The sequence below is a fragment of the Streptomyces sp. NPDC088554 genome (genome assembly GCF_044752945.1).
Taxonomy (GTDB): Bacteria; Actinomycetota; Actinomycetes; order Streptomycetales; family Streptomycetaceae; genus Streptomyces.
Map to the genome: position 1 here is coordinate 115,078 of NZ_JBIVMF010000011.1, position 112,865 is coordinate 227,942.

General features: G+C 70.1%; 105 protein-coding genes, 1 tRNA gene and 5 pseudogenes (2 of these 111 only partly in view). 54 read left to right on the plus strand and 57 right to left on the minus strand.

What is annotated here, in order from left to right; translation table 11 throughout:
- On the plus strand, positions 1-990 hold the 3' portion of the coding sequence (locus ACIP8W_RS15115; RefSeq protein WP_401955150.1) for an amidohydrolase family protein. 246 nt of this gene lie to the left of the window's left edge; only the last 990 of its 1,236 coding nucleotides appear in the window; its start codon lies off the left edge, out of view; the stop codon is at positions 988-990.
- 388 nt (positions 991-1,378) lie between these two features.
- Here the strand turns inward: ACIP8W_RS15115 and ACIP8W_RS15120 are convergent, their stop codons facing one another.
- The gene (locus ACIP8W_RS15120; protein WP_401955152.1) at positions 1,379-1,591 is read right to left on the minus strand and encodes a DUF397 domain-containing protein; all 213 of its coding nucleotides are present in this window, start codon (positions 1,589-1,591) and stop codon (positions 1,379-1,381) included.
- A 118-nt stretch (positions 1,592-1,709) separates the two neighbouring features.
- Positions 1,710-2,327, minus strand: coding sequence for a DUF5753 domain-containing protein (locus ACIP8W_RS15125; RefSeq protein ID WP_402203244.1), 618 nt, complete (start codon positions 2,325-2,327; stop codon positions 1,710-1,712).
- 689 nt (positions 2,328-3,016) lie between these two features.
- Here ACIP8W_RS15125 and ACIP8W_RS15130 point away from each other — a divergent pair.
- The 4 genes from ACIP8W_RS15130 (at position 3,017) to ACIP8W_RS15145 (ending at position 7,254) form a co-directional block, all read left to right on the plus strand.
- The gene (locus tag ACIP8W_RS15130) at positions 3,017-3,295 is read left to right on the plus strand and encodes a hypothetical protein (protein ID WP_402203246.1); all 279 of its coding nucleotides are present in this window, start codon (positions 3,017-3,019) and stop codon (positions 3,293-3,295) included.
- Between the two features lie 572 nt (positions 3,296-3,867).
- A complete protein-coding gene (locus ACIP8W_RS15135) occupies positions 3,868-4,932 on the plus strand; it encodes a PucR family transcriptional regulator (RefSeq protein WP_402203248.1) in 1,065 nt (354 codons plus the stop codon).
- 183 nt (positions 4,933-5,115) lie between these two features.
- Positions 5,116-5,631: a hypothetical protein gene (locus ACIP8W_RS15140; RefSeq protein WP_401955162.1), complete on the plus strand. Its 516-nt coding sequence runs from the start codon at positions 5,116-5,118 to the stop codon at positions 5,629-5,631.
- Positions 5,632-5,763: 132 nt separating this feature from the next.
- Positions 5,764-7,254, plus strand: coding sequence for a flotillin family protein (locus tag ACIP8W_RS15145; RefSeq protein WP_401955164.1), 1,491 nt, complete (start codon positions 5,764-5,766; stop codon positions 7,252-7,254).
- A gap of 442 nt (positions 7,255-7,696) precedes the next feature.
- On the opposite strand, the gene ACIP8W_RS15150 is transcribed toward ACIP8W_RS15145, so the two are convergent.
- The 9 genes and pseudogenes from ACIP8W_RS15150 to ACIP8W_RS15190 form a co-directional block, all read right to left on the minus strand.
- Positions 7,697-8,689: an NADase-type glycan-binding domain-containing protein gene (locus ACIP8W_RS15150; protein ID WP_401955166.1), complete on the minus strand. Its 993-nt coding sequence runs from the start codon at positions 8,687-8,689 to the stop codon at positions 7,697-7,699.
- A gap of 308 nt (positions 8,690-8,997) precedes the next feature.
- Positions 8,998-9,516, minus strand: a complete 519-nt coding sequence (locus ACIP8W_RS15155; protein ID WP_402203331.1) for a phage tail protein — start codon at positions 9,514-9,516, stop codon at positions 8,998-9,000.
- Positions 9,517-9,617: 101 nt separating this feature from the next.
- The gene (locus ACIP8W_RS15160) at positions 9,618-11,576 is read right to left on the minus strand and encodes a putative baseplate assembly protein (protein ID WP_401955168.1); all 1,959 of its coding nucleotides are present in this window, start codon (positions 11,574-11,576) and stop codon (positions 9,618-9,620) included.
- On the minus strand, positions 11,576-12,103 hold the full coding sequence (locus ACIP8W_RS15165; RefSeq protein ID WP_401955170.1) for a GPW/gp25 family protein: 528 nt from the start codon (positions 12,101-12,103) through the stop codon (positions 11,576-11,578). Before ACIP8W_RS15165 ends, ACIP8W_RS15160 begins: the two co-directional genes overlap by 1 nt.
- The gene (locus tag ACIP8W_RS15170; protein ID WP_402203250.1) at positions 12,103-13,983 is read right to left on the minus strand and encodes a VgrG-related protein; all 1,881 of its coding nucleotides are present in this window, start codon (positions 13,981-13,983) and stop codon (positions 12,103-12,105) included. The genes ACIP8W_RS15165 and ACIP8W_RS15170 overlap by 1 nt, the downstream gene beginning before the upstream one ends.
- A complete protein-coding gene (locus ACIP8W_RS15175; protein WP_401955174.1) occupies positions 13,983-14,711 on the minus strand; it encodes a LysM peptidoglycan-binding domain-containing protein in 729 nt (242 codons plus the stop codon). The genes ACIP8W_RS15170 and ACIP8W_RS15175 overlap by 1 nt, the downstream gene beginning before the upstream one ends.
- On the minus strand, positions 14,712-15,149 hold the full coding sequence (locus tag ACIP8W_RS15180; protein WP_401955176.1) for a phage tail protein: 438 nt from the start codon (positions 15,147-15,149) through the stop codon (positions 14,712-14,714).
- Positions 15,150-15,266: 117 nt separating this feature from the next.
- The gene (locus tag ACIP8W_RS15185) at positions 15,267-15,575 is read right to left on the minus strand and encodes a hypothetical protein (protein WP_402203338.1); all 309 of its coding nucleotides are present in this window, start codon (positions 15,573-15,575) and stop codon (positions 15,267-15,269) included.
- A gap of 897 nt (positions 15,576-16,472) precedes the next feature.
- Positions 16,473-17,735: pseudogene (locus ACIP8W_RS15190) on the minus strand (DUF4157 domain-containing protein); the annotation flags it as partial.
- Positions 17,736-17,874: 139 nt separating this feature from the next.
- Here ACIP8W_RS15190 and ACIP8W_RS15195 point away from each other — a divergent pair.
- Positions 17,875-18,357, plus strand: a complete 483-nt coding sequence (locus ACIP8W_RS15195) for a hypothetical protein (RefSeq protein WP_402203333.1) — start codon at positions 17,875-17,877, stop codon at positions 18,355-18,357.
- A 451-nt stretch (positions 18,358-18,808) separates the two neighbouring features.
- Here ACIP8W_RS15195 and ACIP8W_RS15200 read toward each other — a convergent pair whose 3' ends face one another.
- The 4 genes from ACIP8W_RS15200 to ACIP8W_RS15215 form a co-directional block, all read right to left on the minus strand.
- Positions 18,809-18,967, minus strand: coding sequence for a DUF6760 family protein (locus ACIP8W_RS15200; RefSeq protein WP_402148428.1), 159 nt, complete (start codon positions 18,965-18,967; stop codon positions 18,809-18,811).
- The gene (locus ACIP8W_RS15205; RefSeq protein WP_401955180.1) at positions 18,964-19,485 is read right to left on the minus strand and encodes a hypothetical protein; all 522 of its coding nucleotides are present in this window, start codon (positions 19,483-19,485) and stop codon (positions 18,964-18,966) included. Before ACIP8W_RS15205 ends, ACIP8W_RS15200 begins: the two co-directional genes overlap by 4 nt.
- Positions 19,485-19,928: a phage tail protein gene (locus tag ACIP8W_RS15210; RefSeq protein ID WP_401955182.1), complete on the minus strand. Its 444-nt coding sequence runs from the start codon at positions 19,926-19,928 to the stop codon at positions 19,485-19,487. Before ACIP8W_RS15210 ends, ACIP8W_RS15205 begins: the two co-directional genes overlap by 1 nt.
- Before the next feature lie 122 nt (positions 19,929-20,050).
- Positions 20,051-21,697, minus strand: coding sequence for a phage tail sheath family protein (locus tag ACIP8W_RS15215; protein WP_402203254.1), 1,647 nt, complete (start codon positions 21,695-21,697; stop codon positions 20,051-20,053).
- A gap of 552 nt (positions 21,698-22,249) precedes the next feature.
- Here ACIP8W_RS15215 and ACIP8W_RS15220 point away from each other — a divergent pair.
- Complete coding sequence (locus tag ACIP8W_RS15220) at positions 22,250-23,824, plus strand: hypothetical protein (RefSeq protein WP_402203340.1); 1,575 nt, start codon at positions 22,250-22,252, stop codon at positions 23,822-23,824.
- A gap of 352 nt (positions 23,825-24,176) precedes the next feature.
- Here ACIP8W_RS15220 and ACIP8W_RS15225 read toward each other — a convergent pair whose 3' ends face one another.
- The 4 genes from ACIP8W_RS15225 to ACIP8W_RS15240 all read right to left on the minus strand — a co-directional run bounded on the left by ACIP8W_RS15225 (position 24,177) and on the right by ACIP8W_RS15240 (position 29,081).
- Complete coding sequence (locus ACIP8W_RS15225; protein WP_401955188.1) at positions 24,177-25,379, minus strand: Gfo/Idh/MocA family protein; 1,203 nt, start codon at positions 25,377-25,379, stop codon at positions 24,177-24,179.
- 31 nt (positions 25,380-25,410) lie between these two features.
- Positions 25,411-26,796: an ABC transporter substrate-binding protein gene (locus ACIP8W_RS15230; protein ID WP_401955339.1), complete on the minus strand. Its 1,386-nt coding sequence runs from the start codon at positions 26,794-26,796 to the stop codon at positions 25,411-25,413.
- Positions 26,797-26,911: 115 nt separating this feature from the next.
- Complete coding sequence (locus tag ACIP8W_RS15235; protein WP_401955190.1) at positions 26,912-27,862, minus strand: carbohydrate ABC transporter permease; 951 nt, start codon at positions 27,860-27,862, stop codon at positions 26,912-26,914.
- Between the two features lie 163 nt (positions 27,863-28,025).
- Complete coding sequence (locus tag ACIP8W_RS15240) at positions 28,026-29,081, minus strand: carbohydrate ABC transporter permease (RefSeq protein WP_401955192.1); 1,056 nt, start codon at positions 29,079-29,081, stop codon at positions 28,026-28,028.
- A gap of 307 nt (positions 29,082-29,388) precedes the next feature.
- On the opposite strand from ACIP8W_RS15240, the gene ACIP8W_RS15245 reads away from it, so the two are divergent.
- Complete coding sequence (locus ACIP8W_RS15245) at positions 29,389-30,552, plus strand: ROK family protein (protein WP_401955194.1); 1,164 nt, start codon at positions 29,389-29,391, stop codon at positions 30,550-30,552.
- 24 nt (positions 30,553-30,576) lie between these two features.
- Here ACIP8W_RS15245 and ACIP8W_RS15250 read toward each other — a convergent pair whose 3' ends face one another.
- Positions 30,577-31,389, minus strand: a complete 813-nt coding sequence (locus ACIP8W_RS15250) for an IclR family transcriptional regulator (protein WP_401955196.1) — start codon at positions 31,387-31,389, stop codon at positions 30,577-30,579.
- A 142-nt stretch (positions 31,390-31,531) separates the two neighbouring features.
- Here ACIP8W_RS15250 and ACIP8W_RS15255 point away from each other — a divergent pair, with 142 nt between their 5' ends.
- Together ACIP8W_RS15255 and ACIP8W_RS15260 are read left to right on the plus strand one after the other, a co-directional pair.
- Positions 31,532-32,302, plus strand: a complete 771-nt coding sequence (locus ACIP8W_RS15255) for an SDR family oxidoreductase (RefSeq protein WP_401955198.1) — start codon at positions 31,532-31,534, stop codon at positions 32,300-32,302.
- 78 nt (positions 32,303-32,380) lie between these two features.
- On the plus strand, positions 32,381-33,550 hold the full coding sequence (locus ACIP8W_RS15260; protein WP_402203257.1) for an L-idonate 5-dehydrogenase: 1,170 nt from the start codon (positions 32,381-32,383) through the stop codon (positions 33,548-33,550).
- A 138-nt stretch (positions 33,551-33,688) separates the two neighbouring features.
- Here the strand turns inward: ACIP8W_RS15260 and ACIP8W_RS15265 are convergent, their stop codons facing one another.
- On the minus strand, positions 33,689-36,772 hold the full coding sequence (locus tag ACIP8W_RS15265) for an AAA family ATPase (protein WP_402203259.1): 3,084 nt from the start codon (positions 36,770-36,772) through the stop codon (positions 33,689-33,691).
- A 380-nt stretch (positions 36,773-37,152) separates the two neighbouring features.
- Here ACIP8W_RS15265 and ACIP8W_RS15270 point away from each other — a divergent pair, with 380 nt between their 5' ends.
- From ACIP8W_RS15270 to ACIP8W_RS15280, 3 genes are all read left to right on the plus strand, one after another.
- Entirely contained in the window at positions 37,153-37,791 is a 639-nt protein-coding gene (locus ACIP8W_RS15270; protein ID WP_402203261.1) for a LuxR C-terminal-related transcriptional regulator, read from the plus strand.
- 204 nt (positions 37,792-37,995) lie between these two features.
- A complete protein-coding gene (locus ACIP8W_RS15275) occupies positions 37,996-38,664 on the plus strand; it encodes a DUF4255 domain-containing protein (RefSeq protein WP_401955208.1) in 669 nt (222 codons plus the stop codon).
- Entirely contained in the window at positions 38,661-40,772 is a 2,112-nt protein-coding gene (locus tag ACIP8W_RS15280) for an ATP-binding protein (RefSeq protein ID WP_402148408.1), read from the plus strand. The genes ACIP8W_RS15275 and ACIP8W_RS15280 overlap by 4 nt, the downstream gene beginning before the upstream one ends.
- An 86-nt stretch (positions 40,773-40,858) precedes the next feature.
- On the opposite strand, the gene ACIP8W_RS15285 is transcribed toward ACIP8W_RS15280, so the two are convergent.
- The 3 genes from ACIP8W_RS15285 to ACIP8W_RS15295 form a co-directional block, all read right to left on the minus strand.
- On the minus strand, positions 40,859-41,293 hold the full coding sequence (locus tag ACIP8W_RS15285) for a hypothetical protein (protein ID WP_401955212.1): 435 nt from the start codon (positions 41,291-41,293) through the stop codon (positions 40,859-40,861).
- Positions 41,294-41,386: 93 nt separating this feature from the next.
- Complete coding sequence (locus ACIP8W_RS15290; protein ID WP_401955214.1) at positions 41,387-42,073, minus strand: peptidase inhibitor family I36 protein; 687 nt, start codon at positions 42,071-42,073, stop codon at positions 41,387-41,389.
- 341 nt (positions 42,074-42,414) lie between these two features.
- Positions 42,415-42,945, minus strand: a complete 531-nt coding sequence (locus ACIP8W_RS15295) for a DUF397 domain-containing protein (RefSeq protein WP_401955216.1) — start codon at positions 42,943-42,945, stop codon at positions 42,415-42,417.
- A gap of 549 nt (positions 42,946-43,494) precedes the next feature.
- Between ACIP8W_RS15295 and ACIP8W_RS15300 the strand changes: the two genes are divergently transcribed.
- The 10 genes and pseudogenes from ACIP8W_RS15300 to ACIP8W_RS15345 all read left to right on the plus strand — a co-directional run bounded on the left by ACIP8W_RS15300 (position 43,495) and on the right by ACIP8W_RS15345 (position 54,544).
- Positions 43,495-44,748 carry an AbfB domain-containing protein gene (locus ACIP8W_RS15300; RefSeq protein WP_402203264.1) on the plus strand — a complete coding sequence of 418 codons (1,254 nt, stop codon included), beginning with the start codon at positions 43,495-43,497 and terminating at the stop codon, positions 44,746-44,748.
- Between the two features lie 163 nt (positions 44,749-44,911).
- Entirely contained in the window at positions 44,912-46,702 is a 1,791-nt protein-coding gene (locus ACIP8W_RS15305) for a glycoside hydrolase family 9 protein (protein WP_402203266.1), read from the plus strand.
- 544 nt (positions 46,703-47,246) lie between these two features.
- Positions 47,247-47,711: a hypothetical protein gene (locus ACIP8W_RS15310; RefSeq protein ID WP_401955341.1), complete on the plus strand. Its 465-nt coding sequence runs from the start codon at positions 47,247-47,249 to the stop codon at positions 47,709-47,711.
- 248 nt (positions 47,712-47,959) lie between these two features.
- On the plus strand, positions 47,960-48,511 hold the full coding sequence (locus ACIP8W_RS15315; protein ID WP_401955342.1) for a toxin: 552 nt from the start codon (positions 47,960-47,962) through the stop codon (positions 48,509-48,511).
- A gap of 257 nt (positions 48,512-48,768) precedes the next feature.
- Positions 48,769-50,025, plus strand: a pseudogene (locus ACIP8W_RS15320) (MAB_1171c family putative transporter); the annotation flags it as partial.
- Positions 50,026-50,192: 167 nt separating this feature from the next.
- Positions 50,193-50,804, plus strand: a complete 612-nt coding sequence (locus ACIP8W_RS15325; RefSeq protein WP_402203268.1) for a hypothetical protein — start codon at positions 50,193-50,195, stop codon at positions 50,802-50,804.
- A gap of 292 nt (positions 50,805-51,096) precedes the next feature.
- Positions 51,097-51,279 carry a hypothetical protein gene (locus ACIP8W_RS15330; RefSeq protein WP_402203270.1) on the plus strand — a complete coding sequence of 61 codons (183 nt, stop codon included), beginning with the start codon at positions 51,097-51,099 and terminating at the stop codon, positions 51,277-51,279.
- 254 nt (positions 51,280-51,533) lie between these two features.
- Positions 51,534-52,712, plus strand: a complete 1,179-nt coding sequence (locus ACIP8W_RS15335; RefSeq protein WP_401955228.1) for a methyltransferase domain-containing protein — start codon at positions 51,534-51,536, stop codon at positions 52,710-52,712.
- Positions 52,713-53,072: 360 nt separating this feature from the next.
- Positions 53,073-53,555, plus strand: a complete 483-nt coding sequence (locus ACIP8W_RS15340; RefSeq protein WP_401955229.1) for a hypothetical protein — start codon at positions 53,073-53,075, stop codon at positions 53,553-53,555.
- Between the two features lie 107 nt (positions 53,556-53,662).
- A complete protein-coding gene (locus tag ACIP8W_RS15345) occupies positions 53,663-54,544 on the plus strand; it encodes a hypothetical protein (protein ID WP_402203273.1) in 882 nt (293 codons plus the stop codon).
- Positions 54,545-55,112: 568 nt separating this feature from the next.
- On the opposite strand, the gene ACIP8W_RS15350 is transcribed toward ACIP8W_RS15345, so the two are convergent.
- A complete protein-coding gene (locus ACIP8W_RS15350) occupies positions 55,113-55,367 on the minus strand; it encodes a hypothetical protein (protein WP_402148383.1) in 255 nt (84 codons plus the stop codon).
- Entirely contained in the window at positions 55,364-55,828 is a 465-nt protein-coding gene (locus tag ACIP8W_RS15355) for an ATP-binding protein (RefSeq protein WP_402148380.1), read from the minus strand. Before ACIP8W_RS15355 ends, ACIP8W_RS15350 begins: the two co-directional genes overlap by 4 nt.
- Before the next feature lie 269 nt (positions 55,829-56,097).
- Between ACIP8W_RS15355 and ACIP8W_RS15360 the strand changes: the two genes are divergently transcribed.
- From ACIP8W_RS15360 to ACIP8W_RS15375, 4 genes are all read left to right on the plus strand, one after another.
- Entirely contained in the window at positions 56,098-56,979 is an 882-nt protein-coding gene (locus ACIP8W_RS15360; RefSeq protein WP_402148378.1) for a DUF5753 domain-containing protein, read from the plus strand.
- Positions 56,980-56,983: 4 nt separating this feature from the next.
- Positions 56,984-57,199 carry a DUF397 domain-containing protein gene (locus tag ACIP8W_RS15365; protein WP_402148375.1) on the plus strand — a complete coding sequence of 72 codons (216 nt, stop codon included), beginning with the start codon at positions 56,984-56,986 and terminating at the stop codon, positions 57,197-57,199.
- Positions 57,186-57,377 carry a DUF397 domain-containing protein gene (locus ACIP8W_RS15370; protein ID WP_402148372.1) on the plus strand — a complete coding sequence of 64 codons (192 nt, stop codon included), beginning with the start codon at positions 57,186-57,188 and terminating at the stop codon, positions 57,375-57,377. The genes ACIP8W_RS15365 and ACIP8W_RS15370 overlap by 14 nt, the downstream gene beginning before the upstream one ends.
- A 125-nt stretch (positions 57,378-57,502) precedes the next feature.
- The gene (locus ACIP8W_RS15375; RefSeq protein ID WP_402203276.1) at positions 57,503-57,946 is read left to right on the plus strand and encodes a hypothetical protein; all 444 of its coding nucleotides are present in this window, start codon (positions 57,503-57,505) and stop codon (positions 57,944-57,946) included.
- A gap of 105 nt (positions 57,947-58,051) precedes the next feature.
- On the opposite strand, the gene ACIP8W_RS15380 is transcribed toward ACIP8W_RS15375, so the two are convergent.
- Complete coding sequence (locus tag ACIP8W_RS15380) at positions 58,052-59,362, minus strand: helix-turn-helix domain-containing protein (protein ID WP_401955239.1); 1,311 nt, start codon at positions 59,360-59,362, stop codon at positions 58,052-58,054.
- Between the two features lie 247 nt (positions 59,363-59,609).
- Between ACIP8W_RS15380 and ACIP8W_RS15385 the strand changes: the two genes are divergently transcribed.
- From ACIP8W_RS15385 to ACIP8W_RS15400, 4 genes are all read left to right on the plus strand, one after another.
- Positions 59,610-59,747, plus strand: coding sequence for an albusnodin family lasso peptide (locus ACIP8W_RS15385; RefSeq protein WP_401955240.1), 138 nt, complete (start codon positions 59,610-59,612; stop codon positions 59,745-59,747).
- Between the two features lie 72 nt (positions 59,748-59,819).
- Positions 59,820-61,640 carry an albusnodin/ikarugamycin family macrolactam cyclase gene (locus tag ACIP8W_RS15390; protein ID WP_401955242.1) on the plus strand — a complete coding sequence of 607 codons (1,821 nt, stop codon included), beginning with the start codon at positions 59,820-59,822 and terminating at the stop codon, positions 61,638-61,640.
- Positions 61,633-62,364: a lasso peptide biosynthesis B2 protein gene (locus ACIP8W_RS15395; protein ID WP_402203279.1), complete on the plus strand. Its 732-nt coding sequence runs from the start codon at positions 61,633-61,635 to the stop codon at positions 62,362-62,364. Before ACIP8W_RS15390 ends, ACIP8W_RS15395 begins: the two co-directional genes overlap by 8 nt.
- A 7-nt stretch (positions 62,365-62,371) precedes the next feature.
- On the plus strand, positions 62,372-62,932 hold the full coding sequence (locus ACIP8W_RS15400; RefSeq protein ID WP_401955246.1) for a GNAT family N-acetyltransferase: 561 nt from the start codon (positions 62,372-62,374) through the stop codon (positions 62,930-62,932).
- 15 nt (positions 62,933-62,947) lie between these two features.
- On the opposite strand, the gene ACIP8W_RS15405 is transcribed toward ACIP8W_RS15400, so the two are convergent.
- Complete coding sequence (locus tag ACIP8W_RS15405) at positions 62,948-63,154, minus strand: hypothetical protein (protein WP_401955248.1); 207 nt, start codon at positions 63,152-63,154, stop codon at positions 62,948-62,950.
- Between the two features lie 85 nt (positions 63,155-63,239).
- Between ACIP8W_RS15405 and ACIP8W_RS15410 the strand changes: the two genes are divergently transcribed.
- Positions 63,240-63,962, plus strand: coding sequence for a formylglycine-generating enzyme family protein (locus tag ACIP8W_RS15410; protein WP_402203281.1), 723 nt, complete (start codon positions 63,240-63,242; stop codon positions 63,960-63,962).
- A gap of 83 nt (positions 63,963-64,045) precedes the next feature.
- Here the strand turns inward: ACIP8W_RS15410 and ACIP8W_RS15415 are convergent, their stop codons facing one another.
- The 7 genes from ACIP8W_RS15415 to ACIP8W_RS15445 form a co-directional block, all read right to left on the minus strand.
- A complete protein-coding gene (locus ACIP8W_RS15415; protein WP_402203283.1) occupies positions 64,046-65,515 on the minus strand; it encodes a lysine N(6)-hydroxylase/L-ornithine N(5)-oxygenase family protein in 1,470 nt (489 codons plus the stop codon).
- Entirely contained in the window at positions 65,512-65,703 is a 192-nt protein-coding gene (locus ACIP8W_RS15420) for a hypothetical protein (RefSeq protein ID WP_401955254.1), read from the minus strand. Before ACIP8W_RS15420 ends, ACIP8W_RS15415 begins: the two co-directional genes overlap by 4 nt.
- On the minus strand, positions 65,700-67,505 hold the full coding sequence (locus tag ACIP8W_RS15425) for a pyridoxal phosphate-dependent decarboxylase family protein (RefSeq protein ID WP_402203285.1): 1,806 nt from the start codon (positions 67,503-67,505) through the stop codon (positions 65,700-65,702). The genes ACIP8W_RS15420 and ACIP8W_RS15425 overlap by 4 nt, the downstream gene beginning before the upstream one ends.
- Entirely contained in the window at positions 67,502-68,923 is a 1,422-nt protein-coding gene (locus tag ACIP8W_RS15430; RefSeq protein WP_402203287.1) for a diaminobutyrate--2-oxoglutarate transaminase family protein, read from the minus strand. The genes ACIP8W_RS15425 and ACIP8W_RS15430 overlap by 4 nt, the downstream gene beginning before the upstream one ends.
- 114 nt (positions 68,924-69,037) lie before the next feature.
- Entirely contained in the window at positions 69,038-70,345 is a 1,308-nt protein-coding gene (locus ACIP8W_RS15435; protein WP_402203289.1) for an alanine racemase, read from the minus strand.
- 220 nt (positions 70,346-70,565) lie between these two features.
- On the minus strand, positions 70,566-71,108 hold the full coding sequence (locus ACIP8W_RS15440) for a hypothetical protein (RefSeq protein WP_402203291.1): 543 nt from the start codon (positions 71,106-71,108) through the stop codon (positions 70,566-70,568).
- Between the two features lie 104 nt (positions 71,109-71,212).
- Entirely contained in the window at positions 71,213-71,557 is a 345-nt protein-coding gene (locus ACIP8W_RS15445; RefSeq protein ID WP_401955264.1) for a hypothetical protein, read from the minus strand.
- Positions 71,558-71,673: 116 nt separating this feature from the next.
- Here ACIP8W_RS15445 and ACIP8W_RS15450 point away from each other — a divergent pair, with 116 nt between their 5' ends.
- The gene (locus ACIP8W_RS15450) at positions 71,674-72,483 is read left to right on the plus strand and encodes a hypothetical protein (protein WP_401955266.1); all 810 of its coding nucleotides are present in this window, start codon (positions 71,674-71,676) and stop codon (positions 72,481-72,483) included.
- On the plus strand, positions 72,480-73,019 hold the full coding sequence (locus ACIP8W_RS15455) for a GNAT family N-acetyltransferase (RefSeq protein WP_401955268.1): 540 nt from the start codon (positions 72,480-72,482) through the stop codon (positions 73,017-73,019). Before ACIP8W_RS15450 ends, ACIP8W_RS15455 begins: the two co-directional genes overlap by 4 nt.
- 210 nt (positions 73,020-73,229) lie before the next feature.
- Here the strand turns inward: ACIP8W_RS15455 and ACIP8W_RS15460 are convergent, their stop codons facing one another.
- From ACIP8W_RS15460 to ACIP8W_RS15470, 3 genes are all read right to left on the minus strand, one after another.
- Positions 73,230-74,057 (minus strand): lipase family protein, encoded by an 828-nt coding sequence (locus ACIP8W_RS15460; RefSeq protein ID WP_402148974.1) that lies wholly within the window; start codon positions 74,055-74,057, stop codon positions 73,230-73,232.
- Between the two features lie 128 nt (positions 74,058-74,185).
- The gene (locus ACIP8W_RS15465; protein WP_402203294.1) at positions 74,186-75,829 is read right to left on the minus strand and encodes a carboxylesterase/lipase family protein; all 1,644 of its coding nucleotides are present in this window, start codon (positions 75,827-75,829) and stop codon (positions 74,186-74,188) included.
- A 346-nt stretch (positions 75,830-76,175) separates the two neighbouring features.
- Positions 76,176-77,159 (minus strand): helix-turn-helix domain-containing protein, encoded by a 984-nt coding sequence (locus ACIP8W_RS15470; RefSeq protein WP_401955273.1) that lies wholly within the window; start codon positions 77,157-77,159, stop codon positions 76,176-76,178.
- A 183-nt stretch (positions 77,160-77,342) separates the two neighbouring features.
- Between ACIP8W_RS15470 and ACIP8W_RS15475 the strand changes: the two genes are divergently transcribed.
- Complete coding sequence (locus tag ACIP8W_RS15475) at positions 77,343-78,383, plus strand: NAD(P)-dependent alcohol dehydrogenase (protein ID WP_401955275.1); 1,041 nt, start codon at positions 77,343-77,345, stop codon at positions 78,381-78,383.
- 34 nt (positions 78,384-78,417) lie between these two features.
- Here ACIP8W_RS15475 and ACIP8W_RS15480 read toward each other — a convergent pair whose 3' ends face one another.
- From ACIP8W_RS15480 to ACIP8W_RS15500, 5 genes are all read right to left on the minus strand, one after another.
- Positions 78,418-79,191 carry an oxygenase MpaB family protein gene (locus ACIP8W_RS15480; protein ID WP_402148979.1) on the minus strand — a complete coding sequence of 258 codons (774 nt, stop codon included), beginning with the start codon at positions 79,189-79,191 and terminating at the stop codon, positions 78,418-78,420.
- Positions 79,188-80,753 carry an MAB_1171c family putative transporter gene (locus ACIP8W_RS15485; RefSeq protein WP_402203297.1) on the minus strand — a complete coding sequence of 522 codons (1,566 nt, stop codon included), beginning with the start codon at positions 80,751-80,753 and terminating at the stop codon, positions 79,188-79,190. Before ACIP8W_RS15485 ends, ACIP8W_RS15480 begins: the two co-directional genes overlap by 4 nt.
- Positions 80,746-81,225 (minus strand): hypothetical protein, encoded by a 480-nt coding sequence (locus tag ACIP8W_RS15490; RefSeq protein WP_401955281.1) that lies wholly within the window; start codon positions 81,223-81,225, stop codon positions 80,746-80,748. The genes ACIP8W_RS15485 and ACIP8W_RS15490 overlap by 8 nt, the downstream gene beginning before the upstream one ends.
- 83 nt (positions 81,226-81,308) lie before the next feature.
- The gene (locus ACIP8W_RS15495) at positions 81,309-81,674 is read right to left on the minus strand and encodes a helix-turn-helix domain-containing protein (RefSeq protein WP_401955283.1); all 366 of its coding nucleotides are present in this window, start codon (positions 81,672-81,674) and stop codon (positions 81,309-81,311) included.
- Positions 81,675-82,389: 715 nt separating this feature from the next.
- The gene (locus tag ACIP8W_RS15500) at positions 82,390-82,722 is read right to left on the minus strand and encodes an ArsR/SmtB family transcription factor (RefSeq protein ID WP_401955285.1); all 333 of its coding nucleotides are present in this window, start codon (positions 82,720-82,722) and stop codon (positions 82,390-82,392) included.
- Positions 82,723-82,956: 234 nt separating this feature from the next.
- Here ACIP8W_RS15500 and ACIP8W_RS15505 point away from each other — a divergent pair, with 234 nt between their 5' ends.
- The gene (locus tag ACIP8W_RS15505; RefSeq protein ID WP_401955287.1) at positions 82,957-83,853 is read left to right on the plus strand and encodes a hypothetical protein; all 897 of its coding nucleotides are present in this window, start codon (positions 82,957-82,959) and stop codon (positions 83,851-83,853) included.
- 60 nt (positions 83,854-83,913) lie between these two features.
- On the opposite strand, the gene ACIP8W_RS15510 is transcribed toward ACIP8W_RS15505, so the two are convergent.
- Positions 83,914-83,990 (minus strand) — tRNA-Trp (locus tag ACIP8W_RS15510).
- A 234-nt stretch (positions 83,991-84,224) separates the two neighbouring features.
- On the opposite strand from ACIP8W_RS15510, the gene ACIP8W_RS15515 reads away from it, so the two are divergent.
- On the plus strand, positions 84,225-84,833 hold the full coding sequence (locus ACIP8W_RS15515; protein ID WP_401955346.1) for a CatB-related O-acetyltransferase: 609 nt from the start codon (positions 84,225-84,227) through the stop codon (positions 84,831-84,833).
- A 158-nt stretch (positions 84,834-84,991) separates the two neighbouring features.
- Positions 84,992-86,761, plus strand: coding sequence for a sulfatase (locus ACIP8W_RS15520; protein ID WP_402148986.1), 1,770 nt, complete (start codon positions 84,992-84,994; stop codon positions 86,759-86,761).
- Positions 86,762-86,841: 80 nt separating this feature from the next.
- On the opposite strand, the gene ACIP8W_RS15525 is transcribed toward ACIP8W_RS15520, so the two are convergent.
- From ACIP8W_RS15525 to ACIP8W_RS15540, 4 genes are all read right to left on the minus strand, one after another.
- Entirely contained in the window at positions 86,842-88,224 is a 1,383-nt protein-coding gene (locus ACIP8W_RS15525; protein ID WP_401955291.1) for a DUF4157 domain-containing protein, read from the minus strand.
- 193 nt (positions 88,225-88,417) lie between these two features.
- Positions 88,418-88,549, minus strand: coding sequence for a hypothetical protein (locus ACIP8W_RS15530; protein WP_402148988.1), 132 nt, complete (start codon positions 88,547-88,549; stop codon positions 88,418-88,420).
- A complete protein-coding gene (locus ACIP8W_RS15535) occupies positions 88,546-88,758 on the minus strand; it encodes a hypothetical protein (protein WP_401955295.1) in 213 nt (70 codons plus the stop codon). The genes ACIP8W_RS15530 and ACIP8W_RS15535 overlap by 4 nt, the downstream gene beginning before the upstream one ends.
- Positions 88,755-89,192 carry an ATP-binding protein gene (locus tag ACIP8W_RS15540; RefSeq protein ID WP_402203300.1) on the minus strand — a complete coding sequence of 146 codons (438 nt, stop codon included), beginning with the start codon at positions 89,190-89,192 and terminating at the stop codon, positions 88,755-88,757. The genes ACIP8W_RS15535 and ACIP8W_RS15540 overlap by 4 nt, the downstream gene beginning before the upstream one ends.
- A gap of 297 nt (positions 89,193-89,489) precedes the next feature.
- Between ACIP8W_RS15540 and ACIP8W_RS15545 the strand changes: the two genes are divergently transcribed.
- The 3 genes from ACIP8W_RS15545 to rox all read left to right on the plus strand — a co-directional run bounded on the left by ACIP8W_RS15545 (position 89,490) and on the right by rox (position 92,101).
- Entirely contained in the window at positions 89,490-90,320 is an 831-nt protein-coding gene (locus tag ACIP8W_RS15545; RefSeq protein WP_402148990.1) for a helix-turn-helix domain-containing protein, read from the plus strand.
- A 4-nt stretch (positions 90,321-90,324) separates the two neighbouring features.
- A complete protein-coding gene (locus ACIP8W_RS15550; RefSeq protein ID WP_402148992.1) occupies positions 90,325-90,549 on the plus strand; it encodes a DUF397 domain-containing protein in 225 nt (74 codons plus the stop codon).
- 124 nt (positions 90,550-90,673) lie between these two features.
- Complete coding sequence (gene rox / locus ACIP8W_RS15555; RefSeq protein ID WP_402203302.1) at positions 90,674-92,101, plus strand: rifampin monooxygenase; 1,428 nt, start codon at positions 90,674-90,676, stop codon at positions 92,099-92,101.
- Positions 92,102-92,137: 36 nt separating this feature from the next.
- On the opposite strand, the gene ACIP8W_RS15560 is transcribed toward rox, so the two are convergent.
- Entirely contained in the window at positions 92,138-92,917 is a 780-nt protein-coding gene (locus tag ACIP8W_RS15560) for a CDP-alcohol phosphatidyltransferase family protein (RefSeq protein ID WP_401955305.1), read from the minus strand.
- 107 nt (positions 92,918-93,024) lie between these two features.
- Between ACIP8W_RS15560 and ACIP8W_RS15565 the strand changes: the two genes are divergently transcribed.
- The 5 genes and pseudogenes from ACIP8W_RS15565 to ACIP8W_RS15585 all read left to right on the plus strand — a co-directional run.
- On the plus strand, positions 93,025-94,008 hold the full coding sequence (locus ACIP8W_RS15565) for a zinc-binding alcohol dehydrogenase (protein ID WP_401955307.1): 984 nt from the start codon (positions 93,025-93,027) through the stop codon (positions 94,006-94,008).
- 269 nt (positions 94,009-94,277) lie between these two features.
- On the plus strand, positions 94,278-94,676 hold the full coding sequence (locus ACIP8W_RS15570) for a 6-pyruvoyl trahydropterin synthase family protein (RefSeq protein WP_401955309.1): 399 nt from the start codon (positions 94,278-94,280) through the stop codon (positions 94,674-94,676).
- Positions 94,673-95,986 carry a glycosyltransferase family 4 protein gene (locus tag ACIP8W_RS15575; RefSeq protein WP_402203304.1) on the plus strand — a complete coding sequence of 438 codons (1,314 nt, stop codon included), beginning with the start codon at positions 94,673-94,675 and terminating at the stop codon, positions 95,984-95,986. The genes ACIP8W_RS15570 and ACIP8W_RS15575 overlap by 4 nt, the downstream gene beginning before the upstream one ends.
- Positions 95,983-96,831, plus strand: a complete 849-nt coding sequence (locus ACIP8W_RS15580) for a methyltransferase domain-containing protein (protein ID WP_402203306.1) — start codon at positions 95,983-95,985, stop codon at positions 96,829-96,831. The genes ACIP8W_RS15575 and ACIP8W_RS15580 overlap by 4 nt, the downstream gene beginning before the upstream one ends.
- A gap of 38 nt (positions 96,832-96,869) precedes the next feature.
- Positions 96,870-97,673: pseudogene (locus ACIP8W_RS15585) on the plus strand (YbhN family protein); the annotation flags it as partial.
- Positions 97,674-97,709: 36 nt separating this feature from the next.
- On the opposite strand, the gene ACIP8W_RS15590 reads toward ACIP8W_RS15585, so the two are convergent.
- The gene (locus ACIP8W_RS15590; RefSeq protein WP_401955313.1) at positions 97,710-98,657 is read right to left on the minus strand and encodes a RibD family protein; all 948 of its coding nucleotides are present in this window, start codon (positions 98,655-98,657) and stop codon (positions 97,710-97,712) included.
- Entirely contained in the window at positions 98,654-99,352 is a 699-nt protein-coding gene (locus ACIP8W_RS15595; RefSeq protein WP_401955350.1) for a creatininase family protein, read from the minus strand. Before ACIP8W_RS15595 ends, ACIP8W_RS15590 begins: the two co-directional genes overlap by 4 nt.
- A 217-nt stretch (positions 99,353-99,569) precedes the next feature.
- On the opposite strand from ACIP8W_RS15595, the gene ribA reads away from it, so the two are divergent.
- Together ribA and ACIP8W_RS15605 are read left to right on the plus strand one after the other, a co-directional pair.
- The gene (ribA, locus tag ACIP8W_RS15600) at positions 99,570-100,223 is read left to right on the plus strand and encodes a GTP cyclohydrolase II (protein WP_401955315.1); all 654 of its coding nucleotides are present in this window, start codon (positions 99,570-99,572) and stop codon (positions 100,221-100,223) included.
- An 88-nt stretch (positions 100,224-100,311) separates the two neighbouring features.
- Positions 100,312-100,809, plus strand: coding sequence for a hypothetical protein (locus ACIP8W_RS15605; RefSeq protein ID WP_402203308.1), 498 nt, complete (start codon positions 100,312-100,314; stop codon positions 100,807-100,809).
- Here ACIP8W_RS15605 and ACIP8W_RS15610 read toward each other — a convergent pair.
- On the minus strand, positions 100,778-101,470 hold the full coding sequence (locus ACIP8W_RS15610) for a DinB family protein (RefSeq protein ID WP_401955317.1): 693 nt from the start codon (positions 101,468-101,470) through the stop codon (positions 100,778-100,780). The two genes, ACIP8W_RS15605 and ACIP8W_RS15610, sit on opposite strands and share 32 nt — an antisense overlap.
- Positions 101,471-101,891: 421 nt before the next feature.
- Between ACIP8W_RS15610 and ACIP8W_RS15615 the strand changes: the two genes are divergently transcribed.
- Positions 101,892-102,446, plus strand: coding sequence for an SgcJ/EcaC family oxidoreductase (locus ACIP8W_RS15615; RefSeq protein WP_401958621.1), 555 nt, complete (start codon positions 101,892-101,894; stop codon positions 102,444-102,446).
- On the opposite strand, the gene ACIP8W_RS15620 is transcribed toward ACIP8W_RS15615, so the two are convergent.
- Both ACIP8W_RS15620 and ACIP8W_RS15625 read right to left on the minus strand, forming a co-directional pair.
- The gene (locus tag ACIP8W_RS15620; protein WP_401958623.1) at positions 102,409-103,803 is read right to left on the minus strand and encodes an ATP-binding protein; all 1,395 of its coding nucleotides are present in this window, start codon (positions 103,801-103,803) and stop codon (positions 102,409-102,411) included. The two genes, ACIP8W_RS15615 and ACIP8W_RS15620, sit on opposite strands and share 38 nt — an antisense overlap.
- Complete coding sequence (locus ACIP8W_RS15625; RefSeq protein WP_401958625.1) at positions 103,800-104,561, minus strand: response regulator transcription factor; 762 nt, start codon at positions 104,559-104,561, stop codon at positions 103,800-103,802. The genes ACIP8W_RS15620 and ACIP8W_RS15625 overlap by 4 nt, the downstream gene beginning before the upstream one ends.
- A 167-nt stretch (positions 104,562-104,728) precedes the next feature.
- Between ACIP8W_RS15625 and ACIP8W_RS15630 the strand changes: the two genes are divergently transcribed.
- The gene (locus ACIP8W_RS15630) at positions 104,729-105,376 is read left to right on the plus strand and encodes a TetR/AcrR family transcriptional regulator (RefSeq protein ID WP_402203311.1); all 648 of its coding nucleotides are present in this window, start codon (positions 104,729-104,731) and stop codon (positions 105,374-105,376) included.
- Between the two features lie 34 nt (positions 105,377-105,410).
- Here the strand turns inward: ACIP8W_RS15630 and ACIP8W_RS15635 are convergent, their stop codons facing one another.
- The gene (locus tag ACIP8W_RS15635) at positions 105,411-106,775 is read right to left on the minus strand and encodes a S1 family peptidase (RefSeq protein ID WP_402203313.1); all 1,365 of its coding nucleotides are present in this window, start codon (positions 106,773-106,775) and stop codon (positions 105,411-105,413) included.
- A 287-nt stretch (positions 106,776-107,062) separates the two neighbouring features.
- On the opposite strand from ACIP8W_RS15635, the pseudogene ACIP8W_RS15640 reads away from it, so the two are divergent.
- The 3 genes and pseudogenes from ACIP8W_RS15640 to ACIP8W_RS15650 all read left to right on the plus strand — a co-directional run.
- Positions 107,063-107,422 (plus strand): annotated as a pseudogene (locus tag ACIP8W_RS15640) (RNA polymerase sigma factor); the annotation flags it as partial.
- Positions 107,419-108,510 (plus strand): CU044_5270 family protein, encoded by a 1,092-nt coding sequence (locus tag ACIP8W_RS15645; RefSeq protein ID WP_401958632.1) that lies wholly within the window; start codon positions 107,419-107,421, stop codon positions 108,508-108,510. The pseudogene ACIP8W_RS15640 and the gene ACIP8W_RS15645, both read left to right, overlap by 4 nt.
- A 617-nt stretch (positions 108,511-109,127) precedes the next feature.
- The gene (locus ACIP8W_RS15650) at positions 109,128-110,408 is read left to right on the plus strand and encodes an MFS transporter (RefSeq protein WP_401958634.1); all 1,281 of its coding nucleotides are present in this window, start codon (positions 109,128-109,130) and stop codon (positions 110,406-110,408) included.
- A 33-nt stretch (positions 110,409-110,441) separates the two neighbouring features.
- Here the strand turns inward: ACIP8W_RS15650 and ACIP8W_RS15655 are convergent.
- A pseudogene (locus ACIP8W_RS15655) lies at positions 110,442-110,929 on the minus strand (ATP-binding cassette domain-containing protein); the annotation flags it as partial.
- Positions 110,930-111,106: 177 nt separating this feature from the next.
- On the opposite strand from ACIP8W_RS15655, the gene ACIP8W_RS15660 reads away from it, so the two are divergent.
- A complete protein-coding gene (locus tag ACIP8W_RS15660; RefSeq protein WP_402203316.1) occupies positions 111,107-111,958 on the plus strand; it encodes a hypothetical protein in 852 nt (283 codons plus the stop codon).
- A 234-nt stretch (positions 111,959-112,192) separates the two neighbouring features.
- On the opposite strand, the gene katG is transcribed toward ACIP8W_RS15660, so the two are convergent.
- On the minus strand, positions 112,193-112,865 hold the final stretch of the coding sequence (katG, locus tag ACIP8W_RS15665) for a catalase/peroxidase HPI (protein WP_401958644.1). Its footprint extends 1,559 nt past the window's final position; only the last 673 of its 2,232 coding nucleotides appear in the window; the start codon falls outside the window, past its right edge; the stop codon is at positions 112,193-112,195.

A 112,865-nucleotide genomic window follows, 5' to 3' on the forward strand; every position in this document is an offset into this window, starting at 1 on the left:
ACCCACGCCGACCCGGCTGAACTTGTCGCGGCTATGGCGGACCGTGCCGGGCGGATGCTGGCGGCTGGTGTGACGACCGTACGCGATCTCGGCGACCGCGATGCACTCACCGTAAAGCTGCGATCCTCTATCGACTCCGGGGCGGCAATCGGGCCACGAATTCTTGCCGCGACCGCACCATTGACCTCGCGCGGTGGCCATTGTGGATTCCTTGGAGGCGAAGTCACTACCGACGATGATATCCGCACGCAGATCGCCCGCAACGCAGCCGATGGCGCCGATCTGATCAAGGTTATGGCCTCGGGAGGTGCTCTCACGCCTACCGGACCACGCATGTGGCAATCACAGTTCTCTCCGGAGCAACTACGCTTGATCGTCGAAGAATCCGCCCGCCTTGGCCTGGAGGTGGCCGCCCACGCGCACGGCACCGACACCATCGCCAATTGCGTGACAGCCGGAGTCCGGACCATTGAGCACTGTTCTTGGCGTACCACTGAAGGAATCAGCTATGACCCGGAGATCGCGCGTCGAATTGCTGAAAAAGACATAGCTGTCTGTCGATGCGTGTCCGGGGACTGGAGGATGTTTCTCGAGCAGCTGGGAGCAGAGCGCGCCAAAGCGTTGTCCGAGACAATTATCGGGATGCGAAAGGACGGTGTCCGATTCATCGCCGGCACTGATGCCGGCGTGCCGGGGGCGCAATTCGGTGACTATGTGGGTATGCTTGAATTTTTTGCCAATCTTGGATTCAGTCATTCCGAAATCATCGACATGGCCACGACCAGCTCCGCCCACGCCCTTGGGCTTACTGACACCGGCTCATTGGCTCCTGGCATGCGCGCCGATATCATCGTCATCGATGGGAACCCTCTCACTGGATTGGATTCTCTTCGTAGAATCCAGCACGTTTTCGTGGCAGGCATGCAGGTACCTCGAGTCGCATCCGAACGGGGCAGGCAGCGTACCGACGCTTACGAAGCGCACCCATAAGATCCACTGATCGCCAAACAGAAATTCAAGATCAGCAGTACCGGCCTGAACAACGCCCTCTCCACTACATGGATGCGGACAACGAGGTGGAGGCCGCCTACCGCTGGTGGCAGGTGCAGGGTGAGCCGGACGACGAGCGCTTCGGGCTCACCGTGCCCCGCGACGCCTCCGTCCCCTGGCTCGACACCCCGGCTCGGCCCGTGCGCCGAGGCGTCCGGTTGGACCGGTATGACCGATGGGAGAACAACCCCGGCGCCGTTGCCCTGTGCGCCGGGGGCCGACGTCACGTGCTCAACGCCGGCTCCCGCCACGCTCTTTCCCACCCCAGCCCTGCTTGTCGCCGCCACCGCCGAGCTCAACCGGCTGATGGCCCTGGACGGTAGCTCCGTTACGCCTGGGCGCCCGCGAACGCGACGAAGTCGGTCCAGGCGGTGGGCGCGAGGGTGAGTACGGGGCCGTGGGGGGTCTTGCTGTCCCGTACGGGGACGACGCCGTGGGCGGCGGTGTACGTGGGGGCCCACTCGATGCAGTTGACGCCTCCCGTGCCGCTGTACGAGGACTTGGCCCATTCGGCGTGCGCGAGGTTCGGGGTGGTGCTCATAGTGTCAACGCCTCCATAGCGGACCTGATCATGGCCGCCGTTTCCTTCGGCGACAGGGCGCATGCCCTCAGTAGATCGTAGGTGCGATGACGCGCCGAGACCGAGTGCTTTTCCTCGGTCATTTCCCGGTCACACTGTTCTCCTCCCAAACGACCTGTGTGCCGTCTTCGAGGGTCATCAACCTCACTGATCCCCCTGCCATGGCATGTCCCCCGTGCGCGAATGGGAGAACCTGCACGATGTTGGTAGGGACGAGCATCACATCGAGCAGCCGGGCCAGCTGCTTCCGCATGACCTCCGGGGTGCCGAAGGAGCGCCGTAGCACCGCCTCATCAAGGATCATGGAGAAATCAGGTGCGGGGTCAACGCTCAGCGCGGCCTGCCGACCCAGGCGAGCTGCCACGAGTTCCTGGATTTCGTTGGCGGTCGCCCTCGGATTGTGCAGTTCGAACAGGGCGCGGGAATACCCCTCGGTCTGCACCAGCCCTGGCACCAACTGGCCGCTGTATTCCTGGATGACGTGCGCCTTCGCCTCAAGTTCCATCACTCGACGGAACTGATCGGGATGGATCTCCTTCCGCGCCAGCGCGTACAGCTTCCCGAACAACCCGCCCGTCCCAAACGCCGCGTCGAGGCGTTCCGGCAGGTCGGGCGGGATCATCGTCTCCGCCGTTTCGAACCGGGCCAGTGAACTCTTCCCGTACTTGAGGATGGAGCCCAGGCTTTCGAGGCTCATTCCCGCCTCTTCCCGGTACCGGCGCATCTCCGACCCGAAGAGATCGCGGGCCGATCGCTCCGGTGTCAACTCCCTTGGTTGTGGCGCCATGCGCGCAACCCCTTATCCCCAGGGGCCTGTCGGGACAAAAAAGCCTTCCGACCCCGTGTGCAAGTGCCGATGCTTGACGCACAGACAGTAACAACGTGATGGCGGAAGGTGAATCCCGCGTATGTGCGAGACAGCACTCTTAACGGCTCCCGGTGCGGGCGAACTTGAGGTGACGGTGCATGGGGGTGGTTTCTGGCGGTTGGTGCCGGATGACGTTCCCCGGGTGTATGCGCCGGTCACGGGTGGGTTGCTGGAGCGGGTACTTCACGGATTGGAGCGGGTGGCGGAATGACGGACGAGCGTGGTGTCAGCAGGGCGCGGGGGATTCTGGCGCGGTTGACGGAGGAGTTCGGGGTGGACGGAGTGCTGCTCGTGCCGAAGCCCGGGCCCGGGGCCGACGGGGGTGGGGGCTGGGATCTGGTGCCGGGTGGTGCGTTGCGGTGGCCGCCGTGTGAGTGCGGGCATTCGCTGTGTCCCGACTCCGGTACGGCGGCCGGGCAGCCCGGTGAGCCCGGTGAGCCCGGTGCGGCCGGTGAGCCTGGTGAGGGGTTGAGTGTGCGGGTGGGGGAGCGTAACCGGCGGAGCAGTCGGGGCGGGGTGTGAGATCCCGGCCGGTGGTGTTGGTGGGGCCGGGTGGGCTGTGTATCGGGATGGTGGTCTTCGACCGGGTGTACGAACTGGTGGGCGTGGTCGATGACTTCGCGGGCCCCCTGGTCTCCCTGTCCCGGCCCACCGGGCTCACCTGGAACAGCCGCTGGGTATCCGTCCGCCAAGGCACCCCGTACGAACAACGGCAACTACGCGCCCTGGCGGCACTGCACCGGCTGCGCCACAAGGGCCTGAACCGGCCTCACCAGTACCAGCCCCGGTGCCCGTAGGCCGCTCGTTCTTCGCCGTGACGTAGATCCGTCACAGGTTCCCCGGGCCGTGCACGGCCCGGGGAAGGGCGGGCCCGTACCAGCACCACCCAGCACCAGCACCACCCCCCCTTTTGCTCCCGTTCCGGCCGGGACTCCGGCGACGCCCCCACGACGCCCCGGACACCCCGAATTCAGCACCACACCCGTCATGCCCCTCCAAAGCAGCCACTGGCTCCTCAAGCCCCCCACCCCCTCACCCACATCCGCGCCACCTTCCACCAGCCCGCCCAGGCCGCCCACTGGTACCTCGAACAACTCGGGCCCCATACCGACAGCCTCACCGGTACGTACGCGGCCCTCCCCGACGCCGAACACCTCACCCAACGGCTCAGCCGGCGCCACGGCATCATCGGCGGCTGGTGGCTCACCGGACAACGCTTCCTCTCCCTCAACCTCATCGCCTGCCACCCACCACACCCCTGCCCCCACCCGTAGACGCCCGGCTGGCTTGAGAACGCCTGTTCGGATCGGTGATCCCCCACGTATGCATTAGAAAGGGATATCCATCTTCCAGAAGGCGGGGCAGGCGTGTGACAGGCGGAGCCGGGCAGGGGATACCCGAGGACTACCTGGAGGGGTACGGGCCCATCCTGGTCGCGGCCGGCTCCACCGGTCGGCGGCTCACGCGTGAGGAGTTGCTGGCGCGCAGGGAGTTGGGTGAGCAGGCCGCGGAGGCGGGGTTCGCGCTGCGGGCGCTGGTGGGGGCGCATCTGGCGGCGGCCCGTGCGTACTGGCCGGAGAACGGCTCCCCCGACAGTGTGCTCGCGGCGGTGGCGCAGGCCGTCGACGCGTTCGCCGAGGGGTACGAGCGGGCGCAGCGGCTGGCCGTACGGCAGGAGGCCGCCGCCCGGCGCGAGTTCATCGACGACCTGCTGTACGGGCGCAGCGACCTGGGGCGGCTGGCGGAGCGGGCGGAACGTTTCGGGCTGCGGCTCAGCTACGAGCACGCCGTGGCGGTCGCCGAGGGGTTCGTCGCGTACGACGAGGAGGACTCCGTGCCGCGCGCGGTCGAGCAGGCGCTGATCGGACGGTTCGGCGACCGCAGCGTCCTGATCACCACCAAGGCCGGGCGGCTGGTGTGCATCGCGCCGGGCGACCAGGGTGAGGTCCTCACGTACTTCGCCGAGCAGGCGCACGCGGCCACGGACGGCGGCCGGGTCGCGGTCGGCCGCCCGCAGCCGGGGGTGGGTGGGGTGGTGCAGTCGTACGAAGAGGCCCTGAACGTCCTCGATCTGGCGGACCGCCTCGGTATGGACGTGCCCGTGCTGCGCGCCGCCGAGCTGCTCGTCTATCCGGTGCTCACCCGTGACCGGCAGGCCATGACGGAGCTCGTCGTCAGCGCGCTCGGCCCGCTGGAGGCGGCGCGCGGTGGCGCCCAGCCGCTCGTCGAGACGCTCAACGTCTACTTCGAGGCGGGGTGTGTGGCGGCGGAGGCCGCGCGGCGGCTGTCGCTGAGCGTGCGGGCCCTGACGTACCGGCTGGCGCGGATACACAAGCTGACCGGGTCCGATCCGGCCGATCCCATGCACCGTTACACCTTGCAGACGGCTGTGATCGGGGCCCGGCTGATGGGCTGGCCCGAGCAGACGTTCTGAACCGTTACAGACGAAAGCGGCCACTATCACTATCATTCGATAACATCCGGCATCAAGAAAGCGTTAAGACTGCCGGGTACCGGCAATGCCGGATGTCAGACCCTGGTGCGAGTATGGAGTCCTGGCCGAGGAAGTGACTGGGGAAGCGGCCGAGCGGTAGCGGCAGTGGGGGAGGTGGGCCCGATGACCTTGTTTCTGGGTATCGGCATCGCGGGGATCGTTCTGCTTGTCCTGGCACTGATTTTCGACGGCGTCATCGAGGGGCTCTTCGACGGGGTCGGGGCGCTGGACGGCCTGTTCGACGGCCTGTTGTCGCTGCCGGTGATCGCCGGTTTCGTCTCGATGTTCGGCTTCGGTGGCGCGATCGTCCTGGGTACGACGCATGCCGGCCCCATACCGGCCACCGCCGCGGGGGTGGCGGCAGGTGTCGGGGCCGGGTGGGTGACCTGGAAGGCCAGTAAGGCGCTGATGCGCGACCAGACGGCCGTCACGCCCCGGGGCGACGACCTGGTGGGCAGCGCGGGCACGGTCGTCACGGCGATCCCCGCCGCGGGGTACGGCGAGGTGCTGCTGCGGCTGGGCGGTCAGCCGGCGAAGTTCTCCGCGAAGAGCGCGGAACCGGTGCCGTACGGGACGGAGATCTGGGTGGAGGCGGTCCTGTCCTCCAGTTCCGTCTCGGTACGTCCGGTCCAGCGCTGACCCGGGCGCCTTCGCCTCTCGCTGCCGCCTTTCCCCAACCCGCTCTATCCGTCTGCCTTTTATGTTGCGTGGGAGCATCCCGCGCGAACCGTTTCAACTGCCGTCCCACCGGGAGGCAAGGGAGAGAGTCCCATGAGTCCAGTCGTCATCGCAGTGCTGGGGGTCGTCGTACTCGTCGCCCTGCTGGCTCTTGTCGTCATCACGCGTTACAAGGTCGCCGGGCCCAGCGAGGCATTCATCATCACCGGCCGGCGCGGCAAGCAGTCGACCGACCCGAGCACCGGCCGGGTCTCCATGGACAACAGCGGCCAGAAGGTCGTGGTGGGCGGCGGCGTGTTCGTCGTCCCGTTCGTCCAGCAGAAGTTCACGCTCGACCTGTCCAGCAGGCACATCCCGATCAGCGTCCGGGGCGCCGTCACCCTGCGCGGGGTCAAGGCGAACCTCGAAGGCGTCGCCATCGTCAAGGTCGGCGGCACCGAGGACTCCATCCGCGCCGCGGCCCAGCGCTTCCTCCAGCAGCAGGGCGGCATCGTCGGCTTCACCCAGGAAGTCCTGTCGGGCGCCCTGCGCTCCATCGTCGGCCGGATGTCGGTCGAGGACATCATCCGTGACCGGGCGGCGTTCGCCGGACAGGTCGCCGAGGAGGCAGAGGCGAGCCTCTCCGGGCAGGGCCTGGTGCTGGACGCCTTCCAGATCCAGGACATCACCACCGAGGGTTCGTACCTGGAGGACCTCGGCCGCCCCGAGGCCGCGCGGGCCAAGCAGGAGGCGGACATCGCCGAGGCCGTGTCGCGCCGCGCCGCCGAGCAGGCCCGGCTGAAGGCCGAGGAAGAGATCGCCATCGCCCAGCGGACCTTCGCGCTCAAGCAGGCCGAGATCAAGGCCGAGACGGACGAGGCATCGGCCCGTGCGGCCGCCGCCGGACCGCTGGCCGCGGCCGCGCGTGAGCAGGACGTCCTGATGGAGCAGGAGAAGGTGGCCCAGCGCCAGGCCGCGCTGACCGACCGCGAGCTGGACACGAAGATCCGTAAGCCCGCCGACGCCGCGCGTTACCAGGCCGAGCAGGAGGCGGAGGCCCGGCGTATCGCCCAGGTCAAGGAGGCCGAGGCGGACGCCGAGCGTTCCCGGCTCACCGGTGAGGGCGAGAAGGCGCACCGTGCCGCGCTCGCCGCCGCCGTACGGATCGAGGGTGAGGCGGAGGCCGCCGCGATCGCCGCCAAGGGCGCGGCCGAGGCGGAGGCCATGCACAAGAAGGCCGACGCGTTCGCCCGCTACGGTGACGCGGCCGTCCTCCAGATGCTGGTCCAGGTGTTGCCGGAGGTCGTCGCGAAGGCGTCCGAGCCGCTGAGCGCGGTGGACAAGATGACCGTCATCTCCACGGACGGCGCGGGCCAGCTCGCTCGTACCGTCACCGACAACGTCGCGCAGGGCATGGAGCTCCTCAACGCCACCACCGGGGTCGACCTGGCGGAGCTGCTGAAGGGGCTGACCGGGGGCAAGCTCGCGAGCGGCAGTGTGGCGGTTCCGTCGGTTCCGTCGGTGTCCGCGGTCCCGGCTGTGCCTGCGGCGGCCACGGAGCAGGGCGGCTCGGCCAACAACGGCCGGGTCGAGGTCACGGACTGACCCACCGCCGTTGAACGCGCCAACTCCTCCGGGCTTCGGGCCTTGAGACGCCGGACGGGCAGCGACAGCGCCCGTCCGGCGTTTCGTACCCGTCCGACCGTCGGTCCTGCCGCTGCCGTTCTCCCCGACGAGGGCGACGATCCCGCCGGTCGGGATGGTCAGGCTGTATCCGTCCAGGGCCCGTTTGCGCGCCCCGCCGCCGCCTTCGCGCTTCCCGCCCCGGTACGTGAAGACCACGTCCTCGATACGGATGGCGGCCGGATGCGCGGGGAGCGGCCGGCCGCCGACCGGGATGGCGCGTTCGGCCGCACGGCACCGGACGCCACCCGAACGGAGTACGCCCGGCGCTCGTTCCGCCGGGCGCGCGCCTCCGCCATCCGTATCGATCGGCGTGGCAGCCGTCGTGCCGAGCGGCCGATCAGCCGTCCTGCCGGCCGTCCTGTCAGTTGGACTTCGAGCGGCCGAAGAACTCGATCTCGGCGATGGCGACCTGCTTGTCCGCCGCCGCCCCGTACGCGCTGCGCAGGATGAACCGTACGACCGTGGCGTCCGCCACCCGGAATGTGCGCCGCTGGGCGCCGCTGCCCTCGTTCAGGTCGAGGAAACGGGTGATGGTCTCGTTGTTCTTGGTGGTGATCACGGCCTCGATCCGCTTCGGGCGCGCGGACTTGGCGAGGTCGGTCGTCTGTGTGGAGACGCCCGGGGTGATGATGACGTCCAGCAGCCGGGTCGGCTGGAGGAAGCGCGCCTCGATCCACTCGCCCTCGCCGGACTCCGACAGCCCGGGGCCCCACCAGGTGTTGTTGAGCTTGTCGAACGCGAGCGCCGGTTCCTGCTGGGTGTAGGAGTGCGACGCCTCGACGAAGTCCGGTGAGACCGGGGCCCGTTCGGCGAAATGATCGCGTACGGCGTTCACGGCCGCCCCCGTGTTGAAGGCGGCCGTCACCACCAGCGCGACGACGAGCGCCCAGACGGCCCAGGTGAGGATCCGGCCCAGATTCCGCCGCAGACGGGGCCGGTCACCGGCCCAAGGGGCGGGCCTGTCACCGAAGTTCAGGATCCGGCGCCACCACGGCGGGCGCGCCTCCGGGACCCCCGGGCGGTCCGAGAGGGACATGGCGCAGCGGCGGCAGAAGTGGCGGTCGGGCCGGTTGCCGGTGGAGCACCAGGGGCAGGGGACGCCACCTTCCTCGTCGGGCTCCGCACCGGGGGCCTGCACCTGGGGCCGCGCGGCGGCGGCCCGGCCGGGCAGGACCGGCGCCACGGAGGGCTCGGGCGCCGCCCGCTGCTCGGGGTCGGCGACGGGGACGAGCAGGGCCCTGGCGCGCTCGGCCGCCGCCTCGGGGGACTCGGCGGTCTCGGGGGACTCCGTCCGTACGGGCAGGGTGGGTGTCGCGTCCTCGTCGTCCGGGGCGGCGTCCGGGGCAGCGGCCACTGCGGCAGTCGGCGCGGGCGTCACACGCGCGGGCCTCACAGGCGCAGACGCCGGCGCGGGCGCCGCTGCGGAATCCGGGGCCGGGGCCCGCGCGGAATCCGGGGCCGGTACGGGCGCGGGGGCCGTGGGCCCGGCCGTACCGTCTTCGTCCCCGTCGTTCCTCTCCCCCGGCGTCCAGCTCAGCACCGCACCGCAGCCGTCGCAGAAGGACTGGCCCGGGGCCGGGCTCGTACCGCACTCGGCGCAGTTCCGGGCGCGTCTGCGGGGGGCCGCCGGTGATGAGGAGGATGAGGGCGAGTTCTGGCTGGTCACCTGTCAGAAGTCCTTTCGGCGGCGGTCACCTGGACCGTGTACGGCATATGGGCGGGGCGGGCGGCCGCCACGAGGCTCTCCAGCCGGTGCGTGTCGGCGGGGCCGGGTTGTGGCAGCCGTACGGTGACGTGCAGCCGGGGGCGGCGTTCGCCGGGGACGGGGCCCAGCGGCCGGGCGTCCCAGGCGGCGGCGCCGCTCTCGGTGATCTCGGGCGTCACGCCGAAGACGAGCCGGATCGCCTCGGCCAGTCCGCGCCGGGTGCCCCGGATGCGGTGCAGCCGTACGGCGGCGGCCACTGCGGCGCGCAGCATCGCGGGGTCCTCGGGCAGGCCGGGCCCGTCCGCGCCCGCGCCGACCCAGCCGCCGAGCCAGCGGGTGAAGTCGGCCGGGGCGAGGGCGGGGGTGAAGTACGCGTCCAGGCAGTCGAGGGTGTTGTGGAGCGGCGCGAGGACGTCGTCGAGCCCGGCGACGAAGCGCTGCGCGAGGTCGTCGTCGGCGAAGACAGCGGGGAGCATCAGGCCCAGGGGCGAGGCGGAGCCCAGGCCGTCGACGGAGCCCCGGGCGCTACGGCTCGTCCCCCCGGCCGTACCACCGCCCCCACCACCGCTCCCGGCGCTCACGCCTGGTCCCCGATCACACGCACCCGGTGGTCGAAGGAGAAGACCAGCGCCGGGGGCGCGAGGTCGATCCGTTCGGTGGGGTCGCCGCGCTTGCCGCTGAGCGGGTCGGCGGGGTGCAGCAGTACCTCGTCCACCAGCTCGACGCCCGGCACGCGTTGCAGCACCGCGAAGACCTCACCGGCCTGCACCGGACGGCCGAAGGGCCAGCCGGTGCCGTGTGTCCCGCCGGTCAGCGGGTCGAGGTGGCGGTAGAGGGCGTCGTGCGCCTCGCGCCGTACGCGGTCGGTGTCGACGCCCCGGAAGGCGTGCAGGGTCGCGACGACGGTCACGCCCTGGTAGTACGGCGGGCCCACCGCCAACCGCGTCCCGATCAGGCGTCGTTCGTCGAGGTGCTGGGTGATCCGCGCCAACAGTGCGTCCCCCGGCACAAGTTGCTCGAAGCGCAGCCGCCCGCCACGGTCGGGTACCGCCTGCGGGACCACCAACACCCTTACCGCGTGGGCTCCGTGCTCGTCGGGCTCGGCCGCGATGCAGGTGATGCGGGCGGTCTCGGGCGCGGCCCGGCGGGCCAGCTCCTCGTAGTCGCGCAGGGTCACCGCGCGGTCCTGGGCGCCGAGCGCGATGGGCGCGCGTACCTTCGCCTCCTCGACGCTCTCGCCGTCGACCCCGCCGATCGCCGCCTCGCGGTTGACGACCTCGGCGACGTACGGGACGGAGTCGCGCAGCACCTGCACGGCACCCCGGGCCACATTGCCCCGCCTCCCGCCGCCGGTGCGGTAGCGGCGGGCGCGGATGACGGCGCCCTTGGGCGGTACGGCGCCGTACTGCCGCAGGGTGCCGTCCGCCTCCCGTACCGCGGGGCCGAAGGCGATCTCGCCGGTCGCCGCGTCGAGGGTGAGGTGCCGGTCGCCGGGGCCCGAGGCCGCGAAGTGGCCCACGGTCGTCCAGTCGGTCCAGCCGTCGCGCTCGGCGACCTGGAGGTGGAGCGGCGGTACGTCACCGACGACGGGCGCGTGCGCGAGCCGCAGCCGCTGGCCGGGCAGCCCGGTGGACTCCCCGAGCGCCTCGTCGCGGACGGTCTCCGCGTGGATGGCGGAGGTGGTGCCGCCGATGGTGAACGCCTCGGCGGACCGTACGGTCGGCGAGGCGGTGTAGAACGGCTGGCCGCGCTCGGGCTCCGTGACCCGGCAGCGCAGCCAGCCCGCCTCCCGCCGCCCCGTACGGGAGAGGGTGTGGCCGCCGGGGACATGCAGGACGACCTCGCCGGGCCGGTTGAGGCCGCCGGTGGTGTCCCGGTCGACCTCGCAGACCGCCCAGCCGTCCTCGGTCCACGCCTCCCACACCAGCGGCGGCTGCCGGGGGTCCACACCGACACCGTCCACCCGGCTGTCGAGTGTCAGCGCCACAGCACAGTGCGGTACGGCTGCACTGAGCCCGAACAGCACCCGGTCGCCGGGCCGGGGCGACTCCGCGAAGCAGTGCACGTCCTTGGCCTCGGCGATGTCGGAGGTCCTGTCGATGATCTCCTCGCCTTCCCGCTGGACGACGAGGTACGACAACTCGCAGGGCAGTACGGTCAGTTCGTGTTCAGTGGCGAACACGACCGCCTCCTCGCTCTCCGACCTGCCGGTGGCGACCTCGGTGCCGGTGGCGAGCAGCACGGGGTGCTCCTGCGGCGCCGAGAGCCAGAAGGTGACATCGGCGCGGGCGGCGGAGGGCGGAAAGAGTGTGATCCCGATGAGGTCGAGGAAGGCCAGATGGTTCTTCTCCGGCACCCGGTTGAGCCGGTAGACCACCTGGTCCGCCATGTGGGCGACGGTCTCGATCAGGGTGACGCCCGGGTCGGAGACGTTGTGGTCCGTCCACTCCGGGGCGCGCTGCTGGATATAGCGCTTGGCGTCGTCGACGAACTGCTGGAAGCGCCGGTCGTCGAGGTTCGGGGAGGGCAGTGCCATCAGCGGTCGCTTCCAAAATGATTGTCGGGCCCGGCAGAAGACCCACCGGATCCACCGAAGGTGCCGGGGCCGCCGGATCCACCGGAGTTGCCTGATCCACCGGAACTGCCGGAGCCGCCGGGGCCCTCGGGGCCCTCGTGCGAAGGGATCGTGTAAAAGGGAAAGACCAGGCTGCGCGGGTTGTTGGTGCCCCGGATCGAGTAGCGGACGTCGATGAAGAGCACGCCCTGCTCGTCGCCCGCCGTCACCGCCACCTCGTCCACCTCGATGCGCGGCTCCCAGCGGTCCAGGCTCGCGTACACCTCGTGCTGGATCCGGCCCGCCGTCGCCTCGTTGACCGGCGCGAAGACCATGTCGTGGATCGCGCAGCCGAAGTCGGGCCGCATCGGCCGCTCCCCCGGCGCGGTCGCCAGGACCAGCCGGATGGCCTCCTCGACCTCGCGCTCCCCGCTGACCAGGGCGATCCCCCCGGTCGGTCCGATCCGCAGGGGGAACGCCCAGCCGGATCCCACGAATTGCTCGGCCATCAGATGGGTGCTCCTACCGGGAAGATCTGCCGTGTGTTGTACATGCCCGCGGCCGCCTTGAGACTGAGGGTCGCGGAGGTCAGCTGGATGGTGGCCCCCGTGGTGATCGAGGTCATGGCCCCGGCCTTGAGGTCCAGGGCGCCACCCGCGTTCAGGCTGACCAACGCGCCGGACCTGATGTTGATCCCGGCGCCCGAGGCGATGCTGAGCAGCCCGCCGCTCTTGATCGACAGCCTGCCCTTCGCGGTCAGCGACAGGCTGCCGCCCGCCTCGATGGACACCGACCGCGTCCCCTTGATGGTGACGCTGCCCTTGCTGTCGACGGTGATCTCGGTACGCGTCCGGTCCAGGTTGATCGTCAGCCGGTCGTCACCCGACGCGATCCGCACCCCGCGCTTGCCGCCGGTCCGCTGGTCGAGCAGGTCGAGGCGGTTTCCGCTGCGGTCGGCGAGGGTGCGCCGGGTGGTGTTGCCCCGGGTCGCGTCGTACAGCGGGACATCGCCGGGGCGTGGCTTGTCCCGGCCGTTGTAGAGACCGCCGATGACATACGGATGGTCCAGGGCGCCCCGGTCGAACGCCACCAGCACCTCGTCACCGACGTCGGGGGCGATCACCCCGCCGCCGCCCACCCCGCCGAACTGCACGGTGCGGGTCCAGTCGCTGATGTACATGTCGTCGAGCCAGGGGAAGCGCAGCTTGACCCGGCCCTGTCTGAACGGGTCCTTGATATCCGTGACCAGGGCGTTGGCGACACTGGGCAGCCGGGGAGAGGTGGCCGCGCCGCCGGAGGCGAGACCGTACAGCGAACGCCACTGCCGGCCGCTGACCGTCAGCAAGGTGCTGTAGCCGCCCGCGTCGAAGGTGTGGCGGGCGCCGGTCACCGTGTACTTGCCCTCGAAGGGATCGCCCACCGCGATCAGTGTGACCGGAACTCCCGCGCGCAGCTTGGGGTTTCCTCGTACCGTCACCTCGAACTCCGCGAAGGCGGCGGTCACGTCGTCGGCCAGCGAGCGGGCCGCGTGGGTGACCTGTGTCTGGGTGTCGAGGGGCGTGCCGGTGTCCGTGAGGGTGGCCCGGCCGAACTTGGCGACCGCCTTGGCGGGCGTACTGCCGATGACGTAAGCGGAGTTGGCGGCGGCAGGTGAGGTGCCGACCAGGTCCCGTTTGGCCTTCACGTCCCAGCCGCGCGCCTCGACGGAGGTGACCTGGTCGGCGGCGGTGACCGACATCCGGCAGCGCATGATCTCCACGCCCGCCGTCAGGGCGAACGGGCTCTTCCCTGCCGGCGTCGACACCGGGGGCGCGCCGGAGGCCGGAACGGGCTTCACGAACTTCAACTGGCCCTTGGCACTGAGGTAGAGCACCCGCTCGTTCTCCTCGGCGAGCCGGCACAGGAAGTCCCAGTCGGTGACATTGGCCTGGGTGATGAACTCGTACTTCGACTTCGTCGCCTCGATGGTGCCGATCGGGACGTTGCTCAGGCCCGCCACCTTCCGCACGATGTCGGAGGCGGTCATCGACCGGTACCCGGTCACACGGCGCCGGCGCAGGAGCCGGTGCCCCAGGTCGTAACCCCGTACGACGGACAGGGTTCCGGTGGGGTCGTACTCCATCTCCACCCCGGTCACCTCGCCGGTCAGCAGCGGCGACTGGGCGCCCTCACCGGCGGAGACCGGCGCCAGGACGATCTCCGTGCCGATCTTGATGCGTGCATCGGAGAGCAGCAGCCGTTTGGGGTCGCGGAAGGTCAGCTGGAACGCGGCCGGCACACCGACACCGAAGTCCGCCCAGCCCCCGACGAGGAGGACCTCGTGGTCGGGGCTGAGGTTCTTGCCCTCGGCCGTCACATCGAGGACGTTGGAGTAGCTGATCCGGATCATCAGTGCCCCACTTCCTCGGCCGCCGGCAGCATCAGTTCCATGCCGGGGCTCAGCCGCGAGGGGTCGTCGATGCCGTTGGTCTCGGCGATCGTGCGCCAGACGGTGGCATCCCCGTACTCCCGCCAGGCCAGGTACTGGAGCGAGTCCCCCGCCACCACCCGGTGCACCCGGCGCGAGGTGAGCGCGCCCGAGGTCGGGTTCTGGCCCCCCGGACGGCTCGGGATCTCGTGCAGCCGCACCTGGCAGAGGGCCCTGACCGGCAGCCCTGTCGTACCGAAGAGGGTGTACGACGCCTCCACGGAACTCACGTACGCCGTGAACCGCGCCGTCGAGAACGCCCCCCACTCGAAGATCACCCACGGGGGCGACGGCTGCTTCGCCGCGATACTGGCGGTGGTCACCTCGCAGCAGGAGAAGAGCAACTCGACCTTCTTGCGCACATCGTTGCTGTCCGGGTTGTCCGAGCCATCGAGGAAGACCTCGACGGTCATCTCACGCGGTACGGGCCCCATGAACTCCGGTACAGCACCGTCGCGCACCGCCGCCGTGGGTGTCGTCTTCCACTCCGCGCGGCGGCTGAGCGCGAGCTGCGCCGGGTTGAAGTCGAAGCTGAAATCGCTGATCAGACCGCCCGGTATGGTGCTGTACCCGATCGGCGGCTGATGAATGGCGAGCGTCGCCCGCACCAGGCTCTTGCCCGCGCCACCGCCCCTGCCCCTGGCCGCCATCTACGCCGCCCCCGCGTCCGTGAAACCGTGGTGCGTGATCTCCAGAACCTCCGTGGCCACAGCGGGGCTCGACGGATTCAGCGTCGGCCCCCGCCAGCTCACCGGCAGTACGTCGATCAGCCCCCACCGCGCGACGACCGAACCGTCGGCGCGGAGCGCGGCGATCTGAGCGGTCGGCCGGGTCACCCCCGTGGTGACGGACGAGATCCAGGCCGCGACCTTCGCGGTGTCCGGGGTGAGGGGACGGGTGAGCGTGATGTTGGAGAAACTGACCCGGGTCGGCAGCTGCCAGACGAAACCGTTGTTGCCGCCCTCCCGCCGCTGCTCGATCTCGACCTGGGACGAGAGGCCCTCGCAGCCGTTGAAGTCGCCCAGGCTCTCACCGTCGATGGTCAGGTTGAAGAAGATGGTGGAGCCGGGATCCAGGTCCTGGGGCATCGGATGGGGCCTTCCTGCGTCTGCGTGGTGGGGCGTCTGTCGGCGTGCCGGGGGGCGGGTCGGCGGCCGCTTGCTGGGCGCCGGGGCCGGGGCGGGCGCCGGGGGCGGTGCCGCTTGTCAGCGGAGCGGATCGCGCAGCCTGCCGATCCGTTCGCGGTCCATCCGCAACTCGGTACGGAGCAGCCGCGTCAGCGGCCCGATCAGCCGGTGCGTCAACTCGGCCACCTGTCCCTCCGACAGATCACGCGGGTTGAAACCGTGGGCGGCGGGGTCCTCTCCCGAGCCCGAACCCTCTCCCGAGCCCGAACCCTCTCCCGAGCCCGAGCCCGAGCCCGAGCCCGAGCCCGAGCCCGAGCCCGAGCCCGAATCCGAGCCCGAGTCCGCATGCGAGCCCTTGCCCGAGCTCTTGATGGAGGCCGTGTTCATGCCGAAAACCGGGGGCGGGGGTGGAGGCGGAGGCGGGGGAGGCGTTGGCAGGGCCGGTGCAGAGGCCGGTACCCGCTGGACAACGGCCGGGGTGGCGGCCGGGGTGGCGGGCGCCCGCTGTACGGGCAGCTCGACCGGGGGCGCTGACCGTACCGGAGCGAGCTGTACGGCCTGCTCGCGGTCCGGCGCCGAAGGGCGGACCGCAGCCGGTGCGACGACCTCCGCCGCACGCCGACGCGGGGCGGGGGACGGGGCCGGGGCATGGGCCGGGGTAGAGGTACGCACCGGGGTCGGGGGCGGGGTAGAGGTAGGCACCGGGCGGAAAACGGGAAACGCCTCCGCCACACCACGGAACCTGAGCCCTTCGGCACTGCGCTGCACGGGCGGCAGTTCCGGTACGGGGGCAGGGGCGGGCACGGGACCAGGGGCCGGGGCGGCGGGCGCGGTGTCAACGGACCCGGGGGCATTGGCGGCGGGCGCGGCCATGGGCACCACGGCTACGTCTCGCCCGGCACCGGACGCCGCCGGCCGCGCTGTCGGCCGAACCGCCGGCCGCGCCCGCGTAACGGGACCCGCCGCCTCGTACCGCTGCCTACTCCGGGAACCCGCCGAAAGCGGCGCCACCGAACTGATCGGGGCTCCCAGGGCGGAGCTGCGGAGACGGGTGGGCCGGACCGGCTTCCGCTGAATGTCCGAGCCCGGGGCAGAGGCCGAGACGGGAGCAGGGTCTGGGGTCGGGTCCGGAGCCAGGGCCGGAGCCAGGGCCGGGGTTGTCGGCACCGGGCGGCTCATCACGCGATGGGCGTTGTCCTCGGCGGCGCGTTCGAAACTGTCGTCCGGGGAGCTGAGGCGCAGCCCGCCGCCCACTTCGGATCCGGAGACAGGACCCTGGCGCTGCTGGATCACATGGGTCAGCTCGTGCGCGAGGGTGTGCTTGTCGGCACCGCCCTCCCCGATGACGACGTCGTTGCCGGACGTGTAGGCGCGGGCACCGATCTCGGAGGCCGAACGCTGGGCGGCGGTGCCGGTGTGCAGGCGTACATCGGAGAAATCGGCACCCAACCGGGTCTCCATCTCGGCCCGTACGGGTTCGTCGAGGGGTTTGCCCGAGCTGTTCAGAACGGACCGAACCTCCGCCGAGCGCTGCACCACAGGCTGCGCCCCCGGAACAGCACCGGCCGCCCCCCGACGCGGCGCACCAAGGCCAACCGCCCGCGCGACCCGCCGCTGAACGGACGAGGGAGGCACGGAAGACGCGGGTGGTGCGGGTGGTGTCGGTGGTTTCGGCGATACGAGAGGCGTGAGCGGTACGGAAGGTGTCGGCGGCGGTACGGAAACAACAGGCATCGCAGACGTCTTGGGCATCGCAGAAGCCTCAGAGACCTCAGGGACCTCAGGCACCACAGGGACTTGGGAAATCACAGGCACCGCAGGCGTTACGGGCCCCGAAGGCGTCGCTGTCGCCTCGGGCAGCGCAAGAGCCCTCGCCACGGGTACCACGGGCACCCCCGAAGCAGCAGGAACCGCAGGAATCCCAGGCGCCACAGGGGCCTTTGACACCTCGGGCACCACGGGGACCGCAGGCACTGCTGGAGCTCTGGAGATCACCGGCATCTCAGGTACCGCAGATGTCGCAGGAGCCGCAGATGTCGCAGGGGCCCTGGAGATCACCGGAGCCGCAGGCATCGCAGGCGCCTTGGGTGTCGCAGAAGCTGCGGGCACCTCAGACACCCCAGAAGACTCAGAAACCACAGGAATCACAGAAACCGCAGGGGCCTCATAAGCCACAGGGGTTCCAGAGACCGCAGGGGCTCGGGAGATCACCGGCACCGCAGGCGTCGCAGGCATCACGGGTGCCGCAGAGGTTTCGGAGACTCCGGGCGCCCCGGACGTCTTGGGCACCACGACGGCCCTCGCTACAGGCGCTGCAGGCACCAGGGGATCCCCAGAAGCCCCAGCGGTCATGGGAACCGCAGACACCTCAGGTGTCCCAGATACCCCAGGCACCCTGGATACCCCAGATACCCCAGATACCCCAGGCACCCCGGATACCCCGGATACCCCAGGCACCCCGGGCGCCCCGGACGTCTTGGGCACCACGACGGCCCTCGCTACAGGCGCTGCAGGCACCAGGGGATCCCCAGAAGCCCCAGCGGTCATGGGAACCGCAGACACCTCAGGTGTCCCAGATACCCCAGGCACCCCGGACACCCCAGGCACCCCAGGCACCCTGGGGACCCCGGGAGCCCTCGGAGTATCCGCGACCGGCCGCCCGACTGAACGCTGAACCGCGCGCCCGATCGACTCCCCGGCCGACGTCTCGGACGACGCCCCGGTCGCTGACCCGACCGGCTGCCCAACTGACCGTCCGACCGGCCGTCCGACAGGTGGCCCGACCGCCCCGCCAACCGCCCTGCCGACCGGCCCACTTGGTGCCGGTTCGTCGTCACCCGGGCCCCCGGTCGGCGGCGCGGTGGCAGCGGTCGGGACGTCCGGGGCGTCCGGGCGGACCGCAGGAGCGGGCGGTGCGTCCTCCCGTACAACAGCGGCTGCGGCCGCAGGGGCGACCGGACCGCGTGCCGCAGGGGCGACCGGCGCGTCCGGACGTACAACAGCAGCAGTCTGTACGGGAGTTGCCGGGGTCACCGTTGGCAGCATCCTGCGTTGTGTTCTGCGGGGGGCCGGGGCGCGGGTCAGTGCTCGGGGCGCGGGCGGGGTCGGGCGGGGGCGGATCGGTGTCACCGTGGGGCCCGTGGCCCGTTGGACCCGGGGGACCGTGTGACCGGCGCCCTGGGCGGTGTCGGCCGTGTCGTCGTCCACCACCGCGACCGGCAGGGACAGCGCCGGGCTGCCCAGCCCACCGTACCCACCGCCGAAGGCCGGTTCCAGGACATCCCGGAGGAGCCCGCCGGGGGCACCGTCGAGGACGGCGTGCGAGAGCGTCCCGGTGAAGGAAGGGTTCTGCCAGGTCGACAAGGTGCCCGCGAAGTCGGCGGAGGCGACGGCGTGCCGCGCCCCCGGCGCCGTGACGCGCTGGATCGGCGACAGCCCGGCCCAGCCGCGTACCTCAGCAGGAGCCGCAGGAGCCGCAGGAGCCGCAGGAGCCGCAGGAACATCGGAAGCACCGGAAGCCGCAGGAGCCCCGGGGGCAGCCGAGACAGGCGGAGCGGCAGGCGCGGCCGTGTGCTCCGGCGCCGTACCGCCCCGGCGTCGCAGCCGGTCGAGGATGCCCATTACCGCTCCGCCGCCGCACGCGTCACCAGAGTGGCGATCTGCTCGGCGTACCGGCGCCGGTCGCGGTGTTCGAGGTCCAGGATGTCCTCCAGGCTCCAGTGGAAGTGGTAGGCGATGTACGCGATCTCGTTATGGATCCGGTCGGTCGCGTACGTCACGATTCCCCCAGGCGGCTCCCGCCGAGCTCGACCTCGAACGGCTGCTCGCAGTGCGGGCAGTTGACGCCGGCGCGGGTGTGGCCCTCGGCGTTGACCTGCCGGTAGAAGTCCTGGAGGAAGGCGAGGTCGGAGGCGAACATGTTCTCCACCACGCCGTCGTGCATGTGCGGGACGCTGCCCAGCCGGGTGATCACCCGGCCGAGCAGGACCACCGACAGATACGCGGGGTTCTCCTGCACCCGTAGGTCCCGCAACGGGATCAGCTCGTCCCGGGCGGTCGCCAGGCGCATCACCCCGTCGCGGTGGACGGTCCCGGTGTCGTCCACGTACCCGCGCGGCAGCTCGAACGCGAACTCGGTGCGCAGCTGCTGCCGTACGGGGGCGCCACCGGCGTCCGGCCCCGACCCCGGCCCCGGAGCGGAACCAGGTCCCGGTCCCGCCGGTTCCGGGACCGGCGCCGAGACCGGCATCGGGGCCGCGATACCGGTCGCGTGCTTGTGTGCCGTTCCCCGGCGCATTACTCCATCGTCATTTCTTCGTAGGTGATGGTCACGGTCTCCGTCAGCGCGGAGGCTTCACCGGCCTTCACCGTGCTGGCCGAGACCTTGCTGCACCAGGCATTGCGCAGGTGATAACGCTTGACCGGGTTGTACTGGTAATCCATGAAGATGATGCTCGCGTTCTTGCGCGCCGAGCCCATGTCACCTCGGATCGAGGAATTGATCCAGTCGTTGAAGGCGGTCGAATGCGTCATTCCGCGTACGACGGTCGCCTCGCCGGCCTTCTGCACACCGGGCAGCTTCTTGGTGATGGGCTGGCCGTTGGCCGAGACCTGCTGGAACTCGATGACGTCCTGCGTCATGTCCAGGCCGTTGACCTCCTGGAGATACTCGATCATGACGCCGTCGATCTGGAGGCCGAAATTATGTGAGGCGAGCGCATCGCCGGGCGAGAGACTCATGCGGACTTTTCTTTCTGCTGATGCTGATGCCGGTAACGGCCGTCAGGGGGAAAGGAAAGGGAAGGGGAGCGAAGAAGGAAAGGAGAGAGGGAACGGAGAACAGGCACGAATACCCGTGCCCCTTATTCCTCCAGCTCCCCGCCACCGCTGGAGAACTGCGCCAGTCGGAAGATCACGAACTCGGCGGGCTTGACCGGTGACACACCGATCTCGCAGATGACCCGCCCCAGGTCCACCGACTCCGCCGGGTTGGTCTCCGCATCACACTTCACGTAGTACGCGTCCTCCGGCTGGCCGCCGAACAGCGCGCCGCTGCGCCACTCGGTGACCAGGAACGCGGAGATGTTGCGCCGGATCCGGGCCCACAGCGCCTGGTCGTTGGGTTCGAAGACGACCCACTGGGTGCCGGTGAGGATCGACTCCTCCAGGTAGTTGAAGTACCTGCGGACGTTGAGGTAGCGCCAGGCCGGGTCGGAGGACATCGTGCGCGCGCCCCAGACGCGGATGCCACGGCCGGGGAAGGCGCGGATGCAGTTGACGCCGATCGGGTTGAGCAGGTCCTGCTCGCCCCGGGTGATCTGTATCTCCAGGTCGACCGCGCCCCGTACGACCTCGTTGGCGGGGGCCTTGTGCACGCCGCGCTCGGCGTCGTTACGGGCCCAGATGCCGGCCACATGGCCGCTGGGCGGGATCAGCCGGGTCTGGCCGCCGGCCGGGTCGAAGACCTTGATCCAGGGGTAGTACAGCGCCGCGTACTTGGAGTCGTAGTTGGACGTCTCCTGCCGCCAGACCTTGATCTGGCGGGCGTTGAGGCCCGGCGGCGGGTCGATGATGGCGAGCCGGTCGCCCATCAGCTCGCAGTGGGCGATCAGCCCGAGCTGGACCGCCTTGACGGCCTCCAGATCGATCGCACCGCGCTGGTAGGCGGCCATCAGGTCGGGTACGGCGACCATCGAGATCTCGTCGACGGCCTCAAGACCACCGAAGCCGGTACGGTCCGAGGAGTCGCCCAGGTACGCGGCGACGCCGGCCTGCCCACCGGCGGCGGGTTCGGGGGACGCGGGGGACACGACCGTCGGCGCAGGAGCCGGGGCGGGCGCCGCGAGGGCGACCGTCTGGTTGTCGGGGCGGGCCAACTGGCTTGCCGGGCCGGTCTCCTGAAGGGTGATCAGCTTCGAGCGTTCCTTGACCTGCGCCACGACGTAGTTGCGGCTGTTCTTCTTCGCCGACACGTCGAAGGACTCGACGGGCCTCTCGCCGTCCTTGACGACCAGCCGGAAGCGGTCGGCCGCGCCCTCGCCCTCGGCGTCCGCGACCTCGACACTGATCGGGCCGCTCGCACCGACCGCGATGGCCGCCACCTTGAACGTACCGAGCTGCTGGGGCTCCCCGGCCGTCAGCGCGGCGGTCTCGACACCACCGGCACCGACACCGACTCCCGCACCGGCACCCGCTCCCGCGAGGGCCGTCGGGGCGCCCGACGCCGCACCCGTCACTCCGCCACGCACACCGCCCACCCGGACGACGTACGCGGCGGATCCGCCGTTGTTGAAGAAGCCGTACACCGAGTGCGCCAGGAAGTACCCGTCGGTGAACTCACCGAAGGAAGCGACGTACTGGGACCAGTTGGTCACCAGGGTGGGCTCGTTGAGCGGTCCTTCGGGCGCCAGCCCGACGAAGGCGGCGACCGAGGTACCCACTCCCTCGATGGGCCGCGAGCCGCTGGCCACCTCTTCGACATATACGCCGGGCGACAGGTAGGACGGCATGCTCTGCTCTCCTCGGGGTACAAGACAGGACCACCCAACCTTCCGGGACGGGGCCCGGCGGGGTATGCGTCCTGCGGTGCCGTATCCGGGGCATCGAATGTGCCCGTGGAGGCAGTCCTCCGGGTCCTTCCGGGCCGCGCGGGCCACAGGACCGCGCGAGCGCCCGGTGACAAACCATGACAGGCCGGTACGGTTGGGGGCGCCCGGCTGCCCGCCAGGCCCTCCGGGGTGCCTACGGTTCCGGTACGGCGGAACCATCCCGTCCGCCCGGAACGGTACGGGCCGCCCCGCCGCCACACCGGCCGCCGAACCGCTTCCGAACCGGGCGGTGGCCAGGCGATGACCCGGGCGGGCGCCAGTGAGGACGGACAGGCTCATGGGGCGACGTACAGGCTAGCGGCTCCGCCCCGATCACGGGCGCGGATCCGCGGACCGCCCGGGAACACCGGGAGAACTCCGGGGCAACTCGGGGGAACACCAGGGACATACGGGCATCGGCACTGCCCTTCCGCCTCTGCTGCCGCCCCCCGCCCCGGCGGTAGCGTCCGCCGGGTGAGCATCTGGACCTCCCTGGAGCCCGCCTCGACCACGGTCGACCCGGGCAGCAGTACGACAGTGCGGCTCAGGCTGCGCAACACGGGCGATGTGGTGGAGGAGTACCGCTTCGTACCGGTCGGCGCGATCTCCCCGTACATCGGCGTCGAACCGGCGACGGTACGGCTGTATCCGGGGACCACCGGCACCGTGGAACTCACCTTCGCGCCGCCCAGGACACCGGACGCGACGGCGGGGCCGAATCCGTACGGTGTGCAGATCATCCCCACCGAACACCCCGAGGCCACCACGGTCGTCGAGGGCAATCTGACGATCACCCCCTTCGTGGAGATACGGGCGGAACTCGTCCCGCCCACGGTCAAGGGCCGCTTCCGGGGCCGTCCCAAGCTCGCCGTCGACAACCTCGGCAACACCGCGCTCATCGCGTCCCTCTCGGGCAGCGACACCGGCGATGAACTCTCCTACACGATCACACCCTCCAACATCCGGATCGAGCCCGGCCGGGCCGCGTTCGTGGACGCCACGCTCAAACCGCACCAGATCACCTGGGCGGGCCAGAAGCAGCAGCGGCCGTACGAGCTGACGGTCAAGCGCTCCGGGGCCGAACCGCTGGGTGTGGAGGGGACGTACATCCAGCGCAGTGTGCTGCCGTACTGGATGATGACCGTGTTCAGCCTGCTGCTCGCGCTCACCATCACCGGGATCGTCCTCTGGCTCGGTCAGAAGCCCGACGTACGCACTCTGGCGAAGCCACAGCCCGCCGGGGCGGTCGCCCTTCCCCAACCGGACGTGCCACTGCCCGAGACGGCCCTGCCCCCCGAGGCGCCGAAGCAGCAGGACCCGGCCCCCCAGGTGACCTCCAACGGTGACACCGACACCGACACCGACACCGAGCAGGGGCAGGGGCAGGAGCAGGAACCGGAACCGGACTCCGGGAAGGGCGAGGAGACGGAGAAGACCGAGGAGCGGGGGCCGCTGCCGTTCCGGGCGGGCGACGAGCCGAACATCTTCGTCCAGTTCGCGCAGGTACGGCTCGCCAAGGTGTCGTACTGCCGGCTCGATGACGTCGTCTCGGCCGGCCGTATGGACGCCCCGACCGTCAAGGCGCTGGCCTGCTGGCAGAAGACCAACGACCAGCGCATCAACAGCACCCTCGTCGAGTCCGACGGCCTCGGCAATCTGGGCCGCGCCACCATGACCTCCCTGCTCGCCGCGCACTTCAACGACCGCACCACCCAGCCGCTGAACACCGGCGACAAGACCCCGGAACTGCCCTGGGTGCAGGCCATCGTCATGTGGGGCTCCAACTACGAGCTGGACAACGGTGACGTCGAGCGGATGACATCCCTCGCCGAGACCAACATCGCCTACCTGAATCTCAACCAGATCAAGGGGACGGTCACGGAGCAGACCGCCCGGGAGATCGGCTACTACCAGGATGCCGTCAACCTTCCCAATACGGGCGTGGTCGACAGGCCCACCCTCGCCGCGATGAAGCTGGGCAAGGTGAAGGGCCAGGACTCCCCGGGCACGGTGACCGCGACGGCCTGGCCACCCGCGCCGAAGCCGTGAGCCACGCGCGTCGGGCACGCCGCTGACCGGATCGGATCCTGTACGAACGCCGGCTGGTACGAACGTCGGCTGTACGGACGTCGGCTGTACGGACACCGGCTGGTACGAACGCCGACTGGTACGGACCCCGCCCGGGTGGCCACGTCCTCATGCAACTCGGTGTGCAGAACAGCCACATCCGCCTCGTGCCGGGCCCGGAGCCCGATCGTCTTCCCTCGCAACATACGACCGTTCCTATCCGAGGCGTACCGCGCGATCAACTCCATTTACGGCACGGCACGCCCCGGCAGGACGGATCGGCAGGACGGATCGGATCGGCAGGACGGGATCGGCGGAACGGGTAGCCGGGTGACTACTGCGGGGCGTCGCCGAAGTCCGGTATGGGGAGGCGTTCGCCGTTCCTGAGGGCGGACTCGTGGGCGACGATGCCCGGGAGGGTGTAGCGGGCGGCGACCCAGGCGTTGACCGGGGGGAGCGTGCCCGTGTTGACGGCGGTGACGAAGTCGTCCGCGAGGAAGTGGTGGCTGCCCTCATGGCCGTTGGAGGCGTTGGCGAACTCCACCGGGAGCCGCGAGCGGTCGTGGACCGGGGCGGAGCCCGAGGTGAAGGCGGAGCGGAGGGTGGGGGCGACGCGTTCGAGGGACGGGTCGTCGGGGGAGAGGGTGGGCTTGGGCCGGAGGTGGTCGGTGACGTCCTCGACGCCCTTCTTGTCCTGCCACAGGCTCACCGTGGCGAGCTGTTCGAGGCTCCCCTCCGTACCGAAGAAGCGGAACCGCGACTCGCGGATGTGGGACGGGTAGCCGACCCGGCGGAATTCGTTCGTACGGAACGATCCGCCGCCCGCGACCTCGAACAGCGCCGTGGCGTTGGAGAAGTCGTTGTCGAACCGGCTGACATCCTTGTCGAAGACCCCGTCCCCCCGGTCGTCCTTCACCCCGATGGCGGAGACGCTCACCGCGTGCGTCCGCCACGCGCCCAGCACCCCGCCGACGGAGTGCGTCGGGTAGAGCATGGGCGGGTAGCTGGCGGTGGACTTCCACTCCTCGCCGCCGCTGTACCGGTACGCCTCGTAGAAGCCCAGGTCCATGTCGTGGACGTAGTCGCCCTCGGCGTGGAAGAGCCGGCCGAAGGCGCCCTCCGCCATCCGGTCGCGGGCGTAGACGGTGGCGGGGTTGTACTGGCTGGTCTCGCCCATCATGTACGTCAGCCCGGTCTCCCGTACGGTCTCGATGATGTCCCCGATCTCCTCCCGCGAGATCGCCATCGGCACCGCCGAGTACACGTGCTTTCCGGCACGCAGCGCCTGGACGACCAGCGGTCCGTGGGTCCAGCGCTGGGTGAAGATGGCGACCGCGTCGACATCGGAGTCGAGTACGGCGTCGAAGGACGGCAGCGTCCCGTCGAGGTCGTGGTCGGCGACGAGCCTCTCGGCCCGCTCGGGGAGCAGGTCGGTGGCGAAGATCTCGCCCACGCCCGGGTGGAGCCGCCAGAGCTTCACGAACCGGCCCGCGAACTGGCCCGCGCCGACGATACCCAGGGAGAAGGTGGAGGTCATGACTGCCTTTCCAATCGGTCGTGGCAGGCCGTCAGCCGGCCTGCGAAAGGATCAGGTTGATCTGGGTGTTGGTCCTGGTCAGGGTCTCGACCGGTCTGCCGTTCGCGTACACGTCCTGCATCGCGGGCCGCATCAGCGCCTGGACGTCCGCCGCGTAGTCCGTGATCGGGAAGGTGAACGTCGTCCTGTCCGCCACCGGCCGGGTGAAGGCCGTGACGTCGATCCCCTTCTTCGCGTACGCGGCGATGGCCACCTCCGTACCGGCCGGTGTGGCGGGGAAGACGACGCCCTGCTTCCCCACGACCGTCTGGCACGCGTCGGAGGCCAGATAGGCGACCCACTTCTGGGCGGCGGGCTTGTTCCCCGCGCGTTTGGTGAGGGAGTCGGCCAGGCCGTTCATCATGGTGGCGCGTTTACCGGAGGGGCCGACGGGGGTCAGCGCGGTGGCGATGTCGACGCCCTTCATGCTGTGGAACGTCTTGTTCATCCAGGAGCCGTGCAGCGCTGTCGCCGCCCTGCCCGCGCCGACCTGGACATCGGGGCCGTTGGACCTGGAGTAGTCCTGGAAGGGGGCGAGATAGCCCTTCTCCGCCAGGCCGAAGTACCAGTCGATCGTGGACCGGAACTTCTTCTGGTCGTAGTTGTAGTGCGTCCCCCACGCCTTCTTGTCGGTGTAGTTCCAGCCCGCCGAGCCGGTGAAGGCGCTCCACTGGGTCTGGCCGTCGCTCTCGCCCGCGTCGTTGGTGGCCAGTCCGTACGTCGTGACGTCGTTCTTGTCGAAGCCGGGCTCGTCGCCGCGCCGGCCCTTGCTGTCGATGGTGAGACGGGCGATGGCCTTCTCGAACGTACCCCCGTCGGACGGGTTCCACGCGAGGCTGTTGAGGGTCTCGGCCGAAATCCCCGCAGCCTTCGCCATCTTCTCGTTGTAGAACATCGCGACCGTGTCCCAGTCCTTCGGGGACCCGTAGCGGTGGCCGTCCTGACCGACCCAGGAGGCGGCCAGGCCCGGCTGGTAGTCGGAGTCCTCGATGCCCCGGGTCGCGGGCAGTTCGTCCAGCGGGGCGAGCATGTCCAGGTCGATGAACTGCGCGAACTTCGTGATGTGGTCGGTGAAGACATCCGGCTCCGTGCCCGCGATCATGCTGGCCGTGAGCTTGGTCCAGTATTCGGTCCAGCCGATCTGCGTGATGTCGACCCGGAGGCCGGGGTTCTGCTTCTCGAACCCCGTCGCACACTTCTGGTAGCCGGGCAGCTGGTCGGAGTCCCAGAGCCAGTACGAGACGGTGTTGGCCGACTCCGATACGGAGGACGGGTCCTGCGCACCGCATCCCACGGCGAGGAGCGAGAGCGAGACGGCCCCCACGAGCGCGCCGAACCCCCGGCGCCGGGAGCCCCGGCGGGCCGAGCCACCGGACATCCGGTGGCGTGCGGGCATCTGTTGGTGTGTCTCTTCCCCCCGGTAGCGTGTGTCTTCCCTCCGATGGTGTGTGTCCTCCGGTGTGTGCGGGGAACTCCGCATCACAGCCACCTCCTTACTTGAGTCCGCTGAAGCCGATGGAGTTGACGATCCGCCGCGCGAAGACACCGAAGAGCAGCAGCATCGGCAGCGCCGCGATCAGGGTCGCGGCCATCAGACCGGCCCAGTCCGTACCGGACTGCGGGGTCTGGGACCGGAAGATGGACAGCGCCACGGTGAGCACACGCGAGCTGTCCGTGTACGACACCATCAGCGGCCAGAAGTAGTCGTTCCACGCGGTGATGTAGGTGAGAACGCCAAGGGTGGTCATCGGCGCGGACGCCATGGGCAGGGAGAGCTGGAAGAAGATACGGACCTTGCCCGCCCCGTCCAGCAACGCGGCCTCCTCCAACTCCAGCGGCAGGTTCATGAAGAACTGCCGGAGGAAGAAGACCGCGAACGGCGTCATGAACATGGTCGGCAGGGCGATCCCGGTCAGGGTGTCCACCAGACCGAGTTCCTTGATCAGGACGAAGTTCGGCAGCAGGGTGAAGAGGGACGGCACCATCAGCCCGCCGAGGAAGAGCCCGAACACCAGGTCCCGGCCGCGCCAGCGCAGCCGCGCGAAGGCGTACGCGGCCATGGCCGAGAACATCGTCTGACACACCGTCACCAGCGTTGCTACACATGTGGAGTTGAGCAGATAGCGCCAGAAGTTCAGCGAGCCGCCCGAACCACCCTGGGCCAGCGCCTCCTCCGTACTCTGCGTTCCGAAGACCCGCTCGAAGCCGCCCCAGCCGAAGCCGACCGGGAGTGGGGAGGACGGATCGGCGGTGAGCGCGGCGTTGGAGGAGAGCGCGGTGCGCACGATCCAGTAGAAGGGCAGCAGGATGACGAGGACGATCGCGGCCATCACCACCCAGGCCACCACCCGACCCACGGAGGGCCGTCGCCGGACGGGCCGACCCGCCGGGGGCGCCGGCTGCGGCGTGGGCGCGTCCGTTCGCGCAGGGGTCAGTACGGCCATGACACAGCTCCTTCGCACGCGCACGCGCACGCGCACGCGCACGCGCACGCGCACGCGCACGCGCACGCGCACGCGCACGCGCACGCGCACGCGCACGCGCACGCGCGCTCGCGCTCCCGCTCGTGCTCGTACTCGTGGTTCCGCTGGTGGTTCCGCTCGCTCGTCAACCGAGGTCCGTCTCGCCGGCCCGGGTGATCCGGTACTGGACGATGGTGATCACGCTCAGCACGGCCAGCAGCGCGACGGACATCGCGGACGCGTAGCCGAGCTGGAACCGCCCGAACGCCGAGTCGTAGATGTACAGCTGGAGCACGTTGCTCGCGTTGGCCGGACCGCCGGGGCCCGGGGTGGCCACCGCGACGGTGTCGAAGACCTGGAACGAGCCGATGACGGTCATGATCATCACCACCGCCAGCACCGGCCGCAGCAGCGGCAGCGAGATACGCCAGAACATCCGCAGCTCACCGGCGCCGTCCACGCGCGCCGCCTCGTACACATCGCCGGGTATCGCCTGGAGCCCGGCGAAGAGCAGCAGCGCCGTGTAGCCGACATGGCGCCATACGTTGATCAGCGCGACGCTGGGGATGACCCATTCGTCGCCGGCCAGGAAGGCGACGCGGTCGAAGCCGAGCGCTTCCAGGATCTGGTTGCCGATGCCGAGCTGGGTATCCAGGATCCACAGGAACACCACGCCGGCGACGACGTTCGAGACGAGGTACGGCATGAGCACGACGCCGCGCAGCAGCGAGGAGTTGGTCAGTCGCTGCATCAGCACGGCGATGCACAGCGCGACCACCGTCTGGACGCCGATGTTGATGAAGACGTACTCAAGGGTGACGCGCATCGAGCCCCAGAAGATGGGATCGTCGATCATGCGCCGGTAGTTGTCCAGGCCCACCCACTCGGCGGGGGTGAGCAGGTTGTAGCGGGTGAAGCCGAGATAGACACCCCGCAGGGTGGGCCAGAGCAGGAACACCAGGAAGCCGGCCATGGCGGGCGCCACGAAGAGCGCCGCCAGGGCGCCGTCACCCCGTCCGCCGCCGTCACGCCGACGACTGCCGCGCCTGTCTCCGCTGTCGCGCTTGCCGATGCGCCTGCCACCGATCCGTCTGCCGTCGGTCCACCTGCCACTGTCGTGCTGGGTGCCGTCGCGCCGGGTGATCGGTCTCGTACCGGGTGCCGGTGGGCGTAACGGCGCGCCGTTTGAGACGGCAGTCATCAGAGACTCCCTTGTCCATGACTCGTCCTCGGGGGTATTTACTTTTGGCATGAAAGAATCATGACGTCAAGAGGTGTGGGCGAAATGGAATGCCTGGCTGATTCTGCGCACCTGATATCCACCCATTTAAGAGAATTGAGTTCATGCGCGGCGTGATTACTCGTGACCGGCCAGGAGGGATCGAAGGGGGAGGAGCGTTCCATTATTTCCGCCATAAAATAAAATGAGGGTTCGGCCCTGGATACGATGAAACCGGACCGGAAGCACTTTCATGATCATGGACGCAGGAAACGCGGGGGACTTGAACATGTCTGGCGCAAGTTGGGCACCGCTCACCCCCGCCGAGCGCGCCGTCGCGATCGAGGTGCTGACCCACGGCCCGGTCTCGCGCACCGAGATCGCCGGAAAGCTGAACCTGTCGGCCGGCAGTCTGACCCGGCTGACCAAGCCGCTGCTCGAATCGGGCCTGCTCGTCGAGGACCCGGCGGTGGCGTCCGCCGCCGTGGCCGGATCCACCCGTCAGGGCCGCCCCTCCCAGCCGCTGGACATCGTCGCGGACTCCCGCTATTTCGCCGGGTTCAAGATCACTTCCGATAGGGTCCACGGCGTCGTCACCACCCTCAAGAGCGACATCGTGGCGACCAGGGCCGCGCCCCTGCTCACCCGTGACCCGGAGGATGTCGCCGATCTCGTACAGACGATGACGGAGGGCTTCGTCGCGGAGTTCCCCCGGCTGGCCGGGATCGGCGTCGGGATCGGCGGCCAGGTCGTGGGCTTCGCCCGCGCGGTCGCGTCCTCCTTCCTGGACTGGACGGATGTCCCCTTCGCGGAGCTGGTCGAGCGGCGTACGGGGCTGCCGGTCGTCGTCGAGAACGACGTGGCGGCCCTCATCGAGTCCGAGGCATGGTTCGGCGCCGGGCGCGGCCTCGACCGCTTCGCGGTGCTGACGATCGGCGCGGGCATCGGTTACGGACTGGTCATCGGCGGCCGGCTGATCCGCTCGTCCGACGACGGCCGGGGCATCGGCCGCCGCTGGATCGTGGACCCCAACGGCCCGCTCACCCCCGACGGGGAACGCGGCAGTGCCGTATCCCTGCTGACCGTCCCCAGCATCCGCTATCAGGTCCGCGCCGCCACCGGCCGCGACCACGGTTACGAGGAGATCCTGGCCCTCGCCGCCGCCGGGGACCCCATGGCCGCCCGTGTGGTGGACGAGGCCGCCCGCGCGCTGGGGACCCTGGTCGCGCAGATCTCGAACTTCGCGATGCCGCAGAAGATCCTGCTCGCCGGGGAGGGCGTCGGACTGGTCGAGGTGGCGTCCCCCGCCATCCACGCCGCCATCCACGCCAACCGCGATCCCCTCGCGGAACCGGTCGTCCTGGAGACCAGGATCGCCGACTTCGACGACTGGGCCCGCGGGGCGGCCGTTCTGGCCATCCAGGTCCTGGTCCTGGGCCGGCCGAGGGCATAGCGGACGGGGGAGTACGGGGCGGGATCAGCGACTCGGCAGGCGCGCGCCCAGCTCCGTGGCCGCCGACCGGAGCAGCGGAACCATCGCGACCAGGTCGTCCAGGGTGCGGCGGAAGGCCGGGGCTGCGGTGGAGAGGGCGGCGAAGACGTCTCCGCCGGGGCGGAGGATGGGGACGGCCACCGCCCGGAGGCCCGGGTGGTGTTCCTCGTCGGCGGTGGCGTAACCGCGTTCGGCGGCGAGACGTACCGCCTCACGGAGCTGGTCGCGGTCGGTGATGCTGTTCGGGCCGTGCGGTGTGAGGTCGACGCGGTCGAGGAGGTCGTCGCGTACGGCGTCGGGCGCGAACGCCATGAGGACCTTGCCCATCGAGGTGCAGTGCAGGGGACCGTGGCGGCCGGGCTCACTGCGGACCCCGACCGTGAGGGGACCGTCCACGTAGTGCACGTACAGATGGCGCGTCCCGTCGAGGACGGACATCAAGGTCGCCTCCTCGGTCTGCCGCGTGACCCGCTGCATGACGGGGAGCGCTGTCCCGGCGAACCCGTAGGCCCGTCCCGCCTGTTGGCCCAGTTGGAAGAGGCGCAGGCCGGGGCGGTAGCGCTTGCCTGCTGGTTCGAACTCCACCAGGCCCTCCCGGCACAACGTGTTGACCAGCCGGTGTGACGTACTGACGGGCACACCACTCTCGCGGGCCAGCTCCGACAGTGTGATGCCGTGCGGATGGTCGCCGACCAGGAGCAGCAGCCGCACCGCCCGGCCCACGACATCGGCGGGAACGCCGAGGTCGGAGACACCGGATGTGAGGGCGTCGTCGGTGGGGGCGTCGTCGGTGTGCACGCCGACAAATTACCTCAGTGGTTGACATCAAGGTCCTCCGATGAGCACGATATTTCCATTGGATGGATACTCTTTCCGCTGAGTGGAAAGAGTGGATGGTTAATAGGTAGCTGTCGTCATAGGTAGCCGAGGAAGGCCGAGCATGAGTCACCCGCTCTTCGACATCGGCGGTCGCGTCGCGCTCGTCACCGGCTCCAGCCGGGGCATCGGCCGTGCGCTCGCCCAGGGACTGCTGGAGGCGGGGTGCGCGGTCGTCCTCAACGGCCGTGACGAGACCGCGCTCGAACGCACCCGGCAGGAACTGGCCGACAGCACGGGCGGCACCGTGCTCGCCGAGGCTTTCGATGTGACCGACCCCGCCTCCGTCGTCGACGGCATCGCCCGTGTCGAGGACCACGCCGGGCCGATCGACATCCTGGTCAACAACACCGGGGCCCAGCACCGCGCGCCCCTGACGGAGTTCGCCGACGAGGACTGGTACCGCCTGCTGGACACCAATCTCACCAGCGCCTTTCTCGTGGGCCGCGAGGTCGCCCGCAGGATGACCCCGCGCGGCCACGGCAAGATCGTGAACGTCTGCTCGCTCCAGAGCGAGGCCGTCCGTCCGGGCATCGCCCCGTACGCCGCCACCAAGGGCGGCCTCAAGCTGCTCACCAAGGGCATGTGCGCCGACCTCGGCCCCGCCGGCATCCAGGTCAACGCCCTGGGCCCCGGCTATTTCCGTACCGAACTCACCGCCGCGCTCGTCGCGGACGAGGAGTTCAGCTCGTGGGTACGGGGCCGCACCCCGGCCGGGCGCTGGGGCGAGGTCGAGGATCTGGTCGGCGCGCTGGTCTTCCTCTCCTCCCCCGCGTCCGACTTCGTCAACGGCCAGATCCTGTACGTCGACGGCGGGATGCTCTCCGTCCTGTGACCACGGCCCTCCGAGTGCCCACGGCCCGCTGACTGCGGGCTGCCGACCGCCTCGCCCGACCCTCAGGAGATATCCACCATGCGCGCATGTGTCGTCCACGGAGCCAAGGACCTGCGGGTCGAGGAGCGCGACCCCGGGACCCCCGGTCCGGGCGAGATCGCCGTCTCCATCTCGCTCGGCGGGATCTGCGGATCCGATCTGCACTACTACCACCGGGGCGCGGTCGGTGACTTCCGGCTCCGGGAGCCCATGGTGGTCGGCCATGAAGTCGTCGGCCATATAGCCGAGTTGGGTGCCGAAGCCGAAGCCGAAGCCGAAGCCGAAGCCGAAGCCGAAGCCGAAGCCGAAGCCGAAGCCGAAGCCGAAGCCGAAGCCGAAGCCGAAGCCGAGGGAGCGGGCGCGGGAGCCGAGGGAGCGGGCGCGGGCGCGGGGCTCGCCGTCGGGACCCCGGTGGCCATCCACCCCGCCACCCCCTGCGGAAGCTGCCGCGAGTGCGCCGAGGGCCACCGCAACGTCTGCGCCCACACCCGCTATCTGGGCAGCGCCGCCCGTATGCCGCATGTCCAGGGCGGCTTCGCCCAGCGCGTGATCGTCCCCGCCGACCAGGTGCGGGCGCTCCCCAGCGGGCTGAGCATGCGCCGGGCCGCACTCGCCGAACCGCTCGCCGTGGCCCTGCACGCCGTACGCCGCGCGGGCGATGTCGCGGGCAAGCGCGTCCTGGTCACCGGCGCCGGACCCATCGGCCTGCTGGTCGTCGCGGTGCTGCGGAACGCCGGGGCCGCCGAGATCATCGTGAGCGACCTCCTCGACGAACCGCTCGCCCTGGCCACCCGCGTCGGCGCCACCACGACCATCCGTGCGGACCGCCCCGGGGAGCAGGAGCGCGCCCAGGACGCCGACATCGCCATCGAGGCATCCGGTGCCCCGGCCGGGCTGCGCACCTGCGTCGAGCGGATCCGCCGCAGCGGCACCCTGGTCCTGCTCGGGCTGCTCCCGCCGGGGGAGGTCGGCTTCCTGGGGAACGTCGTCGTCACCCGCGAGATCACCGTGCGCGGCTCCTTCCGCTTCGACACCGACTTCGACGACGCTCTCGCCCTGCTGGCCGACGGCCTGGACGTCGAGCCCGTCATCACCCACACCTTCCCGCTGGATCGGGCCTCCGAGGCATTCGACCTCGCGGGCGACCGCACGGTCGCGTCCAAAATCCTTCTCGATCTGCACAGCCAGCCCCTCCCGACGGCGAACTGACGACTGCGAACCGAGAGAGCTGAAAACCGAGAGAGCTGAGAACTGAGAACCACGAACTACGTGTTGTGTTGTGCCTTTGCGGAGAACACACGCCCCGCTCGCGCGGAATGTGACTCCGCACCCCCGCGCCCCCGCACTTCACTCGAACGTGGTCCCCTCCCCTGATCCACCGCCCACCGCGAGCGCCGCCGGGAGATCGGCCCGGCGGCGTATGCCGAGCTTGCGATACGTGCTGGTCAGATGGGTCTCGACGGTCCGCAGGGCGAGGTGCAGCAGCTCGGAGATCTCGGCGTTGGTACGGCCGTCCGCCGCCAGCGCCGCGATCCGGCGCTCGCTGCCGGTCAGCGCGCCCGTGCCGGTCAGCCGGGTGTCCCCCCGGCGGGCGCCGCCCGCGCGGAGCGCCTGTTCGGCGGCGGTCCTGAGGTGGACGGCGCCGATACGTTCCGCGAGGGCGGCGGCCTCCCGGAGCAGGGGGCGGGCCTGGCGCGACTGCCGGGCCGCGATGAGCTGACGGCCGTGGGTGATCAGGGCGGCGACCAGCTCCGTATCGAGACCGCTGCCCCCCGCGTCGGCGAGGCCGCCGACCAGCGAACCGCGCAGGCCGCCGCCCGCGCCCCCCGCGCGCATCGAGTTCCGCAGGCTGTCGACAGCCCCTCCGGTGAGTTCCAGCCCGCGCCTGCCCCCGGTGGCCGCGCCCAGCACCCGCAGAGCACGCCCCAGCACCCTCGGTGTGCCCCATACCGCGGCGAATCGATACTCCTCCTCGGCCAGCAGCAGCGCCTCCTCCGGTCTGCCCAGCGCCAGATGGCACTCCGCCGCGGCCGAGCGCCATGGCGTGACGACCGGGCTCACCACATCGCGGGTGTTCTGACGGCGACCGCACTCCAGGAAGTCGTTCAGCGCTCCGGACCGGTCGCCGACAGCCGCACGCAGCACTCCGCGCGCGTAGAGGTACCGGTTGACCTCCCAACCGTCGTGCGCGTCCTCGACGTTGACCCCGGCGACGAGCCGCTCCGCCTCGGGCCCACGGTCCGCCCGTACCAGCGCCATGACCACATGCGCGAGGGGGTTGCTGGCACCGACGAAACCCACCCCGGAACCAACAGCCCCAGCAGCAGCACCAACAACACCGGCAGCACCGCCCCCCGCTCCCGCCGCCGCGGTCGCCCCCCACGTCAGCACCCGTTCGTCCTTCCCCCGGGCCGCCGCCGTGTCCATCCGTACGTTCAGCAGCGCCCTGTGCGCCGGGTGCAGCGGCGAGAGGCGGTACTCCGTCAGGCCCGTCCGTACCAACCGGTCCGCGTCGTCCAGCGCGTCCGCCCACTGCGCCACCGTCGCGGCGGTCACCAGCAGATACGGCATCAGCGGCGGTTCCTCCCGGGCCGCCAGCAGCTCCCGGATCCGCTTCATGGCACCCGCCGCCGACACCAGGCCGGCGGACGCCTCGTACCGCACCAGCAACACCCGTACCGCCGGGCTGAACAGGTCCGGGGACCGCCGCTCGGTGTCCCGCAGCCCGGCGTAGACATCGCGCCGGATCGCGCTGTCCTGGTCGGAGAGGAGCGCCGACGCGGTCTGTACGGTACGGGCGAGCACCGGGTCGTCCGGCAGCCCGCCGAGATCCCGCAGTACGTCGAACGCGGCCCGTGCCTCGCCCCGGTGGGCCAGCGCCGTGGCCAGGGTGACGGCGGGCATGGCCCGGTCCCGGGGCAGCTCCAGCAGGTGGAGCGCCTCGGTCAGCCGGGGGATCCCGGCGGAACGCGCGGTGGCGAACTCCAGCGAACCCAGCTCCGTGAGCACCCACGCCCGGTGCTCCCGCTCCATCGGCTCGTCGAGCGCGCGCCGCAGATAACCGGCCGCGTCCACGGCCCGGCCCGCCCTGGACGCGCTCGCCGCCGCCTCCGTGAGGGTGCGCGCGGCCCATGGCACGCCGGTCGGGGGCGTACGCAACAGATGGCCCGCGACCGCCTCGGCCCGGTCGCCCCTGCGGTGCCGGAACTCGGCCGCGGCACGGTGCGTGGCCTGCCGTTCCGACTGGGGCCAGCCGTCGAGAACCGCCTCCCGCAGCAGCGGGTGCGCGAAGCGCGGACGGCCGTCGCCGGGGTGCCGGCGCAGCGGTCCCAGCCGGATCATCGCGGTGATCCAGCCCGCGACCCGGGCGGGGTCGGCGCCGGACGCCTCGGCGAGCAGCTCATGCCCGGCGAAGCCGCTTTCTCCGTACGAAGAGGACGGCAAGGACGGGGAAGACGGCGGACCCGGCGCGGTCGGCGCACCCGAAGAGGCCGGTGCACCCGAGGAGGGCGGCGAAGGCGGCGAGGACAGCGCGGCCAGCGGGTCCGGCAGGGAGAGCGCGGACCCCGGACCCTCCTCCCCGGCCCCCTCCGCGCACTCCAGCTCCGCCAGCGCCCGCGCCACAGCCGTCGTCCCGGTCCCCGCGCACCCCAGCCACCACGAGACGGCCGCGGCGAAGGCGCCCGGGTACAGATCGGCGCAGCTCTCCGGCAGCGCGACCCCGGGCGCGCCGCCGTCCGGGACCACGGCCCGCAGATCGTCCAGCAGCGCGCGCAGCAGCAGCGGGATGCCCGCCGCGGCCCGTACGCAGCCGTCCACCCACGGCTCCGCCGCGTCCGCCCCGAAGACCTCCCTGACCTCGGCCGCCGCGGCGTCCCTGCCGAGCGGCGCCGACGCGTGGACCCGTACCAGCACAGGTGACAGACCGTGCGCGAGCCCCGGCGTGGGCGGGGCGATGTCGTATTGACCGCGCTCGGTCACCACCAGCAGTACGGGTACACCGCTGATCCGCCGTGCCGCCTCGGCCAGCCAGCGCCGGGAGTCCGGGTCCGCGAGATGGACGTCGTCCACGGCGAGCAGGAGCGGCGACTCCTCCGCGTACGAGCACATCAGCCGCCAGAGCCGGGCCGGATAGCCGAGGTGGTGCGGGGTGTCCGGGGGGTCGTCGTCGGGGCCGAAGTCGTCGGGCGGGTCGAGCAGTTGTCGTACGGGCGCGAAGGCGATCCCGGGGTCCGCCGCCGAGCAGCGCACCTCCAGCACCCGCATGCCCAGCTCCGCGCCGTGCTCGGCGGCGGCCTGGAGCAGAGCGCTGCGGCCCGCCCCGGTGGGGCCGCGGAAGAGGAGCAGCCGCCCCGATCCGGCCGTGGCGCGAGCGGCCTCGGAGGCCAGCAGGGCAAGAGCGTCGTCGCGTTCGAAGAGCTTGGTGATCATCGATGTCTCCTTCCGGTTCCGTAGACCGGTTCTCATCTCCGTTGCCTGATTCCCGCGCTCCCGTTGCCTGTTGTCCGGCCCGCGCCGATACCGACAGGCGCGTCGCCGAGCGCGTCGATAAACCGCGTCAACAGCCGCATCGGCACCCAAAGCCCGTATCAGCACCCGAGCTCGCGTCAGCGGCCACGCCGACAGCCGCACCGACAGCCGCACCAACAGCGCTCATGCTCGCGCCGCACACCCCGCTCGATCGCACGGTCGAACCTTTGGTCGTGCGTTCGATCTCGTGGTCGATCTCGTGGTGATCCACGATTGCGGCCGGTGCCCCGTCGACGGGACGGTAGGAAGCGTTCGTTCCGTTGAGACAAGGACGTAAGGGAATGGTTTTGCCCGTTCGAACCAGGATCCCGGTCGAGGTCCACGCGTCGGACCCGCTCTCTCTGGCCGGAGCCACCAGCCAACTGCGCCTCCAGCCCGAGGTCGAGCTGATCGAGGGAAGCACCGGCAGACCCGGAACCGTCGCGATCCTCCTGGCCGAGGCGCTCGACGAAGCCACGCTCGCGCGGCTCAGACGTCTCGTACGGACCGACGGCACCCGGGCCGTCCTCGTCACCGGCATGCTCCGCGAGGCGGAGCTGCTCCAGGTGATCGAGTACGGCGTCGGCGCCATCGTCTGGCGCCGTGAGGCCACCGGACACCGGCTGCTCCAGGCCGTACTCGCGGCCTCCCGGGGCGACGGCGACCTGCCCGCCGATCTGCTCGGGCGGCTGATCACCCGGGTCGGCATCATGCAGCGCTCCACGTCGAGTCTGCCCAACACGCCGGCGTCCGGTCTGGCGCCACGCGAGGTCGATGTGCTCAGGCTGGTGGCCGAGGGGATGGACACCGGGGAGATTGCCAGCAAACTGTCGTACTCCGAACGCACCGTCAAGAACGTGATGCATGGCCTGACGACCAGGCTGCAACTGCGCAACCGGGCCCACGCGGTGGCGTATGCCCTCCGCGAAGGCTACATCTGATGGTACGTACCTTGGTCAAGGGCCCTTCGGGCAGTCGGCGCTGCACCTGAACCGTCCCGGGGATGCCTCCCCAGTCCTGTGCGGACCGGGCCATGATCGATACAGGGCCCACCCGGTCAGGGAACGGCCGGTCCCGGTCGGCCCCGGTCGAACCCGATCGGCGAGCAGCCGGCCCCCTGACGGAAATCGAAGGGCACGAACAGCGTGATCCACGAGGTGGACGACGTCCTCCAGAGGCTCCTGACCGGCGGAGCCCTCGCCGGTTCCGGCGTCGAGGTCACCTTCGACGCGCCCACCCGCGACTGGGCGGCCCGGCGCAACGCCCCCACCATCGACGCGTATCTCTACGACATCCGCGAGGACGTCGCCCGCCGCGAACGCGGCGCGGTGGCGGTACGGGACGACCGGGGCACCGTACTGAAGCGACGGCAGCCGCCCCGGTGGTTCCGGCTGGCCTATCTGGTCACCGCGTGGACCAAACGCCCGCAGGACGAACACCGGCTGCTCTCCGCCGTACTCGCCACCCTGCTCCCGCACGAGATGCTCCCGCCCGGGGAACTGACCGGTGCGCTGGCCTCGTTGGGGCTCTCCATCCCGCTCACCGTCTCCGGGCAGGCCACCGAGGCGCGCTCACTGGCGGACATCTGGTCGGCGCTGGGCGGGGAGCTGAAGCCGTCCCTCGACGTGGTCGTCACCGCGCCGTTCCCGGCCTTTCCCGAGTACGACGCGGGCCCGGCCGTCACGGAAGGGCTCGGCGTCCGGGTGCGCGGCGCGGCCGAGGAACTCGGCGGCAGCCCCACGCGCTTCCACGCCCCACGCCACTTCGGCGGCAGCTTCCCCACCCGCCCCGGTACGCCTGCGGAAACGGTGTGAGCGCCCCCCTCCTGGAGCGGCTGGCCCGACTGCGCGCCGCCGTCGCGGCCCTCGTCGAGCGGCGCCGTGCGACCGACCCGACGGCGGAGGATCCGCTGCGGGGGCTGTATCTGTCGGACGAAGCGGTGGAGCACGCGCTGTCGACGACCGGGAACCGGCCGCACGTACCGTATGACGGGAACCGGCCGCACGTACCGTATGACGGGAACCGGCCGCACGTACCGTATGACGGGAACCGGCCGCACGTACCGTACGAAGAACCCAGGAGCGCCCCCCTCACCCCCTTCACCTCCCTCGACCCCCTGCACCACCTCGGGCGCCGTCTGCACCTCACCGACCTGGACCTCCGGTTCCTGCTGATCGCGCTTGCCCCCGATCTGGACCGCTCCTTCGAGCCGCTGTACGGCTACCTCAACGACGACGTCGGCCGTCGCCGGGCCACCATCGGGCCCGCGCTCGATCTCTGCGGGGAGTACGTGTACGACGCGGCGCCCCGGGCCCGGTTCCACCCGTCCGCGCCGCTGGTCGCCCTGGGGCTGGTCGTGGTGGAGGAGCCGGAACGCCCCTTCCTCAGCCGCTCGTTGCGGGTGCCCGACCGGGTGGTGGCTCATCTGCTGGGCGACGACACGCCGGACGCCGTGCTGGCCCGTACCGTGAAACCGCTCCCGGTCCCGGCCGCGCCCGCCGCCGCGCCCGACCCCCTGATCCCGAAGCTGGCCAAGCGGCTGACGGCCGGGCCCGTGACCGTCTACCTGCGCGAGCACCGGGACGGCGAGGGGCTGGCCTGCGCGGTGGAGGCGCTGGGCGCGGCAGGACTGGAGGCGCTGCACCTGACCCCGGACCCGGTACCGGATCCGGTGCCCGCGTCGACGCCGGATCCCGCCCCGTACCCCGAACTGCTCCGGGAGGCGCGGCTGACCGGCCGGGCCGTCGTGGTGACCGCGCTGCCCGGGAGGCCGGAGGCGATGCGGGAACTGGTCCGGGCGCTGGCGGTGGACGATGTGACGGTCCTGCTGGCAGGCGTACGCCCGTACGACCCCCAGTGGTACGACGGCGCGCGCGACCCGCTCGTCCTGGACGCTCCGCGCCGGCGCGCCGGCGATCTCGGCGCCTGGACGGAAGCGCTCGGCGCGTCCGCCGGGGAGCCCGGACCCGAACTCGCGCCGGTGGTCGCCGCCTACCGCCTCGGCGGCGCCGGTATCGGCCGCGTGGCACGGGCCGCGCTGGACCGGGCGGACTTCGACGGCACCCCGCTCACCGCCGACCACCTGCGGCTCGCCGCCCGCCAGCAGTCCACCTCCGGGCTGGAGCAGCACGCCCGCCGGATCCGGCCCGACGTCGGCTGGCAGGATCTGGTCCTGCCCGAAGAACCCCTCGCCCACCTGCGGGAACTCGCCCTGCGCGCCCGCCATCGCGACCGCGTCCTCGGCGACTGGCGGCTGAGCGCGGGCGGCGGTCGCGGCCGGGGCGTACTGGCGCTGTTCGCGGGCGACTCCGGTACGGGAAAGACGCTCTCGGCCGAGGTGGTCGCGGCCGAACTGGGGCTGGACCTCTATGTCGTACAGCTCTCGTCCATCGTCGACAAGTACGTCGGCGAGACCGAGAAGAACCTGGAACGCGTCTTCACCGAAGCCGACCGTACGGACGCCGTGCTGCTCTTCGACGAGGCCGACGCGGTCTTCGGCAAGCGCTCGGAGGTCAAGGACGCCCATGACCGGCACGCGAACATGGAGAGCGCCTATCTCCTCCAGCGGCTGGAGTCCTTCGACGGGATCGCCCTGCTGACGACCAACCTCCGCGCCAACATCGACGAGGCGTTCACCCGCCGGCTCGATCTCATCGTCGACTTCCCCTTCCCCGACGCTGCCCAGCGCCTCGCCCTCTGGCACCACTCCCTCTCCCACGTCCCGCACGACCCCACACTGGACCCGGGCCCCTGCGCCCGCGACTTCGAACTGGCGGGCGGCTCGATCCGCAGCGCCGTCGTCACCGCCGCCTACGCGGCGGCGGGCCGGGGCGAACCGGTCACGGTGACGGACCTGCTGGCGGGCGCGCGGCGCGAGTACCGCAAGGCGGGGCGGCTGGTGATGGACGACATCAGCTGGTGAGCCGGGCTCAGCGACGCACAGTCGCCTGGATTTCGTGAGTCAGTGCGGACCGCTCGGGCATCGAACCTGCGATCCCTTCCGCCGCATCAAAACTTGTAGTTGGTAATCATGGCGTTGCCGAAGACGTCGTAGACCGACGCATACCCCTGCTTCGAATCCTTCCAGTCGGCAAAAGCCTTGACCACTGAGGCAGCAGCCGTCTGCGGGTCCTTCACCTCTGTCTTTCCACCGTTGATGTCCGTGGAGATATAAGCGTTGCCCGTCTGTTCGTCCCACTCGCCAATGACGCGCTGCACCCGTCCGACCGCCTCCTTCTGCTGCGCGGTGCCGTGCTCATCGACCCAGGAGCGGAACTCCTGAGCGTTCTTCTTCGACTGTGTCTCGTCCGTGTCCGCGGGTAGTTTTTCCACCACTCCCATCTTCTCGGGCTCTGGAGTGCTTTCGACACTGCAAGCTGTAGTTCCGGCGATCAGGGCAACACCGAGCGCAAAAACGGCAGCGGCATGGGGGGTGCGCTTCACAGAGGTTCTCCATCATGTGCTTGGGGTCAGATGTGAGATACAACGGTATCGGCGCCCCGGGTCTGGGGCGCCGGTACCGGTCGGATTGCCGGGTCAGAACTTGATGGCATCCGCCTTGTCGTTCCAGCTACCGCCATAAGGATGTTCGATGGATGTGAGATTCGGCCACAAGGTGTACCCCGCAGCCAGAATCACGATGGGGTCAGGCAATCCGGTACGGAAGTCGTACAGCGTGACCCCTCGCTGTGGCCGGTTGACGTATGCAGAGCTGGCCTTGTCCCGGAACGACGGTGTGTACTGGTCGAGATGGCGAGTCTTAGCCTGATCGTAGGTCGGCCACTGCAAGCGCCTGCCAGAATAGTTTGAGTTCTGCCAGAGGCATACGTAGGAACTGGGACAGTCCGAGTATTTCCGGCTCGTCAAGGCTTGTTTTGCTCCAGCCCGAGTCTCCGCCGTGGGTGCGTGGGTAGCGAGGTATTTGTTGGACTCCGCATTACTGTCAAAACACTGCATCGTGCCGTCTTCCGACACCTCAACACAGACGTCCGCACCGGCCCAGCCCGATGCCGGATCAACCTTCTCGCCTTTGTAGTACATGTCCACTTTGTCGGCGGCATCCGCCTCTGCGTGTACCTTTTCTTCCGCCTCGGGCGTGAGTACGTCCGAGACGAACTCGGGAATTGAGCCCGTGTCGTCAACCGCCAGAGACGGAACGGCGGTGACGCCGGTCAATACCATCGACCCAATGGTCGAAATGGTCAAAATGGTGTGCATGCGCATGAAAGTCCCCCTCTTCTCGTCATGCATAGAAAAACGGAAACGAAACGTGTCGGGGCACCGATCGCTGACCCACGATCGGGCGAAACGTAAGACGCGCCGCGAAATTACGGACACGGCAACAGATCCCACCGCATGCTCACGCAGGCGCGGCTCGCATTCCCCCATCGTGGCCATATAGCCGGCACGCGCCAAAGCTTCTTGGGCAAGCTTTACCCAAGAAGCGGTCCCCCCCCCGCTTCCCCGTTTCGTTTCAACCAGGCCGCCAGGCTAGAGCGACGAATCTCGATTAGCCACTCAATTCCCAAGGAGTTGCGAAGCGGCTGATCAAAAGCACATTCCATTCAACGCTCTGTCAATGCCGCAGTACAGCCAGTTTCCAGCCGGGACCAACAAGCAATCCCAGCCACTAGCCAGACGCGACCCTGCCGCCTACCGGCCCAGCCACAACACTTTCGCCCGACTCGGAACATACGAACAGTCCCACCGGCTCCGGGATGGAACCACAGGGCTCGGTGTGGCGCGAGGAGGAGGGCTCGGCGGGTGCCGAACTCGCTTTCCTGGAGCGCCTGGGCGAGCGAGGTGATGGCGGCGAGCAGGAACGCCGGGTGCGGACCGGCGGCCACCTTGGAGTCCCGGACGGGAACGGCGCCGGGCATGTTGCCGACGATCTCGACACGCTGGCCGCCGGTGGAGTTGCTGTACGTCCTGGCCGCCTCGCCGGCGCGCTTCGCTGCCGGGGGGATCCGTTCGTACGCGCCTCTCTGGAGCGGGAGTTGGGTGCCGGAGGGCAAGCGGATCGGGACATCCACCGCAGTCGTGGCGCCCTCGCCGGGCATCTGACGCAGTCGTGAGGCGCCAAGGGAAGGATTCATACCGATTTGGACGTTCTGTCGTTACCGTCGCACAGATGGCGAGTTCTGGCGGAATTTTCGCCTGAACCGCTCAAGATGTTGTCGAATTTTCATCGATTGAGCGTTCAAACCTTCACTTGAAGAGCACTTGGTCCACTACTCTTTCACCCAGTCGCAACAACCGACGCTATGGCCCCAGTTGGGCGCCCGCGTCGCTATCGCCCCCCGCGACCCCCAACTTTCTCAGGTCATAGGACACGTACCCGGTCCCGTTCCCGATCAGGGGCCCATGTACGCAGGCCAGGCAACGCTGGAGGCAAACTGCGCATGCCAGAGATAAGCGGTGCCGACCCCACACGGCCCACCGAGCAGAACCCCCCGGCCGGTACTCCGGTGCCCGGTACCCCGATGCCCGGTACTCCGGTACGAGGTGAGCGCCCCGCCGGCCCATCGGCGAGGTTCGCAGCGGGACTGGCGGCGGCCTCGCTGTCGGCCGTACCCGCGACAGGAAACACAGCAGGAAACACAGCAGGAAACCCCATAGGAAACGCGGCAGGCGCGGCGTCGGCCGTGCAGCTTCCCGGGGCGCCCAAGAGCCTCTCCCCCTGGGGAGGCAACACCGGCCAGGGAAAGGAAATCGCACGGTCGGGCACCCCCGGGCCGCCCCCCAGCGCCGATCCCTCGGACGTCATGCTCTTCGCCGATCCGCCCGCCGCCACCCCGCCGCCCGGCGCCCCCGCCGGGCTCGGTGGCATCGGTGGGCTCAGCCTCGGCGCCCCGGCCCCCACCTCCTCGTACGGAACCTCGTACGGAACCTCGTACGGATCCTCGTACGGTGACGGGCACCCGCCGAGCGACGTGCCCTGGAACCAGGCGGCCCTCGACGAGCAGCGGCCGAGCCGGGCCGGACTGGTGCGGAACACCGTGCTGCTCGGCGTGGCCACCCTCGCCTTCGGCGTCATCCTGGCGCTGGTCGCCGGGCCGACCCAGAACAACGCCGACCGGGCCGCCGCGCCTGTGATCGGCTCCAACGGGCGTGGCCTGCCCGCCGATCCGAGGAACCCGGACACCGCGCCGGGCGATCTCGCGGAGGCGTCCGGAGAGGACGGGCAGACCTACTCCGACGAGAGCGGCACCACCTCGGGCCTCCAGCCGGACGATGCCGGTGGCAGTGCGCTGACGGGCTCGTCCGCCTCGAAGGGCAAGACGGCGGACGGCACGTCCGGCGGGAAGTCCGACGAGAAGACCGGCGAGAAGTCGGACGCGAAGCCCGACGGCGAGAAGGGCTCCGGCTCCAAGGACGACGCGGACAGCGGGGACAAGGGCAAGGGCAAGGACAAGGACGACTCGGATTCCGAGACCCGTCCCGGTTCGGGCTCCGGTTCCGGCGGCGGAAACACCCACACGCCCCCGCCCGCGACCTCCCGCCAGCGCGCCGTACAGTCCATCAACTACCCGGACCGCTACTGGAACGTACGGGACGGCCTCGGCTATCTCGACAGGGTCAACCGGGGTTCGGCGCTCTACACCGTCATCGACGGGCTCGCCGACTCCGACTGCTACTCGTTCTCGCTCGGCAACGGACGTTATCTGCGCCACTACAACTTCCGGATCCGCGCCGACTCCGACAACGGCAGCGCGATCTTCGAGCAGGACGCCACCTTCTGCCCCCGGGAGAACCCGTACAGCGGCACTGTGATGCTGGAGTCGAAGAACTTCCCGGGCCGCTACATCCGGCACCGCGACTACCAGCTGTGGGTGGACCCGTTCAAGTACAGCCAGGAGTATCTGGCGGACTCGTCCTTCCGGTTGGTTTCGAAGTAACACCACACCTTCCGCACGCAAACGAACTCCGTTCCCTCGGGCCGGAGTTCGTTTGCGTGCGGCTCCTTTTGCGTCCACCGCATCCATTGACCGGGTGATGCGCCCGTGCAACTCTCACGAATGGGAGCGCTCCCACCTCATCCCCCTCATGAGAGGCCCCCACATGCCCTCACGTGTCTCCGCCGTCCTGCTGTCCGCGGCCCTTCTCCTCGGCGCCCTCTCGTCCGCCGGAACGGCGACCGCGGCCCCCACCGCCGGGACCACCGCCGTCCGCGCCAACCAGCTCGGCTACCTCCCCGCCGGCCCCAAGCGCGCCACCGTCGTCAGCACCTCGCCCACCCCGCTCACCTGGCAGTTGCGCGACGCCGCCGGCGCGGTGGTCGCCTCGGGCCCCACCACCGTTCGCGGGTCCGCCGACGCCGCCTCGCGCGACATGACGCAGACGGCCGACTTCTCGTCGTACACCGGCACCGGCAGCGGATTCACACTCGCCGTCGACGGGCGGACCAGCCCCCCCTTCGCCATCCGCGCCGGGCTCTACGACGGCCTGCGCTCGGACGCCATGTCCTTCTTCTACCAGCAGCGCAGCGGCATCGCCATCGAAGCCTCGCTCGCGGGCGCGGCCTACGCGCGACCCGCCGCGCACCTGGGCGTCGCGCCCAACAGGGGTGACACCAGCGTCCCTTGCCAGCCGGGTGTCTGCGATTACAGCCGTGATGTACGGGGCGGCTGGTACGACGCCGGGGACCACGGCAAGTACGTCGTCAACGGCGGCCTCTCCACCTGGCTCCTCGTCAACTCCTTCGAACGAGCCAAACGCGCCGGTACGGACGCGGCCCTCGGCGACTCCACACTCCGGATCCCCGAGCGCGGCAACGGCGTACCCGATGTCCTGGACGAGGCGCGCTGGGAGCTGGACTTCCTGATGCGGATGCAGGTCCCGGCCGACAAACCGCTCGCGGGAATGGCGTTCCACAAGATGCACGACGCGAACTGGACCGCCCTGCCCACCCGCCCCGAGCGGGACGCCGAGCGCCGCGAGCTGCACCGGCCCTCCACCGCCGCGACCCTCAACCTCGCGGCCGCCGCCGCCCAGTGCGCCCGCATCTACGCCCCGTACGACTCCGCGTTCGCCGCCCGCTGCCTGGACTCCGCACGCCGCGCCTGGACCGCCGCGCGCGCCAACCCCGGCCTGCTCGCCCCCGACTCGGACGGCACGGGCGGCGGAGCGTACGGGGACGCCACGGTCAGCGACGAGTTCTACTGGGCGGCGGCCGAGCTGTACGCCACGACCGGCGAGACCGTTTACCGCGACGCGGTCACCTCCTCGTCCTGGCACACCTCGGGCGGCGCCTTCACCCCCTTCGGCTTCGGCTGGGCCGATACCGCCGCGCTCGGCCGTATCGCCTTGGCCACCGTCCCCACCGGCCTGCCCGCCTCCGACACCGCCCGGCTGCGCGACTCGGTGACCGCCGCCGCCGACGGCTATCTGGCGACCATGTCCGGCCAGGGGTACGCCGTTCCGATCCCCGCCTCCGCGTACGTCTGGGGCTCCAACGGCCAGGTCGCCGACAACGCCATCGTGCTGGCCGTCGCCCACGGGCTGACCGGTCAGCAGCGCTACCGCGCCGGGGCGCTGGAGGCGCTCGACTACCTGCTCGGCCGCAACACCCTCGGCCAGTCGTACGTCAGCGGTTACGGCACCCTCGCCGCCCGCAACCAGCATCACCGCTTCTGGGCACGCCAGTACGACGCGTCGCTCCCCAACCCGCCGGCCGGTTCGATCGCGGGCGGCCCCAACTCCGGCCTCCAGGACCCGGTCGCGGCCCAGCGACTGCCCGGCTGCGCCCCGGCGGCCTGTTACGTGGACGACATCGGGTCGTACTCGACCAACGAAGTGGCGATCAACTGGAACGCTCCGCTGGCCTGGCTCACCCAATTCGCCGCCGAATAAGGCCGAACAGGGCTTGAACAGGGCGGAGCGGGGCTTGAACAGGGCGGAGCGGGGCGCGAAAGGGCGCGGAAAGGTATGGAAGGGCGCGGAAAGGTATGGAGGGCGCGGAAGGAGGGGCCACGGCACGAAAAAATGGCGACGTGGCGAAATTTGGTCGCGCTGGTTGTTGAGCAGGGCTGACAAGGTGTCATAATGTCTCCGTGTAGCCCTTCGTGCATCCCCCGTCGCGAAGGGCTACACCTCTGTCCGCGTGGTTCCCGCCTCCACGCGCCCCTACCTCGCGCCTTCCCCCCCGGCCATCGTCTTCGTGCGTACGTCCCCGTCCTCCGGGCACGCCGAAGTTCTCACACGAACAAGGGACTCCCCTCGTGGTCCCCTGTCCGTGTTTTTTCGAGTTAACAGTGACGCAGAGTGTATGCGCAAGCCCACCGGCCATCTTCGGAGCCGCTCTTGGACATCCCCGCACATCCCCGTGGCCCTTCCCGCGTGGTCCGTTACAGTACGAACGGCGGACGTGAACGTGGCGGACGTGAACGGGGGGTCAATGGAGACCGGCGAACAGCACGCGCCACAGCTGAGGACGCTGCGGCAAAAGGTCGAGTACATGGTCGAGAAGACCTTCCCCGGCCAGAAGATCTCCGGACGGTTCTTCGCCGATCTGGTCAAGGAGCGCGGCGGTTCGCTGTCGCACAGCTACTTCTCGAACATCCTCGCCGGGAAGGTCACCCACCCCTCCGAGGACATCCTCAGAGCGCTCGGACTGGGTTTCGGCGTGGACTGGCGCTTCTTCAAGGAGGAGTCCGAGGTCGTCGACGACGTCGTCGCCGGACTCCAGTTCCTGGCCAAACGGCGCACCGGCGAGATCAGCGGTGTCGCGGCCCGTGGCCTCGACGACGGCGGGCTCCCGCCCGAGCTGCTGAGCTTCGCGCTCGCGCTGCTGGAGGAGTCCCGGGCCGGCCAGGAGCCACAACCCGGACAGGAATCCGGACAGAAGCCGGGGCAGGGATAGGGGCAGGGGTCCGGGCGGGGAGACGAACCGGGACCCGGGCGGGGAGACGAACCGGGACCCGGGCGGGAATCGGAATCCGGTGCCGGGCCCGGATCGGTGCAGGGCAGAGAGAAAACGACGGAACCGGACCGGAACCGGACACGTAGCCGAATGCGTGTCCGTGTCCGTGACCGTTGGCTACAATCCACTGCCCTCACGTCACCACCACGCGCGCGCACCCGATTCACCGATTCAAGAGGCAGGTCACCATGTCCCTGCGCGAGCTGCGGAAAGAGTGCGAGGCCGGACTGGCCGACCTCCCGATACCCGTGCCGTTCAGCATCCCCGGGCTGGTGGCCAACATGGAAGCCGTCAGGGGTCGTACGATCACGCTGCACGAGCTGCCCGACCAGCTTGCCCGCGTCAACGCCGCGTGCGGGCTGCGGCTCTCCTCCGGCACCACCAGCGTCGTGCTCTACCGGCGGCGCCCGACCGAGTACCAGACGCAGCACGTCATCCTGCACGAGCTGTGCCACGAGTGGTTCGACCACGGGACGACCCTCGACGCCGAGCAGCTCAGGAAGTTACTGCCGGTCTTCGACACCTCGCTGATCAACCGCGTGATCGCCCAGCCCGGCGCCACGGTCCAGGCCCGCGCGCAGTACGACACCCACGACGAGCGGATGGCCGAATTCGGCGCCTCCCTCATCCCCCGGATCGCCAGGGACATGACCAGCGATGACATGGTGGGACGCCTCGCCCACTCGCTCTCCAGCCCTGTCGCCCGGCTGCGTGGGGGATTCTTCCGCCGCAACGCGTAGACCTGGGCGGGGCCGCTGGGGCTCCCGGTCTCCGCTCCCGGGCCGTGAAGGGGCTCCTCGGGCCTCCCTGGGCTCCCGCGGGCTCCCTGGGCTCCTCGCGGTCGTAAACCGGGGCCCGTAGAACCGTTTCGTACCGTAGGACTTTCGTACGGTAGGGGGCCGTTCCCGCCATCCGTCCGTATGCCCGTCCGTACCGTATTGGCCGTACGTCCGTACATCCTCCTGCCCGCCCGCTATCACCCCGAGGGAATCTCCCCGTGCCCCCGCTAGACCTCGCCGGCTACCTCATAGCCGGCCTGATGACAGTCGTCACCCTGTGGCGGATGCCCGCCGCGCTCCGGGGCGACGAGGAAGACAGACGGCGCCGGGCCCTGTGGGGCTGCTACGCAGGGTTCACCGTCGCCCTGTGGACCAAGACGAGCGTCGTACGGCTGGGGCTCAACAACAGCCCCGTCACCGATCTCGCGGTGCTGATCAAGCACTACACGGCGACCATCGCGATCCTCGCCATCCTCAGCTACATCGTCGCCATCTACGGGCAGTACCCCGAGGGCGGGGAGATCCCCCGGCACGTACGCTTCGCCCGGCTCGTCCAGCATCTGGCGGCCAAGGCGTCCGTCGCCACCCTGATCCTGCTGGCCGTGCTCTTCTTCACGGTGGTCGACCGCTCCGTACCCTCGGACCGGTTCGTCTCCGACCACGCGGGCGAGTGGGGCGCCACCCTCTATATGACGGTGTTCTACCTCTACTTGGGCGCCGCCTCCGCGATCTGCGCCTACCAGTGGGCGCTGGCCACCGCCGCGACCACCCGTGGCCATCTGCGGGTGGGGCTGGGGATGATGACCGCCGCCATGTTCATCGGCGTCGCGTACACCGTCAGCCGGACCCTGTTCCTGTGGATCAGCGTCATCGACACCCCCGGCGACCACTTCGCGCTGCTCTTCGACGAGGTCACCGAGGGCTCGCAGATCGTGCTGTTCGCCCTCTTCGCGCTGGGCGCCTCCGTGCCCGCCTTCAGTACGGGCTGGCGCCGGCTGAAGCTGCGCCGGGCACAGGCCGCGCTGCACCCGCTGTGGAGCGAGCTGATGGCCGCCTTCCCCGACCAGCCCTTCGAACCGCCCGCCTCGCTGCTGCGCGAACTGACCCGGTTCGACATGCCCGTCGACATCTGTATCGACCGGTGGGCGGCCGATATCGCGGACGCGGTGGAGAAACTCCGGCACTACGTTCCCGACAGCCTCCTCCCTGCCGCCCAGCAGGCCGCCGCCGCCGACACACCACTTCCCGACAAGGCGGGACCGCTCGCCGACGCCCACTGGATCAGGGCGGCCCTCGCCGCCATGACGAACGGCGCGCCCGCCGGAAAGGCGGCGGCCATCGGCGCGAACCACGCGACCGACCAGGACGGCGAAGTCGCCTGGCTGGTACGGGTGGCGACGGCGTACCGCACGATCAGCGACGACAGGACCCGGGGGCTTCTGGACGCTCTGGGCGCGCCCGATGGTTCGACCGCTCCGCTTGCTCCGAACACCCCGAACACCCCGAACACCCCGACCGCTCCGACCGCTCCGACCGCTCCGAACACCCCGAACACCCCGAACACTCCGACCGCCCCGAACACTCCGAACACTCCGAACACTCCGACCGCTCCGAACACTCCGGAAACCAGGGAGACGACCGCATGACCCCCTCCACTTCAGTTGACCCGGTCGAGGACCTGACCCGGGCCCAGTTCGTCGCCCGCGGGGTCACGGACGTCCTCCAGCCCCGCAATGTCATCCTCGTCGGCATGCTCGGCATCGGCCTGGCGGCGGCGGGCGACTGGACCGGGCTGCCGTGGGGGCTGCTGGCCGCCCTGTGCGCCGGGCTGATACCCGCCGGATACATCGAGTGGGAGCGCAAGCGCGGGACGTGGGGCGACCGCCATGTCGTGGACCGCACCAAACGGGCGCCGATCTTCCTCGTCATCCTCGGCTCGATCGGCGCCGGTACGGTCGTGATGGTCCTGGGCGGCGCCCCGACCGGCATCCTCGTCACGATGCAGGCCCTCTGGGCGATGACCGTCATCCTGCTTCTGGTCAACACCGTGTGGAAGATCTCGGTGGACTCGGCGGTCGCCTCGGCCATCGTGGCGCTGCTCGCCGCCGTGCACTCGCCGTGGTGGCTGCTCGCGTACGCCATGACGATCGCCGTGTGCTGGTCGCGTGTGGTGCTGGGCTATCACACGGTCGCGCAGACGATCGCGGGCGCGGGCCTGGGCGCGGCGACCGCGTCGGCGTTTCTGCTCGTCTGACGGCTGCTTGGCGCCCGGGGTGTCCCCGGGCACCTGAGGGGTGTGCCGCGGGTTCCCGGGTGTGCCGCGGCGCGTGGCCCTGGTCGCGGTCCACCTCGATCCACTGGCCGAGGCCGCCGGGGTGGATGGTGGAGATGGCGTTCTTGAGGGAACCGTTGCCCTCCCCGGTCTTGAAGATACGTGACGGCCTGGTCGACCTCGGCGCGGTCGTCGCAGAGGATGCCGATGGCAGGACGGAGGCTATGGCCACCAGGTCCCAGTTGGGCCAGTAGTTGGTGATGAACGCGTCGTTGTGACGGGTGAGGAAGCTGTCGTTCATCGGGTAGAAGACGGTGAGCATTATCTTCTGGAAGCGGGCGAGGCCGAAGCCCTGGTAACCGCGCGTGATCTCGGCGGCGTTGGCGAACTGGTAGCCGTGGATACCGGCCGCGAGGAAACGGTCGGCGTTCCCCTCCACCGAAGTGAGCACCTGTGAGCAGGAGTTGAGGATGTCCCTGACGTGTCGGCGTGTGCGGTGTCGCCGGTGTCGCCGGTGTCGCCGGTGAAACTACTCTGTGCCTCAGCCGAGTTGGCGCTCCACCACATCGTGACGATGGGAGAATCCCACCATGATTGGACCGACGTGCCGGAACGGGGACGGCGAGGACGGCCTTCCCGGCCAGCCCTGGACGCCACCCCACCGCTGCCCCCGGACGGCGAGTCGCCGCCCGGCGACGGGACGCACCGCAAGTGACGTTCACCTCCGAGCAGGAAGGCCGCGCCAGTGACGAACTGGTGCGGTCCCTCCGTACGACCGGAGCCCTGACCCCCGAGTGGGACGAGGCGTTCAGGGCCGTACCGCGAGCCCTGTTCCTGCCCGACCTGTTCTGGGCGTACGACATGGCCACCGGCCGCAGTGAGCCCGTCGCCCGAGGCGACGACCCCGAAGCGTGGCACCGGGCCGCGTACGCGAACATCCCGCTCGTGACCCAGTGGGACGACGGAGCCCACACCGGCACCGCGCCGGGGACCGTGCCGACCAGCTCGGCGAGCATGCCGTCGGTCGTGGCCGCCATGCTGCGCGAACTCGACGTGAGCGACGGTATGCGGCTGCTCGAAATCGGCACCGGAACCGGGTGGAACGCCGGACTGCTCGCCCACCGGCTGGGCAGCGCCAACGTGGTCAGCGTCGAGATCGACCCGATGGTGGCCGAGCGGGCCCAAGTCGCTCTGGAACGCGCTGGTTTCAGCCCGGAGACAGTCCGCGCGGACGGCGCCGGGGGCTGGCCCGTCGGCGCGCCGTACGACCGTGTGATCGCCACGGCGGGAATCCGGACCGTACCGCCGTGCTGGCTGGAGCAGACGCGGCCGGGCGGGATCATCCTCGCCCCGTGGGGCACCCACTACAGCGACCAGGACGCGCTGGTCCGGCTGACGGTGGGGGACGACGGCCGGGCGTCGGGGCCGTTCCTCCGGATGGTCGAGTTCATGAAGCTGCGGGCCCAACGCCTCGACTGGAACCGGTTCCGCGCGTACGTCCCGCGCTTCCCCGGCGACGCCGACGTATCCCGTACGCAGGCCACCCTGGCGGATCTGGGGGAGCGCTACGAGCCCGTACGGTTCGTGACGGGACTGTGCGTGCCCGACTGCGCCCACGTCGTCAACCGGACCGGCGCGGAGAGCGGGAAGGCGTGGTTCTTCGACCTGGCGAGCCGGTCATGGGCCGCCGTCGAGTTCCGCGCCGGCGACCCGTCCGCCACGGTCCACCAGTCCGGACCGCGCCGCCTGTGGGACGAGGTGGAGCGGGCCCTCGCCTGGTGGGCCGAGCGCGGCAGACCCGGCCTCGACCGGTTCGGCCTTACGATCGCCCCGGACGGAAGCGCCCACCCGTGGTTCGAGGACCCGGCGGGGGCGCTGTCCTTCGGCTGACTCCGGGCCGGCGGGAATGACACGGGCGACCCGTCGCCCAGGGCGGCGTTGCCGTCGGGCGTCCACCCCCTCCGTCCACTCACCCGACAGGTCACCGATAAGCGACAGGTCACCCATGGGGACGCGGAACCGAACTACCGCACCACAAAAAGCCGTTGGCGTTACGGAGACCACCGCTCCCCGGACTTCTCGGCGCGGGCGGTGGTTCTGTCCGTACCCACGGAGGTATCCCTCGCCGTACCGAGCGGGGAAGGTTAAGGATTAAAACCAATGCGCGACGGGCGCGGGCCTGCTTTGATGAGAGGCGAGCTGAACAGGACTTAATAACGGGGGTTATTACATATGCTCATTCGCACAGGCGTGGCTTCTGCCACCGTCGCCGGTCTGCTGGCTTTCGGCGCGGCTGTCCCGGCGCAGGCCGACGACATCAGCACACCGCAGATCGGTAACACGTACAGCCACAAGACCACTGCCCTCCCCGCCGCCGGTGGCGGCATTGGCGCGTTCCTGACCGGGGGCGACAACGTTCACTTCTCCCACACCGTGGCCAAGACCGTCAACGCGCACGGCTGGTGGAAGCGTCTGAGCGGACCTGCGACCAAGGCCAAGGTCACGGTGAAGCTCCAGGTGGAGTCCGGGAGCGGCTGGAAGACGCTGACCACGGACGTCAAGACCGTCTACTCCGGCGGCGGAAGCGGCAAGCGGGCGGCGGCTGCCTGGAAGTGCACGAATCTGATCCAGAAGAAGTCCTTCCGCAGCGTCATCGACGTCGATCTCGTCGGTTACCCGGACGACGACAACAAGAAGATCACTGATACGCAGTCGCTGTACTGTGGCGCGTAAGAAGAGCGGCACGTAAGAAAAAGCTGACAGCGGCGCCGGGGGAGGAATCTTCCGGCGTCGCCTGTTTTCCGGGAGTTGCTGTGTTTCCCCCCACCGTGATCATTGGCTTGCATGGCATTCTCCAGCGGCATCCGTGGTTCGACCGGGTCGTGGAGCAACGGCATGATCCCGAGGACTACGAGAGCTCCGAGGGCTCCGAGGGCTCCATCGAGGAGGATCTCCTCGGTCTCGTGATCGACCGGGCCGGTTCCTACGGCTGGCAGACGCTGAGCACATGGCTGAACGAGGGCGGAAAGGTCACGGCCCACCACGAGCCCACCGCGTGGGCCCATGAGGAGGTCGGCGGGGACTGGACCGGCGACGGCGGAATCCACCAACTGGGCTGGCTACAGGCCGGAGTTCTCACCGATACCCCGCGCCCGGGTCTCCCCGTCCGGCCGATCGTCCAGGTGCTGTCCGAGACGTTGGCCCGCGTGGGTGAGGTGACGTTCACCGGCCTGCACGCCCTGCTGCCACTGCAAGCGGCCAAGCGCAACACGGCCTTCCATCAAGTCGAGTTGGCGCCGTGGTTCGCCCTGGCGGATCCGGACGCCCGGTACGAAGTGGTGGTGACCGTCTCCAGCAGTCCCGGGAAGCTCGGTAAACCCGGTAAACCCGGTAAACCCGGTCGGTATCGTCATGACGGGATGGCCAAGGAGGACGTGGAGGCCGTGCGCGACGCGGTGCGGGACATGGCGCAGGAGGCGGTGGACGTCTCCGTGCCCGTGGCCGAGGGCGGCGCCCTGCCGGGGCTGGAGCTGGATCTCGACCGCGTGCCGCATACCCAGGGGATGCGCGAGGTGATGCGGCTGGCCTGCCGTACCCGCGAGTGGTCGCCGGACATCGCGGTGTGGCTGGTGGAGATGGTCGCGGACGGGCTGCGGGAGGCGGGGCGGTCGGTGCCGTCGGTGATCACGGTTTCCCTGGCCTCGCCGACGCCGAAGCTCTGATACGTACGGAATCGGCCCGAGCACGTGACGGGAAGTGGAATGTACGTACGGGCCGGAACCCACATCAGGGTTCCGGCCCGTACGTCAACGCCCGTTCCGTATCCCCGAGGAGGAACACAAAGCCTCTACCTCGGCGGACGCGGGCCCGTATCGCTCAGCTGCCCATGCCGGGCACCCCGGAGACCGGAGACCGGGCTCAGCCTGCCGGGACCGAAAGCACCCATGCCTCGGACGACGGACGGCCGATGGTCCTGTTGCACACGAGGTCGTTTCTGCCCGTCTGGGCAAGCGCCGACTGGCAGGCCGCCTGAGTGGGGTAGTAGCTGGGAACCGCGGGCCCCGCAGCATTGGCGGGACCGGCGACCCCGACCCCGACACCGGCGGCCACGGCGACAGCCACGACGATCCGCGTAGCTTTCTTGCGAAGTGATCTCATAGGGCTATTCTGGCGGCCGCTCCGATCGCTTCCTAGAGGCAGATATCCCCAGTACGCAGGGACGACCGGGCGGCATCGGCGCAATCGCGGCCGAGATCTCGGGCACAGACCAGGTCATCGAGCACACCCTCGTCATCGCCGAACCGACACCAGCCGCCCCCGCCCGTGTCTTCGAGGCAGCTCGGCCACCCGAAGTGTGATCATGATCGGCTCGCGGTGGCAGTGACAGGTGTACGTGTACACCGCCTCCGCGTCGCTCGGCACCGCGGACACCGTCTCCGCACCGGGCCGCTCCATCGCGTACAGCACCCCCGCCACCAGCACGAGAAAGGTGAGCACGAGCACCACAACGCCCCACAGCCGCTGGTCCGTTACGGGCTCGATCATGCGGGGGAGTGTGTCTGCGGGTGCGGGCTTACGTCGATCTCCGCGAACACCGTCTTCCCGACGCTCCGGGGTTCCGTACCCCAGCGGTCCGCCAACTCCGCGACGATCAGCAGCCCCCGCCCGAAACACTCGTCGTTCCCGACATCCCGAAGCTGCGGCAACCGTTCCCCGCGCGGGTCACTGACCTCGATCCGCAGCGTACTGGGCCGCAGGATGTTCCGTACCTGGAACAGCCGGTCGCGCAGGCACCCGTGCAGCAACGCGTTCGTCCCCAACTCGCTGACCAACAGCCCAACAGACCAGGCTAGTTCAGGATGCCCCCACTCACTCACCAGCCGCGCGGCCCGATGCCGCGCGAGCGTGACACTGCCGGTGGTGGGGCTGTAGTTGAGCCGGTCCTCGCGGAGGATCGGCTCGGGGTCACGCTGTGGGTTTCCGGGGGTTTCCTGCGTCGAGGTCATGTCCGCGCACCTCCATGTGCGGTCGGAGCGTTGCCCGTACGGGCGGATGCGCAGGCGGTGGCGATACCGGGAACCCGCGCCGGCCGTTGGGCAGGGCGGGGCGGTGCCCTTCCGCTGGGCGGTTCCGCTGTGCGAGCGGTTGAGTGCTCACCGTAGCGGGACATATCCGCGAGCCGCAATATGGCTAGCAGCCAATTTGCTGCACAAGTTGAACTCGGCAGGTCCGACGCTCCAGAATGAGGCGGTCACACGAGAGAGAGGCGGACGGTATGGGCGGAGCCAACCCTGACCGCGGAAAGACGGTCTCCACCGTCCTTGGGCGCAGGCTCGGCGGCGAGTTGCTGCGCATGCGCCTACAGCGGAAGCTCGGCCAGGCAGCTGCGGCCAAGGCGTTGACGGCTTCCGTCACCAAGGTCGCGAAGATGGAACGCGGCCTGGTTCCGATGCGAGACCCGGACATCCGAGCGCTGTGTCACCTCTACGAGGAGCGCGACGAGGCGGTCATAGCGCCGTTGCTTGAGTTGGCCGCAGTCGACCGTGATCGCCGTAAGGCGAAGGGCTGGTGGAGCCAGGATCCGCAGTTGACCTCGCTCCTGGAATACATTGCGCTTGAAGCCATCGCAACGCACCTTCGTACGTGGCAACACTCCCTCGTGCCCGGCCTGCTGCAAACCCCGGACTTTGTGAGAGCCCTCGCCTTGAGTGCAGGCGCCTGGGACGATCTGGCCGCAATCGAACCCTTCGTTGAAAGCCGGATCGCCCGACAGGCCCGGCTGGAGGAGGAACAACCACTCCAGCTATCTGCGGTTCTCCACGAAGGGGCCCTGCGTCAACTCGTCGGAGGCCGGGACGTCATGAGGCAGCAACTCGGTCACTTGCTGAACATGGTCAAGCGTCCCAATGTCACATTGCGGGTAGTGCCCTATTCCGCTGGCGCCTACCCCGCCATGACCAATGGGTTCAGCATCCTTTCGTTCGCTGAACCAGGAGCGCTGGACGTCGTACACATGGACACCACGCTGACGGCCTTCTGGCTGGAAGACGAGATTGACGCCCCGCGTCATGCCCACTTCTTCGAGCGTCTCACTCACTTGGCACTCTCGCAGCGAGACTCCATTCAGCTGATCAACGCAACCCTCAAGGAGCTGTAGCGGTATGGCCGCCTACGAGTTCATCAAGTCGAGTTACAGCGGTGCCAGTAACAATCAGGAGTGTGTCGAAATCGCCCGCAACATACCGGGCACCGTCGCCGTCCGCGACTCCAAGCACCCCACCGGCCCGGTCCTCCACCTCACCCCCGCCGCATGGAGCGCCTTCACCGCAACCACCGACGCACATCAGGGAGGAGTCATAACCCGTGCCGCACTCTGAGTTCATCAAGTCGAGCTACAGCAGCGGTGACGGCGAGTGCGTCGAAGTCGCCCGCAACATCCCCAACACCGTTGCCGTCCGCGACTCCAAGCACCCCACCGGCCCGGTCCTCCACCTCACCCCCGCCGCATGGAGCGCCTTCACCGCAACAACCGACGCACATCGGGCTGCCGAGTAACCCTGACCTGATGGACGACGCACCCGCGAGCGGAGGCGTTCGGGCGTGTCTCAAGCCGGTGCGTGGTCGGGGGATATCGGCTTAGAGGCCGATGATCCGGGCGTAGCCGCCGAGGTCGGCACCTGATGCGCAACGAGTACGGCAGCGTGCCGTGGCTGGAGGTGATCGCGCCGCTGATGCCGCAGGTCCTCGCCGCGGACTGGTCGCACGAGGTGATCGGCCGGGACTGGATGATCCAGACCTACCTGGACGGCGTCCCTGCTCCGGAGCACCTGGGGACGTATCCGCGTACGGCATGGCCGGCTTTCTTCCGGCAGATGGGCGCCATCGCCCGCTCCGTGCACGACGTGAGGGGCCCGTGTTTCGGGCCCGTCGGCGGACCGGGGTACGGGACGTGGAGCGAGGCGGTGCTCGCGTCGCTGGAGGAGATCGCCGCCGACCTGGACGGAGTCGGCCTGGACGCGGGCGATGTACGGAAGGTCGCCGCGTTGGCCGCGTACGACCGTGCAGTCCTGGACGAGGTCACCGAACCGGGGCTGCTGACCGGGGGCCTGTGGACGGTTCACTAGGCAACCCTGTTGTCGGGATTGAGGCTGTCGGCCTTCGCCCATCGGTCCCGTGATCATGGAATATCGGGGCAACTTCTCGACTGCAGCAGGGTGATGGCCCGTTACTCAGGCGCTCCGCGCATGCACGGCAGCAGTCAGTTGTCGGACGCTGGCGGTGCGGGGATGGCGTTCGGCGAGCTCGGTGACGATGGCACGCATGCTGGGGCGGTCGCGGACCTCAGCCGGTGCTTCCCGGTGAGCGGCGAGCAGGGCGACTGCGGTCTCGTCCGCCTTGCCCCATTGCCACCAGGCTCGCGCCATGTCCGTGTGGAATCGGCCCCGGCGCTCGGCGGTGGGGAACTGCCCGGGGTGGAGATCTTTGCCTGCGTGGACGGCTGCGCCGGCGTCGCCGAGGCCCCAGAGGACTCCGACCTTGTACAGGGCGACGGACGCCGGGGTCACGCTGAAGGTTTGCGGACGCTCATGCCGGTTGGGAAGGAGTTTCGCCGCGCGTTCAGCGGCTCCGATCATTTCCAGGGCGCGGTCGCGGTCCCCGGCCTGCGCCGCCGCGTAGGCCACTGTGCAGAGCATCTGTGCGTACGTCGCCGCCTGCGCGGGGGTCGTCAGCCCGGTGGCCTCCACCTTCGCAGCGGCGTGAAGGGTGACGCGTTGTGCGGTCGCGCCGCGGTCTTCGTGGCGCAGGACGATGCTGAACGCGCGGGCGGAGGTTGCGGCGGCCAGGGGTGAACCGGACAGCTCGGAGAAGATGTTGGACCGGTCGGCGGTGATTCTGCTGGCCGAGTAGCGGCCGATCTTGGACAGGGCTTCGGTGGCGAGGTCGTAGCAGGCGGCGAGCCGTACGTAGTCGCCTGCTTCGCCGTCCTCGGCGCAGGCGTGGCCGGTGGCGAGGAGGTCCGGCAGGGCCAGGACGAGCTTCTTGTGGTTGCCACCGTCGAAGAGGGCGCGTGCCCGGCGGAACTGGGCCATGAGGTTCGACGGCGTCGGTGCTGAAGCCGGGCTCGGCAGCAGGGCGAGCGACTCGTCCAGACCGTTGAGGACGGAGAGCGGCACAGCGAGGCCCGCGGCTTGGAGTAGAGAACGGCGCCTCATCGAGTCCTCTTCGGCTTCGGTGTGCCTTCCAGCGTCGGCAGCAACCTTAGTGCGCGAAGGGGGCGCTACGCGCAGAACTGCGGCAAGTGCGCCCGCAGGGATGAACAGGGCCTGCGCGAAGTTTCGGATCATGTCGAGGTCGGTGGCGCTGCGCTCTGCGGTCTCCAGGCGGGACACGGCGGAGGCCGAATATCCGGTCGCCTTGCCGAGGTCGACCTGCCGCCACCCGAGCTCGACGCGCGCCCAGCGGATCAGGCCGCCTACGTCGCCCGCTTCGATGAGTGCCCGTGCTCTGGGAGATCCCCAGTTCGGTGCGTGTGTGCGCATCGCGCCTCCCGGACGAACCAGACGGTAACCAACTCACGGTAGCCGGGTCGCCACTGCGCGTCGAGGCCGTGTGCGTAACGCGCAAATGGCGTGCGCCGGGCGGGAATTGGCTCGCCGTCGAGGACGGGCCGCGGTGTTCTGAATCTGCGCCGTCCGCACCGGCCGCAGCGTGCTCTCCTCCGAATCCGCTCCTGGGCGAGGGCGCCGGACGGCACGACCATCCATTCGAACGCCGAGAGGAATGACCATGAACATCCTGCTGAGCACCCAGACCGCCATCTCCGACGAGGAACTGCTGCCGGTCGAGGTCGGCGGCACCGCCGAGCTGACCGAGGGCCAGGGCGGCGGACAGAGCGAGGACAAGCGACGCGCCTACAACTGCTGACCCCTTCTGGCGTGGTGGTGCGGCCCTTGAGGCCGCGCCACCACGCGCCCAGCGACCCGCCGGGAGGCAACCGTGTTCTTCGGAGGCTTCAGCACCACGCGAGAAGTACGCCTGTGCCCCGCAGGCGCCGAGTACATCAGCACCGCTTCGTCGTCCTGGCGGATCGGAGACTCCTCGGTACGCTGTCTGGTGTCGGGCGGGCAACGGCGCGTCCTGGTCTTGGGCGCGTGCGGGGCCACCGACCTCGAGCTGGGCCGGCTGTCCGACGCCGAGCTGCCGGCCGATGTCGCCTGGCGCTGGCCCGGCGTCTACGCGGTCGTCGAAGAACACCCGGACCGCACGGTGCTGCACACCGACCCCGCCGCCGCGCTTCCTGTCTATGCGACGCCCTGGCAGGGCGGTTGGGCCTGGTCCACCTCCGCCCGACTGCTCGCCCGGCTCACCGAGGCGCCCATCGACGTCCAGAGGCTCGCCTGCTCCGTCCTTGCTCCGTCGGCACCGGCCCTGGCCGGTGCGAGGACCTTCTTCACCGGCATCGAGCAGCTGGCTCCAGGGAGCCGGATCGAACTCCCAGCTGACGGCAGCCGCCTCAAGATCACCGTGCAGTGGCGGCCCGATCCGGTCCCGGGCGAGCCGGGCCACCAGCTGCGGACCACGTTGACGGAGGCGGTCGCCCTGCGGGTGAACCGGGCTCCGGGCCTGTCGTGCGACCTGTCGGGGGGACTCGACTCCACCACCATCGCCGTCCTGGCCGCGGCAGCACTGCCAGGCTCCCGCCGCCTGGACGCGATCACGATCCACCCGAAGGGCGATGAGAGCGGGGCGGACCTGCACTACGCGCGCCTGGCCGCCGACGCGCATCGCCGCCGGATTCGCCACTATCTCCTGCCGCTGACCGCCGAGCATCTGCCGTACACCGAGATCACCGCGGTCCCTGCGACCGGAGAGCCCGCACCCTCGACCCTTACCCGTGCTCGTCTGGTCGGGCAGCTCGACTGGATGCGCCAACGTCTGGGCAGCCGGACTCATTTGACCGGCGACGGCGGCGACAGCGTCCTGTTCCAGCCGCCCGCGCACCTCGCCGACCTCGTACGTCACCGGCAATGGCGGCGCACGGTGGGTGAGAGCCTGGGCTGGGCACGACTTCGGCACACCTCCGTCGCACCGCTCCTGCGCGACGCCGCGACGCTGGCCCGGAGCAGCCGCCGCGACGGACTCGAGGACCTGGCCCGTCGCCTCGCCGGGGCGGCGCGCCGGGATGACGGACGGGGCAATGTCTGCTGGTTCACGACCCCGCCCCGGCCTTCCTGGGCCACGCCCGCCGCCCGCCGGCTCCTGCTCGACGCGGCGGCCGAGGCGATCGACACCGCAGACCCGCTGCCGGGCCTGGACATCTCGGTGCGCGTCCTCATCGACGAGATCCGCGAGGTCGCCCGCACCGCTGCCGCCGACGCCGAACTCGCCGCCGCATGCGGCACCACCCTGCACAACCCGTTCCTCGACCCGCGCGTCATGGACGCCGTCCTGCGCACCCCGATCGAGCACCGCCCGGCGGTCCACGCCTACAAGCCCGTCCTCGGCCGCGCGATGCAAGACCTTCTCCCCGAGGCCGTCGCCCGCCGCAGCACCAAGGGCAGCTTCAACAGCGACCACTACGCCGGCATGCGCGCCAACCTGCCCGTGCTCCTAGCCCTGGCCGACGGCCACCTCGCCGCCCTCGGACTCCTCGAACCAGCCGACTTCCGTCGCCATTTGGGCCAGGCCGCCATCGGTATCCCGATGCCGCTGGCCACGATCGAGCAAGCCCTGAGCGCCGAGGCGTGGCTCCACGCCCACTACACCGCCCAGGATCCGCAGTGGACAACACAACCATCGGAGCGTCCCCGTGCATGACCTGCCTCGCTTCGTCACCGCTCCGCGCCAGGTCCGGGCCCTGGACTTCGGCCACGTCATGGTCCTGGTCGACTACCGCTCCAACCGTGTCCAGTGCCTATTCCCCGCCGCGGCGGCCCACTGGACGGCAGCCGCCTGCACCGGCCGTCTGGACACTGTGCCCGGCGGCCTCGCGGCACAGCTCCTGGCCTCTGGATTCCTCATCCCGAAGCCCGCCGCGACACCCTGGCCCGTCCCTGTCGTTGCCCCGCCGTCGCCGCCGAGCTGGGGAGGAGCCGAGCACCCCGCCGGGACCAGCCGCCCCCAGGCGCCGCGCGGCCACGGCACCGCCGCAGCCGCAGCTCTGGCGTCCGTCCTAGCGATCAAGACCGTGGGACACGCGAGGCACGCGATGCAGCGCATCACCACCGCGCTGAACACCACCGCGTCAAGGTGCCGCTGCCCAGCCACCCCAGCTCAGGCGACGGCCGCAGTCCTCGCTGTGCGCCACGCCTGCTGGTACTCCCCGGCCCGAACGGCCTGTCTGGAGGAGTCCGCCGCCACCGTGGTCCTCCTGGCGGCGCGGCGGCTGTCCGTCACCTGGTGCCACGGCGTCGCGCCGGATCCCGTTCGGCTGCACGCCTGGGTAGAGACTGAGGACGGCGCCCCCGTCGCCGAACCGCCCTCGACGCTCGCCTACACGCCCGCCCTCACCATCGGAGGCCATCATCAGCACCAGCCCTGAGCCGACCTTGTGGCTCAGCACCGATACATGTGCTCTCGGCCCCTACCGCGCCGACCTGGTCGAAACGTACTGGCGCTGGGAGCAGGACCCCGCACTCCTCGTCGGCTACGGCCGCCAGAGCCCCGAGTCCCTCGAAGCCCGCACCGAGGGCATGACCCACCAGCTCCGTGGCGAGAACATCCGCTTCACCATCTACGACCTGAGCACCGACACCCCAACGCCCGCCGGCGTCGCCACGCTCCTGCCGGACCACTCCGTACGGACCGCCGAGTACGTGATCATGCTCGCCCGTGAGGCCCGCGGCCACGGACTGGGAACCGCAGCGACCCGGCTCACCCTCGACTACGCCTTCCACATCACCAACCTGCGGATGGTCTGGCTCAAGGTCCTCGCCCCGAACACCGCCGGTATCCGCGCCTACGAGAAGGCCGGCTTCCGCACAGTCGGGGCGATGCGCGAGGCCGGGTACTGGCTCGGCCAGGTCTGCGACGAGGTCGTCATGGACGCCCTCGCCAAGGACTTCACCGGCCCGTCCACCGTCCGGGCGGCACTGGGCGATAGCCGCTGACCGGCAGGCCAGACTTCAGACCACGACGGCCAGGATGCCCGCGAACGTGTCGTAGCTGTCACGGACGCCGTCCGGATTGCCGAGTCGGTGACGCTCAAGGCGGATGGCGCCGAGGTGCCGGGCTTCGTAGATCTTCGAGCGCCAGACTGCGGCTTCGGACTGGTCCAAGGAGCCGTAAGTCTCCCAGAACGCCCTGCGTTCGTCAGGCTTGGCCGTGACCATACGGATGGTCCATCCGCTGGACCTTATGGCGGTGTCCCTGAGCCCCACAACGCGAATACGTGCGGCAGCACGTACCTTTGCCCCCATGGATCGGATCAACAGAGAGGCCCAGCGCGTGCGTTCAGGTATCGATGATCCGGCGGTCGACTCGATGGTGTGTCTGCCCGGCGGAGTGGTGGACCTCCGCGACGACCGGCGGGGTACGCGGTGGCGGGCCGAGATCGCGCCGTTCCTGCTGGGCAGGTATCCCGTGACGGTGGACCTGCACCGTACCGTGGTGGAGGCGGACCCTACGGGCCCTCGGCCTTCGGCGGGCGGGGCCTTCCCGGTGACCAATGTGAGCTGGCTCGACGCGATCGGGGTGTGCAACCGCCTGTCGGTCAACTCCGGTCTGGAGCAGGCGTATACGTACGATCCGGAGAGCGGCGAGGTCACCTGCGACCGGGCCTCCACCGGCTACCGCCTGCCCACCGAGGCCGAGTGGCAGTACGCCTGCAAGGCCGGGACCGGCGGATACCGGTACGGGGAGATCGGCGACATCGCCTGGTACGCCGACAACTCCGGTGGCCGGGCCCACGAGGTCGGCGGCAAGGCACCCAACCCGTGGGGACTCCACGACATGCTGGGCAACGTCTGGGAGTGGTGCTGGGATCTCTACGACGAGGAGGCGTACGGCTCCTACCGGATCTTCCGCGGCGGCGGCTGGGCCGAGTCTGCGCGCGGCTGCGGCGCCTCCGTACGTCGCCGCAGCCATCCCACCTTCGCCATCGACGACTTGGGCTTCCGGCTCGCCCGAACCGTGTCCTGACGCTCCGAGCCGTCAACTCCCCACCAGACGTGGCCCGATCACCGAGATCAGGACGCGCTTGGCCTGCCCGGGGCTCCGCCCCTTCATGGCCGCACGACCGGCCCGGACCTCGTGTCCCGAGGTGCTCCGGACCGCGTGTCCGGAGGGGTTCCCGGCACACCGAACGTCGTCCAGGCAGCGCGTTCCGGGACCCGCAGGACCGTACGTCCGGCCACGGCGTTCAGGATCGTCGCGGCGCGCCACGCGCCCAGGGTCAGATCGGGGGCGCCGACGCCGTGCGTGTGCAGCTCGGCGTTCTGGACGTACAGCGCGCCGGAGACACGGGCGTCGAGGGCGACCCGGTAGTCGCCGTCGATGCGGTAGCGGCCCCGGTCGTCCCAGTCGACCAGTTCGGCCAGGGCCTCCAGGAAGTCGGGGCGGCTCGCCGTGTAGCCGGTGGCGGCGACGATCGCCGACGTACGGAACGCGAAGGTGCGGTCCTGTTGGGTGTGGCGGCAGACCAGGACATAGCCGTCGCCCTCGGCGCGCGCCTCCTCGATGGCCACGCCCGGGTGGAGGGCGGCGCGCGGTGCGGTGCCGCCGATGGTCCGCTCATACAGCTCGTCGTGGATCTCGCCGAGGGTCTCCGCGCTGACACCCTTGTACAACTGCCATTGTTCGCGCACGAGTTGCTCTCGGTGCTCCTCGGGCAGGGCGCGGAAGTAACGGATGTGATCGGGGGTGAAGTGCTCCAGGCCGATCTTGGAGTACTCCATCGGCGCGAACGCGGCGGTACGCGCCAGCCAGCGGACGTAGGGGCCGCCCGTGCCGTCGCCGTCCTGGTGGCGCAGCAGGTCGAGGGCGACCTCGGCGCCGGACTGGCCCGCGCCGACGACGGTCACATCGTCGAGCCCGGCGAGGCGGGCGCGGTGGGTACGGTAGTCGGCGCTGTGCAGCACCCGGGCCTCGCCGGGGGCGCCGGTCTCGGCGCTGAGCAGCGGGCGCAGCGGCTCGGGCACCACCGGGTTCGTACCGACACCGAGCACCAGTTGCCGGGCCCGGACCCGTGACACCGCGCCGTCCGCCGTGCGGTGGGTGACGGCGAACGCCTCGGCGGTCCCGTCCCACACCACCTCCGTGACACGCGCGTCGAAGCGGCAGGCGGGCAGGGAGTCGGCAACCCAGCGGCAGTAGTGGTCGTACTCGCGGCGCGGTATGTGGAAGCGCTCGGAGAAGAAGAAGGGGAACATCCGGTCGTGCTCGCGCAGATAGTTGAGGTACGACCACGGGCTCGTCGGGTCCACCATCGTCACCAGGTCGGCCAGGAAAGGGACTTGGAGCGTCGTCCCCTCCATCAGCAGCCCCGGATGCCAGGAGAAGGCGGGCTTCGCGTCGAGGAAGAGGGCGCGCAGCCCGGGGGCGCCGTCGGACAGGGCGGCAAGGGAGAGGTTGAACGGGCCGATACCGACACCGATCAGGTCGTACGTACCGTCGGAACCGGAACCGGAACCGGAACCGACGTCGCCGCCGGGGTCGCTGCTGCCACTGTTCACACTGCTGCCGCTTGTCGTCATCGCTGGGCCTCCGCGAAGGGGTTGGGAAGGTCGCTGTGGACGGACCGGGTGTGGACGTCGCCGATCAGCTGTACGGCGGCTTCCCCGGCGCGCAGCGGGTCGGCGTGGTCGAGCGGGTCGGACGCCTCCGGCGAGGCGCCCCCGAGGGGCTCCACGACGACGGCAGCGGTGCCCTCCGAAGCGCTCACGCGAGAACCACACCTTCGGACATCTCAGCCGCCGCCTCCTCTTCCTCTTCCTCCTCCGCGCGGCCCGCCGCCACCACCGCGAGCAGCAGGCGTTCCACCTCCTCCGCCGTGGTGTGCGGGTTGAGCAGGGTGAGCTTCAGCCGTACGCGCCCGGGGCCCTCGCCCGGCAGCTCCGTACGGCCGACGACGGCGCGCCCCTCGCGCAGGAGCCTGCGCCGCAGCGCCGCGTTGATCCGGTCGCTGCGCTCCCCGTCCGCGCCGTGTTTCCCAGCCGCGCCGTGTTTCCCCTCCACGCCGTGTTTCCCCTCCGCGCCGCGTTCCTCGTCCGCGTCCACCGGCAGATAGCGGAACAGGAAGACGGTCAGCACCGGTTCGGCGTGCAGCTCCAGGCGCGGGTGCGTCCGTACCGTACGCGCGCCCGACAGCGCCAGCTCGTGGCAGGCGTCGACGAGCCGGCCCAGCCCCTCCCGGCCGAGCGTCCGCAGTGTCACCGCGATCTTGAAGGCGTCGGCGCGCCGGGTCGTCCGCAGCGAGAGCCCGAGCAGGCTCGGATAACCGGCCTCCTCGTCGTCCGTCGGGTTCAGATACACCGCCCGGCGGGCGAGCGAGGCGTACGTCTCGGCCTCCCTGACCAGGAAGATCCCGGCGGCGGCGGGCTGCCAGCCCAGTTTGTGCCAGTCGAGCGAGAGCGAGTCGGCCAGCTCCAGCCCGTCCAGCAGCGGCGCGAGCCGGTCGGAGAGCAGCGCGCCGCCGCCGTACGCCGCGTCGACATGCAGCCAGGCGCCGTACTCGGCGGCGAGCGCCGCACACGCCCGCAGTGGGTCGACGGCCCCGGTGTCGGTGGTCCCCGCCGTGGCGACGACGGCCACCGGCAGCTCCCCGCGCTCCACACAGGCGTCCAGCATGGACGCCAACGCGTCCGTATCCATACGGAGTTGACGATCGACCGGTACGGAGAGCACCGCCTCCTCACCGAGCCCGAGCAGCGCGGCGGCCCGCTGTACGGAGAAGTGCGCGGCGGCCGAGGTGAGGATCCGCGGCCGGGCGGCCCGCCCGGTGACGCCCGTCAGCTCGACCTGTTCCCCGGTCGCCGCGCCCAGCACCCGGTCCCTGGCCAGCATCAGCCCCATCAGGTTGGATTCCGTCCCGCCCGAGGTCAGCACCCCGGCGGCGCGCTGTCCGTCGTATCCGACGAGCCGCGCCAGTTCCTGGAGCAGCAGAGTCTCCAGCGCGGTCGCGGCGGGCGCCTGGTCCCAGGAGTCCTGGGAGGGGTTGAGCGCGGAGACGGCGAGGTCGGCGGCGACGGCGACGGCCAGCGGTGGGCAGTGCAGATGCGCGGCGCACGCGGGGTCGGCGGGGTCGGCGGAGCCGTGGGCGAGCAGTTCGGTGAGCCGGTCGAGCACGGCCGTACCGGTAGCCCCACCGGCGGCGCCGAACACCTCCCCGAACACTTCCCCGACCGCCGCCGCGACAGCCTCCGGGTGGCCGGGGGCGATCGGGCCGCCCCGGGTCTTGGCGCCTTTTGCGAGCGCGTCCAGCACCGTGGAGATCAGCGGTTCCAGGGCCTCCGCGCCACGGGCCCCACTGGAGAGCGCGGCGGCCCCGAGACCCTCGCGGCCACCACCACTGCCGCGGGCGTCCCCCTCGCGGCCACCGTCCCCGTCCCGGCCACCACCACTGCCGCGGGCGTCCCCCTCGCGGCCACCGTCCTCGTCCCGGTTCACGTCCCCGGACGATGACGACCGGGTCTGCCGGGGCACCCGTACCCGTACGTCCATGTCCCTGTCCGTACCGCCGCTCACGACGTCCGCCCCGGCCCCGAAACCTCGGTGATCGCGTCCATGAGCCGGTCGAGGACCGCCTCCGCCTGCTCGTCCGAGATCGTCAGCGGCGGGAGGAGCCGGAGCGTGGCGTCGAAGCGCCCGCCCAGCTCGACGATCAGCCCCCGGTCGAGGCAGGCCGCGCGTACCCGGCCCGCGAGTTCGGGGGCGTACGGGTGGGCGCCGCAGGAGTCCACGGGCCCCTCGGGGTCGATCAGTTCGACGCCGATCATCAGCCCGCGTCCCCGGACATCACCGATCACCGGCAGCTCGGCGCGCGCCCCCTCCAGCCGCGCCTTCATCCGCGCGCCCACGGTGGCCGCGCGCTCGACCAGGCCCTCCTGCGTCACGTACCGCAGGGTCGCCGCGCCCGTCGCCATCGCCAGTGTGTTGCCGCGGAACGTGCCCGTGTGGGCGCCGGGCAGCCAGCCGTCGTAATCCTGGTCGTACACGATCACCGCCAGCGGCAGGCTCCCGCCGATCGCCTTCGACATGACGATGGCGTCCGGCCTGATCCCGCTGTGCTCGACCGCCCAGAACGCCCCGGTGCGCCCGACGCCCGTCTGGACCTCGTCGACGATCAGCGGAATCCCGCGCTCCGCCGTGATCCGCCGCATCTCGCGCAGCCAGCCGTCCGGCGCGGGCACGGCGCCGCCCTCGCCCTGCACGGCTTCGAGGATCATCGCGGCGGGCCGGACGACCCCGCCCGACGGATCGTCGAGCAGCCGCTCGGTGTACGTGGCGGACAGCTCGGCCCCCCGCTCGCCGCCGACCCCGAACGGGCAGCGGTACGCGTACGGATACGGCAGCCTGGTCACCTCCGCCGCACCCCCCGCCACCTGCTCCTTGACCGCGACACTGCCGGTCGCGCCCAGCGCGCCCGCGGTCATGCCGTGGTACGCCCCGGTGAACGCGAGCACCCCGCGCCGCCCGGTCGCCGTCTGCATCAGCTTCAGCGCCGCCTCGACCGCGTCCGTACCGGCGGGCCCGCAGAAGTGGACCCTGGCGCGGTCGGCGAAGTCCTTGGGGAGCGTCTCGAAGAGCGCGTCGGTGAAGTCGTCCTTCTCCGGGGTCGCCAGGTCGAGTACGTGCAGCGGCGCACCGCTCTCCATCGTGCGCCGGATGGCCTCCATGACGACGGGGTGGTTGTGGCCGAGCGCGAGCGTACCCGCGCCCGAGAGGCAGTCGAGATAGCGGCGGCCGTCCGTGCCCTCGATCATCATGCCCTTGGCGCGGACGGGGACGATCGGGAACGAACGGGCGTACGTACGTGCCGAGGACTCGCGGTCCCGCTGCCGCCGCAGGATGGATGCGGATGCGGACGCGGACGCGGATGCGGACGTGGACGTGGACGCGGACGGCTTCCCGCTCGTGGGCAGGGTGATGGGGGGCACGGTCATGACATGGCTCCGGGGGATGAGAAGGGGAAAGGTTCGAAAGATTCAGAGGTCTCAGGGGCCTCAGGGGCCTCAGAGGTCTTAGCAGTCTCGGAGGTCTCGGAGGTCTCGGAGGTCTCAAAGAAGATGGCGCTCGGCGACGGGGTGCCCGAGGAAGGAGTGCACGGCGAACTCCCAGCCGTAGGAACCCGCGTAGGGGAAGACGACGAGGTCACCGGCGCGCACCCGGTCGATGTGGACGTCCCGCAGGAGGGTGTCCTCGGGGGTGCACAGCTCGCCGACGACGGTGACCCGGGTGTTCTCGGCCGCCGGGCGCGGACAGCTCTCGTCCCACTCCTCGACCGGGAGGACGGCCACGTTGTGGACGATGTCCCAGGAGGTGGGCAGCTGGAAGTGGTTGATGCCGCCGCGCAGCACCGCGTACACCTTGCCGTACGACGTCTTGACGTCCGTGACCTCGGCCGCGTACCAGCCGCAGTCCGCGACGACGAACCGCCCCGGTTCGAGGACGACCTTCACCCCCACGGGTGGTTCGATCTCCGCCGCCAGCTCCCCGAACCGTACGACGTCGAAGGGCGTCTCCCCCTCGAAGGCGACGCCGATGCCTCCGCCGATGTCCACATGGCGCAGCTCGACGCCGTTCTCCTCGGCGGTACGGCGGCTCCACTCCACGCACCAGCGCAGATAGGCGGCGTGGGCGGTGGCGTCGAGGTTGCCGGAGGCGGCGTGGATGTGGAAGCCGACGAGATCGAGCCCCGGCAGCGTCCGCGCCACCCGCAGCACCTCCGGTACGTCGGGCTCGGCGACCCCGAACTGCGAGGCGCCGCCGCCCATCAGCAGGGAGCCGCCGATGGGGATGGCGGCGGGGTTCACCCGGAGCGCGACGCGCGCGGTGACGCCTTCCGCGACGGCGATGCGGCTGATGCGGTGGAGTTCGAGGGCGCTCTCGACGTTGATGGCCTCAACTCCCGCGCGTACCAGGGCAGTCAGTACGGGTACGGACTTGGCGGGCCCGGCCGCGACGACGGGAACAGGACCGGGGGCGGAAACGGGACCGGAGTCAGGAACGGGACCAGGACCTGAGCCGCGCGAGGCCGGGGGATGGCCGCCGCACTGCCCGGCGTACAGGGCGAGTTCCAGCTCCGCGACGGAGGCGACCTCGAAGCCGTCGACGTGCGGGGCGAGCGCCTCGACGATGCCGGGGTACGAGTTGGCCTTGACCGCGTAGTACACCGCCGCCCACGCCGGGAGCGCGGCCCGCAGCTCACGGGCGCGGGCGGCGGCGACCTCGCCGTCGTACACGTACGCGGACACCGGGTCGCCCCCGGCGGCCAGTTCCAGCAGCCGGCTGCGGATCGGGGCGGGCAGGACGTCCACCGGATAGGCGGAACGGGGCGCCGCTGAGGGCGGGAACTGGACGGACACGGCTGGCACTACCTAGGGGTGAGGGGGGTGGTACGGATAGGGCGCATGCCAAACAGCTTGCACCACAGGAGATTTGACACGCCTGTTCAATTCCGGCCGTCGACGGCCGCCCACGGCCCCCAAGGGGCCTTCCGCGGGCATGGATCACCTCCACGGACGAGGCCGCAACAAGCCCTGGTACTACGGGAGGGAGCCTAGCTCCGGAGGGAGCGGACGATCATCACATGGGCCCGCCGGCCGGGATACGGCTCCACCCGCCCGACGGCTTCGAAGCCGTACTTCGCGTGCCGGCCAGCATCGGCGCGTTGTCGGCGGCGACCAGCCCGGCGGCCCGCTCCTCCGCCCGCCCGGCCACGAACGCGCCGAACAGCGTGTGGGCGATCCGTGACCGGCGCCACTCGGCGGCGACGAGGATCTCGCAGATCCCGACGGTACGACCGGGGTGCTCGCGGGTGAACTCGGGCCCCGGGTCGGGTGTCAGCCCCTCCCACCACAGGGAGTCCTCGGGCAGCGCGTACCGGTACAGGAAACCGGCCACCTCGCCCGCACCGCCCAGCGCCCCGGCGAGCCCGAACCCGGGCCGGGTCGCGTGCCGCGGCAGCCGCTCGGTTATGGGCGGATCGCCGTGGTCGATCAGCCCGAGGTCGGCGGCGTGGACGCGTTCGTACGCCCGAGCCCACCGCCCGGAATCGGCGAGGACGGCGGCGCCGTCGAAGTGCGCGACGCGCGGCTGGTGGACGACGGCGGCAGACGGGTTCGGCATGATTCCCCCCAACAGGCAGCTTAGGCGAGCCTAACCTAATAGCTTCCTGTGGAAAGACCAAGGGAGGTCGACGGATATCACCGTCACCGCAGTCACCGCAGTCACTACGTCACATCGCCGTCACGCGCCTTCGTCGCCGCTCCACGAGGGTGATTCCCGCTGCCGTGCTGACGTTGCCCTTCGACACCACGGCGAAGCGGGATCAGCTGATCGGCGGCGGACCGGGTGAGCCCCAGAGCTTTCCGCAGTCCCCGGTCATACCGGTCGAGTACGGTGACGGACAGCGAAGCCGGGGCGGCCCCCGTTGGCACCAACGAGGCGAGCCGTTCGAACAGCACCGCGTCCGCGTCCACGGTGGCCGAGGCCGAGGGCGACACCGGGGCAGCAGGGGCGGCCCCGTCACGGGTCTCCAACGACGGGAACCCCCGGTCGTCCACCCCCGCTGGCACAAGGACAAGCACGAGAGTACGGACGGCGTTCCGGCTCTGCCGGGACGTACGCGCCTCGGGGGCGATCCGGTCGTGACATTGCCCGCGAGGCTGGGAGCGGGGGCTGTGGCGGCCCCGTGCGCGAGCTGGGCGCCTCGTGGCAAACCCAGCGATCACCGGACGACGATGTCGACCACCCCGTAAACGACGTACAGGCCGTACAGAGCGAGAAGCCCCCCGAGGAACCGTGTCCACCCGGGCAACGTGCGACGCCGATGCGCGCGCCACATGCGCCGTACGCGTACGGAGGCAGAGACGACCCCGAGCGCGGCAATGGCAGCGAACACGCAGAACAGCACAGGCCGATCGGCCATCGGCACCGTCCTGCCGACGCCCTCGCAGCCAACGATGTGGCCCGTAATCTGCCCATCGCCCGCCGCGACCCGCTCTTCGCTTCCCTCGGACACGCCCGTCACGCGGCCATCCACGGGCTCACCGGCAACGCCGTCGCCGTCCAGCGCATACTGACCCACGCTCAAGAAGCACTCGATCGCGCGGATCCGAAGGAACGCCGACCGGTGTGGCTGACCGCGTTCTACGACCAGGCGGAACTGGAGAGCCTGGCTCTTGCCGCGAACCTCAGCCTGGGCGATTTCGGCCAGGCCGAAGCCCATGCCCATCGAAGCCTGGCCCTGCTCAGGCCGTACATGCACCGCACCCGGGCCATCACCACGGCCCGGCTTGCTCAGGCCCAGCTCGGTCAGGGAGATCTGGAACCCGCCGTCGCCACGGCGATGTCCATCCCCGCCGACGTCTTCACACGTCACCCACGGGTTACTCAAATGGTCGGTGTTTTTGGAATCGAGCTCAGCAAAACCACACCATCCAGCTCGCTCACCCGTACCTGGGACCAGTACACGCATAGCCTCGGAAGGAGTAACACATGACCGACAACAACATCGAATGGCGCCGAGTCATCAGTGTGGAAACCATGTGGGACACACTTATTGAAATCCATGCGGCAGTGCGCGCCGACGTTCTCCATCTGCCGCACTACTCAGTGGAACGCTACGGCGAGCGGCTGGCCCGGCACGCATCCGAACCCGGGTGGGAAGCGGTCATCGCCTATGCAGGCTCCCAACCCGTGGGGTATGTGTATGCGAACACACTTCAGGCCGATGACCGATGGTGGCAACGCATGACGGTTCCTGTGGCAGCGGAACATACCGACACCCCGACCGTTGCTCTCAAGGAAGGAATGCTTCTCCAGCCCTGGCGTGGCACAGGTATTGCCCGGCGTGGGCACGACGAACTCCTCACGCACCGGCCCGAGAACCAAGCTTCCCTTCTAGTGAATCCCCTGGCGGGGGACGGGAAAGTGAAAGCGCTCTACGAGTCCTGGGGCTACGCATCGATCGGTGAGCAGCAGCCCTCTCCCGACGGGCCGGTCCTCACCGCCATGCTGCGCGCCATCCGACCTTGACGGGTGATGGAGCCTGATCGTGTATCCGGTTGATCGGCACGTACGGGATCCTCCGCGAGGAGTGGGCGCCCCGTGCCGGATCGTAACGGCAAGGGCAGTCCCACCACCGCCTCGGTGTTCCCGCGCGGGGAGGCCGCCCACCACCCGGGAGCACACCATCGGCCTCGGCGGCCGTACGACCTTGCTCGCCGAGGCGGTGGCCAGGGCTGTTCAGTCGGTCCGGGGCAGGTTCTTTTCGAGCGCGGCCAGGTAGTTCGGCAGGTGGTGGTCCTTGATGGCGTCGGTTTCCGGGGCGAACAGGTCGGCGCTTACTCCCTTGATCCGGTCTTTCAGCCCTGCCATCAGCGGCATGGTGTCGTGGAGCCTGCCGTCGCTGTCGAAGTAGCGCATCGCGTTGACGTGTGTGTAGACCGGCTCGGGCGGGAGCTGGGGAACGATGTCGTTGTTGTTGACGAAGCGGTAGCAGCGGTTCTTGAAGGCCGTGTTGTGCGCTCCGGCGAGCAGACGTTCGCAGGTGCGGGGCTGGCCGAAGGTGTAGATGCCGTCGGGCAGCAGCCGGGGCTCCTCGAAGTACAGGCGGGTCCCGGCCAGCATCGCGAGGGCTCCGCCGAGGCTGTGGCCGGTGAACCAGATGCTCTGCGTGTCGGTGCGCAGCTCCTGGATGGTGTCGCGGATCTGGGGATAGACGGACTGGAGGGCCCGGTGAAAGCCGTAGTGGACGAAGCCCTTGTTCGCCGGTCCGGGAACGGGCGGGGTGTTGACGTCGGTGAGCCAGTCGTAGATCTTCAGGACCTCGGTGCCCCGGAAGCCGGTGATGATCATGCGGTCGCTGGCCATGACGTACGCCTGGGTGTCCTCGATCGGGAACGGCATCTGGTGCGTCGACTCGAAATGCCGCACCGTCCCGAAGCCCCATGCGGAGGCCGCGGCCTCGATGCCGTCCCGGTCCAGCGAGGCCAGTCCGGCGGCCCGTGCCATCCAGTAGGCGTGCGGAAGGGAGTAGCGGGTCGCCGAGTGGTCCAGGGCGGGGAGGGCCATCAGTGTCCTTGGGGGAGAGCGGCGGACAGGTCGCCCGGCAACCTAGCGCCGCGCGCGAACGATAAAGAACCATCGGCGCCCGAGACCACCCGTACGGGTGTAAAACCCCTTCCTGCCCACCGGGTACGTCAGCGACGGCCGACGCGCTCCCAGAACGGGCAGTGGTGTTCCTCGGAGAGGTTGACCGGGCCGAGGCGTCCTGGTGCCAGGCGTAGCGCGGTGGACGAGGACGGGGTCGCTCTCGGCGCGTCCGGACTGTTCGGGGCGGTGGGGCGGCCGTTTCGGGCGAAGGTGGTCAGGTAGTCGATCATCCGCGTGGCGAGCGTCCGTTGCTCCGGGGTCGTCAGCAGATTCCGTCCGCCGAGGTCGAAGAGGTACGGCAGGTCGCCGGCGTGCCCGGCGCCCAGGGGCACACTGGGCACCGTCACCCCGAGGACGTTGGGCGCGTGGGGGTCGGCGAACTCGTATCCGTACACCCGGGTGTGCGCGGCCAGGGCGCGCTGGGCGGTGAGGGTGGGGCAGGCCCAGGTGGCGTCGGTGACCACGGTGGCCCAGGCGACCCCGGGCGACGGGTAGTCCTTCAGCGGGTAGCGGGCGGCGACGGCGGGCGCGTGGGAGCCGAACGAGGTCCGGATCAGCCCCGGGTAGTTCGCGGCGGTGACCGCGCGCGGGTCCTCGTGGAGCAGCGCCGCCACGAAGCTACGGGCCTCGTCGCGTGTCCCTCCGGCCAGCACCGGGATCCGGGCGAAGCCGCCCGTACGCAGCGACTGTGCCGGGTCGGCGGGGAGCGGGGACGCGCCGTAGGCGATCCTGTTGGCGACGTTCACATCGAGTTTCAGCAGCTCGGCGACCGGCTTCCGCCGCATGCAGGACAGGGTGTCCGCGCCCCGGCAGCCGAGCCGTTGCGCCGCTTTCGCACCGAGGGTACGGACCTGGGCCAGCGGAATGTACGGGTCCTGTGCGGGAGATTTGGGGTACAGGGTTCCGGCGGGCCAGGTCACCAGGCACGACCCGGACATGATGACGACCTTGTCCATCAGGCCCCGTGCCTCGGGCGAGGTCAGGAGCGCGCAGGCCGACATGCCGCCGGCGGACTCGCCGAAGACGGTGAGGTTGCCGGGGTCGCCGCCGAAGGCGCGCGCGTTCTCCTTGGCCCAGCGCGCCGCCGCGATCTGGTCGGCGAAGCCGAAGGAACCGGAGCCCTTCAGCCCGGGAAGCCCGAGGTAACCGAAGGCGCCCAGACGGTAGTTGACGGTGACCACGACGACCCGGCCCCTGGTGACGATGCGCTCGGGACCGTAGTCGTTGCCGGAGCCGCTGGTTAAACCGCCGCCGTGCCACCAGACCAGCACCGGCAGCCGCTCCCCGGGCCGCAGGTCGCGGGGTGTGGTGACGTTGACGAAGAGGCAGTCTTCGTCGGTGGAGCCCGGGAGGTGCGTCGGCGCGCCGGCGGTCTGCGGACAGCGCGCGCCCGGCTTGGTCGCGTCCACCGGCGTCGCGCCCCGGGTGCTGTGCGCGGGGGCGGGGAGCGGTCGGGGAGGGCTCCAGCGCCCGTCACCGGTGGGCGGCTGCGCGTACCGTACGCCGAGGAACTTCCGTACCGAGCCGGATGCCGTGCCGCGCAGCGTCCCGCTGGTGGTCGTCACGGTCAGCGGGGCGGTCAGTGGCGCGGGCGTGTCTTTCGCGGTCGCCGCAAGGTCGCTGGGGCCGCTGCCGCAGCCACTCGTCATCAACAGGACTCCGGCGGCGAGCACGGCCGCGATGCGTCTCATACGCCCAGCATCCGACCGCCCCGCCGGGCCACCGCCGTGACAGGGCCGGTCGGCGCCCGTACGCCACCTGTCCGGACCGTACGCCCGGAAGCCGGACCGTACGCCCGGAAGCCGGACCGTACGCCCGGAAGCCGGACCGGTGGCTCGGGGCCGGACCGTACGCCCGGGGGCCGGACCGGTGGCCCGGGGCCGGTCGGGCGAACAGGCCGCGGACTCGCTCAGGACCGGACTCGTTCAGGCGCGGCCTCGCTCAGGACCGGCCTCGCTCAGGACCGGACTCGTTCAGGCGCGGACTCGTTCAGGACAGGACTCGTTCAGGCGCGGACTCGCTCAGGACCGGACTCGTTCAGGCGGGGTCCGTCACACTCCCGGCGGCCAGCAGGCGCAGCGCCTGCTCGGAGGGTGAGCCCGGCTCGGCGTGGTAGACGATCAGGGACTGCTCGGGGTCGTCGGGCAGTGTCATCATCTCGTACGAGAGAGTCAGCTCACCGACCTGCGGGTGGCACAGCAGCTTGGTGCCGTGGCCCTTCTCGCGTACGTCGTGGGTGGCCCACAGTCGTCTGAACTCGTCGCTCTTGACGGAGAGTTCACCGACGAGCGCCGACAGCTCGGGGTCGTCCGGGTGCATGCCCGCGTACAGCCGCAGATAGCTGACCATGTCGGACGCCTTGATGTCCCACTCCACGAAGAGGTCGCGGTAGGCGGGCGACAGGAACACCAGCCTCGACCAGTTGCGCTCCCGGGGCGGCAGCTCGCCCCAGTCGCCGAAAACGGCGGTGGCCATCCGGTTCCAGGCGAGGATCTCGGAGCGCCGGCCGCTGACATAGGCGGGTACGCCCTCCATGGCGTCCAGGAGCCGGCGGAGCCCCGGCCGTACCTGCTGGGGGCGGGCCGAGGTCTGCTTCTTCTTGTGGCGTCCGGGGGCGGCGAGGTGGGTGAGATGGGCGTGTTCCGCGCCCGTGAGCCGCAGGGCGCGGGAGATCGCGTCGAGCACCTCCGTCGACACGTTGCGCCCGTTGCCCTGTTCGAGGCGGGTGTAGTACGCCACGGACACCCCGGCGAGCTGGGCCAGCTCCTCCCGGCGCAGGCCGGGCACGCGCCGGTGGCGGCCGTAGTCGGGCAGGCCCACATCGGCGGGCTTGAGCCGGGCGCGCCGCGTCCGCAGGAACTCGGCCAGCTCGGCCCGGCGGTCGAGCGGCTCGGCCGTGGCCCGGGAGAAGTCCGCCCGGGAGAGGTCGGCGGAGAGCTTTCCAGGGGAGCGACCGGCACGGGAGAGATCGGCCCGGGAGAGGTCGCCGCGAGGGGGGTGAGGGGTGGCGCGATCGTCCATGTCGTCCAGTATTCCTCGTTCCAAGGGGCATACGTCCCTGATCCTGACCCCACCAGTAGTAGGACCACTGGACGTACGCAAAGCGGTGACCTGGGTAAACCCAGGTTGACCCGGCAGGATGTCAGCGTGCCCGGACGACCCTGTCCCGGGCCTGCACATACCTCTCAGGGAGACCCCCCAGACATGACCACTGTCGCCGCGTACGCCGCTCCCAGTGCCAAGGCTCCGCTGGAGCGCACCACGATCGAGCGCCGCCAGGTCGGCGAGTTCGACGTCCTGATCGACATCCAGTTCGCCGGAATCTGCCACTCGGACATCCACCAGGTCAACAACGGCTGGGGCGAGGGCATCTTCCCCATGGTCCCCGGCCACGAGATCGCCGGTCTGGTGACCGAGGTCGGTCCCGGTGTCACCAAGTTCGCGGTCGGCGACCGCGTGGGTGTCGGTTGCATGGTCGACTCCTGCCGCGAGTGCGACAACTGCAAGGCCGGTTTCGAGCAGCACTGCGTCAAGGGCAACATCGCCACGTACAACGGTGTCGGCCGTGACGGCAAGCCCACCTACGGCGGTTACGCCGCAGAGGTCGTCGTCGACGAGAACTACACCGTCCGCATCCCCGACGGCCTCGCCCTCGACGTCGCGGCCCCGCTGCTCTGCGCGGGCATCACGACGTACTCGCCGCTCAAGCGCTGGAACGCAGGCCCCGGCAAGAAGGTCGCCATCATCGGTCTGGGCGGACTCGGTCACATGGCGGTCAAGATCGCGCACGCGCTCGGCGCCGAGGTGACCGTGCTCAGCCAGTCGCTGAGCAAGAAGGACGACGGCCTGAAGCTGGGCGCCGACCACTACTACGCGACCAGCGACCCGAAGACCTTCGAGGAGCTGGCCGGCACCTTCGACCTCATCCTCTCCACGGTCTCCGCGCCGCTGAACCTCGACGCGTACCTGTCCCTCCTGCGCACGAACGGCACCCTGGTGAACGTCGGCGCCCCCGAGGAGCCCGTCTACCTCAACCTGTTCTCCGTCATCGGCGGCAACAAGACCCTCGCGGGCTCGCTGATCGGCGGCATCGCGGAGACCCAGGAGATGCTGGACTTCTGCGCCGCGCACGGCATCGGCTCCGAGATCGAGCTGATCGAGGCGAGCAGGATAAACGAGGCGTATGAGCGGATCCTGGCCAGCGATGTCCGCTACCGTTTCGTGATCGACAACGCCACCATCTGAGCGTCACCCCTCTGACAGTCACCATCTGATCGCTTTATTCAGCGGCTTTTGGTGACTCGGTGCGTACGGCTGCACGGCGGGCAGCCGTACGCACCACCCCCGCCCGGATCCGCAGCGCGCCCCTGACCAGCAGCCGGACCGGGGCCGGTGGTCTGCGTACCCCCAGTGCGGTACGTAACGGCTGGTCCAGCAGCGAAGCTCCCACCGCCGGGGCGAGCCCGGCCAGCGGGGCGGGCAGCCTGGACGCCAGCAGGGCGGCGCTGGTCGACGCCCACAGGGCGCGCCCGGCCTCGCTGGGGGCGAAGTGGCCGTCCTCGTACGCGCGCATCCAGCTCTCCACCCCGGCCAGCCGCCCGCCGGGGCCCGGCGGCTCGGGCATCCCGAGCGCGTCCGCGAGGCCCAGGTGGAAGACGTACGCCGCCTCCCGCTCCTCGGCGGTGACCGCCCGGTGGCCGTGGGCGTCGATGAACCTCAGCGGGCACACGGTGAAGCAGGCCAGGACGTAGTGCATCAGCTCGGGCGTGATGCCGGGCCGGTCGTGGACCGCGCGCAGCATGGCGACGATCCGCCGCCCCTCGTCACTGTCGAGCCCCTTGCCGATCAGGGCGAACATCGCGGCCCCGGTCGCCTTGGCCCGCGCGTGCGGCATGTCGGTCATCCGGCCGGTGGCGCCGAGTACGTCGGCGATGGCGGGGATGCCGAAGGTACGCACAAAACCCAGGGTGAGCCCGACCCGGGACTCCTCGGGCATCGTCTCCAGGACGAGCCGTGCGTAGGCACGATACGGGCTGCCCGTGACGGCGGTCATACGACCGGCCCCGCGTCGGCCCCGCCGGTGGCGCCGGTCCCGCCCGTGGAGTCGACCGGCCCCGCGTCGGCCCCGCCGGTGGCGCCGGTCCCGCCCGTGGAGTCGACCGGCCCCGCGTCGGCCCCGCCGGTGGAACCCGTGGGGCTTGTGGAACCCGCCGCGCCGCCGCCCGCCAGCGTCTCGTCGGTCAGGGGCGCGTACAGCCGCCGGGCGATCCGTACCAGATGCTCCCGTTCCTCGGCCGGTTCGGTGTCCAGGCCGGGCAGCGGGGCCTGGTCCTCGCGCGCCCGGGGCGGGGCGCCGGCGCGGAGCTCCTCGACGGCGGACCGCAGCGCGACGGCCACGGTCAGCGCGGCCCGGTCCGAGGCGTCGAGCCCGGCCCGGTCGGCGGCCAGCGCGGCGGCGGGCACGACCGCCGGATCGACCCAGGGGCGCAGGGTCAGCTGACCGTCGCGGATCTCCAGACCGCGTCTGGCGGTGCGCCACTCCAGATCGCGGAAGGCCAGCCGCTCGTTCCAGGGCGACGGCGGTTCCTCCAGCGCCAGGCGCCGGTCCGCCCCGTACACCAGGTCCCACAGCGGGCGCAGCGCCTGGTAGTCACGGCGTCGGCGGGTCCAGGCGGCGACGGCCGGTCCGGCGAAGCCCGCGGTGATGAGTACGGCGCCGAGCGCGGCGAAGGCGGGGGCGAGGGCGGTGCTCAGCCACTCCGCACCGCCGACACCGCTGCCCGCCGCCGCGATGGCGATGAGCTTGCACACCACATATCCGCAGGCTACGAACCCGCCGATGGCGATCAGCCGGATGCCCTGCCGCAGCCTTCCGGCCGGCAGCCGGGAGGCGTGCCCGAGGCAGACGCGGCCGATGTCGACCAGGGCGAAGCCGAACACGGCCTGATAGATGACGAGGAACGCGGCGATCCGGGGGACCGTCGCGAAGGTGGTGTCGAAGGTGGTGGGGGTCTCCGGGCTGTGGGCCCCGCCGGTCAGGAACAGGACGACCATCGCGGTGACCAGCGCCGCGAACGTCCAGAGGCGATGGCGCACCTGCCGCCAGATCTCTGCCGTCGCCCGGTCCCCGATGCGCGCCTCGGAGCGTTCCCCGGACGGGGTCCAGATCCGCGCCAGCGCCACGGCACCGGCCGAGAATCCGGTGATCCCCAGATAGACCAGCAGCGTCGCCAGATTGCCCCGGTGGGCGGCGCGGTCGATCAGCCGGTACAGCACCGGCGCCGCCACCACGAACGCGGTCGCGGGCGCGGCGACCGTCAGGGCCACGACGAGCAGCCCGGGGGACGGGTCCCGGAGCCACGCGCGGATCTTCAGCGCGGCGGCGATCCAGGCGACCGTACCGATGGTGAGGTAGATGACGTTGAACGGTGTCTCGGATATGAGCGGCGCCGCAGCGGATATGAGCGGTGTCTCGGATACGAACGGTGTCTCGGATATCGCGGACGCGGCGGACAGCCGTATCGGGGGTACTGGGGATATCAGGGGTAGCGGGGATATCAGGGAGGGCACCGGTATCGGGGCGAGCGCCGACACCGGTCCGGCTATCTCAGACATTCTGCCCTTTACGGTGTTCCAGCGCGGGCGCCAGCTGGGATGTTGTCCCGGCGCCCGGCGCCAGCACCAGCGCGCGCATCAGCTCGGCGCCCAGGATCTCGGCCTCCTCCTCCGCCGCGCCGTCGTAGTGGGAGCGGCCGAGGACCAGCCGGAGCATATCGGGGTCGATGGTGGGCAGTTCGACCTGGGCCGTCTTCTCTTCCTCCGCGGAGGGGGGTTCGCCCAGATGCCCGCAGAGGAGGTGGGCCAGCTCGTGGCAGATGATGTGGGCCCGGTGCAGACCGGAGGTCTCCTGCTCGAAGTGGATGACGTCGGCGTCCGCGCGGCGTTCGACGAAGCCGGACGGCTCGCCCACCCGCATCCGCCGCGGCACTAACCGGACGGTACGCCCGGTCCGGTCCGCGACGACCTCGCACAACTCCTCCACGGAGTCCATCCGTGGCAGGTCCAGCTCCCGGACCATCCCCCGCATACGTCTGCGGGTACGTCCCACACCTCGCACGTCATCCCCATCAGCCGTCCGCCAGCGCCCCAAGGGCACACACTGGTGGGCGGTCACTCCTCGGGGCTGCCGTCGGGCAGTCCTACCGCCCTGCGCAATTGTTCCACCACGGTGAGCGCGGCGTCCTGCATCTCGGGCGGCAGACCCGCCGCGCGCATCGCGATGCGCTCCACCTTGGCGTCCCGGAGCGCCTCGATCTTCCGCAGGTCCCGTTCCACGGCCTGGGCGGTGGCGGAGTCGCTGAAGTAGTCCAGCGGGATGCCGAAGAACTTGGCGATCTTCACCGCGTTCTCCAGGCTGGGCTTCTGGGTGCCCTTGCGGAGGTTCCCGATATAGGTACCGCTCAGACCGGTCCCCTCGGCGATCTCGGAGTCGCGCCAGGGCCGGCCCTGGTCCTTCGGGTATATCACCGAGATCACACGGCGGAAGCGGGCCGAGAAGTCGGGGGAGCCCGAAGCGCCCCCTCCTTCGGGGCGAGGAGCCGACGCTTCTGAGTGTGGAGAATCGGTGGCCATGGCCCGGATCATAGAACTCTTCGGAGCCCGGCGGGATCCCGCCGACCCCCCGATATGCACGATCGTTGCGAATTCGGCGGGCAAATAAGGGCATAAGGTCCGCATCTCCCGGCAATTATCCAGTCAACTATCAACGATAGTTGACTTTCTCTCCGATCGAGGAGCAGGATCAGCAACCCTGGCGCACGCATCTCAAGGGCTTCCGCGGCCCGCGCCAGGTTCCGCGGGCGCCGGGCGCTGCTGCCTCACGGGGGTGGGCAACAGGGTCCGGCACCGCGGCGCTCGGGCCGCCACCCGGGCCCTCTTCCCCGGCCCCGCCCGGAGTGCGTCCCGGGGCGTCGCGCGCGGTAACCCGGGCCCCGGCGGCGGACTCCGGCCTCGGCCCCGTCGTACGCGACAACACGTCACCTCGTACGAGGGGGCTCCCGCGGCCGCACCCGCGCCGATGCGTTCCACCGCCCCCATGCCTCCCGACACCTGCGCACACTGCGCGACCGGGGCCCGTACACACGGAAGGCAACGGCCGTTATGTGCGCCGCGGGCTGGATCCGGAGGCGGTGGAACGCATAGGGAGGGACAGGGTGGCTGCATTGTGGTAGTCTGTCGATGACCTGCGGCTTCAGAGGTTCGCGCCGATCGCTCGCGCCAGCTGTGTCAGCCGCTCATCGTCGCGCCGGTAGTGGGTCCACTTGCCCACGCGGGTGGCGTGTACGAGTCCCGCCCGTTCGAGCGTGCTCATGTAACTGGAGACGGTCGACTGGGCGAGCCCCGATTTGGCCTGGATGTGTGCGACACACACACCGACCGACCGGCGGTCCGCGCTCGGCTCGTACGTGTCGAAGTGCGCGGCGGGATCCTTCAGCCACTGCATGATCTGCAGACGGGCCGGGTTGCCGAGAGCCTTGAACATCTCGATCAGGTCGTCCGGACTTGATCCCGCAGTCGTGTCCACAAGCCGCACCTCTCGCCGGATTCTCGCGCCGAAGACACTGACATAACACGATATCTCGATATGGGCAACTTTTTTTGCCCAACCTGTAGCCATCCTTGAGGTTTCAGTGATCTATTTGATCATGCACCGGACACGCAGTACGCGCGTCCGCCGCATTCACTGAACCTGTCTGCCCCCCGTTTCTCACCGCTGGCAGCCTCGCGCGTCGGCGCACAACGCAGGAGAACCGTTTCTGTGAGCCTCGAAGTCAAGTCCATCCTCAAGAAGAGCGCGTTGGTCGCGGCCTCCACCGGCCTCGCCGTGACCGGCCTGGCGGTCGGTGCCGGTACCGCCCAGGCGGACGGCGACGGTCCGTCCGGCGCGTCGAACGTCCGTGGCGTCGACGCAGGGAACACCGATGCCTGGATGGACAAGCTGTGCAGCCAGAAGCCGGACGGCCAGGGCCTGGTCTATGGCTCCCTCAACGTTGACACCGGCCAGTTCCGGGACGCCAACCAATATCTCGCGGACGCCAATCGCCTCGGCTACAACCAGGGCGGGGGCTGGGAGTACTTCTCCGGAACCTGCACCTACCCGCAGTCCTCGACCTGGTCCACCAAGGGCACCATGGTCCGCACCTCCGTCTGGATCGGCAACCGGGGTACGCGGGACGACCAGGAGACCTTCGTCAGCAACTACAGCACGACCACGTCCGCGAGGAAGAGCGTCGGCGGCTCGCTCGACTTCTCCCTCGCCAAGTCCATCTTCACCGGCAGCGCGGGCGGCAACTTCAGCTACGAGTGGGGCTGGCAGAAGACCTCGTCCTTCGAGCGCCGCAGCCAGAAGACGATCCCGCCGTGCACCCAGGTCTCCACGTCGTGGCAGCCCTACCAGCGCGTGGTCCGGGTCAACCCGGTCTTCAACGTCCGTACGTACTACTGGAACAAGAGCACCGACCCGAACAACCTCAAGCAGGGCAAGAACTGGAACACGCGCGACACCTGGCGCGACCGGGGCGCCCGGTGGAAGAAGGTCTACTCGTACGGCTACTACATCGACGGCACCGCCGACAAGCTCCTTCCCAACGGCCAGCCCGACGGCCGCGAGGACAAGTGGCAGGAGAACCTGGACCCCAAGTCCTGCGCGCGCTGATCCGCGTCGGCTGATCCGGGGGGCGCGGGCTTGAGCCCACGGAGCTGATCCGGCCAGACCTGGCAGGGGCGGCAGGAATCGAACCTGCGGCATCCGGTTTTGGAGACCGGCGCTCTGGCCATCTGAGCTACGCCCCTTCGCTGATGACACTCTCGCATGGTCAACAGCGAGATCGCCACGGGTTTCACGACGTGCGGGTGCGGCACGGTGGATCGGTGGGGGACGGCCAGTCATGACGTACCACGTGTTTTTCCCAGCGGGAACGACCGTCGGTTTGGCACACTCATGCCACTCCCACGCCGTCGAACAGCCCCCTGGAGCGTGTCGTCATGCCTGGTGTCGTCCCCGCCGACCCCACCGTGCTGCACCCGATGCCCGGACAATCACGCCTCGTTCTGCTGAAACCACTGGTGAAGTCACCGCTGATCGAGGTCGGGGAGTACTCGTACTACGACGATCCCGCCGACCCGACCGCGTTCGAGACGCGCAACGTGCTGTATCACTACGGGCCCGAGAAGCTCGTCATTGGGAAGTTCTGCGCGCTGGGCGAGGGCGTCCGGTTCATCATGAACGGCGCCAACCACCGTATGGACGGCCCCTCCACCTTCCCGTTCCCCATCCTGGGCGGCTCCTGGGCCGACCACTTCGACCTGATCTCGGGGCTGCCCGGCCGGGGTGACACCGTGGTCGGGCACGACGTCTGGTTCGGCTACCGCGCGATGGTGATGCCCGGGGTCCGCATCGGCCACGGCGCGATCATCGCCTCGGGCGCGGTCGTCGTCGACGACGTCCCCGACTACGGCATCGTCGGCGGCAACCCGGCCGAGCTCATCCGCACCCGCCACAGCGCGGCGGACATCGAGCGGCTGCTCGCGGTCGCCTGGTGGGACTGGCCCGCCGAACACATCACCGCCCACGTACGCACCATCATGGCGGGCGGCATCGACGCCCTGGAGGCCGCCGCGCCCCGTACCCCGTGAGCGGTCCCCCCCGTGACCCCGCGCCGGCCGGGATGGAGCATCCTGGATCCGTCGATTGAACGGAAGCCGCCGACCAGCCGTACGAACCACGGCGGCTCCGACCTCACCGGGCCCGGTCCGCCGTGCCACCACGGGCTTCGCACGGAAGGGCCTTCGGTTTGTCTTCTTGGACGCGTTCTCGCCAGCAGCCGGATCAGGACAGCGGAAATCCGGACACCGAAAAGACGACGGCTGAGGACATCGATACCGATGCCGTCGCCGAGGGCGGGCGTGATCCGCAGCTGATCGTGGCGCGGGCGGTGACCGTGCTGGCCGCCGTGTATGTGGTCGGGGCGCTGCTGCTGCCGAATCAGCTCACCGATCTCACGCCCGGCGCGTTCGTACGGATCCCGGTGGAGGGGATATTCGGGGCGGCGGTCCTGCTCGTACTGCCGCCGGCGGCCCGGCGGATCGCGGCGATGGTGGCCGGGGCGGTGCTCGGGCTGGTGACGATTCTGAAGGTCCTGGACATGGGCTTCTACTCGGTGCTGGACCGGCCGTTCGACCCGGTGCTCGACTGGATCCTGTTCGACGACGGCGAGTCGTTCCTGAGGGACTCGATCGGCCAGGTGGGCGCGATCGGCGCCGTGATCGGGGTCGTGGTCGGCGTCCTCGCGCTGCTCGTCCTGAGCATGCTCGCGGTCGTACGGCTGAGCGGTCTGCTGGCCCGTAACAACGCCGTCGCCACCCGCGCGACCCTGGTGCTCGGGACCGCCTGGGTGGCCGTCTCGGCGGTCGGCGCGCAGGTCGCGGGGGCACCGCTCGCCTCCAGGGCCACGTCCGAACTGGCCCAGAGCCGTGTGGAGCAGGTGACCGCGGACCGTAAGGACGAGGTGGAGTTCGCGAAGGAGGCCTCCGTGGACGCCTACCGCGACACCCCGTCCGACGAACTGCTGACCGGGCTGCGCGGCAAGGACGTCGTCTTCGCGTTCATCGAGAGCTACGGCCGCAGCGCGATCGAGGACCCGGCGATGGCGCCGCAGGTCGGCAAGGCCCTCGCGGACAGTACGGACCGGCTGAAGGCGGCCGGGTTCGCCTCCCGGAGCGGCTTCCTCACCTCCCCGGTGGCGGGCGCGGGCAGCTGGCTGGCCCACTCCACCTTCATGTCCGGCCTGTGGATCAAGAACCAGCAGCGCTACGACACCGTGACCAAGAGCAAGCGTCTCTCCCTCACCGGAGCGTTCCGGCGCGCCGATGCCTGGCGGACCGTCGGCATCATGCCGGGCGTCACCCGGGCCTGGCCCGAGTCGAAGTTCTACGGCTTCGACACGTACTACGACTCGCGGCAGCTCGGCTACAAGGGCCCGAAGTTCAGTTGGGCCCCGGTGCCCGACCAGTTCAGCCTGAAGACCTTCCAGGACCGGGAGAACGGCAAGCCGGGCCGCAAGCCGCTGATGTCGGAGATCATCCTCGTCTCCAGCCACAACCCCTGGGCGCCGATCCCCAAGATGCTCGACTGGGACAAGCTCGGTGACGGCACGGTCTACCACTCCATCAAGGAGGAGGGCGAGGACCCCAAGGAGGTCTGGAAGGACCCGAAGAAGGTACGGACCGAGTACCGGCGTTCCATCGAGTACTCGGTGGACAGCCTCGTCTCGTACGTGGAGAAGTACGGCGACGACAACACCGTCCTGGTCTTCCTCGGCGACCACCAGCCCAACAAGACCGTCACCGGCGAGAACGCGGGCCGCGATGTCCCGATCGCGATGGTCGCCCGCGACCCGGCGGTCCTGGACCGTATCGACAGCTGGGGCTGGACCGACGGCCTCAAGCCCGCCCCGGACGCCCCGGTCTGGCCCATGGACACCTTCCGCGACCGCTTCCTGAAGGCGTACGGCCCGAAGCCCGGCGCCCCGTCCCCGTCCTCGCGCAGCGCGTCGGCGCGGTAGGGGCCCGGCGCGGGGCCCGGACACCGGGGTGCCGGGACGGTTGGCCATCCCGTAGCCGGGTGTCTTCGGAGAACGGGCGATCAGACCTTTCTCACATCCTCGACGAACAGCTGAAAGAGCAGACGCGTCGCATCGTTGTCGCCGAGGGAGAGGCTGAAGGGCCCTTTCTTCTCCTGCTTCACGCCGACATATCCAGGGAGGCCCCCTTCGGCGCCGGATCCTTCCTGGAAAGACCTCTTTCCACCGTTCTCGGATTCGAAATGGCTCCTCATGTGGTACGGCGTCCCCGACGCCCCGGCGACCGCCATGTGATCCGGATCGAAGAGACGCTGGTGCGCGCCTTCCTTGAGCGTGAACTCCACCATGACCTGACTGTCCGGCTTCTTGTAGTACTCGGCAGCCTGTTCGTAGTCGCCCAGGTGGTTCTTGGTGGGCAGGATCCCGACATCACCTGTCTTCTCCGCGGCATGGAAACCCACGCTGTCCTTGGCTTCCGCCGAATCGACCAGCCAGTTTTCCGTTGATTCCTTCTTGCCCTTCCATTGGATTATCGCTTCCGCTTCCTCGCTGTCCATTGTCCGGTAGAGCTTGAGCTTCCCCGTCTCCTTCGTTTCCGCCAGATCCTTCAAAAGCTTGGGGCCGACATCCTGGATAATGTGATCGAGGCGCCTCGGGGCGCCCTTCTTGAATTTCCTCTTCTTGTCCGCCTGCGAAGGCGCTACCGACTTTCCCGCGCCCACCGCCTTGTCCGCCCAGTGCTTCGAGGTCAGGACGGACTGCACCTCTTCGTCACGCTCCATCCGTTGCACCGCGGGGGCGGGCGCGGCGCCCTCCGTCCGGTGCGGGTCGGCCGCCCGCTGTACGTCCGGCTGTACGGGCGTCGGGCCCGCCAGCACCTTGTGCGCGTTGGCTTCGGCGGCCTGTTCGAAACGGTCAGAAGGATCGGAGACCTTGACGCCGTTGCCCTGGTCGGTACCGGCCACAGGCCCCTGGCGCTGCTGGATGACATGGGTCAGTTCATGGGCCAGGGTGTGCCTGTCGCCGCCTCGGTCACCGATCACGATGTGGTGGCCGGAGGTATAGGCGCGGGCGCCCACCTCGGCCGCCGATGCCTTCGCCGCCGAATCGTCGTGGATACGGACGTTGGAGAAATCCGATCCGAGCCGGGCTTCCATTTCCTCGCGCACCGGGGAATCGAGCGGCTTGCCGGACGTGCCGAGGACATCGTGGACGGCCGAGCGCTGCACCTGCGCCTCGGCGGCGTCGGCCGTCAGGTGTTCGCAGCCGGCGCTGTGCTGATGCCGGGAATAGGGGTGCTCGGCCAGCTGGAGCAGCCGCAGAACCGCCGCGTTACCGGCGGCGCGCTGCAATGCCAGAAGGCCGGTCTGACGAGGAGGCGTGGAAACCTTCGGCGCCTCGGACTTCTTGCCGGTGCTCTGCGCCGACCTGTAATCATGAACCACTGGCTGACTTCCTCGATCCGTATGCGATGGCGCCCACGACACAGGAACGCCGACGACGGAGGGAAGGGCGGCGCGTGCAGATGGCGGGGCAGACTTCCCTGCCCCGAAGGCCGAGGCAGCCCCACCGGCCGAATCGAGGCCGAGCGGTACGCGGTTCCGGCTGCCCGGTCACGGCTCCCGGGTTCCCCCCCGGTCACGGATTGCCCGGGTCATGGGCTTCCGCGAGCAGTGCACAGGCCAGGGAGAAGAGGAGCGACGCGGTGGCCAGACTCGTCATGGCCACCTCCAGCAGCGCCCGGCGCCTCTCCGGGTACCGGCCGTTCACCACGCCTCCCGCGTACGGGGGACGCAATCGGGTACGCAATCGGGGACGCAGACCCAGAGCCGGAACAGCCGCTCGTGGTGGTGCACTTCGCCCAGCACCCGCCCGCTCGCCCCGAGCCTGCGGGCGCACCGGACGCACTCGATGGCCATCTGCTGCCGGGGCGTGAGCAGGGTGAACCGAGGCAGTTCGCCGGGAGAGCGGCCGCTCACGCCCCGCCACCCGGGTCCGTACCCAACTCGGCCCAGATCCGTTTCCCCCACCGCATGAGGTCGGTGCCCCACCGGTCCGACAGCGTCTGTACGACGACGAGGCCCCGGCCGTCCTCATCGGTGTCGGTCACCGGGCGAGGGGCGGGGGCGATACGGGACCGGTCCACAACGGCCACCTTCACCCGGCCCGGTTCGGGGAGGGAGACGATGACCCGTACCAGCCGACTGCCGCTGTGCTCAACCGCGTTGCCGACCAGCTCGGACACGACGAGCGAGGCGGCATCGGTGAGCCCCGGCAGGCCCCACGCGTTGCACGCGGCGCCGACCAGAAGTCTGGCCCGGCGGGCGGACTGCGGTTCGCAGGGGAGCGTCTGGGAGTAGGCGGGATGGCCGATTGCGGTGGGCGCGGGATGGGCGGTGCCGTACGTGGGCATGGGGGCTCCGGGTGGCGGGAGGTCTGGTTTTGGGCGCAGTTCCCCCGAAAGGGCCAACTTCTGCTCCAACTACCGTCCGTGACGTTGCGGTAGCTCAGCCAGATTGAGACGCGGCGTGCCTGATGAGCAAGCTGCCGTGAGAATTTCGCGCGAATTGGTATATGTGATCGAGCGCGCTACGTGCGCCACACGAGGGACGGCAGGTGCCAGACTCGCCACAAGTACCGCAGCGCGGCAGGCTCTACCCCTAACGGAGGCAGACTCGTGGCAGCACCAACGGGACCCACGGTCCGGCGTATGCAACTCGGCTGGGAACTGAAGCAGTTGCGGGACAAGGCCGGTTTCACCCTTGCTCAGGCGGTCGAAGGGTTGACGTTCTCCCCGTCCAAACTGCACCGCACGGAGAACGGGTTGACCGGTCTGCCGAAGGTCCAGGACCTGAAAGACCTGCTCGACCGCTACGGCGTCACGGACGAGGAGGACGTGGACTTCCTGGTGGAGATCCACCGTGACTCGCTGAACCGGGGCTGGTGGTCGGTCTATCGCAGTGTCATGCCGTCCGGCATGAGCATGTTCGTCGGCCTGGAGAGCGGCGCCCGCCAGGTCCGCTCCTGGCAGCCGAACGTTGTCTATGGGCTCCTCCAGACCGAGCGCTATGCCCGGGAAATGTTCCTCTCCGCCAAATCCGTCGAAGAAACGACCACCGAGTTCGTGGAGCGCCACACCCAGATCCGTATGCAACGAAAGGAGATACTGACTCGCAAGGACAGTCCACTGGAGCTGTGGGCCGTCCTGGACGAGGCTGTGCTGCGACGGGTGATCGGTGGTCCAGATGTGATGCGGGAACAGTACGAGGAGATCACCAAACTCTTGCAACTGGACAACGTGACGGTCCAGATCCTGCCTGCGAACATCTCTGCCTACAGGTGTAGTTTCAACTTCGCGCTGATGAGTTTCGGCGCTCCGCTGCCTACGGTCATCCAATCCGACGCAGTCGACGGCTCACGCCTCGGAGACAAGGACACGGAGACCTGGGGCTTCACCCGTAAGTTCGATGCCCTGCGGGCCAGCGCACTTGCCCCCAGTGAGACAGTAACGGTCCTGCAACGACTAGCCCGAGAGATCTGACCTCATGATTCACCGTGTCACATCTGAACTGGTTCCCGAAGCAGTCTGGTTCAAGTCCTCGTACAGCCAGGAGAACGGCACCAACTGCGTCGAGGTCGCCGACCTGGCCCGTACCGCTCAGGTCGGTGTCCGTGACTCCAAGATCAGGACCGGTCCCGTCCTGATCGTCCCCGTCTCCGCCTGGGCCGCGTTCGTCTCCGACGCTCGGGCGTTCGCTCCGAGGGGGTGACGCTGGGCGGGAGGACGTACACACTCCCCGCCACTCTCAACGTATAGCTCACCGGGGGGCTTGCGGCAAGGCCCCCGGTGTGGCGCAGAATCGCCGACCGAAGCGGGCGAAGTTGGGAGTTGTGATGATCGACGTGATCGTTGCCGGTGGTGGGCCGACCGGGCTCATGCTGGCCGGTGAGTTGCGGCTGCACGGTGTGCGGGTGGTCGTGGTGGAGAAGGCGGCGGAGCCGACCGCGTATGTCCGTGCGCTCGGTCTGCATGTGCGCAGCATCGAGGTGCTGGACCAGCGCGGGCTGCTGGGGCGGTTCCTCGCGCACGGCCGGCGGTATCCGGTCGGCGGGTTCTTCGCCGGGATCGCCAAGCCCTCGCCCGACCGGCTGGACACCGCGCACGCGTACGTTCTCGGCATCCCGCAGACGGTCACCGATCGTCTGCTGGCCGAGCGCGCCGCCGAGCTGGGCGCCGAGGTCCGGCGCGGCCGTGAGCTGGTCGGGCTGGACCAGGACGATCAGGGGGTGACCGTCGAGCTGGCCGACGGTACGCGGCTGCGCTCGCGCTATCTCGTGGGCTGCGACGGGGGCCGCAGCACCGTGCGCAAACTGCTCGGCGTCGGTTTTCCCGGCGAGCCCTCCAGGGTCGAGACGCTGCTGGGCGAGATGGAGGTGGCCGCGGAGCAGGAGACGGTCGCCGCTGTCGTCGCGGAGGTCCGCAGGACTCAGTTGCGGTTCGGCGCGGGGCCCCTCGGGGACGGGGTCTACCGGGTCGTCGTACCCGCCGAGGGGGTGGCGGAGGACCGCTCGGTGCCGCCGACCCTGGAGGAGTTCAAGCGGCAGTTGCGGGCGTTCGCCGGGACCGACTTCGGTGTGCACTCACCGCGCTGGCTGTCCCGCTTCGGCGATGCCACCCGGCAGGCCGAGCGCTACCGGGTCGGCCGGGTGCTGCTGGCGGGCGACGCGGCGCACATCCACCCGCCGGTGGGCGGGCAGGGGCTCAACCTCGGCATCCAGGACGCGTTCAACCTCGGCTGGAAGCTGGCCGCCGAGGTCAACGGCTGGGCGCCGGAAGGGCTGCTCGACAGCTACCAGTCCGAACGGCACCCGGTGGCCGCCGACGTGCTGGACAACACCCGCGCGCAGATGGAGCTGATGGCCGTCGAGCCGGGGCCCCGGGCCGTGCGTCGGCTGCTGTCGGAGCTGATGGACTTCGACGAGGTCAACCGGTACCTGACCGAGAAGATCACCGCGATCGGGATCCGTTACGACTTCGGCGAGGGGCCCGAGCCGCTCGGCCGGCGGATGCGGGACATCGAGCTGAAGCAGGGACGTCTGTACGGGCTGCTGCACGGTGGGCGCGGGCTGCTGCTCGACCGGACCGGCGGGCTTTCGGTGGCGGGCTGGGCGGACCGGGTCGACCATGTCGTCGACAGCGGCGAGGAACTGGACGCGCCCGCGGTGCTGCTGCGGCCGGACGGCCATGTGGCGTGGGCCGGGGAGGACCAGCGGGAGCTGGAGGCGCGGCTGCCGAAGTGGTTCGGCGCCGCCGTCCGCTGAGCGTCGTACCGCCTGCCGAGCGCCGTACCACCGGGGTCAGACTCTCTCGCGGACCCGGGGCGTGGGGGCGTTCGCCGGCACCCTGACACGCCACAGCCAAGCGACGTCGCGGCCGAAGGACCAGGTCAGGAGGGCGAGGGCCAGCACGGTCACGGCGAGGGTGGCGAGGTGGGGGAGGAGGGCCGAGGCGGCGAGGAGGAGCAGGATCCCCTGGAGGGCGGCGACCGTTTTACGGGCGAAGCTGGGCGGCAGGGGATTGTTGAGCCAGGGCAGGGCGCGGGCCGCGGCGACGAAGACGTACCGCATGGCGCCGATCAGCAGGACCCAGGGGCCCAGGGAGAGGGCGACATAGCCGCTGAGCACCAGGATCAGGAAGGCGTCGACCTCCATGTCGAAGCGGGCGCCCAGCGCGGAGGAGGTCCCGGTGCGGCGGGCGACCTTGCCGTCGACCGCGTCGAGGACCAGCGCCACCGCGGTGAGGGCGACCAGGAGCGCGACCGGCGGGCGGGCGGTGAGGGCCTCCGCGACCAGGGCGGTCACACCGCCGACGAGCGTCGCGCGTGCCAGCGTGACGCCGTTGGCCGGGCCGAAGGGCTGCCGGGGCCAGGAGCGGGACAGGGCGCGGGTGAGTATCGCCCAGGTGGCGACGGCGAAGACCAGACCGGCCAGCCAGCCCATCGGGCCGAGACCGGTCGCCACGCCGAGGAGGCCCAGCAGGAGGAGTTGCGCGCCCGCTCCCACGGCGGTCTCCTGACGGAAGAACCTGCGGAACTGCCTGGCGCCGTACGTGTCGTAGGTGTTGTTCAGGGCGGCCACTGTGCACTCTCCGGCGGTGTGACAGAGTCGATGAGGGCCGCGTACCGTGTGCGCGGCCTTGTCATTAACAGAACGTGAAACGTCACCCGAGCGTTCAGGAGGATGCTTTGACGCACGCCGCACGCGCCTTCTGGCTCCGCTCCCCGGGTCTGGGCGAGATCAGGGACTCCGAGGTTACCGGCCCGGCCGACGGTGACGTTCTGGTGCGTACGCTGTACTCCGGTGTGAGCCGTGGTACGGAGAGCCTCGTCTTCCGGGGCGGCGTCCCGGAGAGCCAGCACACCGCCATGCGCGCGCCGTTCCAGGAGGGCGACTTCCCCGGGCCCGTCAAGTACGGCTATCTCAGCGTCGGCGTGGTCGAGGAGGGGCCCGCGCGGCTGCTCGGGCGCACGGTGTTCTGTCTCTATCCGCACCAGAGCCGGTACGTCGTCCCCGCCTCCGCCGTCACCCCCGTACCGGAGAACGTCCCCGCCTCGCGGGCCGTGCTCGCCGGGACGGTGGAGACCGCCGTCAACGCCCTGTGGGACGCGGCACCGCTGATCGGTGACCGGATCGCCGTGGTCGGCGCGGGCATGATCGGCTGTTCCGTCGCCGCGCTGCTCGCGCGCTACCCCGCCGTCCGCGTCCAGCTGGTCGACTCCGACCCCTCCCGCGCCGCCGTCGCGGAGGCGCTGGGCATCGACTTCGCGCTCCCCGGGGACGCGCTCGACGGCTGTGACCTGGTCGTTCACGCCAGCGCCAGCGAGGCGGGACTCGCGCGTTCGCTGGAGTTGGTGGCGTCCGAGGGCACCGTCCTCGAACTGAGCTGGTACGGCGACCGGCGCGTCAGCCTGCCTCTTGGGGAGGCGTTCCACTCGGGCCGGCTGGTCCTGCGCGCCAGCCAGGTGGGCACGGTCTCCCCCGCGCGCGCCTCCCGCCGTACCTACGCCGACCGGCTCGCGCTCGCGCTCGAACTGCTCGCAGATCCCGCCTTCGACGCACTGATCAGCGGTGAATGCGCCTTCGAGGAGCTGCCGTCGACCATGGCGGCCATCGCCGCGGGAGAGCTTCCAGGGCTCTGCCATCGCGTACGGTACGGAGACGCTCCGTAATTTTGCCCCGCATTGGGCGGATTGCGGGCGACTGGGCGGATTGCGTGCGCGACTCAAGGGTGCGTTTCACGTGAAACCATGTTCCAGGGCGGGGAGTTGAGCGCCTCTGGAATCGGTCGAACCGTCACCAATCGGAACTTTTCCCCGAGGTTCTGAACGGGCGACGCGCCCCGGCCGTACTCAACAGCACGGCCCGGCACCGACGGGCCGACAGGATCAGTGCAGAACCAGAACAGAACCAGTTACGTCGGACCTGGAGGGTCATCCCGTTGTTCAGCGTCACCGTCCGCGAGCACATCATGATCGCCCATAGCTTCCGCGGCGAGGTCTTCGGGCCCGCGCAACGGCTGCACGGGGCGACCTTCCTGGTGGACGCCACCTTCCGCCGTACCGAACTGGACGCCGACAACATCGTCGTCGACATGGGCCTGGCCGGTGTCGAGCTGAAGGCCGTCGTCGGTGAGTTCAGCTACCGCAACCTCGACGACGAACCCGAATTCGCCGGGATCAACACCTCGACCGAGTATCTGGCCAAGGTCATCGCGGACCGGCTCGCCGACCGCGTACACGCCGGATCGCTGGGCGAGGGCGCGCGCGGGCTGACCGCGATCTCCGTCACCCTGCACGAATCGCATATCGCGTGGGCCAGTTACGAGCGCCCGTTGTGAACCGCCGGACACCCGTCGAGCGGCACCCGGAGACCACCGTCGACGTGGTGATGCCCGGCGGTGTGGACAACCTCGCCGCGCCCAGCGGCGGCAATGTCTACGACCGCCGGATCTGCCGTGACCTGCCCGCCGCGGGATGGCGGGTCCGCGCGCACACCGTCGCGGGCGACTGGCCGCACCCCGGAGCCGCCGCGCGCGCCGAACTCGCCCGCGTCCTCGCGGACTCCGAGGACGGCGCCGTCGTCCTCCTCGACGGACTGATCGCCTGCGCCGTCCCCGACCTCGTCGCCCCCGAGGCCGGCCGGCTGCGGCTGGCCGTCCTCGTCCATCTGCCGCTCGGCGACGAGACGGGGCTCGCCCCGGACCTCGCGGCGACCCTGGACGCCCGCGAACGGCAGACCCTGCACGCCGTGTCCGCCACCGTGGCGACCAGCCAATGGGCCGCGCGCAGGCTCGTGGACCACCACGGACTCGACCCCGCCCGCGTCCACGTCGCCGCCCCCGGAGCCGATACGGCCCCGCCCGCGACCGGCACCGGACCCGGCGGCCCGCGCCTGCTCTGCGTCGCCTCCGTGACCCCGCGCAAGGGTCAGTACCGGCTGGTGGAGTCCCTCGCGGCCGTCGCCGACCAGCCGTGGAGCTGCGAACTGACCGGCGGGCTGGACCAGGACCCCGGCTATGTCTCCCGGCTCCGCGAACTGATCACGGAGCACGGACTCGACGACCGGGTCCGGCTCACGGGCCCGCTGTCCGGGGCCGCGCTGGACGCGGCCTACACCGCCGCCGATCTGCTCGTCCTGGCCTCGTACGCCGAGACGTACGGCATGGCCGTCACCGAGGCGCTCGCCCGTGGCGTCCCCGTTGTGGCGACCGCCGTCGGCGGGCTCCCCGAGGCGCTCGGACACGCGCCGGACGGCGAACTGCCCGGCGTTCTCGTCCCCCCGGACGACCCGGCGGCGCTCACGGCCGCACTGCGCGGCTGGCTCACCGAGCCAGGTGTACGCGACCGTACGAAGGCCGCCGCGCTCCGCCGGCGCACCGCGCTCACCGGCTGGGCGACCACCTCGCGGGAGCTGGCCACGGCGCTGGACGGGATCCGGCAGGAACCACACCCCGCCACCGCACGTTCCGTACGACAGGTTTCCGCACCGCCCCAGCCCGTACCGCCCCAGTCGGTCCCATCCCAGCCCCTACCGCCCCAGCCCGTACCGCCCCAGCCCGTACCGCCCCAGTCGGTCCCATCCCAGCCCGCACCGCCCCAGCCCCATCCGCACCAACCCGTCCGTACCACCCCCAGGAGGACCGCGTGAGCGAGACCGACGACCGACCTCGCTACGCCCCCGAGTGGCTCGCGCTGCGCGAGCCCGCCGACGCCGCCGCGCGCGCGACCGGACTGCTCGCCCCGCTGCGCGAGCGGCTGGACGGCACCGGGCCGCTGGTCATCCGCGACCTCGGCTGCGGCACCGGCTCCATGGGACGCTGGCTCGCCCCCCGGCTGCCGGGGCCGCAGCACTGGATCCTCCACGACCACGACCCCGAGCTGCTCGAACTGGCCGCCGCGCGCATGCCCCGTACCGCCGCCGACGGCAGCGCCGTCACGGTCGCGACCGAGCGCGGCGACATCGCCCGGCTGACCGGCGACGGGCTCGTGGGCACCTCGCTGGTCACCGCCTCCGCCCTGCTCGACCTGCTCACCCGTGACGAACTGGACGGCCTCGCCGCCGCCTGCGCCACCGCGGGCACCCCCGCGCTGCTGGCGCTGTCCGTGGCCGGACGGGTCGACCTCACCCCGGCCGACCCGCTGGACGCCGACATCACCGACGCCTTCAACACCCATCAGCGCCGTGTCGACCAGGGCCGCGCCCTGCTGGGGCCGGACTCCGTGGAGACGGGCGCCGAGGTGTTCGTACGGCACGGTCTGGCCGTACGCACCGAGGCGAGCCCGTGGCGGCTGGGCGCCGGGGAGTCCGCACTGACCGCCGAGTGGCTGCGGGGCTGGGTCGGCGCCGCCGTGGAGCAGCGCCCGCGGCTCGCGGCGCCCGCCGAGGCGTATCTGGCCCGCCGCCTCAAGGCGGCCGAGGCGGGTGAACTGGACGCGGTGGTGCACCACGGTGATCTGCTGGCCCTGCCCGCGACGGTGGGCGGCACCGCATGATCGCGCGGGCGGTCCGGGGTGTCCGGAGCCGCCTGGGCATGATCGCCGGAGTCGCCATCCTCGGCGTACTGCTGTGGCGGCTCGGCACCGGGGCCTTCCTCGACGGGCTGCGGAAGATCGACGGGACCACCCTGCTGGCGGCGCTCGCCATCGGCCTGCTCACCACCGTGCTCAGCGCCTGGCGCTGGTGCCTGGTCGCCCGGGGCCTGGGCATCCGGCTGCCGCTCGGCCGGGCCGTCGCCGACTACTACCGCTCGCTGTTCCTGAACGCGGCGCTGCCCGGCGGGGTCCTCGGCGATGTGCACCGCGCGGTACGGCACGGGCGGAGCGCCGGGGATGTCGGCCGGGGCGTCCGCGCGGTCGTCCTCGAACGGATCGCGGGCCAGGCGGTCCTGATCATGGTCGGCGTGGCGCTGCTGCTCGTCCACCCGGCGGTGCCCCTGCCGCTCTCCGGGGCGCTCGGGACGCTGATGGCCGTCGTGGCCCTGGCGGTGACGGTCGCCGTGGCCGTACGGTTCCGGTCGCGGCCCGGGGCCCGGCTCGGCGGGAAGGACGCGCCCCGGTGGCGCCGGGCGCTGCGCACCACCTTCGCCGACGCGCGCCTCGGGCTGCTGGCCCGGGGCAACTGGCCGGGGGTGCTGCTGGCGTCCGTCGTCGTCCTGGCCGGGTATCTCGGGATGTTCCTGCTCGCCGCCCGCGCCGCCGGATCGACCGCGCCCGCCGCTCGACTGCTGCCCCTGATGGTGCTGGCGCTGGTCGCGATGGCGCTCCCGCTGAACGTCGGCGGCTGGGGGCCCCGGGAGGGCGCCACTGCCTGGGCCTTCGGGGCCGCGGGTCTGGGCGCCGCCCAGGGGCTGACGACCGCCGTCGTGTACGGGCTACTGTCCTTCGCCGCGAGCCTGCCCGGGGCCGGGGTGCTCGCCGTCCAGTGGGTCGCCGGGCTGCGCGCTTCCGCCGGGGCCCGGGGCCAGGGTCAGCTCGAAGAGGGTGTCCTCGCCGAGGGTGACGCGCCGGGTCGGCGGCCTGAGCGCCTCCCGCATCACATCGGGGCCGTCGAAGCGGAGCCCGGGAACGCCGTCGCCGAGCAGGACCGGCGCCACCGTGACGTACAGCCTGTGCAGTGCGCGTTCGTGCAGGAAGCGCGAGACGGTGATGCCACCGCCCTCGACCAGCACCCGGCCGAGGCCCCGGCCCGCCAGCTCCCGCAGCAGCCGCCGAGGGGCGAACGCGGCGGGGTCCGTCAGGGTCAGCACGTCGACGCCCACGGGATCCGGGGTGGACTGCCCGCGCTCGTCGGGGGCGCCCACCACCCACAGGGTCGGTGCTGACCCATCGGTGAAGACACGAGCCCCCGGCGGTACCCGGCGGTGCGGATCGAGAATCACGCGCACCGGGTGGGCCCCCGTGCAGGCGCGCACGGTGAGCTGGGGATCGTCCGATACGGCGGTACCGGCCCCGACGAGTACGGCGTCGGCCAGCGCGCGCAGCCGGTGCAGATGATCGCGGTCCTCCTCGCCGGTGACATAGTCGGCGTCGCCCGTACGGGTCGCGATGAAGCCGTCCAGGCTCTGCCCGAGCTGAGCGAAGGCGAAACGCGGTCCGGCAAGGCAGAGTGGCAGATAGCGGTCGGCGAGCGCGTCGGCGGCGGGCGTACCGTTTCGCCAGCGCGGCCCGGCGCGCAGGTCTCCCCCCGGCGCTCCGGACGGGCCCAGGATCAGTCCGGCGGCCTCGGCGTCCGACTCCGTACGGATGGTGCGCAGCAGCTCCCAGGCGGTGGAGGCGTCGAGCACGTCGTCCGTACGGTGTCCGGGCTCGCGGCGCGTCACAGCGCACCCCGGGTCAGCAGGGCGAGATATTCACCGAAGGAATCGACAAGACCGGCGAGCAATTCCTTTCCCTTGCCGGCGGATGCCAATGAAGGACGCCCGATCACACCGGACTCCGTGTAGGCCCGCATACCGAGAGTGAGAAAATGTTCCCGGTCGTCGGAGATCCAATCAGAGGTTTCATATCCGGGGCGAACAAGTTCCGGACTGTCATGGAGCAGGATGGAGGTCTCCAGCTCACCCGCGTGCATATCCCTGCGCGACGAGGTCTCCACTCCTGCTCTGTCCCTGGCCGCGTCCCAGTCTGCCGAGCCGGGGAAAAGAGCCATGCGCGTACCAGTTCCGGACGACTCCTGAACGATGTTGCGCAGGACATAGTTTCCGCCATGCGCGTTGATCAGTACGAGGCTGGTGATACCGGAACGCCGAAGCGATTGCGCGATGTCCCTTACGACGGCGTGGAGGGTCGCGGCGGAGATGCTGACGGTCCCGGGCCAGTCGGCGTGCTCGTGCTCGTGCGAGCAGGAGATCGTCAGCGGCGGGAGGTGGCGCACCGGGTGTACGGCGGCGATCTCCCGGGCAATCGCGCAGGCCACGACCGTATCGGTCGCCAGCGGAAGGAACGCGCCGTGCTGCTCGAAGCTGCCGATCGGCAGGATCGCGACCTCGGCCCCCCGGGCCCGTACCTCCGCCATGGTGTCCTGCGGCAGCGGGCCGGTGCCCGGTGGCCGTGTTCCCGGATCGCTTCCGGAACCGCTTCCGGTTCCCGGGCTGCTTCCCGAACCGCTCATGTTTTCCGGCCCTTTCTTTCTGCCTGAGTGTCCACGGGTGAAGAGTACGCCCAGCAGGGCAGTTGATATCCTTTCATCGTTTCCGAACACAACCACCGGAGTCAACAGATATGATTGCGCCATGACAGATAGCGATGGCATACACCTCGACGGATCCCATTCGACGGGCGTCGACCGCGTGGCGAATGTCCGGCTGTCCACCGAGTACGGCGAGTTTCTGGCAGTCGGCTACCTGGATCGTAATCTCGGCCATGAACAAATAGCCCTGGTTTACGGTGACGTCGAGGGTGAAGGCGTCCTTGCCCGATTGCATTCCGAGTGCCTCACCGGAGATGCCTTCGGATCCCGGCACTGCGAGTGCGGGGACCAGCTCTCGGCGGCGCTCACCGCCATCGCGAGCGAGGGGCGGGGCGTCCTGGTCTATCTCCGGGGCCACGAGGGGCGCGGGATCGGTCTGCTGGCGAAGCTCCGGGCGATGCAGCTCCAGGCCGAGGGCCTGGACACGGTCGAGGCGAACCTCGCGCTGGGGCTCCCGGCCGACGCCCGTGACTACCGGGTGGCGGCGGACATGCTGCACGATCTGGGGGTACGTTCCGTGCGGCTGCTGTCGAACAACCCGGACAAGCGCGAGGCGCTGCTGCGGTACGGCATCGACATCGCCGAGCAGGTCCCGCTGCTGATCCCGCCGCGCGAGGAGAACCTCGCCTATCTGCTGGCCAAGCGCGAGCGCTTCGGCCACCATCTGCCGCATCTGGACCCGGTGGTCGCGCCCTGACCCGTTTTCCTGGGGTTCGGTTGGGCCGCGAGCGTCAGCCACCCATCGATCCGGCTGGGCGCGGTGGAGGTACCCCGACCGGTTTCTGATGGTACGTCAGGGTGGTGTCCGGGCGGGATGGCCGGCCCGTGGGTGGGTCGAGGCGCACGGCTACGTCTCGATCGACGCGGCCCGGTTCGGCCGCCGGGTGGCGCGTGGGGGCGCGCGCTGGGAGACGGTACGGGGGCTGGGGCGGCGCGCCGCCGCCGTACAGACCGCGCCGTCGACGGGGCCACCCGTCGACGTACAACACCTCGCGTCCGCGCCGGAGTTGCGGTACCGGTCGGTTCTCGCTGGGCGGGCACCTTCCCCGTGGGGGGTCTTCCGGCTGCCGTCCCTGGACGAGCGCGGCGCCCGCCGGGTGGCCGTCGCACTGGACGACGGACCGGCGGTCGTCCTGTCGGGCCGGGCCGTCGACCAGATCGTCATCGACACCGGTGGCCTGCTGCCCTCCCGCCCGGCGCCCCCGGCGAGCTGCCACCGGCCCGGCCGCCGCGTGAGCGCTCGTACGCGCGCTACCGCCCCAGCCGTGCGTAGAGGTCCCTGAGCAGGGCGATCTCGGCGCCGTGGTGCAGGAGTTCCTGGTTGACCCACCACACGATGTCGATGAACGGGTTCTCCGAGTCGCTGCCGTGCGGGTATGTGCTGTGTCCGACGGTGTCCAGCGCGGTGTCGTCGGCGGCCAGCAGCGCCTCCCGCCAGGCCGCAGCCCCGGCCGCGAAGGCCGCGACGGCCCCGGCGGCGTCCGGGCTGATGGGGTAGTCGTCCCTGGTCAGGGCGTGGGTGCCGGTGGTGTGGTCCGCGCGCAGGGCCAGTAGCTCGCCGAGGTGGCTCAGCCGCCACGCGATGGTGGTGAACGGCGGTGGTGTGGGGTGCGGGGGAGGCGTGGTGTCCCGCACCCACTCCCCGGCCGCGGCCCCGGCCGGCTGTGTCGCCCCGGGCCCCGGCCCGTCCGTACGCCGTCGCACCGACCAGCATTCCGGCACCGGCTCCCAGAGGTACTCCTCGGTGGTCATCGGCGTGACCGCGATCTCCGTACCGTTGCCGCTGTTCATGACCGGGCCCGCGATCCGGCCGATGAGACGCTCGCACGCGAAGTCGAACTGGTCGAGCAGGGGCGCCAGACGTGGGGGCGGGGACGGCGGGGGCAGGGACGCAGAGGACGGGGACGGCGGTGGGGACTGCGGCAGGGGCAGGAGCGCTGGCATCGGACCTCCCGGGGGCGGACGGTTTCGCCCCCGGACCCTACATTTCCGGCGCCACTCCGGGCTCGTATTTTCCGGCTTGCGCTCCTGGCCTGTATTTAGGCGTACGATCTGGCCGGTGCGCGGTCGGCCGGTGCGCCAACCGGCCCGCGGTGTGAACAGCCGACGTGTGAGGCCGACGTGTGATCGGCCGACGTGTGAACGGCCGCCGTGCGGGCTCGCCCCCGGCAGTGTGACCGGCCGGGGGGAACGGCCGCCGACGCCCCGCGGTGTGAGGGCTCCGACACCCACCGTGACTTGGAAGAACGCTTCCTCTGTGCTGTAACAGCGCTGTCCGGGCGCTGGCACACCAACGGCGAATCTTGAGTCATCCACCGGGACACACCGGAGGGACACACCGGAATCCCCATCCAAGGAGCCCCAGATGAAGCGCCGGTTCACCACTCGTACCGCCCTGGTCGCCAGCACCGCCGTACTGGCAGCGGCGGGTGTCGCCGCGGCGACCACCACCGCCTCGGCCGCCCCCGAGCACCGCCCCTCCCCCGCGTCCGTGGAGAAGCACTACGCCGGGAAGTCGTCGAAGTCGGCCCTGCCGACCAAGGCGGAGATCGCTCGCCTCTTCGACCGGTGGAACGCCGCGCTCGCCACCGGCGACGCGGAGAAGGTCGCCGAGCTGTACGCCCCCGGCGCGGTGCTGCTGCCGACCGTCTCGCCGAAGATGCGTGCCAACAACACGGAGATCGTCGACTACTTCGAGCACTTCCTCCCGAACAAGCCGGTCGGGACGAAGGACCGCACGTCGATCAACGTGATGGACAAGGACAGCGCGGTCGACACCGGCCTGTACCACTTCATTCTCACCGGCAAGGACGGCGAGAAGAAGCGGGTCGACGCCCGATACACCTTCGTCTACGAGAAGATCAAGGGCAAGTGGCTGATCATCAACCACCACTCCTCGGCGCTGCCCGCCGCAGGCTGATCCGGACACACAGTCCACCACCGGGGGCGTCCGCCAGGGTGACGCCCCCGCCGTCGTCGGTGACCAACTGCTTGACGATGGCCAGTCCGAGTCCGCTGCCACCCTTGCCCGTGAGCCCCTGACCGCGCCAGAAGCGGTCGAAGGCGCGGGACTGCTCGGCAGCGGACATGCCGGGCCCCTGGTCGAGGATTTCGAGGAGTTCCAGCCCTTCGGGGTTGGACCCCCCGGACACGTGGCTGGTCCGCAGCGTGATGGTGGCACCGTCCGGGGAGACCTCAAGCGCGTTCGACAGGACGTTGTCGAGGACCTGCTCCAGATGGCCGGGGCTCACCAGGACGCTGACCCGCTCGTCCACGGCGTCGGCCGTGAACCGTACGTTGCGTTCGTCCCCCGCGCTCCGCCACACATCGAGCCGCTCGGCCACCAGCTCCCCCAGGGGCACCGGTTCGGCGGCGGCGACCTTGGCCTCGGCACGGGCGAGGATCAGCAGACCATTGACGAGACGGCTCATCCGTACGACTTCCGCCGTGGCCTGGTCGACGTCCTCGTGGACGAGATCGTCGTCGACGCCGTCCGCGATGTTGTCCAGCGAGAGCCGTAGAGCGGTGAGCGGGGTACGGAGCTGATGAGAGGCGTCCGCCACGAAGATCCGCTGGGCGCTGATGAGTGTGTCCAGCCGCTCGGCCCCGGAGTTGAGGGTACGGGCGAGGGTCTGGGTCTCAGGAGGCCCGGTGACCGGCGAGCGCGCGGTGAGATCACCGGCGCTGAACTTGCTGGCCATGTCGTTGAGCTGGCGCAGCGGCCGGGTGAGCCGACGGGCGACCAGGGTGCCGAGGATCGCGGCGACACCGAGCACACCGAACGCCAGGATGGCCCGGAAGCCCCAGATCAGCCAGAGCCGCCGGTTGATGTCGGCGGTCGGATAGCTGATCCGTACCGCCCCCACGACCGTCCCCGCCGGGTCACGGGCGGGCACCGACACCACGAGCCCCTCCTCGCCGAGCGCCGGGGCCAATCCCCAGTGTGCGGTGGTATGTCCCTCCAGCGCCCGGTTGAACGCGTCATCGCCGGGGGCTTGAGGCAGCGGCAGCGGGGCGACGGCGGTGTGTTCCGAGGTGATCACATCGGCGACGCCGGGACTCTGGTCGCGATAGGCGCGTACGAGAGAGGTGAGCGCCCGGCGCGAGGCCGGATCGTCGGAGGCGAGGAGCAGCGCGACCGCGCGGGCCTCGCGGCGTACGGACGCCTCGGTGTCACCGCGCAGCTGGGCGGTGAGGGTGAAGGCGACCGGCACGGTGAAGGCGGTGAGGGCGACCGCGACCAGCAGGACGTAGCTGACGATCAGCTGCTTGATCATGCGGACCCACCTGCCGGTCCCATCGATCCGGTCGGTCCGGTCGGTCCCGTAGATCCGGTCGGTCCCGGTGTTTCCGGCGGTCCCGGTGTTTCCGCAGGCAGTACGACCAGCCGGAAGCCCACTCCCCGTACCGTCTCGATGCTGATCGCGCCCGCGAGCTTTCTGCGCAACGCGCCGACATGTACGTCGAGGGTCTTGGTCGGGCCGAACCAGTTGGTGTCCCAGACCGCTTCCATGATCTGTTCGCGGGTCATCAGGGCGCCCGGCGCCTCGGTGAGGAAGGCGAGCAGGTCGTACTCCTTCGGCGTCAGCGCGACTTCGGCACCGTCGAGGCGCACCCGGGCGGCGGCGCGGTCGATGTCGAGCCTGCCGTACTGGTCGGACCGGGTCTCCCGGTCGCGCTCCGGTGGCCGGGCCCGCCGCATGACCGCTCTGATCCGGGCGATGACCTCGCGGACACCGAACGGTTTCGAGACATAGTCGTCGGCCCCGATCTCCAGCCCCACGATCCGGTCGGTCTCGTCGCTGCGGGCGCTGATCACAATGATCGGCACATCGCTCCGGGACCGCAGTTCGCGGCATACGTCCAGGCCGTCGGTGTCGGGCAGCCCGAGATCGAGCAGCACAAGATCGGCGGCGGGCGCCGCGAGGGCGTCCCGTCCGGTGGTGACCCAGTCGACCTCGTACCCATACCGGATGAGACCGCGTCGTAGGGATTCGGCCACCGGTTCATCGTCTTCCACGAGCAGCACGTGCACGGGCACACCCTACGCATTCCGGCCGCGAACCGGGGGTTCCGGATAGGGGGAGAATAAATAACTCATCACTGAACATTGTTCATCAATACGGCAATTCACCAACGCGTTCACTCATTCATCAATGCGCCGATGCACCGGTCCGCCGGTTCCCGGCGGGAAGGCACGACGTGGGTACAGGTACGGAGGGACCGCGCCTCCCCAACCGCCGGGGCGAGGGCGGGCGGCTGCGCGAGGAGATACTCGATGCCGCGCGGCGCCTGCTGGAGGAGGGCGGCGGCCGTCCGGAAGAGATCTCCCTGCGGGCCATCGCGCGCGAGGCGGGCGTCACCGCCCCCGCGATCTACCGCCACTTCCCGAGCAAGTCCGAGCTGATGTGTACGCTCCTGGACACCGTCTACGCCCAGCTCGCCGAGGCCATGCGGACGGCCGCGCACACCGCGCCCGCCGACGACCCCTGGGCCGGGCTGCGCGCCTGTGTCGACGCGTACTGCCGCTTCGCCACCGAGGAGCCACGCCGCTACGACCTCGTCTTCCGTACGGGCCCGGCCCTCGCGCCCCCCGGACACCCCAGGGAGCGGGTGGTGACCGCCTGGTCCGAGGCGATCGCCCCCTACTTCGCCCACCTCGCCCGTACGACCGGGGCCGCGCCGGGTCCGCTGGACGCGGAGCAGGCCGCCAAGGTGCTGTGGAGCGGTCTGCACGGTCAGTTCTGCCTGTGGTGGAACGCCTCGGATGCCACCGACACCGACACCGACACCGCCGAGCTGGGCGGTGTGCGGGACGCCCTGCTGCTGGCGCTTTTCGGTCGGACCTGATTCAGCCGGAGCGGACCGCCCCGGATCGGCCCGCTCAGCCCCAGCTCTGCGAGTACTGGTTGCGGTAGCGGTTGCGTCCCACGCGGTCCGACAGGGCGCGTTGGGCGACCATCAGCAGGAACAGGCTGGCCGCGATGATCCCCAGCCCCGGGATCAGGGCCTGGTAGTCCACGGCCCCGATCACCGACTGCTGCTGTCCCGCGGCGCCCGGGGTGACCACCTCGGCGGCGGGCGGGGCGGCGGGCGGCGGATTCTGGGTGGTGCTGTTGCCCGTACCCGTACCCGTACCGGCGCCGGCGTTCGGGGCGTCGACGAGGCTGACGCCGAGGGCCGACAGCGCCTCCGTCACCGGCTGGAAGAAGGTCACACCACCGCTGGTGCAGTCGCCGGTGCCGCCCGAGGTCACTCCGAGGGCCACGCCCTCCGAGAGCAACGGGCCGCCGCTGTCGCCCGGTTCGGCGCAGACGGTCGTCTGGATGAGCCCGGTGACCGCGCCCTCGACGTAGTTCACCGTCGCGTTGAGCGCGGTGACCCGCCCGGAGCGCAGCCCGGTGGTGCTGCCGCTGCGGAAGACCTGCTGGCCCACGACGGGGTCGGCGGCTCCGGTGACCCGTACCCCCTGGCCTTCGCCGATGTCGACGATGTTGGTGCCGTCCACCACGTCGGGGTTCTCGTACTCGACGAGCGAGTAGTCGTTCCCCGGGAAGTTCCCGGCGACCGTGGTGCCCACCTGCGGGCCGGTCTGCCCGACCTGGCCGCCCTGGACCCAGGAGGTGCCGACGGGACCGCAATGGCCCGCCGTCAGAATGAAGTCGCGCTGCCCGTTGGTCACGTTGAAGCCCACCGAACACCGGCCCCGGCCGTTGAAGATCGGGCTGGCGCCGTTCAGCATCGTACGGAAGGACCCCTCGGTCCGCTCCATGCGCACCGACGCCCCGATACCCGCCGCGACCTCGGACAGCCGTGACCAGTCCTCGGCGGAGACGGTGCTGTCGACCCGTACCACCACCTCGTTGCTGCGGTAGTCCACCGCCCACGAGGTGCCCGGCACCCGGGGGGCCTTGCCCAGGGCCTCGGTCGCCGAGCCGAGATCGCTCGCGCTGTAGCGCATGACCTTGGCCCGCGCCCCGGACTCCCGTACCTCCGCCGCCGCTTCCTCGTCGGTCACCGCGACGACCGGCTGTCCGTCGTCGGCGATCCAGCTGCCCGCCGTACGTGTGTCACCGAGCCGTGTGACCAGATCCGCGCCGACCTCGGCGGACCGGGCGATCCCACTGCCCACGGCGCGCCCGTCCGGCTCGTCGGCCATGGCGTTGGAGACCATCAGCCCACCGCAGAGCAGCCCACCGACAGCCGCCAGGCGCACGATCCGCCGGAGGTTACGCCGTGCGTGTTTCATCGTGTGCCCCCAATGCCGTAGCGGTCCGACGTCACCAGCGCTGAGGCCCGGGAATACAGTGAGCCCCCATCCAATACGCGGCGCTCCCCCGTTCGGTTCACCGCGTACCGGATGCATCCCGATTACGTCAGGCGTCGCGGGTCGCGCCGGCGCAACACCGTCGACACCGCCATGTGACGCGGGTCACGGGAACCCGGCCCCCGGTGCCGGACAGTCGGAGAGTGTGAGCACACATATGCGAACCCGGGTACGGGCCGGGGACCCCAGCGCCTTCGCGGAGCTGTTTGCTGGCGGCGCTGCGCAGACCGGAGCGCGAAGTCCTCACCCTCTGCCTGTGGGAGGGGCTGGAGTACACCGCCGTCGCCCGGACGCTCGGCATCCCCGTCGGTACGGTCCGCTCCCGGCTCTCCCGGGCCCGTACCAAGCTGCGCAAGCTCGCGGACGCCGAACTGGCCGCGCGGGAGGGGCCGGTGGGCGGGGGCGGGTCGTCGGTACGTACCAACGGCCCCTCCGTACAAGCCGATGACCCGCCCGTACATACCAACAGCCAATCCGTACACGGGAATCGGGAACCCGTGCGAGGTCCCGGACAGACAAGAGGCGACCGCGGCACCGCGGTCCGGCCCGCACAGGAAGGAATCCGATGAACGCGAAGCCCGAGCACACCTCTCCGGCGGAGTGGCCGGAGAGCGCACGGCTGCATCCGCGGACGGAAGCCGACCTGCCGGTGGGCCGTCACCAGTTCCACAAGGAGCAACTGATGGCCCGGATCCAGCAGGAACAGCAGCAGACCACCACGGCGCCCCCGCGCACCTCGAAGCCGCGCCGGGTGATCCTGGTGTCGGCGATGGCGTTCGCCCTGGCGGGGGCGGTCGTCGCCGGTGTCACTGGCTACGGCGGCGGCAGTGGGGGCGGTGGTGGGGAGTACGCCACCGGGCCACTGCTGACCACACACGTCGAGGCCGGTACGGCGAAGGGCGCACCCCAGCTGCTCGACCGGATCTCGCTGGCGGCGGGGGACGGCGAGCACAGGGCCACGCTCGGGCCCGGCCAGTACGTCTACATCGAGTCCACGGACGCCTCCACCTACGTACGTACCGACAGTGACACCGACACCAGCACCCTGGTCAGCGAGAAACCGCATCGGCGGCAGATGTGGTTGTCGGCGGACGGCACCAAGGGCTGGCTGATCGACCCGTCCGTCAACGACAGCCCCGAGGGCGAGACCCTGAGCCTCCCCGACGAGCGGGGCAACGCCCCCGTGGCCAGTCTGAACGGGCCGTCCTACGACTACCTGACCGGGCTGACCACCGACCCGGACAAGCTGCTGGCGAAGATCTACCGCGAGACCAAGGGCATGGGAAACACCCCTGACCAGCAGGCTTTCGACACCATCGGGGACCTGCTCAGCCAGAGCTACCCGCCCGCTCCGCTGTACTCCGCGCTGTTCAGGACGGCCGCGAAGATCCCCGGTGTGGTGGTGGTGAAGGACGCGGAGGACGCGGCGGGCCGCAAGGGCGTGGCGGTGGCGCGGCTGGACGAGACCAGCGGCCAGCGCTCGGAGTGGATCTTCAACAGGAAGACCAGTGTGTTTCTGGGGATGCGCACGGTCCAGGTGAAGGGCAACGGCGGGGACGAGGGCCTGATCAAGCCCGGCACCGTCACGTACACCAGCGCGATCCTCACCCGGGCCATCGTGGACGGCATGAAGCAGACGCCGACGAAGACCGGCTGAGCCCCGGCACGAGTACAGGAGGTCACTGTGCGCCGCCACCCTATGCACGCATCGTGTGGTAGCGCGCGGAGAGGTCGGTGAGCGGCTGGTGCATTCGCCGGCCCGGGGGGCGTACGGCGCCCACTCGGTCATCACGACATGGCCGGTCGGTGTGGTGTGCTCGGCGGGGTGAACGGTTCGCCGTTCGACCGGGTGCCCCGGCCGCGTATCGCGGTGAATTGATGGACGGGTCGTGGCGCCCGATGTTCGGACAAGAAATGCCGAATTGGCGCTGAATGCCGGAAGGCGGCCCAATGGGATCTGTTGTGATTCGCGCTTGTCCCGCGCGGCGGGGCGTCGTCCGGCGGAGTGGACTTCGGCTCGGAGGTTTGAGCCGGACTCCAGTTCCCGGCTTGGAGTGGACTCCAGCCCCGGCTTGAAGTGGACTCCAGTATCGAGTTGGAGTGGACTCCAGCGTTGAGTGGGAGTCAACTCAACTTATTCCAGGTGTGGTTGACCCCGTTCGAGGGTAACGGGGGCCAGCCTCTAGAATGACGGAATGTGCCGTCAGCCGGATGACTGTGCCGTTCCCGCAGCAGTCTTTGCGGGCCAGTTTCCGGCCCTGACCGAAAGTCCCGATGACCGTCCTTGTCATATTCCGCTCCGGCGGCGGCCGACACGCCCGCGTTCCGGTCCGGAGTTTGCTGCGCGGGATCTATCTGCCCCGGAGCGCGGACGCCGCCGCGCAGTCCATGGCGACGTACGCGATTCCGCTGCTGGTGCTGGCCACGACCGGTTCGGCCTCGCTGACCGGGCTCGCGTTCACGGTCGAATGGGTGCCCAGGCTCGCCGCGTTCGGGCTGGCCGGATCGATGGTCGACCGGCACGGTACGGCCAGGGTCTTCCGGCTCGCCTGCGTCCTGCGGGCGTTGCTCGTGGGCGCCGCCGCGCTGGTGCTGGGCCGGATGGAGGGCGGCCCGGCCGCGACGGTCACGGTGATGCTGCTCGCGGCGATGACCGGGGTGCTGACCGAGTTCTCCTACGTGGCCGCCGAGACGGCGGGGGCCGTCGCCAGCCGTGACGCGGGCGACAAGGCGCACCGGGTGCAGTCGGTGCTGGCCGGGATCGACCAGAGCGCCACCCTGGTGGGCCCGGCGCTGGGCGGCTTCCTGCTGGAGTGGGCCGGGCCCGGCGGGATGCTCACGGTGCTGGGCGTGCTGTCGGTGCTCGGCGCCGTACTCGCGCCCCGGGGGCGGCGGGTGTTCGTACAGGCTTCGGCGCAGTCGGCTTCCGTACAGCTGGCGCAGTCGTGGCGGGCCGGGTGGACGACGCTGCGGGCGCTGCCCGCGCTGTGCTGGATGGTCGCGGGGCTGGCGGTCTCCAACCTCGTGGTCGGGCTGCTCCAGGCCGCCGCGCCGGTCATCGTGGTCCAGCAACTGGGCTACTCCACCTCGGCGGTGGGGGTGGTGTGGTCGGCCGCCGCCGTGGCCTCCCTGCTGGCCGTGACCGTCTGCCGGTTCGCGATCGACCGCTTCGGGCTGTGGGTGGTGGGTGTGGTGTCCGCCGTGATCGTGTCGGCCGCGTGTCTGGCGGTCGCTCGGGCGGGGTCGTACTCCTCGTATCTGGTCCTGATCGCCGTCCTGATGGTGGGCGAGGGCGGTCTGACGGTCGTTCTGCGTACGGTACGGTCCCGGCTGATCCCCCCGGCCGTGTTCGGCAGCGTCCTGTCGGTGACCATCGTGCTGCTGATGCTGCCGTACCCGGTGGCGGGCGTTCTGGTGGCGCTCACACCGCCGGACCTGCTGGGCCAGGTGGTCACCGTCTGCGCGCTCCTCCAGGCCGTCGCGCTCGCGCTGACCTTCGCCCGGCTGCGTACGGACCCGGAGGTGCGCGCGATGTCCGCACCGGGGAAGGGCTGACACCGACGGGGTGGAGGGGCCGGGCGGACCGTGTCACACACTGAGCGCGGCCCGTACGGTCCGTTCCGGCCGGAGGCCGCCCTCGCCGGATGAGGTGACCCGCCCCGATTCCAGTACGTAGTAGTGCTGGGCGGCCCGCATCGCGAAACCGACATGCTGCTCGACCAGCAGTACGGACAGGCCGCCGCGTCGCGTCAGAGCGAGGATCGTCTCCTCGATCTCCGCGACGACGGAGGGCTGGATCCCCTCGGTCGGTTCGTCGAGCAGCAGCCGGGGGCGGGTGATCGGGGCGCGGGCCAGGGCGAGTTGCTGTCGCTGGCCGCCGGAGAGCAACCCGGCCCGGCGGCCGGACAGTTCACGCAGCGCGGGGAAGAGGTCCAGCGCCTCGGCGACGGCCTCCTTGCCGTCGGAGCTTCCGTCCGCGATGAGTTGGAGGTTCTCGGCGGTGGTCAGATGAGGGAACGACTGCTGCCCTGAGGTACGTACGCGATACCGCGCGCCACCCGCTGGTGCGGGGCGAGGAGTGGCTCACCGCCGCGCGTACCGCGGGCACCATCACCGACCAGGGGGCCGGCGGGTCCAACTGAGGGAAACCTGACCGGACTTCGGGCGAACCTGTCCGGTTCGGAAAGCAACCCGCGAGGGTGTCGGCGGCGACTTGAGGACGGATCCCTCCCCCCACTATCAAGGGAGTCACCGTGCGCAAAAGACTCGCGCGCCTGGTCACCATCCTCGCCGCCCTCATCGCGATGGTCGCCATGCCCGTCACCACCGCGTCCCCCGCGCAGGCGGCGGAGGAGTGGAACCCGCCCGCGAACCTGGTGCAGCCGCTGGGCGAGGTGTGGAACCACGTCTCGTCGACCTATCCCGACCTCTACGGGTTCCGCAATTACGGCTGGGACCAGATCATGGCCAACAGGGGCAGCATCAACTACTGCGTCCGCTGGGAGTCGGACGCCCCGGTCAGCGCGGCGCTGCGCGACACGATCCACGCCTCGCTGAAGAAGCAGTTCGGTAAGTGGACGGCGGCGATGGTGGAGAACGGCCGAGGTCACAACGCGTGGCCGTACACCACCGTGCCGGTCAACATCGTCGGCTGGGCCGTGAAGAACCGCTCGACACTCCAGTGGACCGACAACTCCGTCGACGTCTACGCCGGAAACCTCGATGAGGGCGGCGCCCCGCAGTGTGCGCCGGACTGCGGCCGTTTCTTCCACCAGGACGGCAACTACTCACGCTGCCCCGGCGGCGCGGCCCGCCACTACGACCAGTCGCTCTGGCTGACCAAGGGGTTCCAGGGCGGCGCGGGCGGCGACTGGGGGCAGCGCCTCGGGCAGGAGTACTTCACCGGCGCGCTGGGCCAGGAGAACATCCACATCTACCTGCACGAAGTCGGCCACACCTTCGGTCTCGACGACTTCTACGACTGGACGCCGACGGGGCAGTGCTGCTTCCTCATGAAGGCGGGAGCGGCCGCCCAGATCACGGAGTTCGACAAGTGGATGTTCCGTGACTTCTGGCGCCATGTGAAGAGCCGGTACGGGCTCTGACCGCCTGAGACCGCCTGACTGTCCGGCCGTCTGAGACCGCCTGACTGTCCGACCGTCTGAAACCGCCTGACTGTCCGACCGTCTGAAACCGCCTGAAACCGTCCGAGACCGTCTGGAACGCAAAACGCCCGGGGCGTCCGGGCAGCCGACGAAGGCTGCCCGAACGCCCCGGGCGTCACCGAACAATCCAGCGATCGAGTCACGGTGTGACGTGATCGATCACCGTGTGGTGATTCAGACGAGGTCGAACCGGTCGAGGTTCATGACCTTGTCCCACGCGGAGACGAAGTCCTTCACGAACTTCTCCTTCGCGTCATCGCTCGCGTAGACCTCGGCCAGCGCGCGCAGCTCGGAGTTGGACCCGAAGACCAGGTCGGCGCGGCTGCCGGTCCACTTGAACTCGCCCGTGGCGTCGTCGCGGCCCTCGAAGGTGTTCTGGTCCTCGGAGGTCGCCTTCCACGTCGTACCCAGGTCGAGCAGGTTGACGAAGAAGTCGTTGGTCAGCGTCCCGGGGGCCGCGGTGAGCACACCGAGCGGCGACTGTCCGTAGTTCGTGTTCAGGACACGGAGACCGCCGATGAGGACCGTCAGCTCGGGGGCGCTCAGGTTGAGCAGGTTGGCCTTGTCGATCAGCAGGTACTCGGCCGGCAGGCGGCTGCCCTTGCCGAGGTAGTTGCGGAACCCGTCGGCGGCCGGCTCCAGCGCGGAGAACGACTCCACGTCCGTCTGTTCCTGCGACGCGTCCGCGCGGCCCGGCGTGAAGGGAACCTCGACGTCGAAACCGGCGTCCTTGGCGGCCTTCTCGACGCCCGCGGCACCGGCGAGGACGATCAGGTCGGCGAGCGAGAGCTGCTTGCCGTCGGTGCGGCCGTAGTTGAACGCACCCTGGATGCCTTCGAGGGCGGCC

What these genes read in the sequence shown, in the direction of transcription:
- ACIP8W_RS15165 (WP_401955170.1), bottom strand. Translation starts at nt 12,103, where the DNA reads ATGGCCGAGCAATTCGTGGGATCCGGCTGGGCGTTCCCCCTGCGGATC.
- ACIP8W_RS15315 (WP_401955342.1), top strand. Translation starts at nt 47,960, where the DNA reads ATGTCCCTGCGCGAGCTGCGGAAAGAGTGCGAGGCCGGACTGGCCGAC.
- ACIP8W_RS15325 (WP_402203268.1), top strand. Translation starts at nt 50,193, where the DNA reads ATGACCCCCTCCACTTCAGTTGACCCGGTCGAGGACCTGACCCGGGCC.
- ACIP8W_RS15125 (WP_402203244.1), bottom strand. Translation starts at nt 2,327, where the DNA reads ATGAGCCTCGAAAGCCTGGGCTCCATCCTCAAGTACGGGAAGAGTTCA.
- ACIP8W_RS15245 (WP_401955194.1), top strand. Translation starts at nt 29,389, where the DNA reads ATGTCTGGCGCAAGTTGGGCACCGCTCACCCCCGCCGAGCGCGCCGTC.
- ACIP8W_RS15355 (WP_402148380.1), bottom strand. Translation starts at nt 55,828, where the DNA reads ATGACCTCGACGCAGGAAACCCCCGGAAACCCACAGCGTGACCCCGAG.
- ACIP8W_RS15615 (WP_401958621.1), top strand. Translation starts at nt 101,892, where the DNA reads ATGAAGCGCCGGTTCACCACTCGTACCGCCCTGGTCGCCAGCACCGCC.
- ACIP8W_RS15650 (WP_401958634.1), top strand. Translation starts at nt 109,128, where the DNA reads ATGACCGTCCTTGTCATATTCCGCTCCGGCGGCGGCCGACACGCCCGC.
- ACIP8W_RS15260 (WP_402203257.1), top strand. Translation starts at nt 32,381, where the DNA reads ATGCGCGCATGTGTCGTCCACGGAGCCAAGGACCTGCGGGTCGAGGAG.
- ACIP8W_RS15240 (WP_401955192.1), bottom strand. Translation starts at nt 29,081, where the DNA reads ATGACTGCCGTCTCAAACGGCGCGCCGTTACGCCCACCGGCACCCGGT.
- ACIP8W_RS15480 (WP_402148979.1), bottom strand. Translation starts at nt 79,191, where the DNA reads ATGACCGCCGTCACGGGCAGCCCGTATCGTGCCTACGCACGGCTCGTC.
- ACIP8W_RS15155 (WP_402203331.1), bottom strand. Translation starts at nt 9,516, where the DNA reads ATGCTCCCCGCTGTCTTCGCCGACGACGACCTCGCGCAGCGCTTCGTC.
- ACIP8W_RS15230 (WP_401955339.1), bottom strand. Translation starts at nt 26,796, where the DNA reads ATGTCCGGTGGCTCGGCCCGCCGGGGCTCCCGGCGCCGGGGGTTCGGC.
- ACIP8W_RS15645 (WP_401958632.1), top strand. Translation starts at nt 107,419, where the DNA reads ATGAACGCGAAGCCCGAGCACACCTCTCCGGCGGAGTGGCCGGAGAGC.
- ACIP8W_RS15305 (WP_402203266.1), top strand. Translation starts at nt 44,912, where the DNA reads ATGCCCTCACGTGTCTCCGCCGTCCTGCTGTCCGCGGCCCTTCTCCTC.
- ACIP8W_RS15415 (WP_402203283.1), bottom strand. Translation starts at nt 65,515, where the DNA reads ATGACGACAAGCGGCAGCAGTGTGAACAGTGGCAGCAGCGACCCCGGC.
- ACIP8W_RS15380 (WP_401955239.1), bottom strand. Translation starts at nt 59,362, where the DNA reads ATGCGCACACACGCACCGAACTGGGGATCTCCCAGAGCACGGGCACTC.
- ACIP8W_RS15485 (WP_402203297.1), bottom strand. Translation starts at nt 80,753, where the DNA reads ATGTCTGAGATAGCCGGACCGGTGTCGGCGCTCGCCCCGATACCGGTG.
- ACIP8W_RS15620 (WP_401958623.1), bottom strand. Translation starts at nt 103,803, where the DNA reads ATGATCAAGCAGCTGATCGTCAGCTACGTCCTGCTGGTCGCGGTCGCC.
- ACIP8W_RS15460 (WP_402148974.1), bottom strand. Translation starts at nt 74,057, where the DNA reads ATGGCCCTCCCCGCCCTGGACCACTCGGCGACCCGCTACTCCCTTCCG.
- ACIP8W_RS15185 (WP_402203338.1), bottom strand. Translation starts at nt 15,575, where the DNA reads ATGAACACGGCCTCCATCAAGAGCTCGGGCAAGGGCTCGCATGCGGAC.
- ACIP8W_RS15550 (WP_402148992.1), top strand. Translation starts at nt 90,325, where the DNA reads ATGATTCACCGTGTCACATCTGAACTGGTTCCCGAAGCAGTCTGGTTC.
- ACIP8W_RS15595 (WP_401955350.1), bottom strand. Translation starts at nt 99,352, where the DNA reads ATGGCGGAGGTACGGGCCCGGGGGGCCGAGGTCGCGATCCTGCCGATC.
- ACIP8W_RS15405 (WP_401955248.1), bottom strand. Translation starts at nt 63,154, where the DNA reads ATGGTCACGGCCAAGCCTGACGAACGCAGGGCGTTCTGGGAGACTTAC.
- ACIP8W_RS15540 (WP_402203300.1), bottom strand. Translation starts at nt 89,192, where the DNA reads ATGCCCACGTACGGCACCGCCCATCCCGCGCCCACCGCAATCGGCCAT.
- ACIP8W_RS15475 (WP_401955275.1), top strand. Translation starts at nt 77,343, where the DNA reads ATGACCACTGTCGCCGCGTACGCCGCTCCCAGTGCCAAGGCTCCGCTG.
- ACIP8W_RS15180 (WP_401955176.1), bottom strand. Translation starts at nt 15,149, where the DNA reads ATGCCCCAGGACCTGGATCCCGGCTCCACCATCTTCTTCAACCTGACC.
- ACIP8W_RS15255 (WP_401955198.1), top strand. Translation starts at nt 31,532, where the DNA reads ATGAGTCACCCGCTCTTCGACATCGGCGGTCGCGTCGCGCTCGTCACC.
- ACIP8W_RS15295 (WP_401955216.1), bottom strand. Translation starts at nt 42,945, where the DNA reads ATGAATCCTTCCCTTGGCGCCTCACGACTGCGTCAGATGCCCGGCGAG.
- ACIP8W_RS15225 (WP_401955188.1), bottom strand. Translation starts at nt 25,379, where the DNA reads ATGACCTCCACCTTCTCCCTGGGTATCGTCGGCGCGGGCCAGTTCGCG.
- ACIP8W_RS15545 (WP_402148990.1), top strand. Translation starts at nt 89,490, where the DNA reads ATGCAACTCGGCTGGGAACTGAAGCAGTTGCGGGACAAGGCCGGTTTC.
- ACIP8W_RS15470 (WP_401955273.1), bottom strand. Translation starts at nt 77,159, where the DNA reads ATGGACGATCGCGCCACCCCTCACCCCCCTCGCGGCGACCTCTCCCGG.
- ACIP8W_RS15310 (WP_401955341.1), top strand. Translation starts at nt 47,247, where the DNA reads ATGGAGACCGGCGAACAGCACGCGCCACAGCTGAGGACGCTGCGGCAA.
- ACIP8W_RS15465 (WP_402203294.1), bottom strand. Translation starts at nt 75,829, where the DNA reads ATGAGACGCATCGCGGCCGTGCTCGCCGCCGGAGTCCTGTTGATGACG.
- ACIP8W_RS15145 (WP_401955164.1), top strand. Translation starts at nt 5,764, where the DNA reads ATGAGTCCAGTCGTCATCGCAGTGCTGGGGGTCGTCGTACTCGTCGCC.
- ACIP8W_RS15430 (WP_402203287.1), bottom strand. Translation starts at nt 68,923, where the DNA reads ATGACCGTGCCCCCCATCACCCTGCCCACGAGCGGGAAGCCGTCCGCG.
- ACIP8W_RS15120 (WP_401955152.1), bottom strand. Translation starts at nt 1,591, where the DNA reads ATGAGCACCACCCCGAACCTCGCGCACGCCGAATGGGCCAAGTCCTCG.
- ACIP8W_RS15365 (WP_402148375.1), top strand. Translation starts at nt 56,984, where the DNA reads ATGGCCGCCTACGAGTTCATCAAGTCGAGTTACAGCGGTGCCAGTAAC.
- ACIP8W_RS15235 (WP_401955190.1), bottom strand. Translation starts at nt 27,862, where the DNA reads ATGGCCGTACTGACCCCTGCGCGAACGGACGCGCCCACGCCGCAGCCG.
- ACIP8W_RS15490 (WP_401955281.1), bottom strand. Translation starts at nt 81,225, where the DNA reads ATGCGGGGGATGGTCCGGGAGCTGGACCTGCCACGGATGGACTCCGTG.
- ACIP8W_RS15265 (WP_402203259.1), bottom strand. Translation starts at nt 36,772, where the DNA reads ATGATCACCAAGCTCTTCGAACGCGACGACGCTCTTGCCCTGCTGGCC.
- rox (WP_402203302.1), top strand. Translation starts at nt 90,674, where the DNA reads ATGATCGACGTGATCGTTGCCGGTGGTGGGCCGACCGGGCTCATGCTG.
- ACIP8W_RS15160 (WP_401955168.1), bottom strand. Translation starts at nt 11,576, where the DNA reads ATGGCACTGCCCTCCCCGAACCTCGACGACCGGCGCTTCCAGCAGTTC.
- ACIP8W_RS15170 (WP_402203250.1), bottom strand. Translation starts at nt 13,983, where the DNA reads ATGATCCGGATCAGCTACTCCAACGTCCTCGATGTGACGGCCGAGGGC.
- ACIP8W_RS15210 (WP_401955182.1), bottom strand. Translation starts at nt 19,928, where the DNA reads ATGAGTCTCTCGCCCGGCGATGCGCTCGCCTCACATAATTTCGGCCTC.
- ACIP8W_RS15605 (WP_402203308.1), top strand. Translation starts at nt 100,312, where the DNA reads ATGGTACGTCAGGGTGGTGTCCGGGCGGGATGGCCGGCCCGTGGGTGG.
- ACIP8W_RS15410 (WP_402203281.1), top strand. Translation starts at nt 63,240, where the DNA reads ATGGATCGGATCAACAGAGAGGCCCAGCGCGTGCGTTCAGGTATCGAT.
- ACIP8W_RS15175 (WP_401955174.1), bottom strand. Translation starts at nt 14,711, where the DNA reads ATGGCGGCCAGGGGCAGGGGCGGTGGCGCGGGCAAGAGCCTGGTGCGG.
- ACIP8W_RS15350 (WP_402148383.1), bottom strand. Translation starts at nt 55,367, where the DNA reads ATGATCGAGCCCGTAACGGACCAGCGGCTGTGGGGCGTTGTGGTGCTC.
- ACIP8W_RS15385 (WP_401955240.1), top strand. Translation starts at nt 59,610, where the DNA reads ATGAACATCCTGCTGAGCACCCAGACCGCCATCTCCGACGAGGAACTG.
- ACIP8W_RS15635 (WP_402203313.1), bottom strand. Translation starts at nt 106,775, where the DNA reads ATGAAACACGCACGGCGTAACCTCCGGCGGATCGTGCGCCTGGCGGCT.
- ACIP8W_RS15140 (WP_401955162.1), top strand. Translation starts at nt 5,116, where the DNA reads ATGACCTTGTTTCTGGGTATCGGCATCGCGGGGATCGTTCTGCTTGTC.
- ACIP8W_RS15455 (WP_401955268.1), top strand. Translation starts at nt 72,480, where the DNA reads ATGACCGACAACAACATCGAATGGCGCCGAGTCATCAGTGTGGAAACC.
- ACIP8W_RS15360 (WP_402148378.1), top strand. Translation starts at nt 56,098, where the DNA reads ATGGGCGGAGCCAACCCTGACCGCGGAAAGACGGTCTCCACCGTCCTT.
- ACIP8W_RS15270 (WP_402203261.1), top strand. Translation starts at nt 37,153, where the DNA reads ATGGTTTTGCCCGTTCGAACCAGGATCCCGGTCGAGGTCCACGCGTCG.
- ACIP8W_RS15440 (WP_402203291.1), bottom strand. Translation starts at nt 71,108, where the DNA reads ATGCCGAACCCGTCTGCCGCCGTCGTCCACCAGCCGCGCGTCGCGCAC.
- ACIP8W_RS15375 (WP_402203276.1), top strand. Translation starts at nt 57,503, where the DNA reads ATGCGCAACGAGTACGGCAGCGTGCCGTGGCTGGAGGTGATCGCGCCG.
- ACIP8W_RS15290 (WP_401955214.1), bottom strand. Translation starts at nt 42,073, where the DNA reads ATGCGCATGCACACCATTTTGACCATTTCGACCATTGGGTCGATGGTA.
- ACIP8W_RS15215 (WP_402203254.1), bottom strand. Translation starts at nt 21,697, where the DNA reads ATGCCGTCCTACCTGTCGCCCGGCGTATATGTCGAAGAGGTGGCCAGC.
- ACIP8W_RS15205 (WP_401955180.1), bottom strand. Translation starts at nt 19,485, where the DNA reads ATGCGCCGGGGAACGGCACACAAGCACGCGACCGGTATCGCGGCCCCG.
- ACIP8W_RS15610 (WP_401955317.1), bottom strand. Translation starts at nt 101,470, where the DNA reads ATGCCAGCGCTCCTGCCCCTGCCGCAGTCCCCACCGCCGTCCCCGTCC.
- ACIP8W_RS15515 (WP_401955346.1), top strand. Translation starts at nt 84,225, where the DNA reads ATGCCCGGACAATCACGCCTCGTTCTGCTGAAACCACTGGTGAAGTCA.
- ribA (WP_401955315.1), top strand. Translation starts at nt 99,570, where the DNA reads ATGACAGATAGCGATGGCATACACCTCGACGGATCCCATTCGACGGGC.